At 67.0% G+C, this 109,879-nt stretch carries 110 protein-coding genes and 3 tRNA genes (1 of these 113 cut by a window edge); 64 read left to right on the top strand and 49 right to left on the bottom strand.

All coding sequences use genetic code 11. The annotated features are described in order from the left end of the window. Nucleotides 1-35: 35 nt before the first annotated feature. Together AC1VV3_RS12105 and AC1VV3_RS12100 are read right to left on the bottom strand one after the other, a co-directional pair. Nucleotides 36-1,280, bottom strand: a complete 1,245-nt coding sequence (locus AC1VV3_RS12105; RefSeq protein WP_482961869.1) for an FAD-dependent monooxygenase — start codon at nt 1,278-1,280, stop codon at nt 36-38. Next, nucleotides 1,277-2,980 carry an alkaline phosphatase family protein gene (locus AC1VV3_RS12100; RefSeq protein ID WP_482961868.1) on the bottom strand — a complete coding sequence of 568 codons (1,704 nt, stop codon included), beginning with the start codon at nt 2,978-2,980 and terminating at the stop codon, nt 1,277-1,279. The genes AC1VV3_RS12105 and AC1VV3_RS12100 overlap by 4 nt, the downstream gene beginning before the upstream one ends. Before the next feature lie 97 nt (nt 2,981-3,077). On the opposite strand from AC1VV3_RS12100, the gene AC1VV3_RS12095 reads away from it, so the two are divergent. Then, nucleotides 3,078-5,168, top strand: coding sequence for a protein-disulfide reductase DsbD family protein (locus tag AC1VV3_RS12095; protein WP_482961867.1), 2,091 nt, complete (start codon nt 3,078-3,080; stop codon nt 5,166-5,168). A gap of 21 nt (nt 5,169-5,189) precedes the next feature. Here the strand turns inward: AC1VV3_RS12095 and AC1VV3_RS12090 are convergent, their stop codons facing one another. From AC1VV3_RS12090 to AC1VV3_RS12040, 11 genes are all read right to left on the bottom strand, one after another. Next, nucleotides 5,190-5,345, bottom strand: coding sequence for a hypothetical protein (locus AC1VV3_RS12090; protein ID WP_166675212.1), 156 nt, complete (start codon nt 5,343-5,345; stop codon nt 5,190-5,192). Nucleotides 5,346-5,474: 129 nt separating this feature from the next. Beyond that, complete coding sequence (locus AC1VV3_RS12085; protein WP_482961866.1) at nt 5,475-7,580, bottom strand: MGH1-like glycoside hydrolase domain-containing protein; 2,106 nt, start codon at nt 7,578-7,580, stop codon at nt 5,475-5,477. A 153-nt stretch (nt 7,581-7,733) separates the two neighbouring features. Then, entirely contained in the window at nt 7,734-10,337 is a 2,604-nt protein-coding gene (locus AC1VV3_RS12080) for a TonB-dependent receptor (protein ID WP_482961865.1), read from the bottom strand. A gap of 194 nt (nt 10,338-10,531) precedes the next feature. Next, complete coding sequence (locus AC1VV3_RS12075) at nt 10,532-11,962, bottom strand: glycoside hydrolase family 43 protein (RefSeq protein ID WP_134093938.1); 1,431 nt, start codon at nt 11,960-11,962, stop codon at nt 10,532-10,534. A gap of 102 nt (nt 11,963-12,064) precedes the next feature. Beyond that, nucleotides 12,065-13,090: an arabinan endo-1,5-alpha-L-arabinosidase gene (locus tag AC1VV3_RS12070; RefSeq protein WP_482961864.1), complete on the bottom strand. Its 1,026-nt coding sequence runs from the start codon at nt 13,088-13,090 to the stop codon at nt 12,065-12,067. Nucleotides 13,091-13,110: 20 nt separating this feature from the next. Continuing rightward, nucleotides 13,111-13,743 (bottom strand): 2-dehydro-3-deoxy-6-phosphogalactonate aldolase, encoded by a 633-nt coding sequence (locus AC1VV3_RS12065; protein WP_482961863.1) that lies wholly within the window; start codon nt 13,741-13,743, stop codon nt 13,111-13,113. Next, nucleotides 13,740-14,636 carry a 2-dehydro-3-deoxygalactonokinase gene (locus tag AC1VV3_RS12060; RefSeq protein WP_482961862.1) on the bottom strand — a complete coding sequence of 299 codons (897 nt, stop codon included), beginning with the start codon at nt 14,634-14,636 and terminating at the stop codon, nt 13,740-13,742. Before AC1VV3_RS12060 ends, AC1VV3_RS12065 begins: the two co-directional genes overlap by 4 nt. Beyond that, nucleotides 14,633-16,198, bottom strand: coding sequence for an alpha-N-arabinofuranosidase (locus AC1VV3_RS12055; RefSeq protein WP_132268323.1), 1,566 nt, complete (start codon nt 16,196-16,198; stop codon nt 14,633-14,635). Before AC1VV3_RS12055 ends, AC1VV3_RS12060 begins: the two co-directional genes overlap by 4 nt. Before the next feature lie 23 nt (nt 16,199-16,221). Beyond that, the gene (locus AC1VV3_RS12050) at nt 16,222-17,148 is read right to left on the bottom strand and encodes a Gfo/Idh/MocA family protein (protein ID WP_134093933.1); all 927 of its coding nucleotides are present in this window, start codon (nt 17,146-17,148) and stop codon (nt 16,222-16,224) included. Between the two features lie 3 nt (nt 17,149-17,151). After that, nucleotides 17,152-18,156 (bottom strand): AraD1 family protein, encoded by a 1,005-nt coding sequence (araD1, locus tag AC1VV3_RS12045; RefSeq protein WP_482961861.1) that lies wholly within the window; start codon nt 18,154-18,156, stop codon nt 17,152-17,154. Between the two features lie 64 nt (nt 18,157-18,220). After that, nucleotides 18,221-19,750: an aldehyde dehydrogenase (NADP(+)) gene (locus tag AC1VV3_RS12040; RefSeq protein ID WP_134093931.1), complete on the bottom strand. Its 1,530-nt coding sequence runs from the start codon at nt 19,748-19,750 to the stop codon at nt 18,221-18,223. A gap of 130 nt (nt 19,751-19,880) precedes the next feature. Between AC1VV3_RS12040 and AC1VV3_RS12035 the strand changes: the two genes are divergently transcribed. Next, nucleotides 19,881-20,621, top strand: coding sequence for a FadR/GntR family transcriptional regulator (locus tag AC1VV3_RS12035; protein ID WP_132268316.1), 741 nt, complete (start codon nt 19,881-19,883; stop codon nt 20,619-20,621). 115 nt (nt 20,622-20,736) lie between these two features. On the opposite strand, the gene AC1VV3_RS12030 is transcribed toward AC1VV3_RS12035, so the two are convergent. Further along, nucleotides 20,737-22,053 (bottom strand): sugar MFS transporter, encoded by a 1,317-nt coding sequence (locus AC1VV3_RS12030; RefSeq protein ID WP_132268314.1) that lies wholly within the window; start codon nt 22,051-22,053, stop codon nt 20,737-20,739. Between the two features lie 191 nt (nt 22,054-22,244). Here AC1VV3_RS12030 and AC1VV3_RS12025 point away from each other — a divergent pair, with 191 nt between their 5' ends. The 3 genes from AC1VV3_RS12025 (at nt 22,245) to AC1VV3_RS12015 (ending at nt 26,173) form a co-directional block, all read left to right on the top strand. Further along, nucleotides 22,245-23,369 (top strand): aldose epimerase family protein, encoded by a 1,125-nt coding sequence (locus AC1VV3_RS12025; RefSeq protein ID WP_482962097.1) that lies wholly within the window; start codon nt 22,245-22,247, stop codon nt 23,367-23,369. Nucleotides 23,370-23,391: 22 nt separating this feature from the next. Beyond that, a complete protein-coding gene (locus AC1VV3_RS12020) occupies nt 23,392-25,191 on the top strand; it encodes an IlvD/Edd family dehydratase (protein ID WP_134093930.1) in 1,800 nt (599 codons plus the stop codon). A 127-nt stretch (nt 25,192-25,318) separates the two neighbouring features. Further along, nucleotides 25,319-26,173, top strand: coding sequence for an SMP-30/gluconolactonase/LRE family protein (locus tag AC1VV3_RS12015; protein ID WP_482961860.1), 855 nt, complete (start codon nt 25,319-25,321; stop codon nt 26,171-26,173). A 228-nt stretch (nt 26,174-26,401) separates the two neighbouring features. On the opposite strand, the gene AC1VV3_RS12010 is transcribed toward AC1VV3_RS12015, so the two are convergent. From AC1VV3_RS12010 to AC1VV3_RS11975, 8 genes are all read right to left on the bottom strand, one after another. Beyond that, nucleotides 26,402-27,160, bottom strand: coding sequence for a sigma-70 family RNA polymerase sigma factor (locus AC1VV3_RS12010; RefSeq protein ID WP_482961859.1), 759 nt, complete (start codon nt 27,158-27,160; stop codon nt 26,402-26,404). Next, complete coding sequence (locus AC1VV3_RS12005) at nt 27,157-29,250, bottom strand: flagellar biosynthesis protein FlhA (RefSeq protein ID WP_465128287.1); 2,094 nt, start codon at nt 29,248-29,250, stop codon at nt 27,157-27,159. Before AC1VV3_RS12005 ends, AC1VV3_RS12010 begins: the two co-directional genes overlap by 4 nt. 35 nt (nt 29,251-29,285) lie before the next feature. Further along, a complete protein-coding gene (locus AC1VV3_RS12000) occupies nt 29,286-30,212 on the bottom strand; it encodes a lysozyme family protein (RefSeq protein ID WP_482961858.1) in 927 nt (308 codons plus the stop codon). Between the two features lie 108 nt (nt 30,213-30,320). Then, the gene (locus AC1VV3_RS11995; RefSeq protein ID WP_482961857.1) at nt 30,321-30,758 is read right to left on the bottom strand and encodes a flagellar protein FlgN; all 438 of its coding nucleotides are present in this window, start codon (nt 30,756-30,758) and stop codon (nt 30,321-30,323) included. Then, a complete protein-coding gene (locus tag AC1VV3_RS11990) occupies nt 30,755-31,054 on the bottom strand; it encodes a flagellar biosynthesis anti-sigma factor FlgM (protein WP_132268304.1) in 300 nt (99 codons plus the stop codon). The genes AC1VV3_RS11995 and AC1VV3_RS11990 overlap by 4 nt, the downstream gene beginning before the upstream one ends. Nucleotides 31,055-31,165: 111 nt before the next feature. Next, a complete protein-coding gene (locus AC1VV3_RS11985) occupies nt 31,166-31,732 on the bottom strand; it encodes a flagella basal body P-ring formation protein FlgA (protein WP_482961856.1) in 567 nt (188 codons plus the stop codon). After that, nucleotides 31,729-32,238, bottom strand: coding sequence for a hypothetical protein (locus AC1VV3_RS11980; protein ID WP_482961855.1), 510 nt, complete (start codon nt 32,236-32,238; stop codon nt 31,729-31,731). The genes AC1VV3_RS11985 and AC1VV3_RS11980 overlap by 4 nt, the downstream gene beginning before the upstream one ends. Further along, entirely contained in the window at nt 32,235-32,903 is a 669-nt protein-coding gene (locus AC1VV3_RS11975; RefSeq protein WP_132268301.1) for a MotA/TolQ/ExbB proton channel family protein, read from the bottom strand. Before AC1VV3_RS11975 ends, AC1VV3_RS11980 begins: the two co-directional genes overlap by 4 nt. 213 nt (nt 32,904-33,116) lie before the next feature. Here AC1VV3_RS11975 and flgB point away from each other — a divergent pair, with 213 nt between their 5' ends. The 13 genes from flgB (at nt 33,117) to AC1VV3_RS11910 (ending at nt 42,969) form a co-directional block, all read left to right on the top strand. After that, nucleotides 33,117-33,479 carry a flagellar basal body rod protein FlgB gene (gene flgB / locus AC1VV3_RS11970; RefSeq protein WP_132268299.1) on the top strand — a complete coding sequence of 121 codons (363 nt, stop codon included), beginning with the start codon at nt 33,117-33,119 and terminating at the stop codon, nt 33,477-33,479. A 23-nt stretch (nt 33,480-33,502) separates the two neighbouring features. Then, nucleotides 33,503-33,895 carry a flagellar basal body rod protein FlgC gene (flgC, locus tag AC1VV3_RS11965; protein WP_243840965.1) on the top strand — a complete coding sequence of 131 codons (393 nt, stop codon included), beginning with the start codon at nt 33,503-33,505 and terminating at the stop codon, nt 33,893-33,895. Next, on the top strand, nt 33,892-34,269 hold the full coding sequence (locus tag AC1VV3_RS11960) for a flagellar hook assembly protein FlgD (protein ID WP_134093925.1): 378 nt from the start codon (nt 33,892-33,894) through the stop codon (nt 34,267-34,269). Before flgC ends, AC1VV3_RS11960 begins: the two co-directional genes overlap by 4 nt. A 21-nt stretch (nt 34,270-34,290) precedes the next feature. Continuing rightward, nucleotides 34,291-35,103 carry a flagellar hook-basal body complex protein gene (locus tag AC1VV3_RS11955; protein ID WP_134093924.1) on the top strand — a complete coding sequence of 271 codons (813 nt, stop codon included), beginning with the start codon at nt 34,291-34,293 and terminating at the stop codon, nt 35,101-35,103. Nucleotides 35,104-35,114: 11 nt separating this feature from the next. Next, a complete protein-coding gene (locus AC1VV3_RS11950; RefSeq protein ID WP_132268292.1) occupies nt 35,115-35,873 on the top strand; it encodes a flagellar basal body rod protein FlgF in 759 nt (252 codons plus the stop codon). A 13-nt stretch (nt 35,874-35,886) separates the two neighbouring features. Then, nucleotides 35,887-36,675 carry a flagellar basal-body rod protein FlgG gene (gene flgG, locus AC1VV3_RS11945; RefSeq protein WP_132268291.1) on the top strand — a complete coding sequence of 263 codons (789 nt, stop codon included), beginning with the start codon at nt 35,887-35,889 and terminating at the stop codon, nt 36,673-36,675. A gap of 5 nt (nt 36,676-36,680) precedes the next feature. Next, nucleotides 36,681-37,352 carry a flagellar basal body L-ring protein FlgH gene (locus AC1VV3_RS11940; protein WP_482961854.1) on the top strand — a complete coding sequence of 224 codons (672 nt, stop codon included), beginning with the start codon at nt 36,681-36,683 and terminating at the stop codon, nt 37,350-37,352. After that, nucleotides 37,352-38,506, top strand: a complete 1,155-nt coding sequence (locus AC1VV3_RS11935; protein WP_134093921.1) for a flagellar basal body P-ring protein FlgI — start codon at nt 37,352-37,354, stop codon at nt 38,504-38,506. Before AC1VV3_RS11940 ends, AC1VV3_RS11935 begins: the two co-directional genes overlap by 1 nt. Next, nucleotides 38,503-38,922 (top strand): rod-binding protein, encoded by a 420-nt coding sequence (locus AC1VV3_RS11930; RefSeq protein WP_482961853.1) that lies wholly within the window; start codon nt 38,503-38,505, stop codon nt 38,920-38,922. The genes AC1VV3_RS11935 and AC1VV3_RS11930 overlap by 4 nt, the downstream gene beginning before the upstream one ends. A gap of 3 nt (nt 38,923-38,925) precedes the next feature. Next, on the top strand, nt 38,926-40,263 hold the full coding sequence (gene flgK, locus AC1VV3_RS11925) for a flagellar hook-associated protein FlgK (RefSeq protein WP_132268283.1): 1,338 nt from the start codon (nt 38,926-38,928) through the stop codon (nt 40,261-40,263). Between the two features lie 7 nt (nt 40,264-40,270). Continuing rightward, nucleotides 40,271-41,194, top strand: a complete 924-nt coding sequence (locus AC1VV3_RS11920; RefSeq protein WP_132268281.1) for a flagellin N-terminal helical domain-containing protein — start codon at nt 40,271-40,273, stop codon at nt 41,192-41,194. 79 nt (nt 41,195-41,273) lie between these two features. Continuing rightward, the gene (gene motA / locus AC1VV3_RS11915) at nt 41,274-42,137 is read left to right on the top strand and encodes a flagellar motor stator protein MotA (protein ID WP_134093918.1); all 864 of its coding nucleotides are present in this window, start codon (nt 41,274-41,276) and stop codon (nt 42,135-42,137) included. Between the two features lies 1 nt (nt 42,138). Next, entirely contained in the window at nt 42,139-42,969 is an 831-nt protein-coding gene (locus tag AC1VV3_RS11910) for a flagellar motor protein MotB (protein ID WP_482961852.1), read from the top strand. A 74-nt stretch (nt 42,970-43,043) separates the two neighbouring features. Here AC1VV3_RS11910 and AC1VV3_RS11905 read toward each other — a convergent pair whose 3' ends face one another. After that, nucleotides 43,044-43,418 carry a hypothetical protein gene (locus AC1VV3_RS11905; RefSeq protein ID WP_132268277.1) on the bottom strand — a complete coding sequence of 125 codons (375 nt, stop codon included), beginning with the start codon at nt 43,416-43,418 and terminating at the stop codon, nt 43,044-43,046. Nucleotides 43,419-43,616: 198 nt separating this feature from the next. Here AC1VV3_RS11905 and ahpC point away from each other — a divergent pair, with 198 nt between their 5' ends. Next, nucleotides 43,617-44,183: an alkyl hydroperoxide reductase subunit C gene (ahpC, locus tag AC1VV3_RS11900; RefSeq protein WP_132268275.1), complete on the top strand. Its 567-nt coding sequence runs from the start codon at nt 43,617-43,619 to the stop codon at nt 44,181-44,183. A gap of 147 nt (nt 44,184-44,330) precedes the next feature. Beyond that, complete coding sequence (gene ahpF / locus AC1VV3_RS11895; protein WP_482961851.1) at nt 44,331-45,929, top strand: alkyl hydroperoxide reductase subunit F; 1,599 nt, start codon at nt 44,331-44,333, stop codon at nt 45,927-45,929. A gap of 128 nt (nt 45,930-46,057) precedes the next feature. Here the strand turns inward: ahpF and AC1VV3_RS11890 are convergent, their stop codons facing one another. After that, nucleotides 46,058-46,747, bottom strand: a complete 690-nt coding sequence (locus AC1VV3_RS11890) for a DUF2490 domain-containing protein (protein WP_314464183.1) — start codon at nt 46,745-46,747, stop codon at nt 46,058-46,060. 172 nt (nt 46,748-46,919) lie between these two features. After that, complete coding sequence (locus AC1VV3_RS11885; protein WP_132268270.1) at nt 46,920-47,744, bottom strand: flagellin N-terminal helical domain-containing protein; 825 nt, start codon at nt 47,742-47,744, stop codon at nt 46,920-46,922. A gap of 259 nt (nt 47,745-48,003) precedes the next feature. On the opposite strand from AC1VV3_RS11885, the gene AC1VV3_RS11880 reads away from it, so the two are divergent. The 19 genes from AC1VV3_RS11880 (at nt 48,004) to AC1VV3_RS11790 (ending at nt 64,369) form a co-directional block, all read left to right on the top strand. After that, nucleotides 48,004-49,332 carry a sigma-54 interaction domain-containing protein gene (locus tag AC1VV3_RS11880; RefSeq protein ID WP_134093914.1) on the top strand — a complete coding sequence of 443 codons (1,329 nt, stop codon included), beginning with the start codon at nt 48,004-48,006 and terminating at the stop codon, nt 49,330-49,332. Continuing rightward, nucleotides 49,329-49,727, top strand: a complete 399-nt coding sequence (fliE, locus tag AC1VV3_RS11875; protein ID WP_482961850.1) for a flagellar hook-basal body complex protein FliE — start codon at nt 49,329-49,331, stop codon at nt 49,725-49,727. The genes AC1VV3_RS11880 and fliE overlap by 4 nt, the downstream gene beginning before the upstream one ends. A 6-nt stretch (nt 49,728-49,733) precedes the next feature. After that, the gene (fliF, locus tag AC1VV3_RS11870) at nt 49,734-51,515 is read left to right on the top strand and encodes a flagellar basal-body MS-ring/collar protein FliF (protein WP_482961849.1); all 1,782 of its coding nucleotides are present in this window, start codon (nt 49,734-49,736) and stop codon (nt 51,513-51,515) included. After that, nucleotides 51,515-52,522, top strand: coding sequence for a flagellar motor switch protein FliG (gene fliG, locus AC1VV3_RS11865; RefSeq protein ID WP_482961848.1), 1,008 nt, complete (start codon nt 51,515-51,517; stop codon nt 52,520-52,522). The genes fliF and fliG overlap by 1 nt, the downstream gene beginning before the upstream one ends. Next, nucleotides 52,515-53,144, top strand: a complete 630-nt coding sequence (locus AC1VV3_RS11860) for a FliH/SctL family protein (RefSeq protein WP_482961847.1) — start codon at nt 52,515-52,517, stop codon at nt 53,142-53,144. The genes fliG and AC1VV3_RS11860 overlap by 8 nt, the downstream gene beginning before the upstream one ends. A gap of 16 nt (nt 53,145-53,160) precedes the next feature. Then, nucleotides 53,161-54,486: a FliI/YscN family ATPase gene (locus tag AC1VV3_RS11855; RefSeq protein ID WP_482961846.1), complete on the top strand. Its 1,326-nt coding sequence runs from the start codon at nt 53,161-53,163 to the stop codon at nt 54,484-54,486. A 2-nt stretch (nt 54,487-54,488) separates the two neighbouring features. Further along, nucleotides 54,489-54,914, top strand: a complete 426-nt coding sequence (locus AC1VV3_RS11850; RefSeq protein ID WP_465127919.1) for a hypothetical protein — start codon at nt 54,489-54,491, stop codon at nt 54,912-54,914. Between the two features lie 48 nt (nt 54,915-54,962). Further along, the gene (locus AC1VV3_RS11845) at nt 54,963-56,456 is read left to right on the top strand and encodes a hypothetical protein (protein ID WP_482961845.1); all 1,494 of its coding nucleotides are present in this window, start codon (nt 54,963-54,965) and stop codon (nt 56,454-56,456) included. Between the two features lie 27 nt (nt 56,457-56,483). Further along, the gene (locus tag AC1VV3_RS11840; RefSeq protein ID WP_482961844.1) at nt 56,484-57,089 is read left to right on the top strand and encodes a flagellar basal body-associated FliL family protein; all 606 of its coding nucleotides are present in this window, start codon (nt 56,484-56,486) and stop codon (nt 57,087-57,089) included. A 25-nt stretch (nt 57,090-57,114) separates the two neighbouring features. After that, a complete protein-coding gene (locus tag AC1VV3_RS11835) occupies nt 57,115-58,047 on the top strand; it encodes a FliM/FliN family flagellar motor switch protein (protein ID WP_482961843.1) in 933 nt (310 codons plus the stop codon). Nucleotides 58,048-58,090: 43 nt separating this feature from the next. Continuing rightward, nucleotides 58,091-58,411 carry a flagellar motor switch protein FliN gene (fliN, locus tag AC1VV3_RS11830; protein ID WP_132268252.1) on the top strand — a complete coding sequence of 107 codons (321 nt, stop codon included), beginning with the start codon at nt 58,091-58,093 and terminating at the stop codon, nt 58,409-58,411. Continuing rightward, nucleotides 58,411-58,707, top strand: coding sequence for a FliO/MopB family protein (locus AC1VV3_RS11825; RefSeq protein WP_132268250.1), 297 nt, complete (start codon nt 58,411-58,413; stop codon nt 58,705-58,707). The genes fliN and AC1VV3_RS11825 overlap by 1 nt, the downstream gene beginning before the upstream one ends. After that, nucleotides 58,704-59,489 carry a flagellar type III secretion system pore protein FliP gene (gene fliP / locus AC1VV3_RS11820; RefSeq protein ID WP_482961842.1) on the top strand — a complete coding sequence of 262 codons (786 nt, stop codon included), beginning with the start codon at nt 58,704-58,706 and terminating at the stop codon, nt 59,487-59,489. Before AC1VV3_RS11825 ends, fliP begins: the two co-directional genes overlap by 4 nt. A 3-nt stretch (nt 59,490-59,492) precedes the next feature. Next, nucleotides 59,493-59,783 (top strand): flagellar biosynthetic protein FliQ, encoded by a 291-nt coding sequence (locus tag AC1VV3_RS11815; protein WP_132268246.1) that lies wholly within the window; start codon nt 59,493-59,495, stop codon nt 59,781-59,783. Beyond that, a complete protein-coding gene (gene fliR / locus AC1VV3_RS11810) occupies nt 59,780-60,580 on the top strand; it encodes a flagellar biosynthetic protein FliR (RefSeq protein ID WP_482961841.1) in 801 nt (266 codons plus the stop codon). The genes AC1VV3_RS11815 and fliR overlap by 4 nt, the downstream gene beginning before the upstream one ends. Further along, nucleotides 60,577-61,713, top strand: coding sequence for an EscU/YscU/HrcU family type III secretion system export apparatus switch protein (locus AC1VV3_RS11805; protein WP_482961840.1), 1,137 nt, complete (start codon nt 60,577-60,579; stop codon nt 61,711-61,713). Before fliR ends, AC1VV3_RS11805 begins: the two co-directional genes overlap by 4 nt. A gap of 54 nt (nt 61,714-61,767) precedes the next feature. Continuing rightward, nucleotides 61,768-63,222 (top strand): flagellar filament capping protein FliD, encoded by a 1,455-nt coding sequence (gene fliD, locus AC1VV3_RS11800; protein WP_482961839.1) that lies wholly within the window; start codon nt 61,768-61,770, stop codon nt 63,220-63,222. 1 nt (nt 63,223) lies between these two features. Beyond that, nucleotides 63,224-63,598: a flagellar export chaperone FliS gene (locus AC1VV3_RS11795; protein ID WP_132268239.1), complete on the top strand. Its 375-nt coding sequence runs from the start codon at nt 63,224-63,226 to the stop codon at nt 63,596-63,598. Nucleotides 63,599-63,766: 168 nt separating this feature from the next. Beyond that, the gene (locus tag AC1VV3_RS11790) at nt 63,767-64,369 is read left to right on the top strand and encodes a response regulator transcription factor (protein ID WP_132268237.1); all 603 of its coding nucleotides are present in this window, start codon (nt 63,767-63,769) and stop codon (nt 64,367-64,369) included. 274 nt (nt 64,370-64,643) lie between these two features. Here the strand turns inward: AC1VV3_RS11790 and AC1VV3_RS11785 are convergent, their stop codons facing one another. Both AC1VV3_RS11785 and AC1VV3_RS11780 read right to left on the bottom strand, forming a co-directional pair. After that, nucleotides 64,644-65,123 carry a hypothetical protein gene (locus AC1VV3_RS11785; RefSeq protein WP_314464211.1) on the bottom strand — a complete coding sequence of 160 codons (480 nt, stop codon included), beginning with the start codon at nt 65,121-65,123 and terminating at the stop codon, nt 64,644-64,646. Between the two features lie 209 nt (nt 65,124-65,332). Continuing rightward, a complete protein-coding gene (locus tag AC1VV3_RS11780) occupies nt 65,333-66,052 on the bottom strand; it encodes an alpha/beta hydrolase (protein WP_482961838.1) in 720 nt (239 codons plus the stop codon). Nucleotides 66,053-66,405: 353 nt separating this feature from the next. On the opposite strand from AC1VV3_RS11780, the gene AC1VV3_RS11775 reads away from it, so the two are divergent. Continuing rightward, complete coding sequence (locus AC1VV3_RS11775; protein WP_482961837.1) at nt 66,406-67,263, top strand: DUF3617 domain-containing protein; 858 nt, start codon at nt 66,406-66,408, stop codon at nt 67,261-67,263. Between the two features lie 6 nt (nt 67,264-67,269). Here the strand turns inward: AC1VV3_RS11775 and AC1VV3_RS11770 are convergent, their stop codons facing one another. The 4 genes from AC1VV3_RS11770 to AC1VV3_RS11755 form a co-directional block, all read right to left on the bottom strand. Continuing rightward, complete coding sequence (locus AC1VV3_RS11770; protein ID WP_482961836.1) at nt 67,270-68,427, bottom strand: pyridoxal phosphate-dependent aminotransferase; 1,158 nt, start codon at nt 68,425-68,427, stop codon at nt 67,270-67,272. Nucleotides 68,428-68,880: 453 nt separating this feature from the next. Beyond that, nucleotides 68,881-69,684, bottom strand: coding sequence for an SDR family NAD(P)-dependent oxidoreductase (locus AC1VV3_RS11765; RefSeq protein WP_482961835.1), 804 nt, complete (start codon nt 69,682-69,684; stop codon nt 68,881-68,883). A gap of 12 nt (nt 69,685-69,696) precedes the next feature. Continuing rightward, nucleotides 69,697-70,449: an SDR family oxidoreductase gene (locus AC1VV3_RS11760; RefSeq protein WP_134093897.1), complete on the bottom strand. Its 753-nt coding sequence runs from the start codon at nt 70,447-70,449 to the stop codon at nt 69,697-69,699. 195 nt (nt 70,450-70,644) lie between these two features. Further along, nucleotides 70,645-71,754, bottom strand: a complete 1,110-nt coding sequence (locus AC1VV3_RS11755; protein ID WP_132268225.1) for a helix-turn-helix transcriptional regulator — start codon at nt 71,752-71,754, stop codon at nt 70,645-70,647. A 125-nt stretch (nt 71,755-71,879) separates the two neighbouring features. Here AC1VV3_RS11755 and AC1VV3_RS11750 point away from each other — a divergent pair, with 125 nt between their 5' ends. The 5 genes from AC1VV3_RS11750 (at nt 71,880) to AC1VV3_RS11730 (ending at nt 76,409) form a co-directional block, all read left to right on the top strand. After that, nucleotides 71,880-72,998: an LLM class flavin-dependent oxidoreductase gene (locus AC1VV3_RS11750; protein ID WP_482961834.1), complete on the top strand. Its 1,119-nt coding sequence runs from the start codon at nt 71,880-71,882 to the stop codon at nt 72,996-72,998. Nucleotide 72,999: 1 nt separating this feature from the next. Then, nucleotides 73,000-74,163, top strand: a complete 1,164-nt coding sequence (locus AC1VV3_RS11745) for a sulfotransferase family protein (protein ID WP_482961833.1) — start codon at nt 73,000-73,002, stop codon at nt 74,161-74,163. Continuing rightward, nucleotides 74,163-74,972, top strand: coding sequence for a sugar phosphate isomerase/epimerase family protein (locus AC1VV3_RS11740; protein WP_482961832.1), 810 nt, complete (start codon nt 74,163-74,165; stop codon nt 74,970-74,972). Before AC1VV3_RS11745 ends, AC1VV3_RS11740 begins: the two co-directional genes overlap by 1 nt. Nucleotides 74,973-74,976: 4 nt before the next feature. Then, nucleotides 74,977-76,212, top strand: a complete 1,236-nt coding sequence (locus AC1VV3_RS11735) for a DUF1214 domain-containing protein (protein WP_482961831.1) — start codon at nt 74,977-74,979, stop codon at nt 76,210-76,212. A 121-nt stretch (nt 76,213-76,333) separates the two neighbouring features. Next, nucleotides 76,334-76,409, top strand: a tRNA-Thr gene (locus AC1VV3_RS11730). A 22-nt stretch (nt 76,410-76,431) separates the two neighbouring features. Here the strand turns inward: AC1VV3_RS11730 and AC1VV3_RS11725 are convergent. The 3 genes from AC1VV3_RS11725 to AC1VV3_RS11715 all read right to left on the bottom strand — a co-directional run bounded on the left by AC1VV3_RS11725 (nt 76,432) and on the right by AC1VV3_RS11715 (nt 80,153). After that, a complete protein-coding gene (locus AC1VV3_RS11725; protein WP_482961830.1) occupies nt 76,432-77,019 on the bottom strand; it encodes a glutathione S-transferase in 588 nt (195 codons plus the stop codon). Nucleotides 77,020-77,056: 37 nt separating this feature from the next. Further along, nucleotides 77,057-78,082, bottom strand: a complete 1,026-nt coding sequence (trhO, locus tag AC1VV3_RS11720) for an oxygen-dependent tRNA uridine(34) hydroxylase TrhO (protein ID WP_482961829.1) — start codon at nt 78,080-78,082, stop codon at nt 77,057-77,059. 154 nt (nt 78,083-78,236) lie between these two features. Further along, nucleotides 78,237-80,153 (bottom strand): ribonucleoside-diphosphate reductase subunit alpha, encoded by a 1,917-nt coding sequence (locus tag AC1VV3_RS11715; RefSeq protein WP_243654389.1) that lies wholly within the window; start codon nt 80,151-80,153, stop codon nt 78,237-78,239. Between the two features lie 1,071 nt (nt 80,154-81,224). On the opposite strand from AC1VV3_RS11715, the gene AC1VV3_RS11710 reads away from it, so the two are divergent. The 3 genes from AC1VV3_RS11710 (at nt 81,225) to AC1VV3_RS11700 (ending at nt 81,962) form a co-directional block, all read left to right on the top strand. Beyond that, nucleotides 81,225-81,470 carry a GlsB/YeaQ/YmgE family stress response membrane protein gene (locus AC1VV3_RS11710; RefSeq protein ID WP_132268210.1) on the top strand — a complete coding sequence of 82 codons (246 nt, stop codon included), beginning with the start codon at nt 81,225-81,227 and terminating at the stop codon, nt 81,468-81,470. A gap of 79 nt (nt 81,471-81,549) precedes the next feature. Continuing rightward, nucleotides 81,550-81,756 (top strand): DUF4169 family protein, encoded by a 207-nt coding sequence (locus tag AC1VV3_RS11705; protein ID WP_134093876.1) that lies wholly within the window; start codon nt 81,550-81,552, stop codon nt 81,754-81,756. Next, nucleotides 81,756-81,962: a hypothetical protein gene (locus AC1VV3_RS11700; protein WP_132268206.1), complete on the top strand. Its 207-nt coding sequence runs from the start codon at nt 81,756-81,758 to the stop codon at nt 81,960-81,962. Before AC1VV3_RS11705 ends, AC1VV3_RS11700 begins: the two co-directional genes overlap by 1 nt. A 97-nt stretch (nt 81,963-82,059) precedes the next feature. Here the strand turns inward: AC1VV3_RS11700 and AC1VV3_RS11695 are convergent, their stop codons facing one another. After that, nucleotides 82,060-82,572, bottom strand: a complete 513-nt coding sequence (locus tag AC1VV3_RS11695; RefSeq protein WP_243654361.1) for a hypothetical protein — start codon at nt 82,570-82,572, stop codon at nt 82,060-82,062. A 260-nt stretch (nt 82,573-82,832) separates the two neighbouring features. On the opposite strand from AC1VV3_RS11695, the gene AC1VV3_RS11690 reads away from it, so the two are divergent. After that, complete coding sequence (locus tag AC1VV3_RS11690) at nt 82,833-83,864, top strand: MBL fold metallo-hydrolase (protein ID WP_482961828.1); 1,032 nt, start codon at nt 82,833-82,835, stop codon at nt 83,862-83,864. A 57-nt stretch (nt 83,865-83,921) separates the two neighbouring features. Here the strand turns inward: AC1VV3_RS11690 and AC1VV3_RS11685 are convergent, their stop codons facing one another. After that, a complete protein-coding gene (locus tag AC1VV3_RS11685; RefSeq protein ID WP_482961827.1) occupies nt 83,922-85,001 on the bottom strand; it encodes a L,D-transpeptidase family protein in 1,080 nt (359 codons plus the stop codon). A 193-nt stretch (nt 85,002-85,194) separates the two neighbouring features. Here AC1VV3_RS11685 and AC1VV3_RS11680 point away from each other — a divergent pair, with 193 nt between their 5' ends. From AC1VV3_RS11680 to AC1VV3_RS11660, 5 genes are read left to right on the top strand one after another with little or no spacing between them, the layout of a single operon-like run. Continuing rightward, a complete protein-coding gene (locus tag AC1VV3_RS11680; protein ID WP_482961826.1) occupies nt 85,195-86,358 on the top strand; it encodes an aminotransferase class I/II-fold pyridoxal phosphate-dependent enzyme in 1,164 nt (387 codons plus the stop codon). Then, nucleotides 86,355-86,975 carry an alpha/beta fold hydrolase gene (locus tag AC1VV3_RS11675; protein ID WP_482961825.1) on the top strand — a complete coding sequence of 207 codons (621 nt, stop codon included), beginning with the start codon at nt 86,355-86,357 and terminating at the stop codon, nt 86,973-86,975. Before AC1VV3_RS11680 ends, AC1VV3_RS11675 begins: the two co-directional genes overlap by 4 nt. Further along, entirely contained in the window at nt 86,972-87,712 is a 741-nt protein-coding gene (locus AC1VV3_RS11670; protein WP_482961824.1) for a methyltransferase domain-containing protein, read from the top strand. Before AC1VV3_RS11675 ends, AC1VV3_RS11670 begins: the two co-directional genes overlap by 4 nt. A 7-nt stretch (nt 87,713-87,719) precedes the next feature. Continuing rightward, a complete protein-coding gene (bioD, locus tag AC1VV3_RS11665; RefSeq protein WP_482961823.1) occupies nt 87,720-88,385 on the top strand; it encodes a dethiobiotin synthase in 666 nt (221 codons plus the stop codon). Beyond that, nucleotides 88,382-89,635: an adenosylmethionine--8-amino-7-oxononanoate transaminase gene (locus tag AC1VV3_RS11660; protein WP_482961822.1), complete on the top strand. Its 1,254-nt coding sequence runs from the start codon at nt 88,382-88,384 to the stop codon at nt 89,633-89,635. The genes bioD and AC1VV3_RS11660 overlap by 4 nt, the downstream gene beginning before the upstream one ends. A 76-nt stretch (nt 89,636-89,711) precedes the next feature. On the opposite strand, the gene AC1VV3_RS11655 is transcribed toward AC1VV3_RS11660, so the two are convergent. The 3 genes from AC1VV3_RS11655 to AC1VV3_RS11645 form a co-directional block, all read right to left on the bottom strand. Continuing rightward, nucleotides 89,712-91,940 (bottom strand): tetratricopeptide repeat protein, encoded by a 2,229-nt coding sequence (locus AC1VV3_RS11655; RefSeq protein ID WP_482961821.1) that lies wholly within the window; start codon nt 91,938-91,940, stop codon nt 89,712-89,714. A gap of 132 nt (nt 91,941-92,072) precedes the next feature. Beyond that, nucleotides 92,073-92,147 (bottom strand) — tRNA-Gly (locus tag AC1VV3_RS11650). A gap of 46 nt (nt 92,148-92,193) precedes the next feature. Further along, nucleotides 92,194-92,268: transfer RNA gene (locus AC1VV3_RS11645), tRNA-Gly, on the bottom strand. A 213-nt stretch (nt 92,269-92,481) separates the two neighbouring features. Here AC1VV3_RS11645 and AC1VV3_RS11640 point away from each other — a divergent pair. Both AC1VV3_RS11640 and AC1VV3_RS11635 read left to right on the top strand, forming a co-directional pair. Beyond that, complete coding sequence (locus AC1VV3_RS11640) at nt 92,482-93,384, top strand: tetratricopeptide repeat protein (RefSeq protein WP_482962096.1); 903 nt, start codon at nt 92,482-92,484, stop codon at nt 93,382-93,384. Between the two features lie 2 nt (nt 93,385-93,386). Beyond that, nucleotides 93,387-93,995 carry an LON peptidase substrate-binding domain-containing protein gene (locus AC1VV3_RS11635; RefSeq protein WP_132268192.1) on the top strand — a complete coding sequence of 203 codons (609 nt, stop codon included), beginning with the start codon at nt 93,387-93,389 and terminating at the stop codon, nt 93,993-93,995. A 99-nt stretch (nt 93,996-94,094) separates the two neighbouring features. On the opposite strand, the gene AC1VV3_RS11630 is transcribed toward AC1VV3_RS11635, so the two are convergent. The 8 genes from AC1VV3_RS11630 to AC1VV3_RS11595 all read right to left on the bottom strand — a co-directional run bounded on the left by AC1VV3_RS11630 (nt 94,095) and on the right by AC1VV3_RS11595 (nt 99,689). Next, complete coding sequence (locus AC1VV3_RS11630) at nt 94,095-94,436, bottom strand: hypothetical protein (RefSeq protein WP_482961820.1); 342 nt, start codon at nt 94,434-94,436, stop codon at nt 94,095-94,097. Nucleotides 94,437-94,505: 69 nt separating this feature from the next. Further along, nucleotides 94,506-95,141, bottom strand: a complete 636-nt coding sequence (locus AC1VV3_RS11625) for a MarC family protein (protein WP_132268188.1) — start codon at nt 95,139-95,141, stop codon at nt 94,506-94,508. 14 nt (nt 95,142-95,155) lie between these two features. Next, a complete protein-coding gene (locus AC1VV3_RS11620; RefSeq protein ID WP_482961819.1) occupies nt 95,156-95,878 on the bottom strand; it encodes a hypothetical protein in 723 nt (240 codons plus the stop codon). Further along, nucleotides 95,875-96,786, bottom strand: a complete 912-nt coding sequence (gene folD / locus AC1VV3_RS11615; RefSeq protein ID WP_482961818.1) for a bifunctional methylenetetrahydrofolate dehydrogenase/methenyltetrahydrofolate cyclohydrolase FolD — start codon at nt 96,784-96,786, stop codon at nt 95,875-95,877. Before folD ends, AC1VV3_RS11620 begins: the two co-directional genes overlap by 4 nt. Before the next feature lies 1 nt (nt 96,787). After that, nucleotides 96,788-97,072 (bottom strand): YggT family protein, encoded by a 285-nt coding sequence (locus AC1VV3_RS11610; protein WP_132268184.1) that lies wholly within the window; start codon nt 97,070-97,072, stop codon nt 96,788-96,790. Nucleotides 97,073-97,258: 186 nt separating this feature from the next. Next, the gene (locus AC1VV3_RS11605; RefSeq protein ID WP_482961817.1) at nt 97,259-97,810 is read right to left on the bottom strand and encodes a hypothetical protein; all 552 of its coding nucleotides are present in this window, start codon (nt 97,808-97,810) and stop codon (nt 97,259-97,261) included. Nucleotides 97,811-97,921: 111 nt separating this feature from the next. After that, complete coding sequence (argB, locus tag AC1VV3_RS11600) at nt 97,922-98,821, bottom strand: acetylglutamate kinase (RefSeq protein WP_132268181.1); 900 nt, start codon at nt 98,819-98,821, stop codon at nt 97,922-97,924. A 190-nt stretch (nt 98,822-99,011) separates the two neighbouring features. Then, on the bottom strand, nt 99,012-99,689 hold the full coding sequence (locus AC1VV3_RS11595) for a queuosine precursor transporter (RefSeq protein ID WP_132268179.1): 678 nt from the start codon (nt 99,687-99,689) through the stop codon (nt 99,012-99,014). Nucleotides 99,690-99,792: 103 nt separating this feature from the next. Between AC1VV3_RS11595 and AC1VV3_RS11590 the strand changes: the two genes are divergently transcribed. The 5 genes from AC1VV3_RS11590 (at nt 99,793) to AC1VV3_RS11570 (ending at nt 104,343) form a co-directional block, all read left to right on the top strand. Next, entirely contained in the window at nt 99,793-101,133 is a 1,341-nt protein-coding gene (locus AC1VV3_RS11590; protein WP_132268177.1) for a NupC/NupG family nucleoside CNT transporter, read from the top strand. Between the two features lie 234 nt (nt 101,134-101,367). After that, on the top strand, nt 101,368-102,786 hold the full coding sequence (gene tldD / locus AC1VV3_RS11585; protein WP_482961816.1) for a metalloprotease TldD: 1,419 nt from the start codon (nt 101,368-101,370) through the stop codon (nt 102,784-102,786). A gap of 121 nt (nt 102,787-102,907) precedes the next feature. Next, nucleotides 102,908-103,324 (top strand): hypothetical protein, encoded by a 417-nt coding sequence (locus AC1VV3_RS11580; RefSeq protein ID WP_482961815.1) that lies wholly within the window; start codon nt 102,908-102,910, stop codon nt 103,322-103,324. Between the two features lie 75 nt (nt 103,325-103,399). Next, nucleotides 103,400-103,801 (top strand): DoxX family protein, encoded by a 402-nt coding sequence (locus tag AC1VV3_RS11575; RefSeq protein WP_482962095.1) that lies wholly within the window; start codon nt 103,400-103,402, stop codon nt 103,799-103,801. A 50-nt stretch (nt 103,802-103,851) separates the two neighbouring features. After that, nucleotides 103,852-104,343 carry a methylated-DNA--[protein]-cysteine S-methyltransferase gene (locus tag AC1VV3_RS11570; RefSeq protein WP_482961814.1) on the top strand — a complete coding sequence of 164 codons (492 nt, stop codon included), beginning with the start codon at nt 103,852-103,854 and terminating at the stop codon, nt 104,341-104,343. 61 nt (nt 104,344-104,404) lie between these two features. Here AC1VV3_RS11570 and guaA read toward each other — a convergent pair whose 3' ends face one another. Next, entirely contained in the window at nt 104,405-105,985 is a 1,581-nt protein-coding gene (guaA, locus tag AC1VV3_RS11565; RefSeq protein ID WP_314468203.1) for a glutamine-hydrolyzing GMP synthase, read from the bottom strand. Between the two features lie 187 nt (nt 105,986-106,172). Here guaA and AC1VV3_RS11560 point away from each other — a divergent pair, with 187 nt between their 5' ends. The 3 genes from AC1VV3_RS11560 (at nt 106,173) to AC1VV3_RS11550 (ending at nt 109,813) form a co-directional block, all read left to right on the top strand. Then, nucleotides 106,173-106,295 (top strand): hypothetical protein, encoded by a 123-nt coding sequence (locus AC1VV3_RS11560; protein WP_465127889.1) that lies wholly within the window; start codon nt 106,173-106,175, stop codon nt 106,293-106,295. 223 nt (nt 106,296-106,518) lie between these two features. Next, nucleotides 106,519-109,086, top strand: coding sequence for a DNA topoisomerase (ATP-hydrolyzing) subunit B (gyrB, locus tag AC1VV3_RS11555; protein WP_482961813.1), 2,568 nt, complete (start codon nt 106,519-106,521; stop codon nt 109,084-109,086). 130 nt (nt 109,087-109,216) lie between these two features. After that, nucleotides 109,217-109,813: a lysozyme gene (locus AC1VV3_RS11550; protein WP_482961812.1), complete on the top strand. Its 597-nt coding sequence runs from the start codon at nt 109,217-109,219 to the stop codon at nt 109,811-109,813. Between the two features lie 65 nt (nt 109,814-109,878). On the opposite strand, the gene AC1VV3_RS11545 is transcribed toward AC1VV3_RS11550, so the two are convergent. Continuing rightward, nucleotide 109,879, bottom strand: a 1-nt sliver of a protein-coding gene (locus AC1VV3_RS11545) for an arginyltransferase (RefSeq protein ID WP_132268164.1). The gene runs 839 nt beyond the window's last position; just 1 of its 840 coding nucleotides falls inside the window; its start codon lies beyond the right edge, outside the window — the gene reads right to left on this strand; the stop codon is cut by the window's right edge — 1 of its three bases falls inside, at nt 109,879.

Below are 109,879 nucleotides of genomic sequence, written 5' to 3'. Positions count from 1 at the left end.
TCATCCAAGCGACAGTGCAGGCGGAGGTCCGCTTTCTATGCCTGCAGAAGCTCGGGCAGCTTGCCCGACATGCCCCGCGCCTCGTCCATGAAGAAGCGCTTGAGGCTGGGCAGGCGCTGTACCGCGCCCATGCCGAGACGGCGCGCGGCGCTGGGCAGGCGGCCGGGAATGCCGAACAGGCGGGTCAGCCCATCGGTGACCGACATGACCATGAACGTATCGAGGCTGCGCCACTTCTCATAGCGGGCCAGCAGCTGGGCGTCGCCCGGCTCCAACCCGAGGCGCATGCCCTCGGTGAGCACTTCCACCAGGGCGCCCACATCGCGCAGGCCGAGGTTGAGCCCCTGCCCGGCAATCGGGTGCATGCCGTGGGCCGCGTCGCCGATCACCGCAAGCCGCTCGTCGATGACGTGACCGGCGTGATGGAAACGCAAGGGATAGCTCACGCGCGGCGCGGACAAGGTGATCTTGCCGAGCACGCCGTGCATGCGGCTTTCCACCTCGTTGAGGAACATGGCATCGGGCATCGCGATGATCCCCGCGGCATCCTTCTCCGCGACCGTCCAGACGAGCGCGCTGCGGTGGCGGCCCTGGTCGTCGTCGAGCAGCGGCAGCAGGGCGAAAGGCCCGGCCGGATAGAAGATTTCCCAGGCCGTGTTGGCGTGGGACTTTTCGTGGAACAGCCCGGTCACCATGGCGCGGTGCTTGTAGTCCCACTTGGCGAGCGCAAAGCGGGCCTCGTCGCGGGTGGGCGACTGGCGGCCCTCGGCGGCGACCAGCAGGCTGGACTTCAGCACGCGGCCGTCTGACAGTTCCACTTCCACCCCGTGCGGGCCGCGATCCCGGCGTACCGCTTCGGTGCGGACGTGCCAGGCGATGTTCTTTTCCTCGCGCGCGGCGGCGAAGAGGGCGAGGCGCAAGTCGCGGTTGGCGAACATGCGGCCCAGCGAGCCTTCCTCGGGCTTGGGCGTGAAGTCGATCCGGCCAGGCTTCATCGAATCGGTGACCGCGATCGAATCGATCGGGCAGCCGAGATTCTTCAGCGCGGGCGCTAGGCCGATATTCGTGAAGAGGTTCCAGCTCGCGGTCGAGATGGCCGAGGCGCGGCCATCCGCGCCCTCGGCGGTCAGGTCGGCCGGGTCAGCCCGGTCGATGACGTGGCTGGTGATACCCGCCCGGGCCGCGGCAAGCGCCAGCGTCATGCCGACGAGGCCGCCGCCCAGGATGATCAGGTCGCGGTATTCCGCCTTTTGGTCTTGCGTCGCTGCAGAGTCGTTCATCGACGGCAGCTATCGGCCTCTCCGGCGTTGATGTCGAGACACCTTCCGTCCCAAGTGCCGGCGGGCGCGGTCAGGCCCACGGTTGCGGCCAGGGTCGGCGCGATGTCCACGGTCTCGACCGGGGTGGGCTGTTCGAAGCCGACCATGCCCTTGCGCCAGAACAGCATCGGCACCCGGCGGTCGTAATCCCAGGGGCTGCCGTGCGAGGCGACCTTGAAGGGCGCGGGCTTGCCCGGCACCACGCCGCGCACGGTCAGCATCTGCACTTCGCCCGAGCGGCCGGGCACGAAGGAGGCGCGGACTTTCTGCTCCATGGTCCAGTCCTGCGGGTTACCCTTGGGCTCGGGCCACTGCATGATCTGGTCCTGCGTGTAGACTGCGGCGATCTGCGGGTTGGTCTTCAGGCGTGCGACGAGCGCGGCCATGACCTTCTGCTTCTGATCGGGCGTCAGTTCGGCCGAGAACCAGACGCTGCCCGCCTCGCCCGCACCGTAGAACAACGGTCCGTTCTTCACGGTAATGCCGGTTTCCTGCGAAACGGCAGCGGCCAGTTCCTTTGCCGAGAGCGCCGGATCGATGCGGGCGGCATCGGGATTGCCGCGCAGCTTCTGCCGTTCGGGCGCATCGAAGCCGCCATGGTCGGCGCTGAGCACGACTTCGTAGTCGATCCCGCGCGCGTCGAGGGCATCGAACAGGGTAGCCAGCGCTTCGTCCAGCACGTTCATCTGGATGCACATTTCCACGCCCTCGGTACCGAAGGCATGGCCGACCTTGTCAGTGGCCGAGAAACTGACCGACAGCACGTCGGGCACGGCATCCTTGCCCATGCCCAGTTCGTCGACCATGCGCACGGCCATTTCGGCAGTGGCGGTATCGATGCGCGGGCCGTTGGAGTAGGCATTGAAGTCGCCCGCGGCCAGCGGGAAGCGATAGGTGCCGATGGTGAAGTCCTTGATCGGCGTCGCGCGGTCTACATTGCCGCACCAGCCCGGCACCGGCAGAGCGCCGTCACCCGCGGCAACGCGCCTGGCCATGACCGCGTTCTCGGCTTCGACAGCCTTGGTGATCTTGCGATTCTCGAACGTGGTGAAACCCTTGGGACCGATCCAGTAGACGGCATCGGTGTCATGCCCGCTCATCATCACGGCAGCACGGTCCTTGGCGGAAACGGCGGCATTGATGGTCTTCGGGTTGCGCTTCTTCATGAGGTCGCCCAGCGTCGGCGCCTTGAGGTGCGCGGCGCTGACCACCGGCTTGTCCGGCGTCGATTTCGGGTTGGTCTCGTCCTCGACGCAGTAGACTTCCTTCTCGGCGCGGCCGATGCCCGGCATGAACCAGGAATTCGCAGTGATGCCCGTGCGCGAGGGGTGCACGCCGGTCAGCAGTGTGGAGTGGCCGGGGCAGGTTTCGGTGGCGGCATGCGACTGGAAGCCCGAGGCGAAGACAGCACCTTGCAGCAGCCGGGTGAAGCCCTTGGTAAAGTGCTCGCGGTACTGGGCGAAGAGGTCTGCCGAGAACTGGTCCACCGAAACCGCAACGATCAGCTTCGGCTGACCCTGCGGCGAGACGGCCGAAGGGGCGTCGGAAGTGGCGGCGGATGGCGCGGGAGCGGCCGGTGCTTCCTGCGCCGTGGCGGGGGCCGAAACGGCCAGAGCCGCGATCAGGGCCAGCGGGGCAAGCGACGAGGAGAGCAGGCGCATCGGGGGTCTTCCTTGAAATGTCGGCACAATCGGCGCAGATGCAGCGATGTCTGGAATGCGCGAATGACGCAAGCGCCGCCCAACGCACGGGAGTTTCATGGAAAAGCGCCGCTATAGCCTGTTTGTGGCACTCATGTGTCAGATGCTGGCGCTCGTACTCATGCCGCTCGCCGCGCGGGCCGCTGCACCGCACATCGCCGCCGAACTGGTGGCGGGCCCTGCCGCCGCGCCCGGCGGCGAAACGACCATCGCCATTCACATGACGCCCGAGAAAGGTTGGCACGGCTACTGGTCCAACCCGGGCGACGCGGGGCTGGGCATGCAGCTCGACTGGACATTGCCGGACGGCGCCCGGACGGGCGCGCCGCGCTATCCGGTGCCGCAGACGCTGGTGGTCTCCGGCCTGATGAACCATGTCTATGAAAGCGACTATGCGGTCCTGGTGCCGTTCACGGTGCCGGCCGGGGCAGCGCCGGGAAGCCGGATTCCCGTGCATGTCCGCGCACAGTGGCTGGCCTGCACCGAGCAGATCTGCGTGCCCGAACAGGCCGATCTCGCCGTGGAAGTGCCGGTTGCGACCGGCCCTTCCGCCCCGGCCGACCCGCGCTTCGCCGAATGGCAGCGCCGCCTTCCCGCGCCGCTCGATGCTGCCGGAACCTTCAGCCTCGATGACCGCGCGGTGCGCCTGGCCATTCCGCTGCCCGCCGCGACTCCGCTGGAAGGGCCGCATGTCTTCGTGGGCGAGGACAAGCTGATCGATTATGCCGGCGCGCAGCAATTCGCCTGGAAGGGCGACATGCTGATCGTCACCCTGCCCCGCGCCAAGCTCGACGCGCGCGGAACGGACCGGCTGACCGGGGTGCTGCGCCTCAATGCAGCCGGCGACGGCATCGCCTTCTCCGCCGCCCCGGGCACGGTTCCTGTCGGCGGCGTGCCGCTGGCCAGCGACGACGCGGCACCTGAACTGCCGTCCCTGCCGCTGCTGCTGCTGGCCGCGCTGGCGGGCGGGCTGCTGCTGAACGTCATGCCCTGCGTCTTCCCGATTCTCAGCCTGAAGGCGCTCAGTCTCGCCCGTGCCGGCGAGAGCGAACAGCATGCCCGGATCGAAGGGCTTGCCTATGCCGCGGGCGTCATCCTCGCCTGCCTGGGTCTCGGCGCCGTGCTGCTGGCCTTGCGCGCAGGGGGCGAACAGGTCGGCTGGGCCTTCCAGCTGCAGGAGCCGCTGGTCGTCGTCGGCCTGCTGTTCCTCTCCGCCGTCATCACGGCCAATCTGCTGGGCCTGTTCGAGTTCACCGTGCCCGGCTTCGCCTCGGGCGGCCCGTCTTCCAGCGGTTCCTCCTCCGGCTCCGCGCGCCCCGGCCATTTCAGGGGCGCTTTCGCGACCGGACTTCTGGCAGCCTTCGTCGCGACGCCCTGCACCGGCCCCTTCATGGCGAGCGCCATGGGCGCAGCGCTGCTGCTGCCGGTGCTGCCCGCGATGACCCTGTTCGCCGCGCTCGGCCTCGGCATCGCCCTGCCCTTCCTGGCGGTCGCCTTCATTCCGGCGCTGCGCAGGCGCATGCCCAGGCCGGGCCGCTGGATGGTGACATTCCGCTACTGGATGGCGCTGCCCATGGGCCTGACCGCCTTGGCGCTGGCCTGGCTGACATGGAAAGTCGGCGGAACCGGCTTCGCTCTGGCAGCGTTGGTCGGCCTGCTCTTCGTCCTGGCCGCGCTCTTCGTTGCCGGCCGGGCGCAGCACCGCGGCAAGTCCGCCAGGGCCGCCGCCCTGATCGCCGCGGCCCTCGCGGTGCTGGCGCTCGTCGTGCTGCCGCGCCCGGCCCCGCCCGCGGCGACGTCGGACTCGCTGCTCGCAGCCAAGCCCTTCAGCGAAAAGGCCCTTGCCGAAGCACGCGCCGCCGGCAAACCGGTGTTCGTGTGGATGACCGCCGACTGGTGCCTCACCTGCAAGGTCAACGAGCAGGTCGCCATCGAGCGTGAGGACACCCGCGCCGCATTCGAGAAAGCGGGCGTGGTGGTGCTGCGCGGCGACTGGACCCGGCGCGACCCGGAAATCACGCGCTATCTGACGGCGCAAGGCGCAGCCGGGGTTCCGCTTTACGTCTGGTATGCAGGCGGGGCCGGAAAGGCCGAGCAACTGCCGCAAGTGCTCACGCCCGAACTCCTGGCGGGCAAGGCCGGAGCCTGATTACCGGCACGGGAACGGCCTTCAGCCGGTCTCGTGCTTGAACAGGCCCATGAACAGCACCGCGCAGGCAATGTGCGCGGCGGCGATCCCGGCCAGCCAGCCCGGCATCATCAGGGAAAAGTCGACGAAGCACGAAGCGGCGGCGACGAGCGAAGCGAAGGGATAGCCGTGAGACATGCCCCAAAGGGACGCTCCGACGGTTAATTCCGGCTTGCGCAGGGCAGTTTCTTCCGGGTTAACGAAAGAAATTTCCGGCGGGCTTTCCGGGACTTGCCGTCCTCGTCGGAAACCCCGCCAGAAACGAAATCAGCGTGCGAAAGCCTTGAGTTCCGCAAGCCGGATCGCTTTCCCGCCCGCCGGCGTCATGGCCACGCGAATCCGCTCCGCCGTCACCGGCGTCCAGCTCAGCCGCGTGACGCCGTTCGCCAGCGGCGCGGCAGCGGGCGCCGCCACGACCTGCCAGCGCCCATCGCGCCACGCTTCGACCCGGACCTTGCGCGGCGCCGCGAACTTCCCGCCGTCCGCAAAGAACGCCAGTTCGGTGGCACCCAGCGTGACCGACTTGCCGAAGTCCACGGCATACCACTGCTCGCTCGCGCCGGCGGCGGAATCCCAGCCATTGGGTAGTTCGGGATAGAACCAGGCACGGCCGTCGATGCCGTCGTGGAGCTTCTCCGCCTCGGTTCCGGAAGACGCGCTGGCCTTGGGGAAGTTGCCCCGCACAAGCTGCACCGCCAGGTTCGTCTCACGCAGGACCGGCGCGTTGGCCTTGCGCGTGAGCGGCACCTCGATCCGGCCGAGGTCGCCGCGATGCGCGACTTCGGCCCCGTCCACGGCGATGGTCAGCCCCTTGCGGCCATAACGCCTGCCATCCGCGTCCCAGGTCACCGAGACCTCGTGCCCGTGATAGGGCACGCGCTCGATGTGGAACCAGCCCAGCGCCTGGGCGTCGTTCGCCGCCGGAAGGAGCGGGTTCACTTCCAGCACGTCGTCCGCGCGCGGACGGATGCCGACCAGGCCGGTCATCACCAGATCGAGATAGCCGGAATGGAAATAATGATGGCTGCGGTCCAGCCCGACGATCGGCTTGCCGGTCTCGGGGTGATAGTCCTCTTCGAGGTCGAGGCGCGCGCTCCTGCCCTCTCCCTGATAGTGCATCTGCGTATATTGGCGCAGCAGGCGCATGTAGTCGCTGCGCGTCACCGGGCCATGCTCGTCGTAGTGATCGAGCAGGTTGGCCATGCCGGTCAGCACTTGCGTCGTCTGATAGGGCCAGATCGGGCCGTTCCACTGGCACTCGGGCGCGGTGCCGAGATAGCGGTACTGCCGCATGTAGTATTCGTAATTCTGTTCGACGGTCCGCATTCCGGCCTTGCCCCCCAGGGACGCGGGATCGAGCAGATGCGCCCAGGCCTGGGAATACTTCGCATCGTCCGGCACCAGGTCGAACATCCAGGGCAGATAGCCCACCAGCTCGCGATTGCGGATCTGGTCCCAGTACTTCACGTGCTCGTTATCGACCTGATAGCGATCGACGAAGTGGCCCAGCTTCGGGCTCCACAAGTCTGCCAGCACGCGCGTGCGCAAGGCCTGGGCGCGGTCGGCATATTCCCTGGCCATGGCCGTGTCGCCCGCCATTTCCGCCATGCGCGACAAGGCGCGGGCATTGGCGAACATGTAACTGTTGACCGAGGGCCGGAAGGAATCGCCGCCCCGGAAGCCGTCCTTGCCGCCCGAGGCGTCGATCGAGGAGACGGTGTACTCGGTGGCATCGAGCAGCGGCTCGACGAAATAGAGGCCCTTGGTGAAGTCGAACTTCTCGTCCCACAGGCGGTAGATGTGGCGCATCGTCTTGAGGTGGGCCAGCACCGCCGCACGGTCACCGTCCACGAGATAGCGGCCCCAGACGGAGTCCGCCATGTGGTCGGTGAAGTGGCGGTCGTTGCCGCCCTCGTACATGAAATTGACGTAGTCGTCGGTGAACCGGCGGTCGTTCAGCCAGCGTCCCTCGGCGATGTGGAAGCCGCTGGCATCGTTGAGGCTGGCATAGGGCTCACGCTGCCAATCCACGTCGTCGGCGAATTCGGTGGTGACGTAGCCCTGCGCGCCTAGGTCGCGCTGGTGGGCCCGGAACAGGCCCCAGCGATAGTAATAGACAGCGTCGATCTTGGGATCGGCGCTTTCGAAGAAGGGAATGCGCTGCTCGTACCAGGCGGCATCGTTGCCGAAGCGGGCCTTGGCGATGGCGGCGGCGTCGAGCTTCGGGGAAGCCGCCGGAGCCACGGAAGCGCCGAGACCGGAATTACCGGCAGCAGCAGCAGCAGAAGCCTGGGAAGATGCGGCGGGCGGCGGGCTGGCCCCGCACGCAAGAAATGCCGCGGTGGCGAGGATCGTCCGGAAGTTTCCGCGCATCGTTACCCCTTCATGGTCTGGCGAGCGTCAGCAGGTGCCGAAAATAATAAGGCGGCCGTCCTCCGGGCCTGGTTGGGAGAGGAGCCCGGAGGAACGGCCGCCCATGGCGGACCGCGACGCGGAATGGCGTGCACCGCGGCCTGCCTTGTCAGGTTAGAACTTGAAGCGCGCACCCACTTCGAAAGTGCGGTCGTAAGTACGCGTGTCGCGCGGGGTGCTGGTGTAAACGCCCGTGAGCGAGTTCAGACCCTTGAAGCGATCCTGGTAGGTACGGTCGGTGATGTTGGTCGCATCGAAGGTGACCGTCAGGGCCGGCGTGACATCGTAGCTCATCGAGAAGTCGAGCTGGCCGGTCGGGTCGGCGACGATGGTGCTCGCCTGGGTGCCGCCCGAGTTGTAGCTGTCGACGAAGCTCGAACGCCAGTTGTAGGCCAGGCGCGCCGAGACGCCGTACTTCTCGTAGATCGCCACGAGGTTGTACGAATACTTCGACACGTTGACGAGGCGCTGCGTGCCGCCGTTGATCGGATCGTCGTTCTTGCCTTCGATGTAGGTGCCGTTGATCTGCGCACCCAAGCCACCGAGCGGCCCCGGCAGGAAGTCGAAGAACTGCTGGTAGGCCAGTTCGATGCCCTTGAGCGTACCTTCCACGCCGCGGGGACGGGTAACCAGCCAGTCCTGGCCCTGGTAGAGTTCAGGAGCCGAGTAGGTCTGAATGTAATTGTCGAACTTGCGGTAGAATGCCGCTGCCGTAACCGACGCATTGTTGCTGATGTAGTATTCCAGCGTCGCGTCATAGGCGTCCGACTTGATCGGCGCGAGGTTGGGGTTACCGCCGCTGCCCGTGCCGGCATAGCCCTGGTTGCCGGTCGTGCCGCTGGGAACGTACGTCACGAGCGGGTTGAGATCGCCGAAGTTCGGACGCGTGATGGTCTTGCCCGCTGCCAGGCGCAGCTTCAGGTTATCGGCCAGACCGAAGCGGATGTTGATGCTCGGCAGGATGTTCAGGTAGTTCTGCTTGCTGTCGACGCCATTACCGGCAAGGTTCTGCACGGTGTTGACCACGCGGGCGCCGACCACGCCGTCAACCGGCATCGAACCGATGTCGAAACGATAGGCAGCCTGACCGTAGAAGGCGTAGGTCTTTTCAACGTCGAAGAACGCGAGTTCGGGCGTGTAGGGACGATCGCCGGCCGGCTGACCGAACCAGCTACGCACGGTGTCGCTGTTGTTCAGCAGATAGTCGCCGTTGGCATCGAGGAACGTGCCGATGCCGGCCTTGCCCTTGACGAGACCGCTGGGCGAGAGATCCCAGAAATCTTCGGGAAGCGTGCTGACGAGCACCGGGTTCGTGGCGGCAAGGCCGACCGAAGCGGTTGCCTGCGAACTGACGTGGCGGTTGGTGTAGCGAGCGCCGACCTTGATCGCCGACAGGAAACCGTCGTCGAAGCGGTGCTCGAGATCCGCGCGCCATGCCCACTGCTTGCTGATTGCGACGCTGTGGTTGTCGAACAGCGTGCGCAGCGTGAAGTTGGCGGGATCGGTAAGGTCAACGCCCTGGATGTCGATGTTCGGCGTACCGCCGACGTCGAACTGGTAAACGGCCGTCGGTGCGTTGAACGACGTGTCGACGATCATGTTGCGATTCTTGATCTTGCTGCGGTTGTACGTCAGCTCGGTCGTGATCGTCGTGAAGTCGTCGGCATCGAACTTGAGGCCACCGTTGATCTGGTAGGTGGTGGTCTTGTCCTTGTACGCCTGGTTGCTGGTGATCGTGTAGGCGTCATTGACCGTCACGCCATCGGCCAGCGCCGGGTAGTCAGGATTGGGGGTGACGGAGGTGACGTTGCCGGCCTTCGGCAGACCGACGAAGAAGTCGGTGTCGTAGCGGTTCTTGTACTGGGTGTAGAGACCGTCGACATAGACTTCGAGGTTCGGCGCGGGACGCCACTGGAACGAACCGTTGTACGCCATGCGCTTGCGGTCGCCATTGGTGTAGAGGCCGCCCACGGTGTCGGGCACGCCAACCATGTTGCCGGTGGCGGGATCGGCGATCGGGTTCGAGACGAAGTCGAACGCGGTGTTGTCCTCGAAGCGGCGACGGTTATACGAGGCCGAAAGCATCAGGCCCATTTCGCCGATCGGGGTATCCCAACGATCGCTGACGAGCGCGCTGCCGAGGTAGCCCCACTTGTCGGACTGGTCGGAATAGACCGCACGGCCGCCGCCAGCGATCTCCAGGCCGTTGAAGTCGAACGGACGGCGCAGACGCACGTCGATGACGCCGGCAACGCCGCCTTCGACGAGATCGGGGGTGCTGGTCTTGTAGACGTCGACACCGGCAAGCAGTTCGGCCGGGATGTCCTGCAGCGAAACGCCGCGGTTGACGCCAGTGAAGGCTTCGCGGCCGTTAAGCAGCGTGGCGGTGTTCGGCAGACCGCGAATGAGCACGGTGCCGGCTTCGCCCGCGCCGCGGGTCACCTGAACGCCGGTCACGCGCTGAAGCGCGTCGGACACGGTGTTGTCGGGCAGCTTGCCGATATCCTGAGCGACGATCGAGTCGACGATCTGGATCGAGTTTTCCTTGATGCGCTGCGCACTCGCCAGCGACGCACGAACGCCGGTGACGATGATCTCTTCGGTCTGCGCAGGCTGATCGTCGGATTGGGCGGCAACCGTGTCCTGGGCCTGTGCGACGGTGGCAAGGCTCAGTGCGAAGACGGATGCGGTGCAGAATGCGAATGGCTTGAGTGCCATGGATCAACCCTCCCATGGGGGCTGGCCCATACCATGCCCCTTCAAATTACTCGGACTAATTATTAGTCTGACTAATGCGTTGCAAGCGGAAATGCGGGAGGCTTGTCAAAAAGCTCGGAGAGGTGTGGCAGAATGGTCGCAGACCCGCCCGGAACCTGCTGTTTCCGGGCGGGATTGTGTGTTTTCTTGTCTGATTAACCGGCAATCCAGCTCGTTGCCGGGTCTTTCTTGTCGGTCAGCTTCACGGTGTCGCCGGCGAAGGCGAGCGCCTTTGACGAATCGGACTTGGACACGAAGCGAACGGTGCCCTTCGCTTCGCCCGCCTCACGCAGGAACAGGTCCGCGCTGCCGAGCGGGGCCAGGGTAACGGTGCCGTCCTGGCCGGCCTTGAAGCCGTGGTCGCGCAGGAGGATCGGCGAGAGCTGGACGGCGCCGTCGGCACCGGCGATCTCGCGGAACTGGGTCTGCGGCAGCGGCGCATTGGCGGCGAGGGCCAGTTTGGTGCCGTCATGGCTGAGCATCACGTCGCGGCGCACCGCAGGCGTGAAGCGTTCGGGCAGAGCGCCGTTGCCGACCGGGACGCCGAAGTCCGGCGCACCCTTGGCATCGTAGTAGATGCGCTGGACGCGGGTGTGGCGATCGGGGTTGAGCAGCGGGTCGCCTTCGATCTTCTCGTAGTCGCGGCCGTGGTAGACGAGGATGTCGTTGCCGTGCTCGTCCACCGTGAAGCTGTTGTGGCCGGGGCCGTAGACCGAGGTTTCCACGTTGGTCGCGAAGACCGGCTTCTGCGACTTGGTCCAGGCCTTGGGGTCCATGAGGTTCGCGTTCTCGTCGATCGTCAGCATGCCGAGGCAATAGACGGCACCGGTGCCGCTGGCCGAGTAGGTCATGAACAGGCGGCCGTTCTTGACGAGCACTGCCGGGGCCTCTGCCACCTTGTAGGCGCGGGTTTCCCAGTCGAGCGTCGGCACGGTGAGGCGCACGGGCTCGGCCGAGAGGGTCAGCGCGTCCTTCATCGGCGCGAGGTAGAGGTTCGAATTGGTGTCGATGCCCTCTTCGCGCTGGGCCCATGCGAAGTAGCGCTGGCCCTTGTGCACGAAGCTGGTGGAATCGAGGTTGAAGCTGTCCCACGGCATCTTGAATTCGCCCAGGACCGACCACTTGCCGGTCATCGGGTCGGAACCGTCGCAGACGATGGCGTAAGTGCGGATGCGGAACACGTCCTCGCCGCCGCCGCTGGGGCCGGCTGCGAAGTACATCACCCACTTGCCGTCGACGAGGTGCAGTTCGGGCGCCCAGAGGAAGCCGGACATCGGTCCGGTCTTTTCATGGCGCCAGAGCACGCGTTCCTCGGCGGTGGCGAGGCCGGCCAGCGTCTTCGAGCGGCGCAGGATCAGGCGGTCGTACTCGGGGACCGAGCCGGTGAGGTAGTAGTTGCCGTCCTCGTGGCGGAAGACCTGCGAATCCGCGCGGTTCTTCACCAGCGGATTGATCGGGCCTTTGAGCGGGTCGGTCACGGCCGCCTTGTCATCGCCGCCGAGGGCGCTGTCGCCCGCCTTAGAACAGGCGATGGGCAGAAGGGCGGCGCTGGCCGCGAAGGTGCGGCGCGAAAGGGAAAAGTTCATGTCATCCTCTCCGAGATTCTTGATTCGTGGCGCCGGTCACTCTGTCCGGCGATAGGAAAAAAGGGCACCCCGATCGGGGGACCGGGGTGCCGTCAGGTGGGTTCAGTATTGGGCGACGGGCCACCCGTCCGCATCCCAGCGGATCGGCGCGATGCGCAAGGTGGGAGCCCCGTTCGCCTGCTTGTCGTAGGCGTGGTATACGACGTAAGTGGTGCCGTCCTTGTCGGTGAAGGCGCCGGCATGGCCGGGGCCGCGGAAGCGCTGCTGTTCTTCCAGGTCGGCGCGCAGGAAGATGGTGCCGCGGCCTTCCATCATCGAACTGCCGTCCTTGCCGAGGTAAGGCCCGGTGATCTTCTTCGAGCGGCCGACCACGGTGTAGTAGGTGCTGTTCACGCCCTTGCAGCAGTAATCGTAGCTGGCGAGCAGGTAGTAGAAGCCGCCGTGCGGGATGATGAACGGCGCTTCCACCGGCGCCGGGCCGCCCGCAGGGGCAAGACGGCGCGCGATCGAATAAGGCTCGGTGCCGGGAGCGACCTTGCCGGTCTTCGGATCGAGCGGGAAGAGCTTCAGCCCGGTCCAGAAGCTACCCAGCGAGAGCCACTGGCGGCCCTGCGCATCCTCGACGAAGTTGGGGTCGATGGCGTTGAAGTCGTCCTCATGCGTCGACATGACGACGAGGCCCTGGTCCTTCCAGCCGTAGCCTTTGGCCTTGGGATCGAGCGTCTTGCTCGTGGCGAGGCCGATGGCGGAACGGTTGGAGCCGAAGGTCGAGACCGAATAGTAGAGCCGGTATTCGCCGTTCACATAGGAGATGTCCGGCGCCCAGATGCCTTCGGTGCCGGGGATCGCCTGCTTCGCCCAGGCCGGGATCTCGGCGAAGACCGAACCGGCGTCCTTCCAGGTCTTGAGATCCTTCGAGGTCTTGATGCCGACGTAACGGCCCACGGTGCTGAAGACGTAGTAAGTATCGCCTTCCCGGATGATGACCGGATCGTGCACCGTGAGGTCGCCGGTAAGCTGGGAATTGAGCGTGCCCGCTCCCTTCTCGCCGACCTGCACTTGCGCATCGGCCGCACTGGAGGCGGCCAGCACGGCAAGACTGGCGGCAGCGAGGAATTTCCTGAACACGTTAACTCTCCAAATCTGTCTTATGCTGCGCAGGCGTTCCATGCGGCGACGATCTCGGCGGCCTTGGCCCCGACGGTCGCGGCATCGAAGCCGGGCTTGTAGAGGCTGCCGCCCACGCCGATGCCGAACACGCCGGCCGCGCGGTATTCCGCGACATTGGCAGCGCCCACGCCGCCCACCGCCCAGACGCGACTGGTCTTGGGCAGGACTTCGCGGATAGCCTTGATGTAGCTGCTGCCCAGCACCGAGCCGGGGAACAGCTTGAGGTCGCTGGCACCGGCCGCGACGGCGGCGAAAGCCTCGGTCGGGGTCAGGAAGCCGGGGAGCACGTCCATGCCGAGTTCGATCGCGCGCTTGATGACGGCGGGATCGACATTGGGCGAAACCATGAAAGTGCCGCCGACGCCCGCGAGCGTCTCGGCAAGATCGGTGCCGATCACGGTGCCACCGCCGATCGCGGCGCGGTCTCCCAGAGCCTCGGCCATGGCGCCGATCGAACCGGCCGGGTCGGGCGAGTTGAACGGCACTTCGATGATGCGCACGCCGGCTTCGACCAGCGCGGTGCCGATCTCGACCGCTTCGTGAGTCTGGATGCCGCGCAGGATCGCGACGACCGGGGCAGCGCCATCTGCCAGAACCTGTTCGATCTTCATGCTCTCAATTCCTTTGCGATACGCAGGCCGGCGAGAACCGCCGCGTCGCCGTCGATGCGGCGGGCGGTGCAGCCGATCCCTTCCAGCGCACGGTCATAGAGCGCCGACAGCGCCGGGTCGCCTATCAAGATCACCGAAGTGCCCGGCTGCACACGCGCTGCAACTTCGCCGCCGATCAGCAGGCCGGAAATGTACCCGCGCGACCAGTCTTTCGAGCGGCCGTCGAGCATCCGCGCGCCGCGTGCTTCGAACAGCGCGCCGGTCAGCGGCTCTCCGCAGCGTTCCAGACCGCGCGCGAAGCCTTCGTCGACAGTGCCCTCGCCGGGGGTATCCGGCCCGGTCAGGGTCGACTTGCCCGCCAGCAGGGCGAACAGCTCTCCGGTGGGGTGCGTGCGGAAGCCAGTGATCGTGCCGTCCTTGACCGTGACCCATTTGCAGTGGGTGCCCGGCAGCGCGATCAGGTGCTCGCCCTCGCCCAGTTCCGGGTGAAGCGCGAGGGCGCCGAAGACCTGCGCTTCCTCGCCCCGCATGACTTCCGGCGCGCCGTCCGCATGGCAGCTCAGCCCGGGCAGCACCGAAACCGGAACGCCTGCCACTTCAAGCTCCGTGCGCGAGGACAGCCACTTGGCGGCGTCCGCCGGGCAGGCCGCATAGCCTGCCGCGACGAGAGCGCCGGGTGCCCCGGCCATGCCGCAAAGCACGACTTCGGCCAGCACGGCACCGGACTGCTCATTGGCAGCCTTCCAGAGTTCCAGCCTCTCGGCCAGCGCCTCTTGCGCATTGCCTTCGAGCGCGCCCGGCCCATCGAGCCGGGCAACTACGTCCTCGCCGTCAAGGCGGAACAGCCGCAGGCGGGTCGTACCCCAATCGCCGAGGACGTAGTTCACGCTCATTGCAGTTCGAGCACCACGACCGACTTGGCCGGCAGGGTGACGACAAGGTTGCCGCCCTGCACGGTCGCGCCGGAGAAGGCCTCGGGCTTGACCGCATTCGGAGTGTCGAAGGTGTTGTGCGAATTGATCGCCGGTGCCGTCAGGATACGGCCGGTGACCGCCGAAGCGCTCACACCGTCGAGCTTGATCGTCACCGTGTTCGACTGGTTCGGATCGAGGTTCGACAGGCCGACATGGATCTTGCCGTCCTTCGCCTTCACGGCCGAACCGCTGACGGCCGGCATCGAGAACTCGTCCTTGTGATACCAGGGCGACTTGATCTGGATCGGCAGCACGGTGGCGTCCTGCCAGGGCTTGTACATCTCGAAGACGTGGTAGGTGGGCGTGAGCACCATTTTGTTGCCGTCAGTGAAGATCATCGCCTGGAGCACGTTCACCATCTGGGCGATGGCGGTCATGCGCACGCGGTCGGCGTGCTTGGCGAAGATATCCAGGTGGACGGAGGCGATCAGCGCGTCACGCAGGGTGTTCTGCTGGCGCAGGAAGCCCGGATGCGTGCCCGGATCCTGGGCGTACCACGAACCCCATTCGTCCACGGCCAGGAAGACCCGCTTTTCGGGGTCGTACTTGTCCATGATCGCCGAGTGCTTGGTGATCAGCTCGTCCATGTGGCGCGCGCCGTTCAGCGCATCGGCCCAGCCATGCTCGTCGAAGTCGACGGCAGGCGCACGCGGCGGCCAGCCACCGGCGGGGTGGACGTAGTAGTGCAGCGAAACGCCGTCGAGCTGCGGGGCCGCGACGCGCATCATCGTCTCGGTCCAGTTGTAGTCGTCGACATTGGCGCCGGCGGCGACCTTCAGGATCTTGGTGCCGGCGGGGGCCTTCACGAAAGTGGCATAGCGACGGGTCTCGTCGGCCGCGAATTCGGGCCGCATGTTGCCGCCGCAGCCCCAAAGTTCATTGCCGACGCCGAAGTAGGCGACCTTCCAGGGTTCCTTGTGGCCGTTCCTGGCGCGTTCGTCCGCCAGCGAACCTGCGGGAGAGGTCATGTATTCGACCCACTCGGCCATTTCGCGCGGGGTGCCGTCACCGACGTTGCCGGCGATATAGGCCTCTGCGCCGACCTGGCGGATCAGTTCGAAGAACTCGTGCGTGCCCACGGTGTTGGGTTCGGTCACGCCGCCCCAATGGGTGTTGATCTTGACCGGGCGCTTGTTCTGCGGGCCGATGCCTTCACGCCAGTTGTATTCGTCGGCGAAGCAGCCGCCGGGCCAGCGGATCACCGGGACCGAAAGGTCCTTGAGCGCGCTGACGACGTCGTTGCGGAAGCCGTTGGTGTTGGGAATCTTGCTGTTCTTGCCGACCCACAGGCCGCCGTAGATCCCGTTGCCGAGGTGCTCGGCGAACTGGGTGAAGACTTCCTTGTGGTAGACCGGGCCGGGCTTGGCGGCGTCGATCGTCGCGGTGGTGGCCTGTCCGTCGGTATCGGCGTGAGCCGTGCCTGCGAGCGCGGTAGCGCTCAGCAGGACGGCAGCAGTGGTAAGGCGAAGCGCCTTCAGCATTGTCAGTCCCCTCCCTGGGAAATTCAGTCGTGGAATTCTTCGACCATATCGCGCTTGCCGCGCAGGAAAGCGTCGGCGACGAGGCGCAGCGGCGCGATGTCCACATCGCTGCGACCGCCGCGGATCAGGTTCGCGAAGCGCGAATAGAGACCCGGATATTCGAGGTCTTCATTGTGCTCGGTGCCGCTGGGCAGCGTGAGCACGGCGCCGCCGTGCGAGAGCTTCAGCGTTCCCGCATCGGTCTCGACGATGATGTCCCAGGACTGCGGGCCGGTCTGGCGCCAGTCCAGGTCCATGTGGATCTCGGCCCCGGCCGTGTCGCGGAACTCGATGTCGGCGGCGATCGGCGCGGCGCGGTTGGCGGGCAGGCTGAGCGTCGCTTCCTTCAGGAAGAACGGACGCGGCAGGATGTGCGTGGCGATCGAAAGGGCATTGATGCCCGGATCGAACACGCCGAGGCCGCCCGGCTCCCAGATCCAGGCCTGGCCCGGATGCCAGACGCGCACGTCCTCGCGCCAGATGATCTTTGCGCTCAGAATCTTGCGCTCGGCCAGCCAGGCCCGAGCCGGGGCGACGCCCGCGGCGTAGCGGGAGTGCCACGATGCGAAGAGAGTCACGCCCACCTTGTCGGCGCGGCTTTCCAGCGCGGCCACTTCGGCCAGGGTCGCGCCCGGCGGCTTTTCGAGGAAGACGTGCATGCCCTTGGCCAGCGCCTGCGCGGCCAGGTCGTAGCGGACCTGCGGCGGGGTGCAGAGCGCCACGGCGTCGATCGCCGGGCCGTTCTCGATCAGGTCGTCGAGGCTGGAGAAGTGCGGGATGCCTTCAGGGCCGCGATGGTGCGGGCTGACGGTGGCGCCGAGGCTGAAGTTCGGGTTGCCCTCGATCGCGGGGATGTGCTGGTCCCTCGCGATCTTGCCCACGCCGACGATGGCGATGCGGATCGGATCCATGGCTCAGAGCGCCTTCACGGTCGTGGTCGCTTCGGCCGAAGCGGCGGCGCGGGCGAGCGGGTTCGAAACCGGCAGGGTGAAGGGCGCGGCGTCGATCTCGAACACATCGCCTTCCTGCGTGGTCACGCCATCGGCGAACGACAGGGTGGCGGTGCCGAAGAAGTGGACGTGCACGTCGCCGGCGCGGCGGAACAGGTCGTACTTGAAATGGTGGTGCTCAAGGTTCGCGAACGTGTGCGACATGTTGCCTTCGCCCGAGAGGAAGGGCTTTTCCCAGATCGTTTCGCCGCCGCGCACGATCTTGCTGGTGCCTTCGATCTTCTCCGGCGGGGTGCCGAGCAGCAGTTCCGGGCCGAGGGCGGCCTGGCGCAGCTTGGAGTGGGCGAGCCACAGGTAGTTGTGACGCTCGGTCACGTGGTCCGAGAACTCGTTGGCAAGCGCGAGGCCGAGGCGGTAGACGTTACCGTCTTCACCGACCAGGTAGATGCCGGCCAGTTCGGGCTCTTCGCCGCCGTCCTTGGCGAAAGCAGGCATGGTCAGCGCTTCGCCGGGGCCGACGAGCAGCTGGCCGTCGCCCTTGTAGAACCATTCCGGCTGCTGGCCTTCGGTGCCGGCGGCGGGCTTGCCGCCTTCGAGGCCTTCCAGAAACATGCGCATGGAATCGGTGACGTGCTCACCCGAGGCGGCAGCCTGGTGCATCTTGTTGCGGCCTTCGGCCGAACCGAGGTGCGTCAGGCCCGTGCCGGTCATCAGCAGGTGGGCAGTATCGTCGTGGTCGATCGGGGTGAGCAGGTTGCCCGCCGCGAACTCGGCCTTGATGTCGACCGCTTCGCCCTGTCCGGCAGCCTTGGCGGCATCGGCCAGCGTCACGCCTTCGGCGATGGCGCGCGACGCGAGTTCGCGCGTGGTGGTGACGCCCTGAAGGAAGTGGGCGGCATCGCCCTCGGCCAGGATGACGGAGCGCACGCCGTCGGGCGCGCGATGCTGGAGCAGGCGAAGGTAGGTCATGGAGGTCTCTCCCAGGTCCGCAGCGCGCCTTCTTGAGGGGGCGCGCTGCGGGGATTGAGTGGGGTTAGTTGAGGGTAAGCGTGCCGTCGATCAGGCGGGGAGCGCCGTCACCGAAGGCTGCGTCGCGCAGTTCGGCCGGAAGCACGTCCTGAGCGAGGTTCTGGTAGCTGACCGGACGCAGGAAGCGGTCGATCGCCATGCTGCCGACCGACGTGGTGCGCGGGTCGGAGGTCGAGGGGAACGGGCCGCCGTGCACCATCGCGTGGCACACTTCGACGCCGGTGGGCCAGCCGTTGGCGAGGATGCGGCCGACCTTGCGCTCCAGCACGGGCAGCAGGCGCGAAGCAGCGGCTTCGTCGGCGGCGTCCATGTGCAGGGTGGCGGTCAGCTGGCCTTCCAGGCCTTCGAGCAGGCTGGCAAGTTCGGCTTCGTCCTTGCAGCGCACGACGATCGACGCGGCGCCGAACACTTCGTGGCCGATCGCCTTGTCGGCGAGGAACTGCTCGGCCGTGGTCTGGAACAGGATCGCACCGCCGGTGGTCTTGCTGCCTTCTTCGCCCTTGGCGATGGTCTCGACGCCGGCATTGCCTTCAAGCGCTTCGACGCCCTTGGCATAAGCGGCGGCGATGCCGGTGGTCAGCATGGTCTGCGGCTTGGCTTCCGACACACCGCCGGTGGCGGCGGCAACGAAAGCGTCCAGGCCTTCACCGTCCACGGCCAGGATCAGGCCGGGGTTGGTGCAGAACTGGCCGGCGCCCATCGTCAGCGAACCGACGAAAGCGGTGCCGAGAGCGGCGCCGCGGGCCTTGAGCGCTTCGGGAAGCAGCAGGACCGGGTTGATGCTCGACATTTCGGCATAGACCGGGATCGGCACTTCGCGGGCCTGTGCCAGCTTGGCGAGGGCGAGACCGCCACCGCGCGAACCGGTGAAGCCGACCGCCATGATGCGCGGATCCTGCACGAGCGCGGCGCCGAGTTCGTTCGACGGACCGACCAGGTGCTGGAACACGCCTTCGGGAAGACCGGCGTCCTTGACGGCCTTGGTGATCGCGGCGGCAATCAGCCCGCCGGTGATCGGGTGGGCCGGGTGGCCCTTGACCACGACCGGGCAACCGGCGGCCAGCGCCGAAGCGGTGTCACCACCGGCGGTCGAGAAGGCGAGCGGGAAGTTCGAGGCGCCGAACACGGCGACCGGGCCGACCGGGATCATGCGCAGGCGCAGGTCGGGGCGGGGCAGAGGAGCGCGGTCCGGCAGGGCCGGATCGATGCGCAGCTGCTGCCACTGGCCCTTGCGGACGACATCGGCGAACATGCGCAGCTGGCCCATGGTACGGCCACGCTCACCTTCGCCGCGGCCGCGCGGCAGGCCGCTCTCGGCAACATAGGCGTCGATCAGCGAATCGCCGATGGCCAGGATCTCGTCTGCGATTCGCTCAAGGAACGCAGCGCGGGTTTCACGGTCGGTGGCACGGTAGGTATCGAATGCGGCGGCCGCTGCGGCGCAGGCGGCGGTGACATCGGCAAGGCCGTTCACGGCCAGCGGTTCGCCCTGGGGCTCGCCGGTTTCGGCCACGATGGAACGGAATTCGGTCATTTGGGATCTCCCTATTTACTCCGACATATTCCCAGCGCATCAGAAACGCAATGTTTGTCGTTCCTTCGCGTGAGAAGGACTGTTAGGTTCCATCGGAGAGGTGCCAATAACAGTGTCAGAAGCCAATTTCGTGAACGATGAAGAAAGTGCAAGGCCGGCCGACGAAGCCCGTGGTCCGGGCCGCCGCCTGCACGGCGCTATCGCCCATAAACTGGGAACGGCCATCTTGTCCGGCAAATATGCACCGGGAGACATACTTTCTGGTGAAGTCGCCTTTGCCGAGGAACTCCAGGTCTCCCGCAGCGCCTATCGGGAAGCCATCCAGGTCCTGAGTGCGAAGGGTCTGGTCGCCAGCCGGCCCAAGGCGGGAACGCGGGTTCTTCCTCGCGATCGCTGGAACCTGCTCGATCCCGAAGTGCTGGGCTGGGCCTTTGCCGGAGAGCCGGACATCGAATTCGTGCGCAGCCTGTTCGAACTGCGCGCCATCGTCGAGCCAGCCGCCGCGCGCCTGGCCGCGCAGCGCCGGGAGAAGCACGATCTCAAGGCGATGAAGGACGCGCTGACGGCGATGCGTCGGCATACGCTCACCACCGAGGCCGGCCGCGCGGCGGACCGCGATTTCCACAACGCGATTCTCCAGGCGACGCGCAATGACGCCTTGCTGGTGCTCAGCGCCTCGATCGGCGCGGCAGTGAACTGGACCACCCAGTTCAAGCAGCGCGCCCGTGCCCTGCCCCGCAACCCGATCCCCGACCATGTCCGCGTCTATGACGCCATTGCCGCCGGCGATGCCGCCGCGGCAGCCGAGGCGATGAACGTGCTGGTGGACCTGGCGCTGGAGGACACCCGCAGCGCGATGGAGAAAAAATAAGGAAAGCCGTCGCCCCGGACTTGATCCGGGACGACGGCTTTCCTTACCGCTCCAAAAGAAAAAGGCCCCGGCGATTGCTCGCCGGGGCCTTTTTCGTTGATGCTGGATCGTCCGGTTACTCGGCGGGTTCCGGCACGAGGTCCGGCTCCGCGTTGGTCACCTTGCTGCCCCACAAGGCGTAGAACAGCACGTAGAGTTCGCATACAGCCGTCAGGATGAAAGAGTTCTGGAGGCCGAAGTTATCAGCCAGCCAGCCCTGCACGATCACCAGCGCGCCGCCGGCGATCGCCATGACCAGCAGGCCCGAGCCTTCTTCGGTCAGCGGGCCAAGGCCCTTGATGCCGAGCGTGAAGATGGTCGGGAACATGATCGAGTGGAACAGGCCGACGAGGATCAGCGACCACATGGCGACCGGGCCATGCGCGAAGATCGTCACGACCATCACCGCGAAGGCGCCAACCGAGAAGAACGCCAGGACCTTGCCCGCATCGAAGCGCTGCATGATCGCGGAACCGGCGAAGCGGCCGACCATCATGCCGCCCCAGAGGAAGGTCAGGTACTTGCCTGCCTGCTCATGCGTCAGGTTGGCGATGTCCGGCTGGCTGACGAAGTTCACGAAGAGGTTCGCCACGCCGATCTCGGCGATCAGGTAGATGAAGATCGCGGGAATGCCGAACACGAGGTTGCGGTGGTTCCACAAGGACAAGTGCTTGCGCTGGTCCTTGGCAAGGCGCGAGTTCGCCGAACCCATCGAGGGCAGCGGGAACTTGGCGATCACCACGGCCAGAATCACCAGCACCACTGCGACGAGCGCGTAAGGCAGGATCACCGAGTGCGCGTCCGCCAGGCGTTCGGCATCGGTCAGCACGGTACCGGCGGCGGAGGTGCCGCTCTTGGAACGGCCGAGGATCAGGTAGGCGCCGAAGAGCGGGGCCAGCATGGTACCGGCCGAGTTGAGCGCCTGCACCAGGTTGAGGCGCGAGGACGCGGTCTCGGGCTTGCCGACGACGGCGACATAGGGGTTGGCCGCAACCTGCAGCAGGGTGATGCCGCTGGCGATGACGAAGAGCATGACCAGCGTCACGCCGTAGGACGGGATGCTGGCGGCCAGCATCATGCCCAGCGCGCCGGCCGCCATGATCAGCAGGCCGACGACGAGCGACTTCTGGTAGCCGACGCGCTCGATCAGCTTGGCCGAGGGGATCGAAGCCACGAAATAGGCGATGAACCACACCGATTCGATCAGTGTCGTCTGGGTGTAGCTAAGATCGAACACACTGCGCAGATGCGGCAGCAGCGTGTTGTTGATGACGGTGATGAAGCCCCACATGAAAAACAGGCTGGCAAGCAGCGTCAGCGCAGGGCCGTAGCGGACGCCCGCTGGCTGCGCGTGAAGCACTGGGGCATCTCCAGATGAAACCACTGGGGGCATGACTATCCTCTCTTTACCAGAGAACCGCGCCGTGCCCTGCGGCAAACCGGCTTGCGCTCTTTCTATTTGTCGGACTATATGCGCGACACGGCGTCGTCAATGGGCCGCGTCGGAAACCAATATGCAGAATCGACTTACACTAAGAAATGGGAGCTAGGGCAATGAGGAAACTGCGCAAGGCGTTTGTAGCGATGGCGGTATCCGCCTCATCCTTTGCCCTTTCGGCCAATCCGGCGCTGGCCGCCGATGCCTCGCAGGCTCCGGCCGGTGCGCTGGCGGACGGCACGCAAGTCTCGGCCGTGACGCTGAAGGCCGCCAATGGCGTCTCCGCCACGATCCTGACCTACGGCGCCACGCTGTGGAAGATGATGGCCCCCGACCGGGACGGCAAGCTGGCCGACATCCTGCTCGGCTATGACGACGTTGCCAGCTACGAGAAGCGCCCGAACTACTGGGGCGCCACCATCGGCCGCTACGGCAACCGCATCGCGGACGGCAAGTTCACGCTCGACGGCAAGAGCTACCAGCTCCCCCAGAACGACCACGGCCAGTCGCTGCACGGCGGCGGCAAGGGCTTCGACGTCCAGAACTGGAAGGTCGAATCGGTCAAGTCCGGCGCCGTGGCGACGGCGGTGTTCTCGCTCGTCAGCCCCGACGGCGATTCGGGCTACCCCGGCACGGTGAAGACCAAGGTCACTTACTCGCTGGACGAGAAGGGCAACCTGCAGATCGTGTTCGAAGCGACGACCGACAAGCCGACCGTGCTCAACATGACCAACCACGCCATCTTCAACATGGCCGGTGAAGGCAGCCCGCGCGACGCCATGCAGGAAGTGCTGACGATCCCGGCCGGTCACTACACCCCGGTAAACGACAAGCTGATCCCCACCGGCGAACTGCGCGACGTTTCCGGCACCGTGTTCGACTTCCGCAAGGGCCGCCTGGTCGGTGAAGGCATTCGCGACGGCAAGGACGAGGAGATCGTCATGGGCCGCGGCTACGACCACAACTTCGCGCTCGACAAGGGCGTGACCAAGACCCCCGAGCTGGCCGCGCGCCTGGAAGACCCGGCGTCCGGCCGCGTGCTGGAACTGCTGACGACCGAACCCGGCGTGCAGTTCTATGCGGGCAATTTCCTCGACGGTACGTTCATCGGCAAGAACGGCCACCTCTACCGCATGGGCGACGGCATCGCACTGGAACCGCAGAAGTTCCCGGACTCGCCGAACCACGCGAACTTCCCGTCCACCCGCGTCGATCCCGGCAAGCCCTACAAGCATGTCATGATCTACCGCGTTTCCACTTCTTCGCGCTGACCTCGAAAAGAAACGATCGCCCATGACCGACAACAAGACTGCACCGAAGCTGCGCTCGCGCGCCTGGTTCGACAATCCCGACAACATCGACATGACCTCGCTCTACCTGGAGCGCTACCTGAACTTCGGCATCAGCCTTGAAGAGCTTCGCTCGGGCAAGCCGATCATCGGTATCGCCCAGACCGGCAGCGACTTGTCGCCCTGCAACCGCCACCACATCGTGCTGGCCGAGCGCATTCGCGAAGGCATTCGCGAAGCCGGCGGCATCGCGCTGGAATTCCCGGTCCACCCGATCCAGGAAACCGGCAAGCGCCCGACCGCCGGTCTCGACCGCAACCTGGCCTACCTCGGCCTGGTCGAAGCGATCTACGGCTACCCGCTCGACGGCGTGGTGCTGACCACCGGCTGCGACAAGACCACCCCGGCGCTGCTGATGGCCGCCGCAACCGTGAACATCCCGGCGATCGCGCTTTCGGTCGGCCCGATGCTCAATGGCTGGCACAAGGGCGAGCGCACCGGTTCGGGCACGATCGTCTGGAAGGGCCGCGAGATGATGGCTGCCGGCGAACTCGACGCCGACGGCTTCATCAAGCTCGTCGCCTCGTCGGCACCGTCCACCGGCTACTGCAACACCATGGGCACGGCGACGACGATGAACTCGCTCGCCGAAGCCCTGGGCATGATGCTGCCCGGCTCGGCCGCGATCCCCGCGCCTTACCGCGACCGCCAGGAATGCGCATGGCGCACCGGCAAGCGCATCGTCGACATGGTGCACGAGGACCTCAAGCCCTCCGACATCATGACGCTGGACGCCTTCCATAACGCCATCGCCGTCAACGCCGCCATCGGCGGTTCGACCAATGCCCCGATCCACCTTGCCGCGATCGCCCGCCACATCGGCGTCGATCTGCCGCTGAAGGACTGGGAGCGCATCGGCCACAAGATCCCGCTGCTGGTGAACCTCCAGCCCGCCGGCGAATACCTGGGCGAAGACTACTACCGTGCCGGCGGCGTCCCTGCCGTGGTCGCGCAGCTCATCAAGCAGGGCCTCATTCACGAGGGCGCGATGACGGTGAACGGCCAGACCATGGGCGACAACTGCCGCGACGCCACGATCGAGGACGAGAAGGTCATCAAGCCCTTCGACCAGCCGCTGGTGGAAGAAGCCGGCTTCCTGGTCCTGTCGGGCAACCTGTTCGACGCCGCGATCATGAAGACCAGCGTGATCTCCAAGGAATTCCGCGACCGCTATCTCTCGAACCCCGACGACCTGGACGCCTTCGAAGGCCAGGCCGTGGTGTTCGACGGTCCGGAAGACTACCATCACCGCATCGACGATCCGGCCACCGGCATCACCCCCCAGACCCTGCTGTTCATGCGCGGCGCCGGCCCGATCGGCTACCCGGGTGCCGCCGAAGTGGTGAACATGCGTCCGCCTTCGTACCTCATCACCGAAGGCGTGCACTCGCTGCCCTGCATCGGTGACGGCCGCCAGTCGGGCACTTCGGGCAGCCCCTCGATCCTCAACGCTTCGCCTGAAGCCGCAGCCATGGGCGGCCTCGCCCTGCTGGAATCGGGTGACCGCGTGCGCATGGACCTCAAGAAGGGCCGCGTGGACGTGCTGATCTCCGACGAGGAACTGGCCGCGCGCCGTGCCGCTCTGGAAGCCAAGGGCGGATACCCCTACCCGGCCTCGCAGACGCCGTGGCAGGAAATCCAGCGCTCGGTCGTCGGCCAGATGGACACCGGCGCTATCCTCGAAGGCGCCGAGAAGTACCAGCGCATCGCCCAGACAATGGGCCTGCCCAGGGACAACCACTAAGGGCGATAACCACTAAGATCGACATCCTGTCCGATCTAGCCGTCGGATGACCTTTCGGCCCTCGTCCCTGCCTGTCCCCCAAGGGAAAGGACGGGGCGGGGGCCGATTTACTGTTAGGGAGAGTTTCATGACACTTTGGCGCAAGATCGATCGCGACGTGCGCGATACCCTCGGCGAAGGCGCGCTCTGGTGCGCGCGCGACAATGCCTTCTACTGGGTCGACATCCTCGCCCCTGCCCTCAACCGTCTCAGCCTGGACGATAACATCGTGACTCGCTGGGACATGCCCGCCCGTCTCGGCTGGGTCGCCCCGCGTGCCGAAGGCGGCCTGATCGGCGGCTTCCAGGACGGCGTCGCCAATATCACGCTCGACCCGCTGACCATCTCGGACCGCAACGATCCCGAACCGCACCTGCCCGGCAACCGCATGAACGACGGCAAGGCCGACCGCCACGGCGCGATCTGGTGCGGCACGATGGACATGGCCGAGGAGAACGTCTCTGGCTCGCTCTACCGCCTCTCGCCCGCGGGCGAATGGCAGGTGATCGACAGCGACTACACCGTGCCCAACGGTCCGGCTTTCTCGCCCTGCGGCCAGTGGCTCTACCACGCGGACTCGGCGCTGCGCGTGATCTACCGCTTCGCCCTGGATGAAACCGGTGCTCACTCGCGCGAGGAATTCATCCGCTTTTCCGAGGAAGACGGCTATCCCGACGGCATGACCACCGACGCCGAAGGCTATCTCTGGACCGCCCATTGGGACGGCGGCAAGATCAGCCGCTTCGCCCCCGACGGCACCCGCGAGCGCTCGATCGAACTGCCCGCAAAGCGCATCACCAACATCGCTTTCGCGGGCGAGAAGCTGGACCGCATGTTCGTGACTTCGGCATCCAAGGGCCTGCCGGAATCCGAATTCGACGGGGCGCTGTTCGAGGTGGAATCCGGCGTTACCGGCAATCCCTCGGGCATCTATCTCGGATAACCGACGAGGGCGGATTGCCCCCATACGTTCGTCATTGCGAGCGCAGCGAAGCAATCCAGAGCCGCGCAGAGCCGCTCTGGATTGCTTCGGCGGCTTCGCCTCCTCGCAATGACGAAGGGAAGGAAGTTCGCCTCCTCACGGGCGGCGAACAGAGGGAAGTTTCGCCTCCTCGCGGGCGACGAACGGAAAGAGCATGCCTGGAGCGGAACCAGCGCATCCGGCGCCTCGTCACACGAGATCTGCCACGCCCTTCAGGCTTTCGCGCAGCTTCGCCAGCGCCTGCGCCTTCAGCTGGTGTACGCGCGGGATCGAGACTTGCAGCACTTGCGCGATCTCGGCCAGGTTCAGCTCCTCCACGAAATAGAGCTGCACCACCAGTTTCAGCCGCTCCGGCAGGTCGGTGAGCGCTTCCACCACCGCGCCGCGCAGTTCCTCGTCGGCCAGGAGCGCGTGACTGTCGGGCCGCTCGTCGGCGAAGGCCATGTTCTGGTCCGAATAGACCTCGTCGATGGCCTCGAAGCGAAGCGGTTGGCTGGATCCACGCAGGACGGCAAGGTCGCCCTCGTCGATACCCATGGCCGCGGCCAGCTCGTGCGGGCGGGGATCGCGGCCCAGCGTGCCGCGCAGCTCGGTTTCCTTGGCGGCAAGCTGGCGCCGCCGCTCGCTCGCCCCGCGCGACATCGGCACGGCGCGGCGGATCAGGTCCACCATGGCCCCCCGCACCCGCATCTTGGCATAAGCCGCGAAGCCGTCCTCGGTCGGTCCCTGATGCTTCTGCGCGCATTCGGTGAGCGCCACGAGGCCGGCCTGGATCAGGTCCTCCAGCTCGATGCCCGGCCGCCCGGCGCCGTGCCCGCTGCCATGGACATGCCAGGCAAGGCGGCGGACCATCGGCAGGAACCGGCGGACCCGGTCGCCAACGTCCCCCTGGTAGGCCCCGGCGATACGGCTGGACGTCTTGTGGAAGGAAGTCTGGTCCTGCTTCATGCGGCCATGCTTTCAGCTTGATCGTGATGGGAATCGGGGTGGGGAAGGCCGGGGACCGTGCGCTCGGGCTGGGCGGCGCCGACCACGTCGACCACTTCTATGGGCTGGGTCTGGGGCAGTTCGGCGATGGAGAGCACCAGGCAGGTCGGCGCGCGCAGGCGCAGCAGCGCGGAGAGCGCACGCCGGGCGCGGGGCTGGACCACCAGCGCCAGCGGCACTTCGCCCGGCCCGCGTTCCTCGCAGAGCATGGCGATCCGCTCGCCGATCATGCGGGCAAGGTCCGGCTCGATCACCGGCTGGCCGGTGACGGGATCGATCATGCCCTGAACGATCGCCGCCTCCAGTCCGGCATCGAGCGTGATTACCGGCAGGCGCTCATGCGGCGGGCAGACGCGGCCGACGATCAGCGCCCCCAGATCGGCCCGCATCAGTTCCACCAGCCGTTCGTGATCGACCGTCTGTTGCACCGCGCGGCTCAGGCTGGCGAGGATCGGCAGGGGATGGGCGATGGGGATGCCGTCTTCCAGCAGCGCGCGCAGGAGCCGGGTGATCGCGGCGAGCGATAGCGGCTGGGGATGGATAGTCTCGACCAGCCCGGCCGAATGCGCCCTGATGCCTTCGAGCAGCGCCTTCACTTCGTCCGGGCCGAGCAGGTCGTGCGCCCGCTCGGACAGGAGCTGGTTGAGGTGAGTGGCGATCACCGTACCGGCATCGACGGTCAGGAAGCCTTCGGCCGTGGCATGGTCGCGCGCGGCGGGGTCGATCCAGAGCGCCGGGCAGCCGAAGCTGGGATCGCGCGTCGCTTCTCCGCGCAGGCCATGGTTGGCGCGCGCCTCGCCCGCGTCGATGGCCAGCACCCGGTCGGCGCGGATCGTGGCGCTGCCCAGCGTCACCCCGCCAAGGGCGATACGATAGTCGTGCGGCGGCATGTCCAGCGCGTCCCGCACGCGGAACTGCGGGACGATGAAGCCGAACGACTGGCTGAGCTGCTTGCGCACGCCGGTGACACGGCTGACCAGCGGCGCGCCGCGGCGTTCGTCCACCAGCTGGACCAAGCCGTAGCCCAGCTCGATAGTGACGAGGGTATGGTCGGAAACGTCCTCCAGGGCGATCCGCGAAGGGTCCGCCATGGGCGGGGCTTCGAGGACCGGCTCGGGCATGGCCTGCCGCTTGCGCAGCGCGTGCCACAGCCAGAAGGCCAGCGCCGCCGCCGGGAGGAAGACGGTCTGCGGCATGGCGGGGATCAGGCCGATCGCCGCCAGCACCACGCCGACCGGCAGCCATGTGCGCGGATTGGCGAACTGGCCGCCGATCTGCCCGGCCAGGTCCCTGCTGTCGGAAACGCGGGTGACGATGACGGCGGCGGCGATCGACAGCAGCAGCGAGGGCACTTGCGCCACCAGCGCATCGCCGATGGCCAGGGTGATGTAGGTCTGCGCGGCCTCGGTGGCGGACAGGCCGTGGCTGATCATGCCGAGGCAGAAGCCCGCGACGATATTGACACCCAGGATCAGCAGCGCGGCGATGGCATCGCCTTTCACGAACTTGCTGGAGCCATCCATCGAACCGTAGAAGTCCGCCTCGGTGGCCACTTCGCGGCGCCGGGCCTTGGCTTCGTCAGCGGTCATCAGCCCGGCCGCGAGGTCGGCATCGATCGCCATCTGCTTGCCCGGCAGCGCATCGAGCGTGAAGCGCGCGGACACTTCCGACACGCGTCCCGCGCCCTTGGTCACGACCACCAGGTTGATGATCATCAGGATCAGGAACACGAAGATGCCGACGGCGAAGTTGCCGCCGATCAGGAACTTGCCGAAGGATTCGATGACCACGCCCGCCGCGGCCTCGCCTTCGTGGCCGTGGACCAGCACCACGCGGGTCGAGGCGACGTTGAGCGCCAGGCGCAGCAGCGTGGCGAAGAGCAGGACCGAGGGGAAGGACGAGAAGTCGAGCGGCTTTTCCGCATTCATCGCCGCCATGAGGATCGCCAGCGAGAGCGCGATGTTGAGCACGAAGGACACGTCGAGCACGAAAGCCGGAACCGGCACGATCATCAGCACGATGAGCGTGAGTATGCCCGCCGGCAGCGCCATCGTGCCGAGATCGCCGAAGCGGCGCAGAAGCTGGTTCACAGGCCCAGCCCCGCCAGCCGGGCATAGGCCGCGCGGACATGAGCGGGCGCGCTGGTGCCTGCCGCACCGAACATGCCTTGCAGCGTGTCGGCCATCGACGTGCGCGGCGGGGATGGCGGGATGGCGGGGGCGCGGCCTCCATGCGCGGCAGGGGCTTCCGCTGCCGCCGCGCGAAATTCGCGGGCGATCGGGCCCATCGGCATGTCCTCGGCCACGGCTTCGTAAGCGATCTGCGGCGAAGTCGGCCAGCCGGCACTCCCGGCATCGTAGCGGTTCTCCAATGCCCCACCCATCGCGCCGGCCATCTTGCCGCGCATGAGGTCCATCACCCCGCCCAGGCTGCGGGCTGCGCCGCCCTGGTAGAAGATCCCGCGGTTCGCCGCCGCCGCGCTGGGCAGGATGGCCGCCGCGCTCTGCAAAGGATCGGCCGCAAGCGCGCTGAGGAACTGCCCGGCCCCTGCCGAACCGAGGAAGTGCGCCAGGTAAAGCTCGGTGGAGTCCGGCTCGCGTCCCAGCCGCGCCGTCAAGTCGGCCTTGTTGTCATTGGCCAGTTCGGCCGCCATGAGCGCGGAAGCGTCGGCATCGTAGCGCAGGCCCATGATCTGGGCGCGCGTGCCGGGGTTGGAGAGACCGCCGCCGCTGATCGCCTGCTGGACCCAGGCCATGCCGTGGTCCGCCGCGTGGCGGCCCAGCGTGTTCAGCCAGGTGCCGTTGGTGAACTGAAACAGCCCCGCCGCGCTGGAGGTGGAGGCATGGGCGCCGGGATCGAGGCTCGATTCCAGCCGGGCCTGCGCCATGAGGTACTGGAAATCGACGCCCGTGGCCTGCGCGGCGCGCGCGATCGCAGCGCGCACTCCGGCTCCATTACCCTGGCCGCCAACATTGACGCCCGCGCCGATATCCGTACTCCGTGCCTCGCTCAAACTGATGCTCCCGATCCGGTTGGTTCGGAAGAATGTTCAGCAAGCACCGTGCCAGATGGCTCTGATCCGGGTAGATCGGACAGGCCCGGACAGACGCGGGCAGACGGCTCAGACCCGGCCGACAGCGCTTTCGGCTCTCCGGCCGCCGCCGGTGCGGGCGACCAGCGCATAGTTGCCACCCGCGCGGTAGAGCTGCGGCGCTCCGGTCAAGGTATTGAGACGGCGCGCGACATTGGCCGCGATGATGTTGCGGACCTGCCGGTTCACTTCGTTGAGGCGCCGTGCCGTTTCCAGCATGCCCCGGCATTCCTCGTCGAGATCGCCAAGCGGATCGATCTGGCCGGCCACGTCGAGCGCGGCGCAGAGCCGGTCCTTGTCGCGCGTGGTACCGACGATGGCGTCGAGGTCGAGCCCGGCAAGCGCTTGCCGCTCCGCTTCGAGAACGGCAAGCATCTGCCGCAAGCTGTCGTGCAGGTCGACTTCTTCGGCGCCGCCCGTTCCCGGTCCCGCCCCCGGCACCGTTTCCGCTGTCATCCGGGGGGTCATTCGCCGTGGCTCCGCAGCAGGACGCCGGCCGCGATCATGGCATCGGCGATCTGGGTGGGGATTACCGGGTAAGTGCCGTTCTCCACCGCCTTGCGGATCATGGCGACGCGCTCGGCATCGACGGGGGCGGTGCCGGGGTCGAGCGCCGCAGACGCTTCCACGGTCGGGCTCTCCGCCCAGGCCGAAAGGCTCGTCACCCCGGCATTCGCAGCGCTTTCCGGCTTGCCGACGGCGCGCGCGAGCCGGGCGTTGATGGCGCCCAGGGCGCTGGTGGATCCCATTTCGATGGGGGGCATGGTCTGGCTCCTTGCGATGTCCTTTCCCTCAAGGACGGCGCCGACCGGAAAGCGTTAAGGGTCTCGGGCGGGATTTTACCGAAAGCCCGGCTGAAAGGCCGGGCAGTTCGGTTAAGGCAGCGGTAGGGAAACGAGGCCAGGCCGCACGATCAGGGCGCGCATCTCCTCCCCCCGCGCCCCGCCGAAACCCTTGCCGACCGCCGCGGTGCGCACCCTTATCCAGGCGCCGACCGCACCGCCTTCCAATGCCTCTCCGGGCTGGGAGACCGAGAAGCCCTCACCCTCGACCGAGATCGCCACGGCATCCCCGCGCCGCACCGCCCAGCTCGACGGAGCGGAAGCCACCGGCCCGGCGCGCCGCACCGGCACGAAGAGACGCCAGCCTCCGGCATCGCCGCAATGGACCACCACGCTGTCCTGCGTGGCCGTACGCCAGGCCAGAGAAACGACCGACCGGCAGGGCTGGAGACGCAGACGCCGATCGACCGGCGTCGCCGCGCCGCCTTCCTCGCCCGCGGCAGCGCCGGTGAAAGCGGCCACCTGGCGGTCGATCGCATCGAGATCGGCAAAGGTGCCCGCCGCGCCGAGATCTGCCGCGGCACTGGCAGCGGCACTGGCACAGACAACGGCAGCGGCGGCCATCAACAGGAGACGGGACAGCGCTGGGGTCGGATTCATGGCGCGGAGATTCCTTCGGAAGATACAGGCCTGCTTTCCAGCAAGCTCCGTGCCACCGGCTCGGGCAGGGCCGGATCGTCGAAAGCGAGTGCCACCCGCGCCGGTCCCCGCCCCGGCTCCGCCACTACCCTTGCCCGCAGGCCCATGGCGCCCGCTGCCCGCGCGAGGCGTGCGGCTTCGGCCAGCGCGGCGGGAAGCGCGGTGGGCGTGGGGCCGTAGAATGTCGTCACCGTCAGCCGCTGGCGGGGGTCCGCCGCCTGCCGGGCCAGCCACGCGCCCAGCGGCGGGGCATCGGGCGTCGCCAGATAGACGGCAAGCGGCGCGGCCGGAGCAGGTGCGTCGGCAGGCTGGGCCAGTTCCTGTCTGCGGTCACTGTCCTGCCTGCGATCAATGGCCTGCCGGCGGTCGTTCTCCTGACGGCTGAGCGCCGCAGCCGCGATCATGAACAGGATCAGCGAAAGGTCCGCCAGCGAGGTCTGCCAGCTTGCCGCAACCCGCGCGCTCAAGACCTGGCGCCCGACGTCTCGCGCACGGGGTGCTCCATGCGCGGCATGGCATCGGCCACTTGCGCCTCCAGCCAGTCGATCACCGTCTGCCGGTCCCGCTCCTCATCGGCGGCGCGCCGCGCCACCACGCGCGCCAGGGGCGTGAAGAACAGGTTCCCCAGCAGCAACCCGTAAAGCGTCGTCAGCACCGCCATGGAGATGGCCACGGAAAAGTCTCCGCCCGGCTGGTCGAGCGGCGGCAGCTGGTTGAGCGCGACCAGCGTTCCCGCAAGGCCGAAGACCGGCGCGAGGTCGCCTGCCTGGATGAACGTCCGGACCGCGGACTGGCTGCGCTCCACGCGGCGGCGCTTGTGCGCGGCATGGGCCAGCTGGAGCGCGCCGAGCGAGCGGCTGCCGATCAGCAACGCCGTGGCCTCGTCGAATTCGGCATCGCCGGTGGGCGCGGGGCGGGAGCGGATCACGCCGTCCTGCCGGATTTCCTGCACTTGCACGGCCAGTTCCGCACGGGCGTGCTCCGGGTCGAAGGGGCGGTGGAGCAGCAACGCACCCACCGCCGTCAAGGCCGTGAGGCAATCGCCGCTGCCGCAGCGCAGGACAGTGGCAAGACAAGTCCCGCCGAGCACGATGAGCGCGCTGGCGGGGTCCAGTAGATGTTCGGGCTGCATGACGGGCGCTTCTCCTTTGCACCCGGAGAACGGCAGCCGGCGGCAAGTTTCAGCCCCGGACCCGGTTTGCCGCCCAAACGGCAAGCATTTGCCGTCCGCCCGGCTGCGATGGGGGCGGCCCGGATGCTCGAAACGAGCGAAATCCGCCGGTTACATCGATTGGCACACCCCTTGCGATGAAGGCGGCGAACCACTCGCCGGAGCCAGATCACCATGTCACAAGACCTGTTCGGGATTCACGCCGCGGCGCTGGAGCTACGCTCGCAGCGCATGGGCCTGATCGCCTCGAACATCGCCAATGCCGCGACGCCCGGATACAAGGCCCGCGACATCGACTTCACCGCCGCCCTGCGCAACGCTGCCCGGAACGGCGGCGAGCATGGCACCGGCGTGGAAGAGGCCGCCAATGGCGCCATGCTCTACCGCGTGCCGGTGATGCCCTCGCTCGACGGCAATACAGTGGAGCTGCAGAACGAGCAGCTCGCCTTTTCCGAGAACGCGGTGGGCTATTCGGCCACGCTGCAATTCATCCGCGGCCGGGTCGATACCGTCACCCGCGCCCTGAAGGGCGAGTGACGATGCCCGGCGCCCGCGAACCGATGACCATGTTCACCCTCGCCCAGCGCGGGATGTCCGCGCAGCTCGTACGGATGAACGCGGCGGCCTCCAACCTGGCCAATGCAGGCTCCGTCTCGGGCAGCGAGGACGGGGCCTACAAGCCGATCCGCACCGTCTTCGCCGAAGACCTCGACCAGGCCAGCGGCCTGGCCTCGGTTTCGGTCCAGGGGGTGATGCGCGAGCAGGGCGCCGCCGTGCGCCGGCATGAACCCGATCATCCGCTGGCCGATGCCAACGGCGATGTCTGGACCGCTCCCGTCGATGAGAACGCGGAGATGGTCGAAATGCTCGAAGCCTCGCGCCAGTACCAGAACCTGGTCGAGGCCCTCTCCACCGCGAAGCAGCTGATGCTCGACACGATGAGGCTGAAATGACCGTTATCAACACCGCGGCCGCCACTTCGGCCAACAAGACCACCGGCGCCAGCGGCAAGACCTCGCTGGGCGATCTCGATCAGGGCGATTTCCTGAAGCTGATGATGGCCCAGATGAAGCAGCAGGACCCCTTCAGCCCGGTGGACCAGACGCAGATGCTTGCGCAGATGGCGCAGTTCTCGTCGCTCGCCGGGACGACCGAGATGGCGGACACGCTCAAGACCATCTCGTCCAAGCTCGACACGCTCGTGAGCGCGCAGACCGCCACGCAAGAGGCGATCGCGGCCCTGGGAACCGGCGGCACGGCCAGGACGGCCGCCGCAGGCACCACGGATACCGAAACCCCCACAGGCACCGGCCAGAACGCCGCCTGATCCCCTTTCCAGGAGAATACGATGTCCTTCTACACTTCGCTTACCGGGCTCAAGAACGCCCAGACCGACCTCAACGTCATCTCGAACAATATCGCCAATGCCGAGACCTCGGGCTTCAAGAAGAGCAACACCGCCTTCGCCGACATCGTCTCGTCGTCGATCCTGACCGACCCTTCGCTGACCACCGGGATCGGCGCGCGCGTCGCCTCGATCAAGCAGGACTTCGGCCTGGGCGCGATGGAGCAGACCGGCTCGGCGCTCGACGTGGCGATCAATGGCGAGGGGTTCTTCACCGTCACTTCGCCGGTTTCGGGCGCGGTCCAGTATACCCGCGCGGGGTCCTTCGCGGTGGATGGAGACGGCTTCATCCATAACGCGCAGGGTGCGCGGCTGCAGATCTTCCCGGTCGATGCCGGCGGCACGATCTCCGGCACCACGCCGCAGTCGGCCCAGATCCCGCCGACCAACGCGGCCGGTTCGGAATTCGCCGGCGTCACCATCGAAAGCACCGGCCAGGTCGTCGCGACTTATGCCGACGGCTCGAACGGCGTGGTCGGCGTGGTCGCCCTCGCCTCCTTCATGGCCCCGACCGGGCTCAAGCAGCTGGGCGACGCCTCGTGGTCGGCCACCGGCCGCTCGGGAGACGCCACGTACGGCCAGCCGGGCGCCGGTCTCTACGGCAGCCTGCTCTCGGGCTCGATCGAGCGGTCCAACGTCGATATTTCCGAGGAGCTGGTCAGCCTGATCACCGCCCAGCGCAATTTCCAGGCCAATGCCAAGGCCGTGGATACCGCCTCGCAGATCTCGCAGACCATCATCAACCTGCGGACCTGATCGCAGCCGCCATGGACCGTCTGATCTACACCGCCGTCTCGGGGATGAACGCCTCGCTCAACCGCGAGCGCGTCATCGCCAGCAACATGGCCAATTCCCAGACCATCGGCTTCCGCGCCGAGATCCTGCAGGCCACGCCGAACACGCTGGAAGGGCCGCAGCTCGAAGTGCGCGCGCTTTCGGGCACCGAAGTGAGCGGCGCCTCGATGAAGGCCGGGACGGTGACCCGCACCGGCCAGCCGCTCGATGTCGCCATGCAGGGCGATGCCATGCTGGCGGTCCAGGCAGACGATGGCGCGGAGGCCTATACCCGGCGCGGCGACTTGTCGGTGACGGTGACGGGCCTGCTTCAGAACGGAGAAGGCCGGCCGGTGCTGGGCGAGAACGGCCCGATCACGCTGCCGCCGGGCGCTGCCGTCACCATCGCGCAGGACGGCGGCATTCTCGTCACCGATCCCGCCGCGCCGGGCGAACCGCCGCAGCGGGTGGACCGGCTCAAGCTGGTCGATCCCACCGGATCGCGGATCGCCAAGGATCTCACCGGCCTGTTCCGCGTGACGGGAACCGGCGCGCAGCCCGGCGGCGTGCTGCCGGACGACGAGAATGCGCAAGTGATCCCCGGCGCGCTGGAGGGATCGAACGTCAGTCCGTCGGAAGTGCTGACCGAGATGATCTCGGCCCAGCGCCTTTTCGACATGCGAACCAAGCTCGTCGAGACCGCCCGCCAGCTCGACGAGGGCAGCGTGCGCCTGATGCGCATCGATAGCTGAGGAAACCCCGACAATGCCCACTTCCGCTTTGCAGGTCGCCCGTACCGGGCTGGAGGCGCAGGACACGCGCATGCGCGTGATCGCCAACAACCTGGCCAACGTCAGCACCACCGCCTTCAAGAAGGACCGCGCCAACTTCGCGACGCTCGCCTACCAGGACGCGCGCGTGGCCGGCGCCCAGTCCTCCAGCGAGACTACTTACGCCACCGGGCTCAACCTCGGCACCGGCGTGGCCGTGCAGTCCACCACCCGGATGGAGACGCAGGGCTCGCTCCAGGCCACCGGCAACAGCTTCGACCTTGCGCTGGACGGCGACGGCTACTTCCAGGTTTCCCTGCCCGGCGGCGAGCTGGCCTATACCCGCGCAGGCAACTTCACGCGCTCGCCGCAGGGCGAACTGGTGACGTCGCAGGGCTATCCCGTGCAGCCCTCGATCACGGTGCCCGAAGGCGCGACGACCATCACCGTCTCGGAGGACGGCACCGTTTCGGCGCAAGTGCCCGGCCAGTCAGACCCCAGCCAGCTCGGCCAGCTCACGATCGCCAGCTTCACCAACCCCACCGCGCTCCAGGCCACTTCGGACAACTTCCTCAAGGAAACCGCCGCCAGCGGTCCGGTCCAGCTCGGCATCGCGGGTGAGGAAGGCCGCGGGCATATCCGGCAAGGCATGCTCGAAGGCTCGAACGTCAATATCGTCGAGGAGCTGGTCGACATGATCGAGACCCAGCGCGCCTACGAGATCAATTCGAAGATGGTCTCCGCCGTCGACGAGATGCTGCGCAACGCGAACCAGACGCTCTGACGGCCATGATCCGCAAGATCCTCCTGGCCGGAACGGCGCTCATGGCTCTCGCCGCGCCGGCAGCGCTGGCGAAGAAGCCGCCGAAGCCCTCGGGCTTCGAGCCGACCCTGCCCGCGCCGCCCGCTGCTTTGCCAGGGCCGGCGACCGGCGGGATCTTCAGCGTTTCCGCCGGTTACGCACCGCTCTACGGCGGCACCCGCGCCGCGCGCGTGGGCGATCCCCTGACGATCCTGCTCGTCGAATCGACCAGCGCCGCCAAGACCGCCGGCTCCAAGAGCCAGAAGAGCGGCGGCGCATCGATCACCCCGCCCGCATCGGGGCCGCTGTCATTCCTCAACCCCAATGCCCTTAATGCCAGCTCGTCCTCGACGTTCAATGGTCAGGGCAGCGCGTCGCAGACCAGTTCCCTGAGCGCGACCCTGTCCGTGACCATTGCCGAACTGCGCCCCAACGGGACCGCGCTCGTAAGAGGAGAAAAGAAGATGCTCGTCAGCCAGGGAGACGAATGGGTCCGGTTCTCGGGCATCGTGCGCCTTGCCGACATCGACGAGGACAACCAGGTCGCCTCGACCCGGGTCGCCGACGCCAGGATCGAATATACCGGCAAGGGCGCGATCATGCGCAGCGGCCGCCAGGGCTGGCTTGGCCAATTCTTCAACATGATCTCGCCGTTCTGATGCCTCGTCCGCCCGCCTCCCGTTCGGCCCCGGCCTCACCTGCCGCGCGATGGCTGCCCACGCTGCTCGCCGCAGCGCTGGGGGCACTGATCCTGTTCCTGGCGCCGATCCATGCCCATGCCGAGCGCGTGCGCGATCTGGGCCAGTTCCAGGGCGTGCGCAGCAACCAGCTGACCGGCTACGGCGTCGTCGTGGGTCTGCCGGGCACGGGCGACGACAATCTGGAATATACGACCCAGGCGATGAAGGGCGTTTCCGGCCGCATGGGCCTGACCCTGCCCCCGGGCATCTCGCCGGGGCTCAAGAACGCCGCCGCCGTCATGGTCACTGCAGACCTGCCCGCCTTCTCCAAGCCGGGCCAGCGCATCGACGTGACCGTCTCGACCATCGGCAAGGCCAAGAGCCTGCGCGGCGGGGCGCTGATCCTCACCCCGCTCTACGGGGCGGACGGGCAGATCTATGCGATGGCGCAGGGCAACCTGGCGGTCGGCGGGCTGGGCGTCTCGGCACGCGACGGCTCCAACGTCACCATCAACATCCCGACGGTGGGCCGCATCGCCGAGGGGGCCAGCGTCGAACGCGCGGTCGCCACCGGTTTCGACAGCGGCGACACGCTGCGCTGGAACCTCTTCACTTCCGACTTCCTGACCGCCGCCCGCGTGCGCGACGCCATCAACGGGCGCCTTCCGGGCACGGCGACCGTGGAAGACGGCGTCACCGTCGCGCTGCGCCTGCCGGCCGATCCGGATACCCGCGCCTCGATGATGGCCGCGATCGAGATGATCGACGTGGACCCGGCCGAAACCCCGGCGCGCGTCATCGTCAACAGCCGCACCGGCACCGTGGTCATCAACTCCGCGGTACGCCTCTCGCCCGCGGCGATCAGCCACGGCAAGCTGACCGTGCGCATCCAGGAAAACCCCAGCGTGGTCCAGCCCGCGCCTTTCAGCCGGGGCCGGACCGAAGTGGAGCAGCACTCCTCGATCAGCACGGACGAGGAAAAGCGCTCGGTCGCGCTGTTCAAGGGCGGCGCCTCGCTCTCACGGGTGGTCGATGCCCTCAACATGCTCGGCGTCACGCCATCGGACCTCGTGGCGATCCTGGAGGCCCTGAAGCAGGCCGGCGCCCTCAAAGCGGAAATGGTAGTGATATGAGCACGATCCTCAGCAACCTGCCCGGCATGGCCATCAAGCCCGGCGCCACCGACCGCGAGAAGCTGGCCGTCACCGCCAGGCAGTTCGAGGCCGTCTTCGTGCGGCAGATGCTGGCCGAGGCCCGCAAGACCCACTTCGGCGGCGAACAGTTGCTGGGCGGGCAGGCGCTCGACACCTTCAACCAGATGCAGGACGAGCACTTCGCCGACATCACCGCGCAAAGCGGCGTGCTGGGCCTGGCCAGGATCATCGAGCAGCAGATGGCGCAGTTCGTGCCGCCCGAAACCACCGGGGCGGCCACGGGCGAGAGTTCCGAAACGACCGGCAAGACCGCCAGTCAAGCGGCCAGTCAGACGACCAGTCAATCGGCCAGTCATAGCCCCCGGGGCGACGGGACCGGAAAGGACACGAAGTAAGCCATGGCCGCCGATCTCATCACCATTGCCCGCTCCGGCACGCGCGCCGCCCGCGCCGCGCTGGACGTAACGGCGCAGAACATCGCCAATGCTTCGTCCGAAGGCTATGTCCGGCGCAGCGTCTCGCTGTCGGAACTGGCGGTCAATTCGGTCGCCTCCTCGCCCGGCGCGATCAACCTTGCGGGCGTGCGCGTCAGCGGGATCGTGCGCAATGCGGACATGTTCCGCCAGTCGGAAGTGCGCCGCACCGGTTCCGACGCGGCGCGGGCCGGCGCCGAAGTGCAGGGACTGGAAAACATCGAAAGCGCCGTGGAGCAGACCGGCGTCTACGATGCCATCGTCGGCTTCGAAGCCTCCCTCAAGCAGCTCCTTTCGGATCCCACTGACGGGTCGCTGCGCGCCGCGGCGCTGGAGCAGGGCCGTACGCTGGCGCAGACCTTCAACACCGCCGCCTCCAGCCTGGACGCGGTGGGCGAAGGGCTTCGCTTCGAGGCGCAGGACGGCGTCGATTCGGTCAACACCACGGCCCGGGAACTCGCCCGCGTCAACTTGCGGCTCGCCCGCGCCTCCGACGCGTCGAGCGACCGGACCAGCCTGCTCGACCAGCGCGATTCGCTGCTGGAAACGCTGAGCGGACAAGTCGACATCGCCACCAGCTTCGCCTCGGACGGCACTGTGCAAGTGCGGATCGGAGGATCCGGCGGCCCCAGCCTGGTGAGCGGCGGCAACGCCGCGGCCATGACGATGGCCACCGCGGGCGACGGCACGATGTCCTTCATGCTCGGCAGCGCCGCCGCGACGCTGTCCTCGGGCGCGCTGGCGGGCAAGGGACAGGCGCTCACCGAACTTTCGGGCGTGCGCCAGCAGCTTGACGCCATCGCCTCGGGGGTAATCGCGACGATGAACGCGGCGCAGGCCGGCGGGGCCGATCTCGCCGGCGCGAACGGGCAGCCGATCTTCGCGGGCAGCGGCGCCGCCGACATGAAAGTCGCCCTCGCCAGCGGCAGCCAGATCGCCACCGCTCCCGCCGGATCGGGTGCCAACAGCCGCGACGCCGCCAATCTCGTCGCCATGCGCGGCGCGCTGGACAGTGCCGATCCGGCCGGGGCGATGGACACCCTGCTGTTCGGCATCTCCAGCGCCGTGGCCGGACGCACCGTCACCCGCGACGCGCTCGAATCCATCGCCGGCACCGCCAAAGTCGCGCTCCAGGCCCAGGCCGGCGTCGACCTCGACGAGGAAGCGATCAACCTCACCCGTTTCCAGCAGGCCTACCAGGCTTCGGGCCGGGTCATGCAGGTCGCCGCCGATATCTTCGATTCCATCCTCGCCATCAGGTAATCACGCAATGTCGATCGTATCCACCAGCACCAGCGCCTTCTTCGAACGCGCCCGCCGCGACATGAAGGACTTGCGCACGCAGGCCGAGACCTACCAGTCGCAGATGTCGAGCGGCAGCAAGCTGGAGCGCTCCTCGGACAATCCCGTAGCCGCCTCCCGCCTGCGCGCCCTGGCGCGGCAGGAGAAGCTCTCGGGCATCGACCAGACCAATGCCAACCGCGCCAACGCCGATCTCTCGCTGGCCGATTCGGCGATGACCGACATGGCGGACGCCCTGATACGCGCGCAGGAACTGGCCACCGAGGCATCGAACGCCACGCTTACCGATACCCAGCGTGCCTCGATCGGGCAGGAGCTGGACCAGATCTTCGGCAACCTCGTTTCCCTGGCGAATGCACGGGATTCGAACGGCCATGCCCTGTTCGGCGGCGAAAGCGCGGGAGACGCCTATTCGCTCGATGCCACGGGCAAGGCCGTCTACGTCGGCACGCCCGGCTCGGCCGAACTGCCGCTGGGCAACGGGCAGAGCGTCACCCGCTCGATGACCGGCCCCGCCTTCCTGTCGTTCAATGCGGCCGACGGCAGCGCCACCGACCTGATGGCGGTGGTCAAAACGCTCGCGGAAGCACTGCAGGGCGCCTCCACCGACCCGGCCGGTGCGGCGGGCAGTGCCCTGGCAGACCTCAAGACCGGGCTGGACACCCTTTCCACCGGCCAGACCGTGATCGGCACCCGGCTGGCATGGATCGAGGTGACCGACGACCGCCGCGTCAACCTGTCGGAACTGCGCGCCTCGGAAGAGACCGATCTGGGCGGCACGGACCTGGCGACCACCCTCGCCCAGCTGCAGGAAACGATGACCGTGCTGGAGGCCAGCCAGGCCAGCTTCACCCGGCTCGCGTCGCTGAACCTCTTCGACCAGCTCGGCTGAGAACGCCTGGCACGCAAGGTTCCCGGGCCGCGTCACCCGCGCGCCGCGGGGACCGCCTGACATACGGGGGACTATCCAGATGTTCGTGATCATCGGCGTCGTCATTCTGCTGGTGATGGTCTTCGGCGGCTTCGCGATCACCGGCGGCGCGCTCGGTCCGGTGATGGAGGCCATTCCGCACGAGATGCTCATCATCGGCGGCGCGGCGGTCGGGGCGATCGTCACCGGCAATTCGATGCACGAGATCAAGGGCCTCGGCGGCGGGCTGAAGAAAGTGTTCAAGGGCCCGCGCCATAACCGGCAGGACCATATCGACGCGATCATCCTCACCACCCGGCTGATGAAGATCCTGCGTTCCGAAGGCCCCGTGGCGCTGGAAAGCCATGTCAACGACCCCAAGGCCTCCTCCCTCTTCGCCGAATTTCCGCGCCTTCTGGCAAACGATCCGCTCGTCCACCTGATCTGCGACACGCTGACACTGATCGTCGTTTCGTCCGGCACGCTGGAAGTGCACGCGGTGGAGGACGTGATGGACAATGCCATGAAGACTCATTTCCACGAGATTCACGAGCCGCAACATGCGCTTCAGGGCCTTGCCGATGCACTGCCGGCGCTGGGTATCGTCGCGGCCGTGCTCGGCGTGGTGAAGACCATGGGCTCGATCGACAAGCCGCCCTCGATCCTGGGCGCGATGATCGGTTCCGCGCTGGTCGGGACGTTCATGGGCGTGCTCCTGGCCTATGGCATCGTCGCGCCGCTGGCCGGGCGGCTGAAGCAGGTGCTGGAGCAGGACGAGCAGATCTTCCAGGCGGTGAAGCAGGTGATTATCGCCTCGCTTCACGGCTGGCCGCAGCCGCTGGTGGTGGAATCGGCCCGCTCCGGCCTGGGCCATGCCTTCCGCCCCGGGCTTGCCGAACTGCTCGATGCGATGAGGGGGCGCTGACATGGCCAAGAAGCCGGAGCCGCCCCGCCCGATCATCGTCAAGAAGATCACAATGGTCGCCGCCGGCCACCACGGCGGCGCCTGGAAGGTAGCCTATGCCGATTTCGTGACGGCGATGATGGCGTTCTTCCTGCTGCTCTGGATCCTGGGCGCCACCACCGAGAAGCAGCGGCGCGGCATTGCCGACTATTTCACGCCCACGCTCGTCAAGACCAAGCAGGGCAGCGCCGGTTCGGGCCGCGGGGTGCTGGGCGGCGGGTCGCTCACCGAAGTCGACAACTATCCCTTCAAGTCGGGGCAGACCGGCACCAAGACCCTCACCATCCCGCGCGATGCTACCGGCGGCCCCAAGGAGGGCGGCTCCAAGGTCAAGCGCACCGCGCGGGCGAAGGAGGCCCTGCAGAAAAAGCTCGCCTCCTCCGAGCGCCTGCGCCGCCTCGCCCGGCAGGTCCGCATGGTGGACACCACCCAGGGCGTGCGGATCGACATGGTGGACGATGCCGATTTCTCGATGTTCCGGCTGGGCACCACGATCCTGACGCCCCAGGCCGGCGAGCTGCTGTCGGCCATTGCCGAGGCCATCGGGCCGGATCGGGGCGCGCTGACGATCCGGGGCCATACTGACGCCTTGCCCTACAGGCAGGGCATTCCGGGCAACAACTGGTCGCTCTCGGCCGGCCGCGCCGAGACCACCCGCCAGCAACTGATCCGCGACGGCGTGGAAAGCGCGCGGTTCAAACGGATCGAGGGCGTGGCCGATACCGAACTGCTGATCCCCGCCGACCCGCACGATCCCAGAAACCGGCGCATTTCCATCACGCTGGCGGATTGACGGGTTCGGAACCGGATGGAGGTCGAAGCCTGCCGAAGCGTAGCGCAGAAGCGAGGGCCGAAGCGCAGAGCGCCCTAGCGCATCTGCGCGTCGGGTAGCGGCGCGGTGCGCGCCTCCAGCCGGCCGGCGCCGCGATAGACCAGCGCGCAGCTCGAACTTCCGGCGCAGAGGCCGTGCACCGGCGCAAGGGCACGGGTGCCGTAGCGATAGGTCAGCCCGCCTTGAGTGATCTCCAGCCCGGAAATGTCGCGCATGCGGTGCTCGCGGGCGAGCAGCACGGCATTTCCCCGAAGCACCGGCGCCCAGCCCGACCACTGGTCGTAAAGGCGGTGATGATAGCGGAACGTCAGGTTGCCGGAGGCGCGATTGTCCAGCGAGGTCGGCCAGCCGTCACATCCCGCGAGCGACGCGCAGGCCGCCAGCAGCAGCGCAAGTCGTATCGTTTTCATGGGCCGCTGTTGCCCGATCTGCCGCCCGGTCGCACGAGATTTCGGCACTGTGCGCGTTTTATCGACAGAAACGTTCAGTCCACCGCCACTGATCGGTCAATCCGATCAAGCCAATCGGATCAACGCCCTACACATCGTCACACGAGGGCCCTATCTCCCTCCTCGAACTTCAACACCCAATCGAGGGAGATCATATCCATGGGTATCGTCGGCAGCCAGATCAAGCCGTTCAAGAACACCGCTTTCCAGGCAGGCAAGGACTTCTTCGACGTCACCGAAGCAGACATCGCCGGCAAGTGGGCCGTGTTCTTCTTCTACCCCGCTGACTTCACCTTCGTCTGCCCCACCGAGCTGGAAGACCTCGGCGAGCAGTACGAAACCCTTCAGGGCCTTGGCGTCGAAGTCTTCGGCGTTTCGACCGACACGCACTTCAGCCACAAGGCCTGGCACGACACCTCGGACAAGATCGGTAAGATCAAGTACGCGTTCCTCGGTGACCAGAACCACGCCCTGACCAACAACTTCGGCGTGCTGCGCGAAGGCGTTGGCCTGGCCGACCGCGCCACCTTCGTGGTCGATCCGGACGGCGTGATCCAGCTGGTCGAAATCACCCCCGAGGGCGTGGGCCGCAACGCGGTCGAACTCGTCCGCAAGATCAAGGCCGCCAAGTACTGGCGCGAGCACCCCGGCCAGGTCTGCCCGGCCAAGTGGGAAGAAGGCGCTGAAACGCTTGCTCCCTCGCTCGACCTCGTCGGCAAGCTCTAAGACTATCCGCGACACCCTTAGGGTCGCGTGAAGGTGCGCGGCCCGGGGCTTCCCTCTCCCGGTGCCGCGCCCTCACGGCGCGGCCACGCGGAACCGAAGCCCCGGCCGCCCCTTTTTCCCAACGCATTTCCAAAGGACGCAAAGACCATGCTCGACGCCAACCTGAAGCAACAGCTCTCGCAATATCTCGGCATGCTGCGCGAGCCGATCGAGCTCGTCGCCTCCCTTGGCGATGACGCAAAGTCCACCGATACCCGCGAGCTGCTGACCGTGATCGCCTCGCTCTCGGACAAGGTCACCGCCACGTTCGACGGCGACGACAAGCGCCGCCCCAGTTTCATCATCCGCCGCGCGAACGACGCAGGCGCCTGGGTGCGCTTCGCCGGTCTGCCGCTCGGCCATGAATTCACCTCGCTGGTCCTCGCCCTGCTCTGGGCCGGCGGCCATCCGCCCAAGGTTTCCGACGAGGCACTCGAAATCGCCCGCGCCATCGAGGGCGAGCACGAGTTCGAGATGTATTTCTCGCTCTCCTGCCACAACTGCCCCGACGTGGTGCAGGCACTGACCCTGCTCGCGCTCAACAACCCGCATGTGAACGCCACCCTGATCGAGGGCGGCACGTTCCAGGCGGAAGTCGACGAGCGCGGCGTCATGGCGGTCCCCGCCGTCTTCCTGAACGGCAAGATGTGGGGTTCGGGCAAGATGAGCATCGAGGAAATCCTCGCCAAGCTCGACACCGGCGCCGATGCCAAGGCCGCCGCCATGCTGGCGGGCAAGAAGCCTTTCGAAGTGCTCGTGGTCGGCGGCGGCCCCGCCGGGGCCTCGGCCGCGATCTACACCGCGCGCAAGGGTTTCTCGACCGGCGTGGTCGCCGAACGCTTCGGCGGCCAGGTGCAGGACACCATGGGTATCGAGAACTTCATCTCGGTTCCCTATACCGAAGGTCCCAAGCTGGCCGCCGCGCTGGAATCGCACGTTGCTGAATACGATATCGACGTAATGAACCTGCAGCGCGCCGAAAAGCTGATCCCGGCCAGGGAACTCGGCGGCTATCACGAAGTGGTCTTCGCCAACGGCGCCTCGCTCAAGGCCCGTTCGCTGGTGCTGACCACCGGTGCCCGCTGGCGCAACCTGGGCGTTCCGGGCGAAGCCGAGTACAAGAACAAGGGCGTGGCCTATTGCCCGCACTGCGACGGCCCGCTGTTCAAGGGCAAGCGCGTGGCGGTGATCGGCGGCGGCAACTCCGGCGTGGAAGCCGCGATCGACCTGGCCAACATCGTCGGCCATGTCACCCTGATCGAATTCGACTCGCAACTGCGCGCCGACCAGGTCCTGGTCGACAAGCTGAAGTCGATGAAGAACGTGGTGATCCTCACCAGCGCCCAGACCACCGAGGTCGAAGGCGACGGCGATAAGGTCAATGCCCTGGTCTACAAGGATCGCGAAACCGGCCAGGAGCACAAGGTCGAGCTGGAAGGCGTGTTCGTCCAGATCGGACTGGTGCCCAATACCGAATGGCTCAAGGACTCCGGCGTGGAGCTTACGGGTCGCGGCGAGATCGTGATCGACGACAAGGCGGCCACCAACCTGCCCGGCATCTTCGCGGCGGGCGACGTGACCACGGTGCCTTACAAGCAGATCATCATTGCCATGGGCGAAGGCTCGAAGGCAGCCCTCTCGGCCTTCGACTACCTGATCCGCAACGAAGCGCCGGAAGAGATCGCGCAAGCGGCGCAGGCCGCCTGACCGAAACACCGCGAAGAACAAAAAAACGGGCGGGGGTCGCGAGACTCCCGCCCGTTTTGTCATGCGCTTATGCCAGGGCGATGAGCTGCGACATAGGCAAGCCGTCCGCTTTCCCGGCGAAAGCCCGCTCAGTGCCGGAAGAACAGCGAGACCGAAGCGACGTGGTTGACCCGCGTCCGTCCGCGAGTCTGGTCGATCACCTGGTTGAGATAGCCCAGCTCCACGGTCGTCGCGTCCTTCACGCCGAGTTCCACGCCGACGAAGGAGCGCAACTGGTCGAACCCGCCGCGCGCGCCCCAGTCGGTGTCGTTTAGCGCCAGGAACCCTTCGGCATAGACCAGCGCGTTCACGGTGTTGGTGCCCGGCTTCAGCGGCTTTTCGTAACGCAGCATCTCGCGCAGGCGCCAGCCCGTGTCGCCGCCGTCCGAACGCCAGCGCTGTTCGAAACGGGTGCGCGACGAGAGTTCGCCGCCCCAGGGCTTACCCATGAGCCAGCCCAACTGCTGGAAGCTGCGCTCCTCGTTCACGTCGCGGCCGCCATCCACCGGCACGACGATATGGGCATAACCCTGGTAGAGCGTGACCGCCGGGGACAGTTTCAGCCCTATCGCGCCGCGCAGGAGAAGCTGGTCCAGCCGTGAAGCGCCGTCGCCCATGCGCGGCTGAACTTCGGCAAAATAGACCACGTCGCCGGCAATCGGCCCCATTGCCGTAAGGTTGACCCAGACCTGTTCGTCCTCGCGCGTTTCAGCCGCGGCAGGGGCGGCAAGCGCCGGGAACACAGCGACGGCAAGGGAGCAGGCAAGAAAGCGGCGCATGATCGGTCCGGGTTTCGGGAACGGGAACCAGGGTCTTTATGAACCGCCTGTTTCCGCGCCGTTTCCCCGCCATGTTCGCTGATGGCTCACCCACGCAAACGGGCCCGGCGCGTGGGGGTTGCGCCGGGCCCTGCAGCGAGCCCGCTGAGGGCCGCCGGCTTGTCCTGCGTGCTTAGCGCAGCAGCGACAGCACGTTCTGCTGGCTCTGGTTGGCCTGCGCGATCATTGCGGTCGAGGCCTGGCTGAGGATCTGCGCCTTGGCCATCTGCGTGGTTTCCGTCGAATAGTCGGCATCCTCGATGCGCGACTTCGCGTCGGACAGGTTGGTGACGTTGTTGGTCAGGTTGTTGACCGCCGATTCGAGGCGGTTCTGCCCGGCGCCGAGCGAGGCGCGCGTCTTGTTCACGTCCGCAAGGGCAAGGTCGACGTTATCGATCGTGTCCGAAGCGGCCGAGTCGCTCGATACGTCCAGCGCCGAGGCATTGATATTGGTGCCGTTGATCGCGGAAGAGGTCAGCGTGATCGTCTCGCCCGAATTGGCGCCGGTCTGGATGTCGAACGTGACATCGGTGCCCGACGTGGTCGAGAACAGCGTGTTGCCGTTGAAAGTGGTGTCGGAAAGGATGTCGCCGATCTGGCTGGTCAGCGCCGTCACTTCCGACTGCATGGCATCGCGGTCGCTGTCCTGGTACGTGCCCGAGGACGACTGGATCGCCAGTTCGCGCACGCGCTGAAGCATGTTCGACACTTCCGACAGCGCGCCTTCGGCGGTCTGCGCCAGCGAGATGCCGTCGTTGGCGTTGCGGATGCCCTGGCTCATGCCGCGGACTTGCGCGGTCATCGAAGTGGAGATGGCGAGGCCCGCGGCATCGTCCTTGGCCGAATTGATGCGCTTGCCGGTCGACAGGCGCTCCATGGCGGTGCCGAGCATCTTGTTGGCGGAGGTCGAGGCATTCGAAGCGCGAATCGCGCTGATGTTGGTGTTGATGACAGACATGGTTGTGGCTCCCGTTGAGTGTCCCGATGAGGAAACAGCCTCTGCCGGCCCATCCGGCGCGGCTGTCGAGACAAAGACCGGCAGGTCGGGGGCGAATTTAAGCCCGCATCCGGCACGGCTCGTCCCTGCAAACCCACGGAGCTGCGCCGAAATTTACCTTCACTAGGGGTCGCTACGGGGCCTTAAATTTCCCAAAGATTCGCCGTTACGCACGCATATCGATCCCCGCCAATGCATTAATCCCACGGGGACGAGAAACATGGTCGAACTGGTTTTCGACACGGAATTCAACCGGCGCCACGGGCCGCTTGCCCATCGCGCTGCCGCCATTGCCGGATCGCTGTTCGACTGTTCGGCGATCGCCCTGCGCGATGCGGCCGACGAGACGATTGGGTCCGGCCCGGTCGCCGCTCCCGCGCGCGAACGCGTGGTGCGGCTCTCGCGCGGTATCCAGCCGGTCCTGTCCCGCAAGACCGCAGCCCTCACCGATGTCGTCTATGCCGATCCCATCGGCGAGGCATCGCTGGCGATGCTGCTGGCGGCCATGGCCGGCCCGGACGATCCGATCGCGGCCGATCCCGAGAGCCTTTCGGTCTTCGCCCTGGCCGACCGCCTGGCGAACAGCGACATTCCCGTGCTTGTCAACGGGCCGACCGGCACCGGCAAGGAAGTGCTCAGCCGCTTCATCCATGCCCGCAGCCCGCGCCGCGACGGCCCCTTCATCGCCGTCAACTGCGCCGCCATGCCGGAAACCATGCTGGAGGCCATGCTGTTCGGCCACCAGAAGGGCGCCTTCACCGGCGCCACCCAGGCCAGCGAAGGCTTCATGCGCGCGGCCGACGGCGGCACGCTGCTGCTCGACGAGATCGCCGAACTGCCGCTGCCGCTCCAGGCCAAGCTGCTGCGCGCGCTGCAGGAGCAGGAAGTCGTGCCGATCGGCGCGACCCGGCCGATCAAGGTGGACTTGCGCGTGATCGCCTGCGCCAACCGCGACCTGCCCACCGAAGTCGCCGAGGGCCGTTTCCGCGCCGACCTCTACTACCGGCTCAACGTCTTCCCCCTCACCTTGCGGCCCTTGCGGGAGCGCCCGGATGACATCGCCCCGCTGGCCTTCGCCATGGCCCTGCGCCACGCCCCGGACCCGGCGCGCGTGCCCTGCCTGAACGATGCGGCGCTCGCCATGCTCAAGCTCCACTCCTGGCCCGGCAATGTCCGCGAACTGGAAAACGTCATCCGCCGCGCGATGCTCCTTGCCCACGGAAAGACCATGATCGCCCCCGAACACATCGCTTTCGACAGCCCCGCCCGGCTGCTGCCTTCCGCCATGCCCGCGCTGCATCATGGCGCCCTGCCCGGTGCCGAGCCCTTCGACATCGACGGCAACCGCAAGCTCGCCAGCATCGTCCAGAACTCCGAGGCCCGCGCCATCGTGGAAACGCTGGAAGCCTGCGGCGGCAACCGGGTACGCGCCGCCCGTGAACTCGGCATTTCCGAGCGGACCTTGCGCTACCGCCTCGCCTCGCTGCGCGAAGCCGGGATCGACCTTGGCCCCAACACCCCGCGCGGCGCGGTGGGAGGCCTGCGATGAGCACGGTCCCCGGGCTTTCCGGCGCTGCGCTGCCCGGCAGCGGGGGCGGCATCCAGCAGATCATGGCGATGCGCCAGCAGATCATCCAGCGCAGCGATCTGCTCCAGCAGATCCACGCCGCACAAGGCAGCGGAACGGCTAATGCCGTCGGCGGCCCGCACGTCCAACCCGCCGGACAGGGTTTCGCCGACACGCTCAAGTCCGCGCTGGACGGCGTCAACGCCGTGCAGGCCCGCGCCGAAGGCGTGACCGACGCTTACCAGAAAGGCGAAGTGACCGACGTGGCGAAAGTCATGCTCGCGCGGCAGGAAGCCGGCGTCGCCTTCGAGGCGACCATGCAGGTCCGCAACAAGCTGCTGTCCGCGTACCAGGACATCATGCGGATGGGAGTCTGATCCGAAATGGCCGACCTCGTTCCCGCCCCCGCGGCTTATGCCGGCACCGCACAGCTTCCCGCGACCGGCTCCCTCTTCGCGCCCTTCACCGATCGGTCCGGTGGATCGGTGCTGACCCGCCTCGGCACCTTCACCGCGCAGCCGGGCGTGAAGAAAATGCTGCCCGCCTTCATCGGCCTGGCCGCGATCGGCGGCGCCTTGCTGGCCTGGGCGACTCTCGCCCCCTCGCCGCAGCGCGTGCTCTATGCACAGCTGGACGATTCCGACCGGGCGGGCGTTGCCGCCGCGCTCGAACAGGCCGGGATCGGCTACCGCATCGACAACCAGACCGGCGCGCTCACCGTGGGCGAGGGCGATTTCTACAAGGCCCGCATGCTGGTCGCTTCGGACGGCGCCCTGGCCGCTCCCGAAAGCGGCGACCAGATGCTGGACAAACTGCCGATGGGCGCCAGTCGCACGCTGGAGGGCGAGCGCCTGCGCTCCGCCCGCGAGCACGACCTGCAACTGACCATCGGCGAGATCGACGGGGTGGAATCGGTCCGCGTCCATGTGGCGGCGGGTGAAAAGTCGGTCTTCGTGCGCGACAACGTGGCGCCGACCGCCTCGGTCATGGTGCGGCTCAAGGCGGGCCGCCAGCTTTCCGCAAGCCAGGTCTCCGCGATCGTGAACCTCGTCGCCAGTTCGGTGCCGGGGCTTTCGCCGGACGCGGTGAAAGTGGTGGACCAGCACGGACAGTTGCTCTCGCAGGGCGGCGGCGCGGAAGCGGACCGGATCGACCTGCAATCGCGGCTGGAATCGAAGATCCGCGAACAGGTCTCGGGCCTGCTGGCGCCGGTGCTCGGCCCTGACAACTTCACCACCGAGGCACAAGTCGCGCTCGACATGGACGACGTGACTTCCGCGCGCGAAAGCTACGACAAGGACGGCGCCGTGCGCAGCGAAACGCAGGAACAGTCGCAATCGACCGGCTCCGCCCCTGCCGCGGGCGTTCCCGGCGTGCTCTCCAACACCCCCCCGCCCGCCACGCAGGCGCGCCCCGGCCCGCCGCAGGGCACCCAGCCCAGCCCTACGGCCACCCCACCGACCAACGGCGAGACCTCGTCCAGCCGGACATACGAACTGGGGCGGCAGGTCTCGGTGGCCAATACCCGGCCGGGCGGCATCAAGCGCATCTCCGTGGCTGTGGCGATCAAGGCCGATGCCATGAAAGGCGCGCGGGCGCAGGACGTGCAGGATATCCAGTCGCTGGTCAGCGCCGCCGTCGGCGCCGACCCGCAGCGCGGCGACCAGGTGAAAGTGGTCATGCGCAAGTTCGAGCCGGTGGGCGAAAGCGCCACACCGTTCTACGAGGCGCCGTGGTTCGCGATGGTGGTGCGCAACGGCGCGGCCTTGCTGGCGGTGCTGATGGTCCTGCTGCTGGGCGTGCGCCCGCTGATCCGCGCCATGCGGGGCGACAAGCCGGTGCCGAAGAAGCGCAAGGGCCGCAAGAACAGCAGGCCTGGCGAAGACGGCGAGGCGGAGGACGGGCCCGACGCCCTCGGCCCCATCGCGGAACGCAGCCTCGAAGCGCTGGTACCGGCCGGCAGCCTGCCGCTCCGACCCGAGATTCCCGGCGCGGACGGCCTCGACATCGACTTGCGCCGCGCCGATCTGCTCTCCCGACAGGTCAATCTGGCCCAGCGCCTGGTCACCGAAAGGCCGGACAATGCCGTGGCCGCGCTCCGCCAGATGATCAACGAGCCCGCCTCGGAAACCACCTCCGACAAGGCACGGGCCAAGGCCGCCTGATGAGCGAGACCGCCCCCCTGCGCGCGCCTGACAGCGCAGCGATCATGATGATGCTGCTCGACGAGGACCAGACCAGCCGCATCCTTTCCGAACTCGAACCGGACGAACTTCGCCGCCTTGGCGAAAAGATGTGCGCGCTGGGGGAGATCGGCCCCGAGGTGATCGCCGAGGCCATCGCCGGCTTCGTCGCCAAGACCGAGGCGCTCGGTCTCGTCGCGCACGACCGGGTCGGCCAGGTGCGCGGCATGATCACGCGCGCGGTGGGCGAAGTGAAGGCGGACAACGTGATGCGCCGCATCCTGCCCGCCGCGCCTCTGCACTCCACGCTCGAACTGGCGCGCTGGCTGACCCCGGATTCGCTGGTGCCGCTGGTGCGCGGCGAACATCCGCAGGCGATCGCCGTGCTGCTGGTGCAGCTCGATCCCGAGGTGGCCGCTGCCGTGCTCCATGCGCTGCCCGCCCCGGAACAGCCAGAGATCGTCCACCGCATCGCCACCCTGGGACCGGTATCCCCGCAGGCGATCCTGATGCTGGAGGAGCTGCTGGCCCGCCGCATCGCCGAGTGCCACGGCCAGCGCCCGCTCGCCATCGGCGGCGCGCGCGAGGCGGCGGAAATCATCAACGGCGTCGGCAAAGTCGTCGAAAAGCGCGTGCTGGGCGAACTCACCCGCCGCGACAAGGTCCTCGCCCGCCGCATCGAGGAGGAGATGTTCAAGTTCGAGCACCTCTTCGTACTCGATGCCAAGTCGATGGGCACATTGCTGCGCGACGTCCCCAACGACACGCTGATCGACGCGCTCAAGGGCGTGAGCGAGGAGGAGCGCGAGCTTTTCTTCCGCGCCATGTCCAGCCGCGCCGCCGACGGCGTGAAGGACGAGATCGTCGCGCGCGGGCGCACCCGCCTGACCGATGTCGTCGCCGCGCAGAAGGAAGTCGTGGCCATAGCCCGCCGCCTGGCGGCTGACGGCGCCATCGCCTTCGGTTCGGGGGACGACGACTATGTCTGACCTCGGCTTCTTCGTCCGCCGCCCCGGCAAGCGGCTGATCGACGCGCTTGCGCAGCCGGCCGGCTTCCAGCCCGACTTGCGCTTCGGCGGCACCTTGCACCTCGGCCCTTCCGAGCCGGAGCCGCCGCCCACGGTGGTCCCGGTCGAGGCGGCGGATCCTGTCGGAGAGGCCTTCAGCCACGGCTTTGCCATGGGTCACGAGCAGGCCGCCCGGGAAGCGCAGCAGCGCACGGAGGCCGAAGATGCCGCGCGGGATGGCCTTTCGCTCGCCTTTGCGCGCCTGGACGAAGTGCTGGAGGAAGAACTCCGCCTGCGCCTGCGCGATACCGTGGCAGCGCTCTGCGAAGCGGCCGTCGCGCCCCTTGCGATCGAGCCGGAAGCGCTGCTGCGGCGCGTCGGCGTGGCAGTCTCGATGCTTTCCCGCGCCGAGGACGAGCGGCTGATCCGCCTCCACCCCGAAGATCTCAAACTGGTTTCGCCGCGGCTTTCCGCCGAGTGGCAGGTCCAGCCCGACACCTCGCTCGAACGCGGTACTGTCCGCATCGAGACGGCGACCGGCGGGGTCGAGGACGGTCCCGCCAACTGGCGCCGCGCGATTGCCGAGGCCTTGCACCGCTGCTGAAAGGGTCCGCCGGCCGATGCTGAAGCTCTGGGAACCGATCCTTGCCGATCTTGCCGCCGGGCCGCTCGATCTCGGCCCGCGCCGCTTCGGGCTGGTGGCCGCCTGCGACGGCGGGCTGCTGGAAGTCAGCGGGCTTTCCGTGCCGGTCGGCGCGATGTGCCGCGTGTCGCACGCACCGGGCCAGTCGCTGGCGGCCGAAGTGATCGGCTTCCGCAACGGCAGGACGATGATGATGCTTCTGGGCGACATGATCCTGCTGCGCCCCGGCGCGCGGGTCTGGGCGGAAGGACGGCCCGGCCTGCTCCCGGTCGGAGAGGCCTTCCTCGGCCGCGCCGTCGATGGCGAGGGTCTGCCGATCGATGGGGGCTTCGCGATTCACAGCCGCATGGAATGGCCCTCGGGCGGGGTGCGGACATCCGCGCTCGATCGCAGCCCGGTGCGCCTGCCCTTCGACACCGGCGTGCGCGCCCTCAATGCCCTCACCACCTTCGGCGTCGGCCAGCGCATCGGCGTGATGGCCGGATCGGGCGTCGGCAAATCCGTGCTGATCGACATGATCGCGCGCGGCGCCTCGGCCGATATCGTCATCGTCGGCCTGATCGGCGAGCGCGCGCGCGAAGTGTCGGACTTCGTGGAGCGGCACATGAGCGCCGCGAAGAAGGACAAGACGGTGGTGGTGGCCGTGCCCGCCGATCACGCGCCCAATCTTCGCCTGCGCGGGGCCATGCTCGCCACGTCGATGGCCGAGCACTTCCGTGCGCGCGGCCGCCGCGTGCTGCTCATCATGGACAGCCTCACCCGCGTCGCCCATGCCGCGCGCGAGATCGGCCTCCTGCTTGGCGAGCCCGGAGCGGCGCGCGGATACCCGCCCTCCGCCCTCGCCACGATCACCAAGCTGGTGGAGCGGGCGGGCAATTCGGCAGCTTCGGGCGGATCGGTCACGGGGCTCTACACCGTGCTCGCCGATGGCGACAACCAGGACGACCCGGTGGTCGACACCGCCCGCTCGATCCTTGATGGGCACATCGTCCTCTCGCGCGATCTGGCGCAGCGCGGGCAATATCCCGCGGTGGACATCGCCGCCTCGCTCAGCCGGGTCATGAACGACATCGTGCCGCCCGAACACCAGCAGCTTGCCCGCCAGTTCCGCGCACTGACCGCGAGCTACGAGGCCAATCGCGACCTCGTGCTGATGGGAGCCTACCGCGCGGGCGCCGACCCGCAGCTCGATCGCGCCATCGCCATGCACGAGCGGCTGGCCGCCTTCCTCGGCCAGCCCCAGGGCGACATCGTCGACCTGGGGCGCAGCGCCGCGCAGCTCGCGGCCCTGCTGGGAGGCTGACCGTGAAGGAAGAACGCAAGCGCCTCGTCCGAATGCGCCGCCTCGAAAAGATCCGCGCCATTGCCAAGCAGACCGCCGCCATCGAAGCGGCGCAGGCCGAAAGCACCCTTTCGAAACTGCGCGACTTGTCCGAGCGTACCCGCCGCATGGCGGACGACTACGGCGGCCGCCGTGAAATGACCGATGGGGCGGCGCTGCACCAGGTCGGGCGCTTCGTCGGCGGGCTTCAGGCCATCCGCCGCACGACCGAGGGCGACGCCTTGCGGGCGCAGTCGATCGCCGATGCCAAGCAGTTGCTCCTGGCCGAAGCCGAGCGCCGCCGCGCCGCCATCGAGGACCGCGCAGCCCATCAGGAACGAACCATCGCCAAGGCCGGCGAAACCCCGGTCCTGGGCGGCCGCAAGCCATCTGGCACGGCTCTTGAATAGCAATTCCCGCCATCTTTTCGAACGCTCGATACGAGGAACCTGCAAGGCATGATCCAGTTTTCCGGCCCGGTATCTGGCCCGGCACCAGTCGGCGCCCCGGCATCGGCACCGACAGTCGCCCCGGCCCTATCCGGAAGCGCGCCGAGTTCCGCCAAGGCCGCTGAAACGGGGGGCTTCGCCGCCCTGCTCGGCGCGGCGGGCAGCCTCGTGGCTGCGGTGGAACCGGCGTCGGGGATGGTTGCCAGCATCGCGGCCGGGGTCGAAGCGGCCGTGAAGCGGGTGGCCGGGACCGTCCTGCCGGGCGGCAATGTCGGCAAACCGGGCGGCAAGATCCTGCCGGACGGCGAAGCAGAGCCCCCTGCCACCGAACCCGGCGCAAAGGATGGCACCACCGCCGAAAGCGAGGATCGGGCCGCGCCGCCGTTGCTCCCCGCAACCCTCACCGAACTGACCGCAGCGCTTGTCGCGCCGCCGATGCCGCCGACGACGGTTCCGGCTTCGACTGCCGCTGGCTCCGCCACCGCCGCACCGCGCGGCGAGGCGACGATCATCGCGGCAAGGCTTCCGCAGCCCCGCATGCCCTTGCCCTCGGCTGTCGCCCCGGCTTCCTCCCCGGCCGCCGCAACGCCGCCTGCCGCCCTCGATACCGCCAGCATTGCCCTGGCGCCGATCACCATCGTCGCAGCGGAAGTGCTGGAGGTCGTTCCGGGGCAGAGACCCGTGACAACGAGCCCGACACCGTCCGCTCACGCTCAACCCCTGGCCGTCTCCGCAAGCCGGGAAGCGCAGCCCCCCGGAACGCCGCCACTCCCGCCTTTCACCGGAATGGCAGGCGCCCCCTCGCGCGGCACCGAGACACCGGTGTTGCCGGCGGTATCGACCGAGATCGCATCCGGTCCGAGCGATTCCGCGCCGGAAGCCCCCCGCCCTGCGCTAGCTGCAGCGGTGCAGGATGCCGCGTTCCCATCGTCGCAAATGCCTGCCCCCGTCCTGCAATCGCCCCTTGTCCCCGCCCCGATCGACAGCCCAGGTCCGTCGCGACCCACGGAAGCGCCTCAGGACTTTGCCACGCTCGTCGGCCGCCTGTCCGAAGCGCGCGAGGCGGCCAGCCCGCATCTCGTCCGCACCGCTCTCAACCATGCGCAGTTCGGGCCGGTCTCGCTGGAGTTCCGCCACGAGGACAGAGGGCTCTCCGTGACCATGGCCAGCGCTTCGCCCGGCTTCAACGGCTCGGTTCAGGCCGCCCTGGCCGCCTCGCTTGCCGGCCCCCTTGCCGGTGGCGCGCAGAACGGAGCGGCCGGAGACCCGCCGCGCGATAGCGGCCAACCGGCCGGGCAACACCAGCCCGCAACTTCGGGCAATGCCGCCAGTGGCGGCGGCGCCGATCCGCGTCAGCAGGCGTCCGGCGCCGATCGCGGCGGTGCAGGGGAGCGTCAGGGCGCGAGCGGCCAGCAGGGTTCCTCGCGCGAACGGCAGGCACACCACCATCGATCGTCCCGGCCCGAGCCGCGCGATGGCGACCGCAGCGGCATCTATGCCTGATCCGGCACCAAGGGGGGATTGCGTACAGTGAGCGAAAAGGCAGCGCAGGACGGCACCGCCGAGGCGAGCGGCAAGGCAGGAACCAGGCGCAGGGGCAAGTTGACTCTCGTGCTCATCGCCGCGGCCATGCTGGTGGTGGGCGGCGGCGGCGTGGCGGCGCTCATGATGAGCGGGATGATCGGGGGCCATGCCTCCAGCCGCGAGGACAACCAGCCCAAGCTGGTCCGCAAGGGCGAGGACGATCCCTATATGCCCAAGGCCGAGGGTGAAGAGGGCGCTGCGCCGCCCGAGGTCGAAGGCGACGGCGGCGATCCCTATCGCACTGCCTACTTCACCTTCAGCGAGGATTTCACCTCCAACCTCAAGGACTCGGACGCCCTCGTCCAGCTGAGCCTGGCCTGCTCCACGCGGCGGGATGGCCGAGTGGTGATCTGGCTGAAGAAGCACGAACTGGCGATCCGCTCCGCCCTGCTCGAAATCCTGGCCGATACGCCCGAGAACGACGTCTACACGATGCCGGGCAAGGACCGGCTGGAGAAACGGCTGACCGCCGCGATCAACAACGTGTTGATCCGCAAGGAAGGGTTCGGCGGCGTCGACGGCGTCTACTTCCGCACTTTCATCATCCAGTGAGACATCATTCAGGAAGGCAGCGGTAATGGCGGCTCCAGACTCGTCCCGCGGGCATGCAGCCCGCTCCCCGGCCCGTCCCTCGGCCCGTCCCCCGGCACATCACTGCAGCGAACTGCTGGGAACGGGCCCCTCGACCGCGGATCTGGTTCCGGCGTTCTCCCTGATCGGGGAAAGGCTGACGCGTGCGCTTGCCGTGGGCCTTGCCCGGCTGTCGGGCGGCGAGGCGCCGCTGGTGCGCGCCGCCATGCCGGTGGCTGCCACGCTGGCGACGGTCGAGGCCGGGATCGCGGGGCTGGCGGCGCATACGCTGATGGGCATGGGCGTCTCCGGCCTGCCGCTCCTGGCGATCTTCGAGGCCGCGCCGGTCTTCCGGCTGGTGGACCGAGCCTTCGGCGGCCCCGGTGAAGTGCCCGATCCCCTGCCCGAAAGCTTCCCGCTTTCCGCCGAACTCCTGCTCGCCCACATCGAGACTTGCGTGGCCGAAGCGCTCAGTTTCGCGCTCGACGGCCAAGGCGGCGAAGAGCACCGCGTCCGCCCGCTGCGCCGCGATGTCAGCCTGCGCCAGCTCGACCCTTTCCCCGCCCACGCCGACCTGCTGACACTGTCGCTGGACATCGAGGAGCCGGGCCTGTCGGCCTGGTCGCTCACTCTCGCTCTGCCGACCACCACGCTGGCCGCCGCCACCACGACGCCCCGCCACGGACCCCCGCGGCGGCGGCGCTTCGTGCATCCCGAACCGGCCGACGAGCCCTTCGCCTCCATGCCGCTCGAAGTGACGGCCGTGCTTGTCGACATGCGGCTCGGCATGGCGCGCCTGTCCAACTTGCGCCCGGGCGAGATCCTGCCGGTGGCGGTGGCGCGCAGCGTTCCGCTCCAGATCGGTGGCCGCACGCTGGCCAGCGGCACGATCGGGGAAATCGACGACCGGGTCGCGGTCCAGGTCACGCACGCGTTCTGACGCCTTCACCCCGCATTCCAGACAACAGGGACAACGACCGACGATGAGCATCCATCCCCGCGGCCTCGATTTTCTTCGCGACGTCGACGTGCGCCTGACCGTGGAACTGGGCCGGACCCAGATGAAGCTGAAGGACGTGCTCTCGCTCGGCCCCGAAAGCCTGGTCGTGCTGGACCGGCTGACCGACGAGCTGCTCGACGTGCTGGTCAACGGCAAGCCGATCGCGCGCGGCGAAGTGGTGTCTCACAACGGCCGCTTCGGCCTGAGGATCGTGGAGATCGCGGGGCTGGAGGGCGCCGAGGGCGGGTCGGCGGAAGATGCCCTGTCCCCGGCCCTGCCCGACGGCGAGGAAGGCGCGGCCTGATGCTCTGGTATCTGGCCAAGCTGGTCGTCCTGCTGCCGCTCATCGGGCTGCTGGCCTGGGGCTGCCTGATCCTGGCCCGCAAGATGCAGGAGCGGGCGGGGCTGAACGCCGGCAGCCGGTCCTTGCGGATCGTGGAGACGCTGATGCTCTCGCCCACCCAGCGGCTGGCGGTGATCGCCTTCCACGACCGGGAAATCCTGGTGGCAGCCACACGCCACGGCCTCACGCGCCTGGCGGAAGCCCCCGCGCGTCCGGATTTCGACGCCATCGTTGCCGCCGGGACCGCGGAGCCATGAAGCGCCTGCTCGCCACCTGCCTGTTCGCGGCTCTTTTCGTGCCGCTCGCCGCCCATGCGCAGGAGGCGATACCCGGCGCACTGGACCGCGCTTTGGGTTCCTTGGGAGGCAGTGGAGCGGGCGGCGCCGGAAGTTCGGGGGGACTGAGCATGTCCCTGCAGCTCCTGCTGGTCATGGGGCTGCTGACGATCCTGCCCAGCCTGATCCTGATGATGACCAGCTTCACCCGCATCCTGGTGGTGCTGGCCATCCTGCGGCAGGCGCTGGGTTTGCAGCAGTCTCCGCCCAACCAGGTGCTGATCGGACTGGCCCTGTTTCTCTCGCTCTTCGTCATGGCGCCCACGCTTGAAAGGGTGAACGCCGATGCCGTTGCGCCTTACGCCGCCGGCCGGATCAATGCCGAACAGGGAATCGCGGCGGGGGGACGCGCCTTCCATGCCTTCATGATCCGCCAGACCCGCGAGCGGGACCTCATGATGTTCGCCGACATGGCCGCCCGGAACGGCAACGGACCGGCCCGCTTCGGCAGGAGCGAAGACGTGCCCTTCTCGATCCTGCTTCCCGCCTTCGTCACCAGCGAACTCAAGACGGCCTTCCAGATCGGCTTCATGCTGTTCCTGCCGTTCCTGGTGATCGACCTGGTGGTGTCTTCGGTGCTGATGAGCCTGGGCATGATGATGATGAGCCCCATGGTGGTCTCCCTGCCGTTCAAGCTGCTGCTCTTCGTGATGATCGACGGCTGGGCCCTGCTGATGGGTTCGCTGGCGGCGAGCTTCGGCTAGGCGATGGAAGACATCACCGCCCTGCTCTCGCTGGCCGACCGCATGCTCTGGGTGACGGCACTCGTCGCCGCGCCGGTCCTGCTGGCGTCCTTGGCGGTGGGGCTGGCGGTGGGCGTGGTCCAGGCCGCGACTTCGGTGAACGAGCAGACGCTGACGTTCGTGCCGAAACTGGCCGTCACCGCCGTGGTGCTGGTGGTTTTCGGCGGTTCGATGATGACCCTCGTCGGCGAGTTCGCACAGGAAGTCTTCGCGCAGATCGCCCGCACCGGACTGGCCGAGCAGGCCGCGCCGTGATCCAGCTGGACTTCGGGTTCGGGCCGCTGGAGACCGAATTCTGGCGGCTGGTCTTCGTGATGACGCGCATCGGGGCGGCCCTGGTCGCGGCCCCGCTCTTCGGCATCGCCGGCGTACCGCCGCAAGTCCGCGTGATCGGCGCGGGATCGCTGGCCGTGCTGGTCTGCGCCTGGACGAACGTCGCCGCACCGGCCGCGCTGTTCTCCGCCGCCGGGGTGCTTTGCGTCCTCGGCGAAGTGCTTGTCGGCCTGGCGCTGGGCTTCGTGCTCCAGCTTTCCTTCGCCGCGCCGATCCTGGCGGCAGAGCTGATCGGCGGCGCGATGGGCATGAACGTCGCCACCGCGGTAGACCCCAATTCCGGCGCGCAGTCTCCCGCACTCGGGCAGTATTTCGCGGTGGTGCTCTCGCTGGTCTTCCTGGCGCTGGGCGCCCATCTGCAATGGTTCGCACTGATCGTCGACAGCTACCGTGCCTTTCCGCCGGGTCACACCTGGCTCGGGGCCGAGCGCCTCGCCGCGATTGCCGGGTTCGCGGGCCGCATGTTCGCCACGGGCGTGACCATCGCGCTGCCCGCCTGCCTGATCCTGCTGGTCGTGCAGATCGTCACCGGTGTGCTCGGCCGCTCGGCGCCTTCGCTCAACTTGTTCTCGCTGGGGCTTCCGGCAGGCGTGCTTGGCGGTATCGCCGCGTTGCTGGTGGGCGCCCCGGTGCTGACCGACCTCGTGGTGCGTCTTTCGGCCGACGCCGTCGAACAGACGGCCGAACTCCTGCAATCCGGCGGTGGCAACGCGCCATGAGCGAACAGGAAGGCGAAAAGAGCTTCGCGCCTTCCGAGAAGCGCAAGCGCGAGGCGGCAAAACGCGGCGACGTGATCCGCTCGCGTGAACTGGCGACGGCAGCCTCGGTGGCGATCGGCGCCGCATGGCTGTCGCTGGCGGGTCCCTGGGTGCTGAACATGCTGGCGGAAGTGCTGCGCGCCGGCTTCACCTGGGACAAGTCCGCGCTGGACGACTTCACCCCCGGCCGCCTGCTGATGGGTGCGCTCCTGGCCGGGCTTCCGCCGATCCTGGTGCTCGGCCTGGCGGTCGTCCTCGCCTCGCTGGTCTCTCAGCTCGGGTTCGGCGAAGGGCGCTGGCTCGGGGGCAACCTGGCGCCGAAGGGCTCGCGGATCAACCCGATGTCCGGCCTCAAGCGCATGTTCGGCCTGACCGGCCTGATCGAGATGGCGAAAGGCATCGCCAAGGTCGCTCTGCTCGGAACGATCGCCTGGACCTGGGCCGAAGGGCGGCTGGAGGCTTTCGCGCGGCTCGGTCGGGGCAACCTTTTCGCAGAGCTGGCCTATGCCTGGGACGCACTGGTCCAGCTTCTCTTCTGGCTCTCCGCCGGGCTGTTCGTGATCGCCCTCGTCGACCTGCCGGTGCAGCTCGTGCGCCGGATGATGCGCCTGCGGATGACCCTCCAGGACGTGCGAGACGAGCAGAAGGAAAGCGAAGGCTCGCCCGAAAAGAAGGCGGCCATAAAGGAGCGGCAACGCAAGATCGCCATGGGCGGGCTGGTCCCGGCGATGAAGGATGCGCAGTTCATCATCATCAACCCGGCGCATTTCGCCGTCGCCCTTGCCTACGACCCCGCCATGGCGCCTGCCCCGCTGGTCATCGCCAAGGGCCGCGGCGATCGGGCGCAGGCGATGCGGCAGATGGCGCCGGAGTTCTCCCTGCCGGTGCTCTCCTACCCCGCACTCGCCCGCTCGGTCTATTTCACCACGCGCGAAAGGCAGATGATCCGCGAAGACCACTATGTGGCGATTGCCGCGATCCTCGCCTTCGTGCTGGCCCTTCGGCGCGGGGAGCATCGCCACCCGCCGCAAGTCTCCGTGCCTGTCACCGTCCGCTTCGATGCCGAAGGGCATCCCGATCCCCGCCAAGGCTGAGAAATTCTCCCGAGCCGCCCTTAACGAATGCCTACCCCTGCCGTTCTCCGACCCATGGCTACCACCACAGCATCGACCGCCGCGACTTCGTCGCTGACCAGTTCCTCGCTGGTGACCGCGCTTGGCGGCGGCAGCGGCGTGGACATGGCAGCCCTGGCCAACAATCTGGCCAATGCCCAGTTCGCCAGCCGGAACGACCGCCTGACAGCCCGCTCGGACAAGCTGGGCACCCAGATTTCCACGGCCTCCAGCATCAAGTCCATGCTGCTTTCGCTCGATACCTCGTTAGGGACGCTGGTGCGCTCGGGAGACCTGGCGCGCACGCCCAGCCTTGCCAATGCCGCGGTCGGCGCGGCCAGCCTCACCGGCACCTCGACGCCCAAAGGCACCTATTCGCTGGAAGTCACCCAACTCGCCCGGGGCCAGCAACTGGCGAGCAAGGCCTATCCAGCCGCCACGGACAAAGTCGGTGCGGGCACGCTCACCTTGCGCTTCGGCACCGTCTCCGGCAGCGCGTTTACTGCGGATAGCAGCCATGCGGCGGTCGATGTGACGATCGCGGCGGGCGCCTCGCTTGCCGACGTGGCCAAGGCCATCAACGCCGCGAACGCCGGCGTCAGCGCCTATGTCGCCCAGACCGTGGACGGCGCGCAACTCGTGCTGAAGGGACAGGAAGGCGCCGCCAACGGCTTCATGCTGGAAGCGAGCGAGGACCCCGCCAATCCCGGCCTCTCGAAGCTGGCCTGGAGCCCCGCCACCGGCTCCGCTCCGGGCCAGGCCCAGCTTCTCGCTGCCGCGCAGGATGCTGCCTTCAAGGTCGACGGCCTGGCGATGACGGCCAGATCCAACACCGTCAGCGACGCCATTCCGGGCGTGAAGCTCCTGCTTGCCGCCACCAATATCGGCGCGCCTACCACGGTGAGCTTCGCCAATCCCGCCACCTCGATCGCGGGCGCCATGCAGGACTTCACCGACGCGCTGAACGAGGTGATGTCCGCGCTCAATACGGCCACCGCGATCGGCGGCGATCTCGCCAACGACGGCGGCGCGCGGGCCCTGAAGCGCGCGCTTTCGGGCCTGGCCGGATCGACCATCATGCCGAATGCCACCGGCACGGCGAAGACCCTGGCCGACATCGGCCTCAAGACCCAGCGCGACGGCACTTTCGCGCTCGATACCGATCGGCTGAACACGGCCATCGCCGCCGATCCCGAAGGCGTGACGGCCATGTTCACCAACGGCCTCCACGGCGTCTACGCCAGCTATGACAAGATCTATCGCGCCGCGACATCCAGCACCGAGACCAGCTCTCTGGGCGGCTCGATCTCGCGCTACACCAAGTTGCTCGCGCAGATTTCCGATGACCGGAGCAGTCTGGCGGAACAGCAGGAGAAGCTCCGCGCCCGCCTCTCCTCGCAGTTCTCCGTGTCGGAAGCGCGGATCGGCGTGTCGAAATCGACATTGACGATGCTGCAGAACCAGATCGCCCAGTGGAACAAGAGCAGTTGAGATGCGGCGCCAGCTTTCCCCGGTCGAAGCCTATCGCCGGGTAGACTTCGATGCGCGCGTCAGCGGGGCCGGGCCGGCGGAACTGGTCCACTTGTGCTACGAACACCTCGTGGCGGCGCTGGGCACCGCCATCCATGCCGACCGCAACGGCGACAACGGGCTCAAGAGCCGCTCGCTGACGCGCGCGCTCACGGCGATCACCGCCCTGCATCTCGGCGTCTCGGGCGAGAGCGAGGTGGCCGCGGCGCTCAACCAGCTTTACGACGCCGCGCGCCGCACCGTGCTGGACAGCGCCATCGCTTTCGACGCCCGCAGCCTTGCGGCCCTGCGCGCCGACTTCGCCGAGATCGGACAGGCCCTGCTCGCCCAACGCTGACGGTTCACGGCGCGGGAAATGTTGCCGTTTCGGTTGCCGAAACCCGCCGTGCCCCGCGCGTCTCGATACCGGGAGGCGGGTCATAGGTCGATTTTGGAGCAGGTCCGGCGCGCATGAAAGCGATCATGCGATATCCCCCTAGGCACAAGCCGGAAAGGGAGAATACGCATGGAGCGGATTTCCAATCTCATCCTGATCGACAACGATCTGCGAAGACGCGCCGCCATCAGTCATGCCCTCTCAACCGGGCAGATACATGTCGAACCCTTCGAGAATATTTCCGAGATCGCCAGCGCCTGGCCCCGCTCCGGGGTCATCCTCATCCACGACGAGCCCGGCGTGATCGACGACCTGATCGACAACATGGCCCGTCATGGCGAGTGGTTCCCGATCATCGCCTTCAGCGAACATCCCCACGCCAACCGCATCGTCCAGGCCGTTCTCGACGGCGCGATCGACTATATCGCCTGGCCCATCGCCGCGGAGGAACTCAACGCCACGCTGGCGCGCGCGATCGACCGCGCCGAGCATGTCGGCAATGCCAAGCTGCGCGAAGTCATGGCCCGCGCCCGGATCGATCGCCTGACCCGGCGGGAGCGCGAAGTGCTGGGCGGCGTCGCCAGCGGCCTTTCGAACCGGCTGATCGGCGAACGGCTCTCGATCAGCCCGCGCACGGTGGAAATCCACCGCGCCAACATGCTGAACAAGCTGGGCGCCAACCACACGTCCGACGCGATCCGCATCGCCATAGAGGCTTCGCTGGTGAACTGACGGGCAAGCGGACACGGACATGACCCTAAGGGCCGCCCTACCAATGCTTAAGCGATCCCGTGCAACAACGCTCGCGCCGTCACGCCACTCCAACAGCGCCGGCCCCGCGCGCTTCGGCAAACCTGGCCGTATTCCCCTCCCGGCCCGAAGCGTTCGCGGGAACGCGAATGAACCCGAACTGGCGGCGCCTCCGCTCGACGTGCGACCGTGCGGAGCGCCGCCCCGTTCGCACATCTGCGCCGCTTGTTCCGGAAAAATCGGCCCTTGGCCCGGCCTAGTGGAGGCGTACCCCCGAAGGCAGCGTCACGGGTGCCGCTTCCGTGTCGCGGCGCTCCATTCCGGTCAGCAGCTTGGAGACATAGGCCGCCAGAAGCGCCAGCGACAGCGTCGCCGCCTCGCAGATCATCTCTTCGGAGCCATCCGCCATCACCAGGGTAGCGAGGCAGGTTCCGTTCAGCCCGCGCGAAAGCATGAAAGTATCGTTAGGACCGATCAGCGCCAGGACTGCACTCTCGGTGGCGCCGCAAGCCAACATGGCCTCGATCGCGGCAGGGTCCAGCTTGTGCGCCGACTTCGGCTCGGGCTTCTGGCCAGCGCCAAGCCGTTTCTCCCCTCGCGCAGGATCGTGGAGGAACAGCAACAGACCCTCGCGAATACGGTCGTGTTCCTCGGAGGGCGCACTGCCCGCACAATCGTGCAGGAAGTCGCGCAGGCGCGCGATCCACACTTCCGTACTGCATACGTGCTGGGTCAAAGGACTCGCCACCGTGTTGTTGCTTGGTACGCCAAAGTCCCCAACCGGCGCGGACTGTCAATCCGCGCGCCGGGTCGGATCAAGGGCGCGTGCCATCCTGCTACAGGGGCAGGGCCATTCCTGAAACGCTAATCGCGGTTAAATCTTCTGCACGTGCGACCAGCAGATTCAAGGGCTTGCTTTCGGAAGCCTGCCCAAGAGCAATCGAGTCAGGTGCCCCGGGCGATGGCATCAAGGCGTTCTACGACCCATTTCGGCTCGGTCAGCATGAGGTCATGCCCGGTGTCGATATCCCACACGCGCCCGTGAGACCGCGCATCGATCAGCCTCATGTCGCGGCCGGGAATGGTCGATGTGCAGATCAGGTGGCTTTCCGGGATCGCCCGCATGGCCGCCTCGTTGCGGAAGACGATCTTCTGCTCGAAGCACTTCCAGGGCTGCGCCGTCAGCCTGGCATCGGTCCAGGCGCCGAGTTCGGGATCGGTCACCCCGAAGAACGCCGCGAAGCCCGGCATCGGCGCCATGACCATCGGCACGCCGCCCACGTCGTGCAGACCCTGCCGGGCCATGTGGATCTGCTCATGGGCATGTTCGTAAAGCGATTCGCCGTCGCGCGGATAAGCGGCATCGAGATAGACCCGGTGCCCGACCCGCTCCGGCTTGCGGTCCGCTGCCCCGGTAATGACCATGCCGCCATAACTGTGCCCCACGAGAATGGCCTGCGTCAGATCCTCGAACTCCAGCAAGCCGGCCACGTCATCGATGTGGGTGTCCAGGTCGATCGCCTGGCTGAGAACATGCGCACGATCCGCCAGACCGCTCAAGGAAGGCGCATGCACCTCATGCCCCATGGCCCGCAGCCGCTGGGCGACCAGCTTGTAACACCACCCACCATGGCCGCCGCCATGAACCAGCACGAATGTGGCCATCGTTCCCCTCCACCCTTCTTTTCACAGCAAGAGAAGCGCCGAGGCGCGTCCGCGGTCAATCGCAGCGCGTTCGCAGGAGCGATGCCTGACAGCGCCCCGAAAAGACTTCCGGATCTGGCGGATCTCGCAAAGAGCCGCAGCGCTGTTCAGGTTAAATCTCTGAAATCAGGCCTTACTATTTGGCAGGAAAGGCGAACAAAGTTAAGCAATGCGGTGCCGTGCCCGTTCCACAAGAATGGCTTGGACACGGCGGTCCGGACACCGCGATGATCTTCGCCCGGCGGGACTGACGCCGCGCAAGGAATTCGAGTGCCGAAGCGGGGCATGACCTCGCGGGGAGGGGGAGGATCGACGTGCGACGCGCTCTGGCCTGTCTTGCCGCTGCGGGGCTCGCATGTGCGGCACTGTTCGCCCATTCGCACGCACAGACGCCCGAGCCTGCCGCCGCCGCGATTACCTCGGGCGAAGACATCGTCGTGATTGGCCGGAAGATACGCCGCGTAAAGTTGAACTACGCGCTATGGGGCGCGCACATGAAGCGCTGCGATGTCATGATTTCCAGCGGCGATGCCGACATCGATCGCTTCGTCTGCACCGTGCTCAATGCCTGCATCAAGGACGGCTTCCGTGACGCGGTGCCGGCCAAGGCCTGCCTGGGCGAGCGGATCGCCTCGGTCGCCTATCGGCCGCCGCGCTGGGATCCTGCCGAGAGCGAGCCGGCCGATCTCGCCGCGACCGTTCCGCGCCTGCCGCCATCGACGCCGACCGCCGTGCCCAGCGAAGCGCCGGCTGCGGAAATCGTCGTCATCGGCGGGCGGCCGCAAGTCACGCCGGGCTTGTGGCAGATCAAGGAGTCCGCGACATTCAACGAAAAGCCCACAAGGGAATTTCAGCTGAGGCCTGGAAAGACCTACACCGTCTGCATTGCTGCGGGCGAGCATGACGATGCGCTGGAGCGACTTCTGGCCGCCGCCACCGGCCTTGCCGAAGAGGGATTGTGCACGCGTTCGACCGTGAAGATCAAAAGCGGCAAAGTGACCGGCGGCAAGACTTGCGCGGCCGGCATGTACTCCCTGAGCTACGACGTGCACGGCAAGGTAGGCGCCGATACGATGGACACGGCCGTCTCGATCTTGGGCGAGGGTTCGAATTTCAAGCAACGGTATCGCAGGCGGGTGACGGGGGCGCGGATCGGCGATTGCCCCGCCTGAATGGCCTCAGGCCGAACGCGCTTTTGCCCAGCTCGCGAACCACGGCACCATGCGCGCGATCGCCTCTTGCACCAGGGCGGTCGAGACCGCGAAGCTGAAGCGGATGAAGCGGTGCCCGTCGACCGGGTCGAAGTCGATCCCCGGAGCCGTGGCGACTCCGGTGTCGCGCAGCAATTGCTGGCAGAAGGCCAGGCTGTCCTCGGTCAGATGGCCGATGTCGGCGTAGATGTAGAACGCACCGTCGGGCGGGGCGATCCGGTCGAGGCCGAGGCTGGGCAGCGCGGCCAGCAGCAGTTCGCGATTGCGGGCATAGCCCTCGACATGGCCTTCCAGTTCGGCGGTTTCGTCCATGGCGATCAGGCCCGCGTGCTGGGCCAGGACCGAGGGCGTGAGGAACAGGTTGTTCATCCGCGCGCGCGCCGGGGCGACGACTTCGGGCGGCACCACCAGCCAGCCAAGGCGCCAGCCCGCCATCGAGTAATACTTGGAGAAACTGTTCACCACCACCGCTTCCGGCAGATGCTGCAGCGTCGACTGCGCCGGCGCGCCATAGGCCAGGCCATGGTAGATTTCATCGGAGACGACGCGGATGTTCTTACGGCGGCAGACCTCCGCGATGGCCGCGAGTTCCTCGGGCGCGATCACGGTTCCCGTGGGGTTGGCCGGGCTGGCCAGGATCAGCCCGTCCGGCGCGGGATCCAGCGCATCCAGCGCCGCGGCCGTCACTTGATAGCGCTCGGCCGGACCGCAGGCCATCTCCACCGGTTCGAGGTAAAGCGTCTTCAGCGTATTGCGGTAGGCAACATAGCCGGGCCGGGCCAGGGCGACCCGCGCGCCGGGCACGAAGAGACTGGAAAGCGCCAGCACGAATGCGGGCGAGGCGCCGCAAGTCAGGATCACCTGCTCGCGGTCGATCCCGACGTCATAAGCCTCGCGGTAGTGCCGGGCGATGCGCTCCAGCAGAGCCGTGCTTTCCCAATAGCCGCCGGGGTCGCTGTCCAGCACGCGGTGGGCTGCGGCAATGGCGGCCGCCGGCGCTCCGGTGGAAGGCTGGCCATATTCCATGTGGATCACGTCCCGCCCTTCGCCCGCCAGTTCGTAAGCGAGGCGACCGATGGCCATGGCGTGGAAAGGGTCTACCCGGGCGATCTCTGAAACGGTCATGGCCGCGTTGCTAGGCGGCTTGCCATCGGCAGGCAATCCTGTTGCCGGCTGGCGTGACGGCCGGGACGAAAACGGAGCGTGATCTGCCTCACGGCGCGGCTGGCGAGAAGCTGTCATAACCATCTTGTTCGAATCGGAAGTGGCAACGCATCTGGCCCGGACACTGCCGCGAACCGGCCGACCCGTGATGCGACCCCACGGCAAGGCTCTACCGGCAGGCAAATTTCATAACTCGGCGGCAGCCTGACCACTATCGGCTGAATTCAGCCCATGGCGGCTGCCGCCGGCTTTGTACGGTTTCCAATCCGGCCCCGACCGGATCGCGGCGCCGGCCCACATTCGCCCAGAGCGATAATCCCGGGGGGGAAGTTATCGCAAGGGGGTGACCTCCTCGCCGAGGTCTGGCGGATCGAGTGGCCGGCGCCGCGCCTCTGGGGCGCCCCGTTTTCGCACTCAGCCCGGATTGGCGCTGGCGATGCCGGGGCGCTCTGCCCCCATGCCCGAAAAGCCGATGCAATATCCGCCGTCCACCGGCAGAACCACACCGGTCACGTAAGCCGATTCGTCGCTGGCGAGGTAGAGCGCGGCTTGGGCGATGTCCTTCGCCAGGCCCCAGCGCCCCATCGGAATGCCCGCGAGCACCGGAAACTCGGCCGGCGGCTCGGCATGGGTGCGCGATGCCTGCACCAGCCCGGTCCACATCGTGCCCGGCGCTATGGCGTTTATCCGGATGCCCTGGTCCGAATAATCCAGCGCCGCTGTTTTCGTGAGCTGGTTCACGCCTGCCTTGGCCGCGCCGTAGACCGAATGATGCTTCCAGCCGACCACGCCCGAGGCCGATGTCGTATTCACGATCGCCCCGCCGCCTGTCTTGAGCATGGACGTGATCCCGTACTTCATGCCCAGAAACGCGCCGCGCAAGTTGGTGGCGTGGACCCGGTCCCAGGTCTCCAGCGACTGGGTGTGCAGCGGCGCCATCGGCCCGCCGAATCCGGCATTGTTGCAGAGCACGTCGAGCCGCCCGAAGCGGTCCTCGGCCGCGGCGATCATCGCCTGCACTTGCGCCTCGTCGGAGACGTCGCACTGGACGCCCACGGTGTCGCCGCCCAGCGCGGCCGCCACTTCGTCCTGCTTGCCCGAAATGTCCGCGAGCACCAGCCTGGCGCCTTGCGCGTGGAACAGCTCGGCCATCGCCTTGCCCATGCCCGAACCGGCACCGGTGACGATGCAGACTTTATCCTGAAGCCTTCCAGCCATGTTCATTCTCCCTCAGGCGCTGGTGTCGATGGTCGGGCGGATCGAGATTTCGGAGATGTTCGTCCGGCGCGGCATGGCGAGGATGAAGACCAGAGCCTCGCCGATATCGCGCGGCTTCACGGCGCCTTCCTTGCTGACATGGGCCTTGATCGCGGTGCGCCACTGCGGGTCTGAGATCGAATCCGCCACTTCGGTCTCGGTCGCGCCGGGCATCAGCGTGGTGACGCGGATGTTCTTGCCGCCCAGTTCCTGTCGCATGCCGTCGGTCATCATGTTCACCGCGTGCTTGCTGGCTGAATAGGCGCTGGTCATCGGACCGCCCTTGCGCCCGGCGAGCGAGGAGATGGTGATGATGTCGCCCACGCCCTGCTCCAGCATGTGCGGCACGGCGGCCGCGCTGGTGTAGACGGTGCCCATCAGGTTGATGTCGATCACCCGGCGGTAGATCGCGGTATCGCAGTTCTCGATCCCGCCGGCTTCCATGATCCCGGCCGAGTTGATGAGAATGTCGATCCGCCCGAACGCTTCGACGGTCTTCTCCACCGCCCCGCGCGCGTCGTCTTCGAGGGTCATGTCACCGGGGATCGCCAGCGCCTTGCCGCCCGCCGCCTCGATCTGGGCGACCAGCCCGGAGAGCCGCTCCACCCGGCGCGCACAGACGGCGACCGTCGCCCCTGCCTCGGCCAGACAAAGCGCCGCGGCCTCCCCGATCCCTGACGACGCGCCGGTAACGAGCGCGACCTTTCCTGCAAGCTGGCCAGACATGCCTTCTCCACTCGTTCGTGCGGCACCTGGCGGCCGCTTCGTATCCATTTGCTGGCAAGGGCTCCGGGCGAAGTCAACGAAAAATGCTGAACAACTGTTCAAATCGCTGCTGCGAGGTCCGGTGAATGTATCCAAGTTGAGAAGAGGCATGGAAAGAAGCAGGGGACCATGCCCCAAGGCTTCCCTCCGCTTCCTTCAAGCAATCGCCAGCACACTGCGATGGATGAACCGCACCAGATCCGCCTGCCCCCGCGCTCCGGTCTTGGCATAGATCCGCTTCGAATAAGTCCGCGCCGATTCCACCGTCAGCCCCACTTCCGGCCCCGCCTCGGCAATCGACAACCCGCGGCTCAGGGCCAGCGCCAACCGTGCTTCACTGGCCGTAAGGTCGAACAATTGCGCCAGTTGCCCGCAGCGGTCGGCCGAAGACCAGTGATCGGCGTGGAGATAGCAAAGCACTGCCGGCGCCGCCCGCGTCGTGCCCATGCGCCGGCCGGAGGGCACGAGCAGCAGGTCGAGCCAAGGCTCCCGGCAGAGCACCAGCGCACGCGGCCGGGCGTCTGGATCGCGCGCCAGTTCGCCGACCGCTTCGGAGAGTTGCCGCCGCAGCCTGGCATCATGCGCGCTGAGCCGCCCATCGCGCGTCCGCGTCAGGCCGTTCGAGCCCGCCAGCATCCGCGCGCCCAGCGGATCGGCATCCAGCACCCGCCCTTCCCCATCGAGCGTCACCCAGCCGAAGTTCATCCGCCGCACCGCCTCGCGCTCGATCTCGGCACCCATGCGCTCGCGCTCCAACGCCACGAAGCTGCCGAGTGCGGCGCGCAGGTGCGGGGCGAGGTCTTCTAGCAGGCCGTCGATATCCGGCGCGAACTCGCCATCGCGCCGGGTAATCGTGATCCAGCCGTTCACGCCGCCCGCCTCGGCAAAGCGGATCATCCGCATATGGTTCATGCCCGAAGGTGCGAGCAACTGGTCGAGATAGGCATCGTGCTTGGGGTCGCCGAAACGCAGCAATTCGTGCAGCGCATGAGTCCGCCCCTCCTGCATGGCGTGATAAGGCATCGGGTCGCGCAGATAGAGGCTCTCCCGATAGAGCCGCGAGATCGGCGGGGGAGAAGGCTGGCCGGAGTAGAGGTGGATCACCCGCGCCTCGGGCGTACCCATCGGCAGAGGCCGGAACACGAGGCTGGCATAGTCCGCTGCAACGCGCGCCCGCAAGGCATCGAGGAAGCGCCGCCAGGGCGGGTCTTCCACCAGTCCCTCGATCAGCGGCACCAGCAGCGCCGCGTCCTCTCCTTGCAGCATGTCCGTGATCCCCAAATGGGAATGGGCCTGAGCCGAGGGCTAACCCACAAGCGGCCATGGAGACAACGAGCGGCGCCGAACCATCACCCCAACGATTGGCGGACGCGGCCTGAGAGGATCACATCATGAAAGTGCAGCCCGCAGCCTTCCTGCGAACCACCCTGCCGCTCGGCATCCAGATGGCGCAGGACTACGATTCGGGCCGCTATCATTCGATCTGGCTGCCCGATCACATGGTCAGCTTCTGGCCCGATTCGATCTGGACGCCGGAGTTCACCGACCTCGCCAGGGCATCGCCCAGTCCGCACCGCCATCTCGACGGGCTGGCCGTCGCCGCCGCGACCGCCGTGCTGACGAAGAACACGCCGCTGGCGACCACCGTGGTCGATACCGTGCGCCGCCATCCCTCGCTGCTGGCGCAGACGGCGCTGACGATCAGCCACTTGTCCAAGGGCCGCTTCATCCTGGGCCTCGGTTCGGGCGAGCTGGAAAACACCGTCCCTTACGGCTTCGATTTCGACAAACCAGTGGGCCGGCTGGAAGAGGCGATCAAGGTCATCAAGCTGCTCTGGCATGCGGACGGCCCGATCGATTTTGAGGGGCAGTTCTTCCACCTCCACCACGCGCGGATGGATACCGAGTTCTATGACGGCAAAGCCCCGCCGATCTGGCTGGGCGCGGCGGGTCCGCGCATGCTCTCGATCACCGGGCGCGAGGCGGATGGCTGGTGGCCGGCGGGATCTTGGACCCCGGAGGACTATGCGGCGAAGCTCAAGGTCATCCTCGACGCGGGCGACGCGGCGGGGCGCGACATGAGCCACTTCACCCCCGCAATCACCCAGATGTGCCTGATCGGCGAGCCTGACGAAATCGACGAAATGCTGCGCGCGCCGATGGTGAAGTCGATCATCCTGATGATGACCGCGAAGGACCTTGCGCAATTCGGCTACGAACACCCGATGGGCCCGGACTGGCGCGGCATCATGGACTTCGATCCGGTGCGCCTCAGCCGTGAGAAGATGGTGAAATTCTGCGAGGAGATGAACCCGCAGGCGATCCGCGACGTGCTCCCCACCGGCACGCCCAAGGAAGTGGCACGGAAGATCAAGGGCTTCGCCGACGCCGGGATGCGCGTCTACAAGCTGATGGAATATGGCGCGATGGGCGGCATGAAGTTCTCCGCCAGTAGCGCCGCCAAAGTCCGCGAGACCGAAGACGAAATCGCGCGGCTGGTGGAGGGCTGACATGAGCCACCTCAACGCGCAGCAATTGCTGCGGGAAGCGCAGCAGCGCACCGGCCTGTCCGACTGGGCGGATGATGGCTTTCCCGAACGTTTCGCCCTCGCCGTGGACCACATCAACGGCATCGCCATGGACGCGGCGGGACGCGTGGCGGCGGCGGAGAACGTAGTCTGGCTGCTGACCGACCGTCTGCGCTTCTTTGAGGATCGCAAGCGCTTCCCTCTGGCGGAGGAAGTGATCGACCGCCCCATGTTCGTCAGCGGCGAACCCCGCTCCGGCACGACCTTGATGCACGCTCTGCTGGCGGTCGATCCCGGCGCGCAGGCGCTGCGGTTCTGGGAGGTGATGCATCCCTCGCCCCCTCCGGGCACCGTCGAGGGCACCGATCCCCGCATCGCGCAGGCCGATGCCGAATGGCGCGAGATCAATGCCAAGATGCCGCGCTGGCTGCACTGCCACCCCTACAACGACATGCTGGGAGACGGCCTTCCCGAAGACGAGCGCACATGGGCCTTCGACTTCCGGGTGATGACGCCCACCGCTTGGTGGCGCGTGCCGATGCAGAACCTTTCCTTCGGGCTGCCCACCGATCCGCCCGCGCAATACCGCATCCACAAGGCCATGCTGCAGGCGCTGCAATACCGGCGCCCGCCGCGCCACTGGGTGCTGAAGGGCTTTCACACCACCCGGCTGGACGCCTTCTTCGGCAGCTACCCCGATGCCTCGCTGGTCTGGCTGCACCGCGACCCGGTGATGGTCGCCGCCAGTTCGACGATGATGATGGCGGACATCATGGATGGGATCGTCGGCAAGATCGATCTGGTGAAGGAAGCCCGCGCCCATCTGGAACGCGTACGCTGGTCGATCGGCAATACGATGGCCCACCCGCTGGCGAGCGATCCGCGCATCCATCACGTGCGCTACCGCGATTTCGTCACCGATCCGATCGGGACCATCCGCGACTACTACGCCTTCGCCGGCCGCCCCTTCACGCCCGAAGCGGAAGATGCGATGCGGCGCTACCTTGCCGAGAACAAGGGCGATCGCCACGGCAAGTTCCACTACTCGACGCAAGTGCTGGTCGATGCCGGCTACGATATCGACGCGCTGAACGCAGAGTTCGCCCCCTTCCGCGCCCGATTCGGCGTAGAGATCGAGCAGCGCTGATGCACCCCCGCGTCAGCCTGCACCAAGTGGCGATGATGGACCGGGAGACCGGCCCCTTCCTCCAGTTTTGCTGCGAGATCGGGGTGCAGCATGCCACGCTCGTTTCGCCGCGACTGATGCAAGCGAGCGAGCTTCGTGCTGCGCGCGAGGCGGTGCAGCATGGCACGACCCGGGTCGGCTGCATCAATCACCCCTTCGCGCTCCAGCCCGACCTAGCAAGCCATACCGAAGGCGCTGCCGATGGGCTGATGAAAGTGATCGACATGGCCGCCGAACTCGGCGCGCCGTCGATCTACCTCATCACCGGCGGACGCGGCGCGCTCTTGTGGGAACAAGCGGCCGAGCGCTTCGCCGATCTGCTCGCCCCCTGCCGCGAACACGCCGCAATGCAGGGCGTCGCGCTCCTGGTCGAAAACGCCTCGCCGCTGACAGTGGACATCCACATCGCCCACACCCTGCCCGATGCCCTGCGCCTCGCTCGGCTCGCCGAGATAGGCCTCTGCGTCGACCTTCATGCCTGCTGGTTCGAGGCGGACTTGCGTGAGAAGCTAGCCGAAGCCTTGCCGCTCACCGGCCTCGTGCAAGTCAGCGACCATGTCCCCGGCGACCGCACCACGCCCTGCCGCGCCGTGCCCGGAGACGGCGCGGTGCCGCTGGAAGCGATTCTGCGCGACGTGCTGGACCTCGGCTATACCGGCCTGTTCGACCTCGAACTGCTCGGCCCGCGTATCGAGGCGGAAGGCCCCGCCCAAGCCTGCACCCGCGCGGCACACACCCTTTCCGACCTCCTCACCAAGCTGGGAGCCTGACACGATGGCCTATGGCGACGGACCCGACGATGCTAAACTCAAGACCGCGTGGGACACCTTCTGCGAACAGCTGAAGCACGCCGGCCGATCCGCCTTCAAGGACGCCAACCCGGCAAACCCGCTCCAACGCGCCGATGCCTTCCGCTTCCTCACCCAGAACCTCGGCCAGGCCTTCGACCTTGCGCTGGAAACGCGCGATCCGGCCTTCCCGCAGATCCACCCGTTCACCACGCCGACGATGAAACTGGGCGGCGACCTGGCCGACTTCACCTACCGGCAGGCATGGATCTCCGGCGACCACGTCTACCGCCTCAGCGGCAAACGCGGCACCGCCCGCTGGCTCAACGTCACGGTGCAAGGCCCGCGCCCGGACAAAGTCCCCGGCACCGATTGGCCCAGCCTGCACGAACCTTTCGGCGACATTCCCGAGGCGAACCTGTTCGGCCATCAGATCGAAACAGACGCCGATGGCCGCTTCGAAGTGACCATCGGCGGCCCGCAGCAGGACAGAAACTGGCTCCCCACCACGCCCGGCACGCGCAAGCTGTTCATCCGCGAAGCCTTCGACGCCTGGGGCGAAACGCCGACCACGCTCACCATCGAACGGATCGGCATGGACTCCCCCCGCCCCCTGCCCACTCCCCCGCAAATGACCGAGGCGATGGACTGGGCGGGCCAGTTCGTCACCGGCCTGATGCGCGACTGGCCCGAGCACGCCTGGCTCACCTCACGCGGGGTCTGCGATCCGGCCAGCCTCAACATGTTCCCGGCGGACAAGGCCGCCAACGACGCCAGCGATGCCAAGCGCGGACGCATGGCCGCGCACATGGTCTGGCACCTCGAACCCGATGAGGCGCTGATCGTCGAGATGGACTGGCATGAAGGCTTCTGGCTGTTCGGCATGGGCGGCGCGCTGATGGGCTCCATGGACTTCCTCCACCGCCCGGTCAGCTACACCCCTGCGCGAACGAAAGTCGACGAAGACGGCGTCGTCCGCCTGATTCTCGCGCATCGGGACCCCGGCCTCCACAACTGGCTCGACACCCAGGGGTTTTCGGACGGCAACCTCACTTACCGCAACCTGATGAGCCAGCAGCCCGCCACCTTCCGCACGCATCTGGTAAAGGCTGCGGAGCTTGCGAGCCACCTGCCGAAATCCACGGCAAAAGCCGATCCCGCAGCCCGCGCCGTCATGCTGCTGGAGCGATATCGAGCCATCAAGCTGCGCTACGGCCTGTGACCGGAAAGAAATCGAAAAAGTTCATCGCCTTTGGCCGCAAAGCCCCTTGCGCGATCTTGCGCCGCTCGGTAAAGGCGCCCCCTGCCCCGGTACGGCTTTCAACCCGAACGGACCAAGGCAAGCCGCTTTAGCTCAGTTGGTAGAGCACATCATTCGTAATGATGGGGTCACAGGTTCGAATCCTGTAAGCGGCACCACTCTCCTGATATTTCCGAAATTTCAGTCCGCGCTGGCGAAGCGTATGGGATCCTCGCCTGTTTGCCACGGTGGCAGGCGGAGCATCGCCGCCGTGAACAGGGGCGAGTGCAGGTGGTCGGCCAGCCAGGCTTGAAGGTGCTTCAGCGGCTGGGCTTCGAACCAGTCCGGCTCGACGGCGGCGAACTGGCGGACGAAGGGCATGATGGCGGCATCGGCGATCCCGCGCGCCGGGCCGCAGAGATGGCGGCTTCCTGCCAGCCGGGCGTCGAGTTGGCGCAGGAACGCCATCCCGCTTTCGCGGTGTGCGAGCGCGTCGCTGTCGTGGCGGTGAGGGTATTTGTAACGGTCGAGGTCGTGCTTGAAGCCGCCGTCATTGGCGGCGATCAGCGCGGTATCGTCCCGGGTGAGCCAGTCTTCGGGATCGTGCCGGGACAGCGCCCAGCGCATGATGTCCAGGCTCTGGTCGATCACCGTGCCGCCGGGCAGCACCATCACCGGCACCGTTCCCTTGGGGGAAGCCTCCAGCATTTCGGCGGGCTTTGCCGACAGCTTTACTTCGCGCAGTTCGCAGGCGGTGCCGCTCACCAGCAGCGCCAGGCGCGCCCTCATCGCGTAAGGGCAGCGGCGGAAGCTGTAGAGGATCGGATCAGCCAGCGTCCTGCTCCGTTTCGCTCTCTCCCGCTCTCGCCGCGTCTGCGTGCAGGTCCTGGCGCATGGCGCCGACGTGAAGCTCCCCGCGCTCGGCCGCCAGCGCTTCCTGGCGGTGGCGCTCGCGATAGGATGCGCGCTGTTCGTCGCTGCGCTCTTGGTGGCAGGCGGGGCAGCTGACCCCTTCCTCGAAGAGCGGCGAGGCCTGGTCCGCCGCGTTCACCGGGCGGCGGCAGGCATGGCACAGCGCATGGCTGCCCTGGACCAGTCCGTGGCCGATGGTGACGCGCTGATCGAACACGAAGCATTCGCCCTGCCAGAGGCTCTCCTCTTCGGGAACGGTCTCCAGATACTTGAGGATACCGCCCTTGAGGTGGAACACGTCCTCCACCCCTTCCTGCTTGAGAAAGGCTGTCGACTTCTCGCAACGGATGCCGCCCGTGCAGAACATCGCGACTTTCGGAGGTTTGCCCCCGGCGCCGGTCGCCGCCATCAGCTTCTCGCGCTCGGCGCGGAACCATTCGGGAAAATCGCGGAAGGTCGCCGTTTGGGGATCGATGGCACCCTGGAACGTGCCCACCGCGACTTCATAGTCGTTGCGGGTATCGATCACGATCGTGTCCGGATCGGCGATCAGCGCGTTCCAGTCCTGCGGCTCGACATATGTGCCGACGATGGCCAGCGGGTCGATGTCGGGCTGCCCCATCGTCACGATCTCGCGCTTGAGGCGCACTTTCATGCGGTGAAACGGCATGTCCTGCGCGCCCGAGAGCTTCACGTCCACGCCTTCGCAGCCCGGCAGCGCCCGGACATGGTCGAGCACGCGCGCGATGCCGTCGTGAGGACCGGCGATCGTGCCGTTGATGCCTTCCGCCGCCAGGAGCAGCGTGCCCTTGATGCCCTGCTCCTCGCAAAGGCGCAGCAACGGTTCGCGCAGCGCCGCGTGATCCGCGAAGCGGGTAAACTGGTAGAGCGCCGCAACGCACACGGGCGCGCGGCCGACCGCCTCGGCGGAATCGTTCATCTGGGCACAGCCATCTTGCATGACGCGGCCCTTAGCGCGGAATCGCGAGGAAATGAATGCCGCGCGCACAGCAAGACGCCCCAGGCAGCCTGGCTGCCCGGGGCGTCTCGAATTTCGTGCGCGTCGTCAGGCCGTTATCGAGCCCGACCTGCGCTTACTGGCAAGCCAGGCATTCGTCGTAGTCGGTCGTCTCGCCGATCTGGAACTTGGGCGCCTCGGGCGTATTGTCCGCCTCGACGCCGCCGCCCGCACCGGCGAAGCCCGCGCGCTGCAACGACTTCGAGCGCAGGTAATAGAGCGACTTGATGCCCTTCTCCCAGGCCTGGAAGTGCAGCATCATCAGGTCCCACTTGTCGACGTCGGCCGGGATGAACAGGTTCAGCGACTGGGCCTGGTCGATATAGGGCGTACGGTCGGCCGCGAATTCGAGCAGCCAGCGCTGGTCGATCTCGAAGCTGGTCTTGTAGACCCCCTTCTCGTCCGGCGTCAGGAAATCGAGGTGCTGGACCGAACCGCCGTGTTCGAGGATCGAATTCCACACATTGTTCGAATCCTTGCTCTTCGAAGCGAGCAGCTTCTGGAGGTACGGGTTCTTCACCACGAACGAGCCCGAGAGCGTCTTGTGGGTGTAGATGTTGGCCGGGATCGGCTCGATGCAGGCCGAAGTGCCGCCGCAGATGATCGAGATCGACGCGGTAGGCGCGATCGCCATCTTGCAGCTGAAGCGCTGCATCACGCCCATTTCGGCCGCGTCCGGGCACGGGCCGCGCTCGTTGGCGAGCAGCAGCGAGGCCTCGTCCGCCTTGGCGGCGATGTGCTGGAACATCTGCATGTTCAGTGCCTTGGCCATCGCGCTTTCGAAGGCGATGCCGCGCTTCTGGAGGTACGAGTGGTAGCCCATGACGCCCATGCCCACCGAACGCTCACGCGCGGCGGAGTAGCGCGCGCGGGCCATCTCGTCCGGCGCGCGGTCGATGTAGTCCTGCAGCACGTTGTCGAGGAAGCGCAGAACATCTTCCACGAAGCTCTTCTCGCCCTTCCACTCTTCCCAGGTTTCCAGGTTGAGCGAGGAGAGGCAGCACACGGCCGTACGGTCGTTGCCCAGGTGGTCGCGGCCGGTGGGCAGCGTGATTTCCGAGCACAGGTTCGATGTCGAGACCTTGAGGCCCAGATCGCGGTGATGCTTGGGCATCATGCGGTTCACGGTGTCGGAGAACACCAGGTAGGGCTCACCGGTGGCGAGACGCACTTCGACCAGCTTCTGGAACAGCGAGCGGGCGTGGACGGTGCTGCGCACCGAACCATCCTTGGGGCTGCGCAGCGCGAAGTCAGTGCCATCGCGCACGGCTTCCATGAACTCGTCGGTCAGCAGCACGCCGTGGTGCAGGTTCAGTGCCTTGCGGTTGAAGTCGCCGGAGGTCTTGCGGATCTCCAGGAACTCCTCGATCTCGGGGTGCGAGACGTCCAGGTAGCAGGCGGCCGAGCCGCGGCGCAGCGAACCCTGCGAAATCGCCAGGGTCAGCGAATCCATCACGCGGACGAAGGGGATGATGCCGCTGGTCTTGCCGTTCAGGCCCACCGGCTCACCGATGCCGCGCACGTTGCCCCAGTAAGTGCCGATGCCGCCACCGCGCGAGGCGAGCCAGACATTCTCGTTCCAGGTTGAAACGATGCCTTCCAGGCTGTCGTCCACCGAGTTGAGGTAGCACGAGATGGGCAGGCCGCGGCCGGTGCCGCCGTTCGAGAGAACGGGGGTGGCGGGCATGAACCACAGCTTCGAGATGTAGTCATAGAGCCGCTGCGCATGGTCCTGATCGTCCGCATAGGCGTCGGCCACGCGGGCGAAGAGGTCCTGGTACTTCTCGCCCGGCAGCAGGTAGCGATCGTCCAGCGTTTCCTTGCCGAAATCGGTCAGCAGCGCGTCACGCGAATCGTCGGTGACGACGGTGAAGCGGCGTGCATTGATCGTCTTCGAATCGGGACGCGCCTTCGGGGCTTCCGGAGCGGCGGCAGCGGCCGCCAGCAGGGCGTCGGCCACAAGAGCGGCCGTAGCGGTATCGGTCTTGTCCATCGCTATTGCCGGGCTCTCGCCCGCCTCCTTTTCCGTTTTCGCCGGCTTTTTCACGGGCTTGGCCAATTCGGACTTGATCCGTTCCAGCTTCACCGGCGCGGCCTGCACTTCTTCCACCTTGGGGGCCGGGGCCCGGGGCGAAAGCTCGAAACCGGGCATTTCCACCTGGCCATCATTCTGATTCATATCTGCCTGCATAGCGTCGGAGCTGTTCACGTCAGCGTCGCTTCCGTTTCTGAAATCCAATTTTCGCCCCCGTTAGCTCAACTGTTCAAACTCTGGCCGTTCAACCTGCGGCCCACCCCGATCAGGCCACCCTGATCCGGCCACTTGGCGCTCGGCCGCCCGGTCCCTGGTTTCCCATTTTCCGAGCCACGTCATCGAAGCGCCAAAAAGCGCGTTCAGCATTGCACCCGGACCGGCCCGAACATCCTTTGCCTGTCCGCGATTCGTCGGAGCGAAGAACCGACCGACATACCACTGACAGGCACAAAAAGAGAACGAAATCTCTGACCGACCCTGGCGCGAGCCCTTCGCAAGAAGCACCGGACACCGGAAAACCGCCTTTAGGGACACCTGACGGCCCAAGGACGATTTCTCTAGGTTTAGATGCCCCGCGATCGACGCGCCACAACCCATAGTGCCTGTTCTGGATTTTGACGCAAGGGGGCTGCCCTTCCCCGCGGCCCCGGCAAGTCTTGCCCCTTTACAGCCGAGGGGGTCTCGCGACGCGTGGGAACTCCTTCACCGGCCCCATGCGCAAGTGCCTATTTCGAAGGTCGTACTAAAAATTTTTCCACATAAAACGGCGGTGAAGCGAATCTGTTTTGCGACGAAACGAGTCGCCGTTTTCCGGACATTTCGCCTCTGTCGAGACACTTGCCCCGGCATTTCCCCATCTCATTGGAGGGAGGCCGGGAACGAACCACGCCGCGAATCCCACCGAGCGCCTCGACGGACCGGGTCTGCATCCTGCAGAACCGCGATTGAAACCGTCCTGTAGTTCGCGGCTTCTAGGGCATGATCCCCGGGGCGGCAGGTCCCGAATTTATAACGAGGGTTTTCCAGGTCATGATCAATATCATCGGCGCCATCATCAGCGGCCTCATCATCGGCGTGCTGGCGCGATTCTTCTATCCCGGCTCGGTCGACATGGGCTGGATCGCGACGATCCTGCTCGGCATCGGCGGCTCGCTCGTGGCGGGTCTCGTGACCACCCGCGGCCAGGCGGACTTCCAGCGCGCCGGCTGCCTCGCCTCGATCGTCGGCGCCGTGGTGCTGATCTTCCTGGGCCGCCTGCTGGGCATCTCGTTCTGAGCCCGGCCCGAACCGCCTGAAAAAGCCCGCGCACATCGCCGCTCTTTCGCCGCGCGGATCCGCGCGGTAGAAGGCGGCCATGGCCGACATCATCAATCTCCGCATGGCCCGCAAGGCCAAGACGCGCGACGCCGCAAGGCATGAAGCCGACGCCAGCCGCGCGCGCCATGGCAGAACCCGGGCCGAGCGCGGCGCCGCCGAAGCGGAAGCCGCGCGCCTGGTCCGGGTGGTGGACGGCGCCAAGCGCGAGCGCAGCGAAGAAACGCCCGAAAAGGGAACGGACTGATGCGCAGCACTTATCTCGAAGCCAGCGTGCGCCTCTATCATCTCGACGGCGGCTCTGAAGGCGGCGCGGCCAACACCCTGTTCTACGGCCCGCTGTCCGAGGCGATGAACGTCGCCGCGCTCCAGAGCGAGGACGTGCAGGACGGCCTCTTCATCGCCACGGACAATGACGTGGTGGCTTACCTCGACCTTGTGGAAGACTGGTAGGGACGCCGTCGAAAACGAAAACGGCCCCGGCCTCCTCCTGGAGCCCGGGGCCGTTTTTCGTTCAGGGCTGCCTGTCAGCGAACCCTGGCAAACGTCCTCAGAACCGCGCTTGCAGGCCGGCCGCGAGATAGTGGTCGCCGAAATTGCCCTTCACGTCGATGCGCGGGAGGATCGGCATGGCCACGGTGCCATAGGCCCGCAAATCGTCACCGATCAGGCGTGCGCCGACGCCGAAGCCCAGCGACATCGGCAGGCGGTACATCGCCTCGACCTTGCCGAAGATCTTGGTGCCGGAATTGTCACACTTGCCGTCGGAGACCTGGTTACCGCTGTCCTTGTTGAAGCACTGCGAATCCTGGTTGACGTAGCCGGGGTGGTCGCGGTGATGGAAGAACACGCCGGCGGCAGGGGTAATGCTGAAGCCGCCGTCCGAGATCACCGGCACGCCAAGCGCCAGTTCACCGCCCCAGTCCCCTTCCGAGCGCGCCACATTGGCCTCGGCCGTCACTTGCGCAGCGGCAGGCGTGGCGGCGACGACGGCGCCGATCGCCAGTGCGGCGGAAAGGACAGCCTTGCTGGCGGCACCGGGAACGGAGGGACGGAATTTCATGGTAGGTCCTTGATTTGAGACATCTGCTTCTGATCCCAGAGGCCTAGGATTCCAGCGGGTCGAAACGCAAGACGGCCGGATTCGGTCCATCCCGGCCCAGGCTCTGTCCGTCCCGCCAGCCTCTACGGCGCGTTTACCAATCCATCGCCGGCCGCACGCCGCACTATCCAAAAGAGACGCGCCCGAAACGGATCGGCGCTCTTGTCCGCCGAGGCTCCAGGGCGCAAAACCGCAGCCCGCTACACCCGCGGGAGGCAGGCATGATCTTCGAGCAGATCGCGACGGGCGGCTGTCAATCCTATCTGGTGGGCTGCGAAGGCAGCCGTTCGGCGATCCTCATCGACCCCGAACAATCGCAGGTCGATCGCTATCTCGGCCTTGCCGGCCAGCTCGGGGTCCATGTTCGCTACGTGCTGGACACCCATACTCACGCCGATCATTTCTCCGCCAGCCGCGAACTGGGCAAGGCGTTCCAGGCGCCGGTGGTGATGAACCGCCTGAGCCCGGCGCCCTATGCCGAGATGCGGCTGGACGACGGGGACATGCTGATCGTGGGCAACCTGCGGCTTCGGGCCATGCATACGCCGGGCCACACCCGCGATTCGATGTGCATGGTCATGGAGGACCGGGTCTTCACCGGCGACACCCTGCTGATCGGCGGCACCGGGCGAACCGACCTGCCCACCGGCGATCCCGAGGCGCTTCACGGCAGCCTCTTCGGCAAGTTGCTGGCCCTGCCGCTCGAAACCCGCGTCTATCCCGCCCACGACTACAAGGGCCGCAGCCATTCGACCATCGGCGCCGAGATCGCTGAAAATCCGCGCCTCAAGAACAGCGAGCGCGCGGAATTCGTGGCGATGATGCAGCACCTGGATCTTGCCGCGCCGACGCACCTGACCGAGGCCCTGCGCACCAACATGAACGGCGGCAGGACCGTGGCGCAGCTCCTGGCCGATGCCGCCACGCGGGTGCCGTTCGTCTCGCTGGCGGAACTGCGCGCGCGGATCGGCCGGCAGGACGGCCTGATCGTGCTCGACGTGCGCGAAAGGGACGCTTTCGAAGCCGGCCATGTTCCCGGCGCCATCCATCTGCCGCGCGGGCAACTGGAACTGAGGGTCAATGCCATGCTCACCGATCCGACGGCCCGGCTGGTCACCTGCTGCGAATTCGGCAAGATCTCCACCCTGGCCGCAGCGACCTTGCGGGAACTCGGCTTCCCGCGCGCTGCGGCTCTGGATGGCGGCATGAAGGCCTGGATCGAGGCCGGCTACGAGGTCGAACTGCCCGACTGACCCGCGCCCTCGGCGCCGGCCCGATCCTCGGCGCCGGCCCGATCCTCGGCGCCGGCATCAGGCCTGGAACACGACCTTGGTGCCCGCCGAAACCATCTGCGCCAGGCGCGCCGCGTCCCAGTTGGTCAGGCGCACGCAGCCATGGCTTTCGGTCTTGCCGATGTTCTTCGGTTCGGGCGTGCCGTGGATGCCGTAGTGCTCCTTGGACAAGTCCAGCCAGACGACGCCGACCGGCCCGTTCGGACCCGGCGGGAGCAGCTTGTCCTTGGCATTCTTCTTGGCATCCCAGAACAGGTCCGGGTTGAAATGATAGTCCGGATTGCGGGCCTCGCCCACGATCTTCCAGGTGCCGAGCGGCAGCGGATCGTGGCCGCTGCCGGTGGTCACCGGGAACTGCGCGATCAGCTTGTTGCCCTGATCGTAGACCCGCAGCGCCCCGTCGGACTTGTCGACCACGATGTGATCGGCCTTGGGCTGCTCGGCAGGAACGCCCAGGCTCTGCAGCGTCTTGGCCCAGCCGGTCTTGTCATCGGGGATGTCCGCCAGCGCGGCGTCGGGGATGTCCGGCACCCGGATCGTGCGTCCCGCACCCAGCACCGTGCCCGGCCCATTCAGGGCCAGCAGCGTCTCGGGCGTTGTGTGGAAGCGTTCGGCCAGCGCCTCGGCCATGCTGCGATAGCCGAGATGGTCGAACTCGGCCTGTCCGGCCATGTTCTGCGGAAGGTCCGGGAAGAACGGCCCACGCGCGAAGGCCTTGGGAATGACGACATTGCGCGTGGCGCCCTGCCTGTCGGAAATGAGCGCCTGCTGCGTCGCGGGATCGAGCTTGCCACTTACCGGCAGGCCCTGCGCTTCCTGGAACCCGCGCAAGGCCAGGCCGTAGGACCCGCCTTCGCGGCCATCGATCACGCCCGAGGAGAAGCCCTTCCGATCGAGCGCCACCTGGGCGCGCATGACGAGGCTGTCGGCCGCCTCGGTCGCGCCGCCGCCGGGGGCCGAGGCGAAGGCCATGGGATCGCCGGACTGCGCGGCCCCCTTGTTGTCGCCATTACCGCCATCGCCTCCCGCGTTGCGGTCGCCCGAATGGCAGGCGGAGAGCAGGAGAACAGCGGCGAACGTCAGCGGCAGGGATCGCATCAAGCGGGCATCCTTCGATTTTTCGTTTCCCTGCTTAACGCGCGAGGGGCCTTGCGGCTTCCTGCGCCGCGCGATTTCGTGCGCCATGCCGCCCGGCCTGCCCTTGCCCGATGCAGCAAGGGCACGGCGGCGATCTCTTTCCGCAACCGCCGCCCATTGTGCCGAAGCCCCGCTTGCCATACCGGCTGGCGCCATGAGCAGGCTCGATTCCTTCTTCGCGGCGGCGCTCGGCCGCATCGAGAGCGCCGGCCAGCGCCGCATCCTGCGCGCCGCGTCGCTCGAAAACGGCGGCCGCGTCATGCGCGGCGGGCGGGCGTTGCTCGACTTTTCCAGCAACGACTACCTCGGCCTCGCCCGGCACCCCCGCCTCGTCGAGCGGGCGCGGGAATGGACGCAGGCCCATGGCACCGGCTCGGGAGCCTCGCGGCTGGTCACCGGCACCAGCGAGGCGCACCTCGCGCTCGAAAGGCGGATCGCCGGCTTCAAGCATGCCGAAGCCGCCCTGCTGTTCGCCAGCGGCTGGCAGGCCAATGCCGCCGTGATCCCGGCGCTGCTGGCCGCCGTCCCGGGCGCGGCGGTCTTCACCGACCGCCTGATTCACGCCAGCATGCACGCCGGCCTCGCCATATCCGGCACGCGCCAGCACCGTTTCCGCCACAACGACCTCGATCACCTGGAAGAGCTGCTGGCAGGCAAAGGCGCCGACACGCCGGCGCGGCTGATCCTCACCGAGAGCGTCTTCTCGATGGACGGAGACCGCGCCGACATCGGCCGCCTTGCCGCCATCGCCGCCCGGCACGATGCCTTCCTCTTCGTGGACGAGGCCCATGCCACCGGCGTGCTCGGACCGGGCGGGGCCGGTCTCTCGGCCGAGGCGCCCGGCGGGATCGACCTGATCATGGGCACTTTCAGCAAGGCCCTGGGCGGCTTCGGCGCTTATGTCGCCGGATCGCGCGTGATGATCGACTACCTCGTCAATGCGGCGAGCGGCTTCATCTTCACGACGGCGCCGCCGCCGGCCGTGCTCGGCGCCATAGACGCCGCGCTCGACCTGGTGCCCGGCATGAACGCAGAGCGCGCCCATCTCGCGGCGCTGGGCGAGCGGCTGCGCAGCGGTCTCGCCGCGCTCGGCATCGACCATGGCGCGTCCAGCACGCAGATCGTGCCGGCCATGATCGGCGGCGAACAGGCTGCTCTCGACCTGTCCCGCGCGTTGGAAGAGCGCGGGGTTCTGGCTTCCGCGATCCGCCCGCCCACGGTGCCCCCCGGCACCAGCCGCCTGCGCCTGGCGCTGCGGGCGACTCATGCGGAAAGCGACATCGACACCCTGCTCAACCTGATCGAGGGCTGCCGGTGAACCTGCTCTTCGTCCATGGCTGGGGCTTCGACCGCAGCTTCTGGCAACCGCTTGCCGCGCTTCTGGCGGACCTGCCGCAGGCGATCGACGATCGCGGCTATTTCGGAACACCCGAGGCCGTCTCCTCAGGCGGACCTTGCATCGCCGTGACTCATTCCTTCGGCACCATGCGCGTGCTCGCCGCGCCGCCTGCGGGCCTCGTCGGCGTGCTGGCGATCAACGGATTCGCGCGCTTTGCCGCCAGCCCGGACTATCCCGGCGTGCCCCCGCGCGTGATCGACCGCATGCTGCGCCGCTTCGACGAGGCGCCACGCACGGTGCTCTCCGAATTCCGCCGCCAGTGCGGCGGGGATGCCGACTTCGGCGAGATCGACGCCGCCCTGCTGCACGAAGACCTCTCCCGCCTGCGCCACGACGAAGCGCCATTGCCGCCGGTTCCGGTGGTCTCGCTGCAAGGCACCCGCGACCCCCTCCTGCCCGAGGCGATGCGCGCGCAAGTGTTCGAGGGCGCGGTGGTGCGCCGGGTGGACTGTGCGGACGGCGGCCATCTGCTCCCGCGCGAGGCGCCGGAATTCTGCGCGGCGGTCCTTCGCGACATCATCGGAACGCCGGCATGACCGCGCCGCGCGAACGCGTCGGCCGCGCCTTTGCCGCCGCGCCCGATTACGACGGCCATGCCCGCGTGCAGCGCGATGTGGCGCAGGACCTGGCCGCCCGCATCACCGCGCTGGACCTGCCGGAGCGCCCCCGCATCCTGGAAATCGGCTGCGGCACCGGCTTCCTGACCCAGGCTCTCGCCGGGCTTGGCGGCGACTGGCTCGTCACCGATCTTGCTCCTGAAATGCTGCAACGCTGCCGCGCGCGACTGGGCGAGGCCGTCCGCCACCGCTTCGCCGTGCTCGACGGCGAATACGGAACTCCGGAGGGCGGCCCCTTCGACCTGATCTGCTCCAGCCTGGCCGTGCAATGGTTCGACGATGCCCCGGCGGCCCTTTCCCGCATCGCGGGCTGGCTGGCGCCCGGCGGGCACCTCATGGTCTCCACGCTCGGCCCCGGCAGCTTCGCCGAGTGGCGCGCGGCGCACGATCCCGAGGGGCTGGCGCCAGGAACACCGCGCTTCGCGCCCATCGCGGATTTCGGCGCCGGCGTTGCGGCCGTGGAACGCCGCGCCGAACATCACGAGAGCCCGCTGGCCTTCCTCCATGCCCTCAAGGCCATCGGCGCGCAGACGGCCGAGGAAGGTCACCGGCCGCTGTCGCCGGGCCAGCTCCGCCGCGTCATGGCGCGTTTCGCCCAGAATGGATGCAACGTGACTTACGAAGTCGTGACCTGCCACCTAAAGTCCCGGAATTGAGCACTTCATGATCGTAGAGCCCCTGATTTCCCGCCCCCTCACTTCCCGCCCCCTGATCGTCACCGGCACCGATACGGAGATCGGCAAGACCGTCTTCGCCGCGGCCCTGGCGGGTGCGCTCGGCGCCCATTACTGGAAGCCGGTGCAGGCCGGGCTTGAGGAAGACGGCGGCGATGGAGACCGTGTCGGGCGGCTTTCCGGCCTGCCCGCCAATCGCATCCTGCCCGAGGCCTATCGCCTTGCCACGCCCTGCTCGCCCCATCTCGCCGCCGAGATCGACGGGGTGGACATCGCCGCCGAACGTCTCGCCCTGCCGCAAGTGGAAGGCCCGCTGGTGGTCGAGGGTGCAGGCGGGGTGATGGTCCCCCTCACCCGCTCGACGACATATGCCGACCAGTTCGCGCGCTGGAATGCGCCTGTCGTGCTGGTGGCGCGCACGGTGCTGGGCACGATCAACCATTCGCTGCTCTCTATCGAGGCGCTGCGCAGCCGCGGTGTCGAAGTGCTCGGCGTGGCTTTCGTCGGCGATGCCGTGGAAGACAGCGAGGCCACCATCTGCGCCATGGGCCAGGTCCGCCGCCTGGGCCGCCTGCCTCGGCTCGACCCGCTGACGCCGGAGGCCCTCGCCCGCGCCTTCGCTGAAAACTTCAACATCGAGGATTTCACCGCATGACGTCATCGGTCTGGCATCCCTTCACACAGCACGGCCTTCAGGAGCCGGTTCCGCTGGTCACCCATGCCGAGGGAGCGCTGCTCCACACGGCGGATGGCCGGGCGGTGGTGGATGCCGTGTCCTCGTGGTGGGTGACGACGCACGGTCATTCCCATCCGCGCATCAAGGCCGCCATCGCGGAGCAGGCGCAGAAGCTCGACCAGATCATCTTCGCCGGATGGACTCACGAGCCGGCCGAACAGGTCGCGGCGGGCCTGCGCGCCATCATGCCCGACAGCCTGACGCGGGTGTTCTTCTCCGATTCGGGATCGACCAGCGTGGAAGTGGCGCTGAAAATGGCGCTCGGTTACTGGCACTGGCGCGGCGAGGGGCGCCACCGCATCGTCGTGATGGAAAATTCCTACCACGGCGACACGATCGGCGCGATGTCGGTGGGCGAACGCGGGGTGTTCAACCAGCCTTACGCCCCGCTGCTGTTCGACGTCGGCCGTATTCCCTTCCCCGCTGCCGGCGCGGAACAGGCGACGCTCGACGCGCTCGAAGCGCTCTGCCGCCAGCCGGATACCGCCGCGCTGATCGTGGAGCCGCTGATCCTCGGCGCGGGCGGCATGCTGGTCTATTCGCCGGCGGTCCTCGCGGCGATGCACGAAATCTGCGCCCGCCACGGCGTACTGTTCATCGCCGACGAAGTGATGACCGCCTGGGGCCGCACCGGCACTCTTCTCGCGTGCGAGCAGGCGGATATCGTCCCCGACATTCTCTGCCTCTCCAAGGGCCTGACCGGCGGGGCGGTGCCGCTGGCCGTCACCATGGCGAGCGAGGCCATCTACGAAGCGCACTATTCCACCGACCGCGCGCGGATGTTCTTCCATTCCTCCAGCTATACCGCGAACCCGATCGCCTGCGCCGCCGCCGCCGCCAATCTGGCGGTCTGGCGCGAGGAGCCGGTTCTCGAACGGATTGCCGCGCTGGCCGGCAAGCAGGCGGGCTGGATCGAAAAGCTCGGCCAGTTCTGCCACTTCGACAATCCCCGCAGCCTGGGCACCATCGCCGCGCTGGACCTCAGGACCAGCGGCGCCAGCGGCTACATGAGCGACCTTGCCCCGCGCCTCATGGCCTTCTTCCGCGAACGCGACGTGCTGCTGAGGCCGCTCGGGAACACCGTCTATGTCATGCCGCCCTACTGCATCACCGACGATCAGCTTGCGCAAGTGTGGGATGCCATCGGCGAAGCGGTGATTTCGTTCTAAGCGCCGGCCACGCTTTAGGAGCGGGCACAAGGCCGATATTCCAAGGGTCCGGGGAAACGTCCCCGGGGCTTTTCCTCTACTCGTCGACGTCGAAGTGATCCGGCAAAAGTCCGGCCAGGCGCCGCCGGTGCATTTCCTCGAAAGCCGCCTCCACCCGGCGTGTATAGACCGCGGTGCGAAACAGCGGTGCCGTCAGCCGGTTGGCGGCGAGGCGATCACGCAATGTCCCAAGCGCGTCCGGGTCTCGCGCCAAGGCCAGCGCCGCCGCCTCGTAGGCGTCGCGGTCCGGCACCGCCAGTGCCGGAAGGCCGACGGCATGGACGAGGCTGGCCGCCACCCGCGCGGCGAACTGGCGTCCGGCCATGGTGAGGACGGGCAGGCCGCCCCAAAGCGCGTCACTGGCCGTTGTATGGGCATTGACCGCGAAAGTATCGAGAAACAGATCGGCCAGCGCCAGGCGCCCGAGGTGCTCGCCATGCGGAACGCTCTCGGCAAAGACCAGCCGCGCCGGATCGATGCCGCGCGCCGCCGCCTCTCGGCGCAGGTTCTGCTCCGCCCAGGGATTGGAGCGCAGCAACCAGAGCACGCTGCCCTCCACGGCGCCGAGCAGCCGCATCCAGATCGTGAACGCGCCCGGCCCGATCTTGTAGGTATGGTTGAAACAGCAGAACACGAACCCGTGCTCTGGCAGGCCCCAGGCCCTGCGCCCGCGCCGGTCCGGCACGATGATGCGGCGATCGTCGTTCGCCTGATAGCTATGCGGCAGCCGCACGATCTTCTCGGTGAACCAGACCTCCTGCCCGGGCGGCAGCGAAACGGCGTCGGCGATGAAGTAGTCCATGCAGGGATGGCCCAGGGTACCCGGATAGCCCATGTAGCTCACCTGCACCGGCGCCAGCCTGCGGCCGAACAGCGCCGTGCGCGTGCCGCGCGTATAGCCCTTGAGATCGACCGCGATGTCCAGCCCGTCCGCCCTCGCCCTGTCGACGACAGCGGCATCGGCCAGGTGCCCGATCTCGATGAAGGCATCGACCTGCCCCCGCAAGGCGGCGCGCGCGGCATCGCCTTCGCGGCGCGGGCCATAGCTGTAGAGGCGAATATCGAAGCGGCTGCGATCGTGCTCGCGGAACAGGCCGCTCATCAGGTACATCGTCGCGTGATCGTGAAAGTCCGCCGAGAAGTATCCGATACGGATGCGTCCATCGCAGGAAGGCGCCGGATCGGGAAAGCTCTGCGGCCCCTCCGTGAATTTCACCGCCGCGCAGGCCAGCGAGCGGCGATACTGGTAGCCGGGGTCGTCCACGAAAGGCAGCGCCGCGAACGGCTGCACCGCCGCGGCCGAAGGACTGTCCGTCAGGGCGAACTCGGCCCGGCGGCGCCAGTCGCAGATGTGCGCTTCCTCGAACAAGGCCTGCAGAAGCGCTGAGCGGTCGTCGGGAACGAGCGTCCAGGCCTTGCGGAAAGCCGCGATGGCGTCCGGCAGTGCGCCCTTCAGCACCAGCGCCTTGCCGCGATTGACCTCCGCCTGCGTACCGGCAGGCTCGGCCTCCAAGGCACGGTCGTAGGCAGCGAGAGCCTCGTCCAGGCGGTCCAGCAGCAGCAGTTCCCCGCCCATGTTGTTCCAGGCCAGGGCATGACCCGGCCGCAGCGCGACCGCACGGCGATAGGCGGCGACCGCCTCTTCCCGCGCCCCGCGCTTGGCAAGCAGGTTGCCCAGATTGTAATGTGCCTCGGTATAGCCGGGATCGAGCGCCACCGTCCGCGCCAGTTCCTCTTCGGCCTCGTCCCACCGCGCCTGCGCGTCGAACAGATTCGCCAGGTTGAAGCGCGCATCGGCATAGTCCGGGTGGCGCGCGATCACCGCGCGGTAGATTTCTTCCGCCTCGGCCGACCGATTCTGGCGGCGCAGCGTCACGGCCAGGTTGTTGCGGCAGGCGGCGGCATCCGGGTCCAGCGCTATGGCGCGCCGAAAAGCGGCTTCGGCCTCGGGCAGGATACCCAGCGCCAGCAGCGCCGCGCCTTGCAGGTTGTGGACGGTGAAGCTCTGCGGAAAGACGCCGGCCAGTCGGGCGCCCTCCCTGGCGGCTTCGTCCATGCGGTCGGAACGATAGGCGGAGACCATCGCCGCGAGTTCGCCGGGGGCCGGGTCGGCCTGCGCCGCATCCAGCGCCTGAAGCGCCGCGCGTGCCCGACCGTTGCGTGGAAACCGATCCAGCGCCTCGCGGTAGAGCGCGCGGGCGGTCTCGGTCTCGCCCCGCCTGGCCGCGCCTTTGGCCTTGATCAGCAGTGCTTCCAATCCGCCCACGTTTCCCTCCGCCGATTGCAGCGGACGGGGTTAGGCGAACAGGGTTCACGCCGGATAAGCGCGCGATTAGGGACATCCACCTGGTGTGGATGTTCGCGATCTGGAATGTCTGGATTTCCACCGAAGGAAAACTGGAGCGGGCGAAGGGATTCGAACCCTCGACCCCAACCTTGGCAAGGTTGTGCTCTACCCCTGAGCTACGCCCGCTCTGGCGTTTGGAGACTTCCGGCTAACCGGAAATCCCTATGTGAACTGGAGCGGGCGAAGGGATTCGAACCCTCGACCCCAACCTTGGCAAGGTTGTGCTCTACCCCTGAGCTACGCCCGCTCTGACGTTCAAGACCTGCTGGCGTAACCGGCAGGTCCGGGGTGGAGGCGCGCCACTAGCAGTGCCTTTTGAGGGCCGCAAGAGGAAAATCGAAAGAATTTTCAGAAGCCCCGCAGAACCACACCTAACTGGACATGAACCCTTCACAAATCCGTCCCGAAGGACGATCTAGGGTGCCATTCGTTTTTCACGGGAGCACGTATCTTGGCCAGCATGGGTCTCAACCTCGACGAACAGAAAGCGGTCGACCGGTTCCGCAAGACGGTAGCCGAACCGTCGATGACGCAGTTGGTGATCCTCGATTTCTGGGCCGAATGGTGCGGCCCCTGCAAGGCGCTGACGCCGGTGCTGGAGAAGGTCGCCGCGGAATATGCCGACAAGGGCGTGATCCTTGCCAAAGTGAACGTCGATGAAGAGCAGTTCATCGCCTCGCAGTTCCAGGTGCGCTCGATCCCCACGGTCTACGCGATTTTCCAGGGGCAGCCGGTGGCGGACCTCACCAATGCCCGCACCGAATCGCAGCTCAAGCAGACGCTGGACCAGCTTCTGACCCAGCTTCCCATCCAGCCGGGCGGCGCGGAGCCGCAGCAGGATCTCGCGCCGCTGATCGCCATGGGCGAGGAAGCCCTGGCCGGAGGCGACGGCGAACGCGCCGCCGCCATCTTCATGCAGATCCTCGAAATGGCGCCGGACAATGGCGAAGTGCTCGCCGGGTTCGTGCGGGCACTGGTGCTCGCCGGTCGCCTTGACGAGGCCGAGCAGGTTCTCGCCAGCCTCGAACCGGAACTGGCGGCCGATCCGCAAGTCGAACGCGCCCGCACTGCGCTTGCCCTTGCCAAGGACAAGCCCGAGGACAGCGAACTCGCCGCCCTGCGCGCTGCCGCCGCCGAGCGCCCGGCCGACATGGAAGCGCAGCTTGCGTTCGCCAACGCCGCCTTCGCCGCGGGTGAGCGCGACGCGGCCGCCGATACGCTGCTGCGCATGGTCGCTGCCGACCGCGAATGGAACGAAGGTGGCGCGCGCGCCAAGCTGCTCCAGATCTTCGATGTCACCGGACTTGAAGATCCCTGGGTGTCCGCCACCCGCCGCAAGCTCTCCACCGTGCTGTTCGGCTGACGGTGGCGCGAATCACCATCTTTCCGCTCCCGGGAGCGGTGCTCTATCCGGGGCTGCAATTGCCGCTCCATATCTTCGAGCCCCGCTACCGGGCGATGGTGAGCGACGCCTTGGCGCGAGATCGCCGCATCGGCATGATCCAGCCGCAGCGCCCGGCCGAAGGCGCCCCGCTGTTTTCAGTGGGCTGCCTTGGCCGCATCGGCGATGTCGAGGCACTGGAAGACGGCCGCTTCAATATCGTGCTCACCGGCGAATCGCGGTTTCGCCTGCTGCGCGAACTGGATGTGCCGACCCCGTTCCGCCAGGTCGAAGCCGAACTCCTTGCCGAGCGCGACGATGAAGTGCTCGCCCCGATCGAGCGCGCCAGCTTCGAACGGGAAGCCAAGCGCTTCGCGGATGCCCAGGGCTATGCGGTGGACTGGGACCAGGTCGGGCGGCTCGACGATCAGTCGCTGATCAACGGCGTCTCGCAGATCGCGCCTTTCGATGCCGCGGCCAAGCAGGCCCTGCTGGAGGCGGAAACCCTGCCGCTCCGCTGCGAACTGCTGGTGCAACTGATGCAGTTCTTCGGCCGCCACTCGGACGACGATGACGCCGTGACGCTGCAGTAGGGTTAAAGCTGCGCCTACGCGTCCCGGTTCTGCCTGTCCCCGGCAATCGGCGCCGCTCGAAAGCGTGTCCTAGCGCTTGTCTTGACCGGGTAACCTGGCCTAACTCTCCAGCACGCGTGAGCGCATGTAGAGTTCGTCCGCTTCGCGCGGCGACATACCGTCGCTGCCGTAGCGTTCCGCCAAGGAGTCGATCTGCCGCTGTTCCTTGCGCAGACCCCTGCCTTCCTGCTTCGACAGACGACCCGACTCCCGCCCCTCGCGAATGGCCTGATCCGCCTTGCGCAAGTCTATGCGGTAACTTGCCTCGTCGGCGGTCTGCCGGGCCGCGTCAGGGGAGGCGTCGCCGGGCCTTGGCGCCGGGGGACCGACGATCTGCGCCTCGGCAATGGACGCGGCCAGAAGCAGCGCTCCAGCGAAACCGGCAGACAGCAAGCGGAGCATCGCACCCTCCTTTTGCGGCAGAGAAAGGCAAAGACTGCCCTCAGGCGCTGAACCCGCGATGAATTCGCCTTATTGCAGAAGGACCGTCTTCACCCCGTCGATCACATATTGCGCCGCCAGCGCCGCCAGCAGCACGCCCAGCAGCCGCGTGATGACGGCTTCGACTTTGTCTCCCAGCACCCGCATGAGCGGTCCGGCAGCGGCCAGGGCGGCGAAGCTCAGCAGCATGACCGCGACCATGGCGGCCAGGATCGCCATGGTCTGCTCCGCCCCGTGCGCGCGGGACGTGAGCAGCATGATCGTCGCGATCGATCCCGGCCCGGCCAGCATCGGCATGGCCATCGGGAAGACCGAGACGTCGTCGATCTCGGGCGTCTCGGCATTGTGAGCGATGATCTTCTCGGCCCGCTCCTCGCGGCGCTGGGTGCGCTTTTCGAAGACCATGTCGATGGCGATCATGAACAGCATGATGCCGCCGGCGATGCGGAAAGCGTTCAGCTCGATGTGGAGCGCGCCGAGCAGGCGCGCGCCGAACAGCGCGAAGACCACCAGGATGGCGCTGGCGATCATGCAGGCGCGTGCCGCCATGGAGATCGCCTGCGAACGGCTGGCGTCGGCCGAAAGTCCCGCATAGATCGGCGCGCAGCCGGGGGGATCGATCACCACGAATAGCGTGACGAAGGCACTGAGGAAGACTTCATACATGCCGTTCGTTGCCCCTAGTTCCGGTCTTTCGGCGCGGCAACTTCGCTGCGCAGCACTTCGGTCATCGCCCCGCTCTTCTTCATCGATACGGCCAGCCAGCGCGAGTGATCGGCTTCGACATGGTAACGCCACGTCAAGGTGCCGTCCTTCGAGCGCCCCCGGCCGTCCATGCCGGGCGCGGCCTTTTCGCGGTCCCGCTCGACCAGCAGCTCGTCGCCCGGTCCGCCGGCGCAATCGGCAACGGATGCCGAAAGCATTTCCGGTTCCTTGAGCGGCTGCGCAAGCGCATCCCCCTGGTCGAGAACCCAGCGATAGTCGCCTTTCTTGCGCTGCTGCCAGATCGTCGTGAAATAGCCCACCGTGCCGTCGGGCTGCTGCCAGGCGCCCTTGGTCACGCCCATAGTGCCGTCGCAGCTCATCCAGACCTGATGGGCCTGCCACTGCACCGGCGCCGCCGGCTCCTTGCGGCCGCTGAGCCATTCCTTGGCGCGGACGGGTTCCGGCACGAACATCACGGCTTCATCGTCCGCGAATTCGTCGAAGGCCTTCCATTGGCCCTTCTCGCGCGCCGTTCGCGCGAAAGCGATTTCGGCGGCGACAAGGGCGCTGGGATTGGCCGTGCCGTTACCCGGCGCATATTCCGGTCGGCGCCGGGCATCGGCCGGGCCGGCGGCCAGCGCGAAGAGCGCCAGCCCGCCCGCGACAGCGGCCAGGACCCGGGCCGGCGGCCGGTTCAAAGGGCGCTCTCGTCCAGCGCCAGGCCCGCGCTGCGGTGCGCGGCGACGATCGTGTTGCGCAGCAGGACGGCAATGGTCATCGGACCGACCCCGCCGGGGACCGGGGTGATCGCCCCGGCAACCTTGGCTGCCGAAGCGAAGTCCACATCGCCCACCAGCCGGGTCTTGCCTTCCTCGGCGCCCTGGTCGGTACGGGGAACGCGGTTGATACCCACGTCGATCACGGTGGCGCCGGGCTTGATCCAGTCGCCCTCGACCATCTCGGGACGGCCGACGGCGGCCACCACGATGTCGGCCCGGCGCACCACGTCGGCCAGATCCTTCGTGCGGCTATGCGCCACGGTGACGGTGCAGCTTTCCGCGATCAGCAACTGCGCCATCGGCTTGCCGACGATGTTGGAGCGACCGATCACCACGGCATCCAGGCCCGAAAGCGAGCCGAGCCGGTCCTTCAGCAGCATCACGCAGCCCAGCGGCGTGCAAGGCACGAAGCCCGGCAGGCCGGTGGCGAGACGCCCGACATTGACGACGTGGAAACCGTCCACGTCCTTGTCGGGATTGATCGTGGCAATGACCTTTTGCTCGTTCATGTGCGCGGGCAGCGGCAACTGGACGAGGATGCCGTCCACCGCCGGATCGGCATTGAGCTGCTCGACCACGGCCAGCAGGTCGGCCTCGGACGCGTCTGCAGGCAGCTTGTGCTCGAAGCTTTCCATGCCCGCCGCCACGGTCTGCTTGCCCTTGTTGCGGACATAGACCTGGCTGGCCGGGTCTTCGCCCACCAGCACGACCGCGAGGCCCGCCTTGCGGCAGGCCTTCGCCTCGAAATCGGCCGCGACGGCGGCGATGCGGGTGCGCAGGCCCTCGGCGAAAGCCTTGCCGTCGATGATTCTGGTGTCTGCGCTCATGTCAGGCGTACGCCATTGGCTGGAGGATCATGATGAGGACGTTGAGGCCGATGATCAGCACCATCGGCGAAAAGTCGATCCCGCCGGTATTGGGCATGATGCGCCGGATCGGGCTGAGGATGGGATCGAGCAGCGCATTGAGCGCGCGCCAGATCGCCTCGACGAACCGATTGTGCAGGTTGACCACGTTGAAGGCGATCAGCAGGCCCAGCACGAACTGCACGAGCACGAGGGTCGTCAGGATCTGGACGAGGTAGATAAGGGCGTTGATCACACCGCCGAGCATGGGCGTGGGGCCTTTCTGAGGAATGGAGCGTCCGCCTGATAGCCGAGGCGGGGGGCGGGGAGCAAGCGCAGGAGAGGACCGGAAGGTCCGAGCAATGCTCGGTTACAGAGCAAGGGGCCGAAAGCCCGGCGAACCCCGCCTGCCGCGGCCTCTCGGCCGGGCGCCTGCGGGATTTGCTGCGAGAAATTACCGGGTGACGGTCGACATCCGTTCGATGCGCCAGTTGAGCTGTTGCTCGCTGGCGCCGGGCAAGTCGTTGATACGGCGCAGCACGATGCTGCCGCGGCGCGAGGGGCGGCCATCGGCGAAGTCCAGCACCACCGGCGCCTCGTAATAGAGCGTACCGGCTGCATTGCTGCTGTCGCCGCGGCCCAGCGCGATGCGCGGGCCGGCATCGCCGCCGAATTCCTCGGCCAGGCGGCTGGGCGTCATCTGCGCGTCGAGCGTCCAGGCCTTGGCGGCATCGTCCCAGTCGCCGATGCGCAGGGCATTGACGTAGTAGCGCAGGAGACGTTCGGGATCGCGGCGTTCGCCCAGCGCGGTCTGGTCGAGCTGGGCTGCAAGGCCATTGGTGGCCGCTGCGGTGGCATCGCCGGAAGGTTCTTCGCTGGCAGCGATCGCCTCGCTCGCAGCGCTGGTCGGATCGCTGCTGGATTCGGCCACCGGCTCGCCATTGCAGGCCGCAAGCAGGAGGATGATGGCCGAAACGGCGCCGGCGATGACGAGGGTATTACGCATGTGGCTCGAAGTGCCTTTCAGCCCGATAGTTCCTCTTTGCAGTTCTGGCCCAACCGGAACAGACCGAACCTGAACAGTTTTGGGCCTGAACAGATTTGAGCCGGAGCGAAATCAGCCTGCGCGGATCAGCGTTCCGGCGCCTTCCTGCGTGAATATTTCCAGCAGCATGGCATGCGAAACCCGCCCGTCAAGCACGACAGCCGCCTCGCAGCCGGCCTCGACCGCGTGGATGCAGGTTTCCAGCTTGGGGATCATGCCGCCGGAAATGGTGCCGTTGCGCTGCAGGTGGACGATGTCGGCCGGGGTCAGGTCGGTCAGCAGCTCGCCCTGCTTGTCGAGCACGCCGCGCACGTCGGTGAGCAGGAACAGGCGCGAGGCGCCCAGCGCTGCAGCGACGGCACCGGCCATGGTGTCGGCATTGATATTATAGGTCTGCCCGTCTTCGCCCGGGGCGATCGGCGCGATCACTGGGATCATGCCGGCCGAGGAAATCGTCTCGATCACGCTGATGTCGATATGGGCCGGTTCGCCCACGAAGCCGAGGTCGACGACACGCTCGATATTGCTGTCGGGGTCCTTGGCGGTGCGCTGCACCTTGCTGGCGGTGACGAGACCGCCGTCCTTGCCGGAAATGCCCATGGCCTTGCCGCCGGCCTGCGCGATCCAGCCGACGATTTCCTTGTTGATCACGCCCGAGAGGACCATTTCGGCCACTTGCGCGGTCTGCTTGTCCGTGACGCGAAGCCCGTCGACGAAGCGCGATTCCACGCCCATGGTCTTGAGCATGGCGCCGATCTGCGGGCCGCCGCCGTGGACGACCACCGGGTTGATGCCCACCGCCTTGAGCAGGACCACGTCTTCCGCGAAATCGCGCGCCAGTTCGGGGTCGCCCATGGCATGGCCGCCGTACTTCACGACGAACGTGCGACCGGCATAACGCTGCAGGTAGGGCAGCGCATCGACGAGCGTCTCGGCTTTCGAGAGCATGGCGGGATCGTGCGGAATCGGCATGGGCCGCTATTAGACCCCTGCGTCAGGAATTAAACCCCAATTCCGGGGAAAAACGACCGATTATTTCGCTCCCGCCCCGTCGGTTGCCTGTCCAATCTTGCGGCCGTGCAAAATGGGCGTTCGCCCGTCTCGTTCCCCCAACAACGACTTGCGCCGCTGCCGACAGAATGCGCCCGAAGCGGATTTCAGGTCAGACGCCGTCCAGCTTGCGGCCCAGCTTCACGAAGAGCCAGATGAACGGGGGCACCATGATCGTCGAGAGCACCAGCTTGGCGATGATCTGCCCGCCCATGATGTCCCAGATCGGCAGGACCCCGGCGAAGGAGATCGTGATGAAGATCAGCGTGTCCACCACTTGCGACAGCAAGCTCGCGATCCAGGCGCGCATCATCAGCATCCGCCCTTCGCGACCGGCCGAAAGGCGCGAGAACACGGTGACGTTCAGCGTCTGCGAGACGCCATAGGACACCAGCCCGGCAAACTGCATGCGGGCGCCCTGCCCCAGGAGGCGGGCATAGGCTTCCTGATCGTCCCAGAACGGGGCAGCCGGGACGACGTGGATCACCAGCGTAAGCAGCGTCATCGACACGATCAGCGGGATGAAGCCGAACCGGACCAGCCGGTTGGCGACTGCCGTGCCGTGCAATTCGGCCACCGCACTCGACAGCACCACCAGCAGCAGAAACGCGAAAATCCCCGATTCGACGGCCAGGTCGCCGAAGACCGGCCAATGTCCGAGATAGGCGATCTTGATGCCCAGAACGCCCGCCAGGACGACCAGTCCGCCATAGAGCGTGGAGAACACGAACATCGAGCGGGGAATGGCGATGGCGCGGGATTGCGCGCTTGCAGGGGCTTGCGGTTCCATGACGATGCTCTAACGGGCGCGGAACAATTGCACTAGCCGTCATGGATGCGCGCCTCTAGGTTTGCGCACAGATTCAGCACGTATTTTCGGAGAAACGGGGACGATGCACGTCGCCTACAGTCTGCTCGGCATCGTTCTCATCATGGCCGTCGCCTTTCTGCTCTCCACCAACCGCCGGGCGATCCGTCTGCGCGTGGTGGGCGCGGCCTTCGCGCTGCAGGCGGGCCTGGCGGCGCTCGTGCTCTACGTTCCTTTCGGCAAGGACCTGCTTGGCGGCGCGGCAGCCGGCGTGGAAAGCCTGCTCGGCTATGCCCACGCGGGCGTCGACTTCCTGTTCGGCCCGCTCGCCAGCCCCGAGATCGGCGGCCACAGCTTCGCCATCTCGGCCCTGCCGGTAATCATCTTCTTCGCCTCGCTGATCTCGATCCTCTACTATCTCAAGATCATGCCGCTGGTGGTGCGCTGGATCGGCGGCGGGCTGGAGAAGCTGACCGGCATCAGCAAGGTGGAGAGCCTCTGCGCGGCCTCGAACATCTTCGTCGGGCAGAGCGAAGCTCCCTTGGTGATCCGCCCCTACCTGGCCAATCTCAATCCCTCGCAGCTGTTCTGCGTGATGAGCGTCGGCCTGGCCGGCGTGGCCGGCACGATCCTGGCCGCCTATGCCTCGATGGGCATCCGTATCGACTACCTGGTCGCCGCCGCCTTCATGTCGGCGCCGGGCGGCATCTTCATGGCCAAGATGATCATGCCCGATCCCCGCCCCGGACAGGTCCAGACCATCGCGGGCGAAGAGCTTGCCGTTCACGAGAGCACCCTGCCCCCCGCCGGTGCCGCTGCCGCCGCGCTCAACCGCGCCGACGTGACCCACTTGCCCGGCGTCCACGTCGATGAGCCGGAAGCGCTCGAGCACGAGGAAGAAAAGCCCGCCAACATCATCATGGCCGCCTCGCAAGGCGCCCAGACCGGCGTGAAGCTGGCCGTGGCCGTCGGCGCCATGGTGCTGGCCTTCGTGGCGCTGATCGCGCTGGCCAACGGCCTTGTCGGCTGGATCGGCGGACTGTTCGGCTTCAGCGGCGTGACCTTCCAAGGCCTGCTCGGCTACATCTTTGCGCCGGTGTTCTACCTGCTTGCCGTGCCGGACTGGAACGAGGCCATGCAGGCCGGCAGCCTGTTCGGCAGCAAGATCGTGCTCAACGAATTCGTCGCCTTCATCGACCTCGGCCAGATGACGGCGCTCAGCCCGCGCACCGTGGCCGTCGTCACCTTCGCGCTTTGCGGCTTCGCGAACTTCTCTTCTATCGCCATCCAGATGGCCGTCACCGGCAGCCTCGCCCCCAACCAGCGCCCGATCATCGCCCGGCTCGGCGTGCGCGCGCTCTGCGCAGGCAGCCTCTCGAACCTGATGAGCGCGGCACTGGCCGGCCTGTTCCTCGGCCTGAGCTGAGATTTTTTGTCCGGGCTCACGCCCGGAAGCGGCACCGGCCCACGCTCCCACCCGACCTCCTATCAGGATATACTAGTGGGAGGTCGGGTGGGGGCGTGGGCCGGTGCCGCAAGCCTTCGACGGATGTCGAAGGCGCACCCAACAAAGACTCGGGCCGGTGCCGCGAGCCATTCGCGGAGGCGAATGGCGTACCAAACAATTGCCTCCCGCCGCGCGGCGCCTATATCGGGGGGCATGACCATGACCGATCCGCGCTCGCTCCTCTATCGCCAGCTTTCGCCCGAGGACGCCCAGGCGCTCGCCGCCGAGACCTTGCGCAATTGCGAGGACGGCGAACTCTACATGCAGTTCATGGCCACCGAGGCTTTCGGCTTCGATGACGGCCGCCTGAAAACGGCCGACTATTCGCGCGACGCCGGTTTCGGCCTGCGCGGTGTCACCGGCGAGATGACCGGCTTCGCGCACGCCAACGAGATTTCCCCCGCCGCCATCCGCCGCGCGGGCGAGACGCTGCAATTGCTCGACCCGGCAGGCGCCGTGCGCGCCGCGCCGCCGCAGAAGAGCAATCGCCACCTCTATACCCATGTCTCGCCGCTCGACCTCGTGCCGTTCGAGGAAAAGGTGAAGCTGCTGGAGACGATCGACGCCGCCGCGCGCGCCCGCGATCCCCGCGTCTCGCAAGTCAGTGCCAGCCTCACCGGCCAGTGGTCGGTCATCGAGATCGTCCGTCCCGACGGCTTCATCGCCACCGACGTGCGCCCGCTGGTGCGCCTCAGCGTCTCGATCGTCGCGGAAAGCAACGGCCGCCGCGAAACCGGCTCCTTCGGCATGGGCGGCCGCCATCTCTACGACGCGCTGTTCGACCCGGCCAACTGGAACCGCGCCATCGATACCGCGCTGAACCAGGCGCTGGTCAACCTTGAAAGCGTCGACGCCCCGGCGGGCGAGATGACCGTGCTGCTCGCACCCGGCTGGCCCGGCGTGATCCTCCACGAAGCCGTCGGCCACGGCCTGGAGGGCGACTTCAACCGCAAGGGCACATCGGCCTTCGCCGGCCGCATCGGCGAGCGCGTCGCCGCGCCGGGCGTCACCATCGTCGATGACGGTTCGATCGCCGACCGCCGTGGTTCGCTCTCGATCGACGACGAAGGCACGCCCACGCAGGAGACGGTGCTGATCGAGGACGGCATCCTCAAGGGCTACATGCAGGACCGCATGAACGCGCGCCTGATGGGCGTCGATCCCACCGGCAACGGCCGCCGCGAGAACTACGCCCACGCCCCGCAAGTCCGCATGACCAACACTTTCATGGAGGCCGGCAACGACGATCCCGCCGAACTGCTGTCGCGCATGAAGAACGGCATCTTCGTGAAATCGATGGGCGGCGGCCAGGTCGACATCGTCTCTGGCAAGTTCGTGTTCTCGTGCAACGAGGCCTACAAAGTGGAGAACGGCAAGCTCGGCGCGCCGATCAAGGGCGCCACGCTGATCGGCGACGGCCCCTCGGTGCTGACCCGTGTCACCGGCATCGGCAACGACCTCGAACTCGATCGCGGCGTCGGTGTCTGCGGCAAGGGCGGCCAGAGCGTGCCGGCGGGCGTCGGCCAGCCCACCCTGCTCATCGAGGGCATCACCGTGGGCGGTACGGCGTAACCGCCGCACGTACCTGACGTCCTAAGGAAATCCCCGGGTTTACGCCTGCCAGGCTTCAGCCCATGTTCAGACGAAACGTGGCATAAGCGCGATCTAGGGTTGGGAAAGTGAGGTAGAGACCATGTCACTGAAGCATGTCGTCGGCTCCACGCTGATCGCGGCCAGCCTGCTGGCCGCGCCCACCGTGTTCGCACGAGAAAAACTGACCGGCGAACAGCAACTCGCCAAGATCCTAGATGGCCGTGTCGCCGGAAAACCGGTGACGTGCATTCCGCTGAACCAGGCGCAAAGCACGCAGATCATCGACAAGACCGCGATCGTCTACCGCGTGGGCAGCACCTATTACGTGAATCGCCCCACCAACGCCGATCGGCTCGATTCGGACAATATCCTGGTGACGAAGCTCTATTCGAGCCAGCTCTGCCGCCTCGACACCGTGCAATTGCGCGATCGGACCACGCCCAGCATGTGGAACGGCTTCGTCGGCCTTCAGGACTTCGTGCCTTATACGAAGCCGAAAACCACGTCTGCCAAGTAACCGAATAGAGAAGTTCCGCGAAAAGGGCGGCTGCGGAAACGTCCGTGGCCGCCTGATGCGTCTTGGAGCGGGCACCTGACGCGCCGGACCATCTCGCTCTGGATTCTCGGCCTGCTCTATGGCGCGGCGGGTATTCTGCACCTCGCGCTGCCCGGACCGTTCGTCGCCATCGTTCCGCCTTGGGTGCCTGCCCCCGCCCTGGTAGTCGCCCTCACCGGAATTGCCGAGATCCTGGGTGCAATCGGCATGCTGCAACCGGTCTCGCCCGCGCTGCGCCAGGCTGCAGGCTGGGGCCTTGCCGCCTATGCCCTCTGCGTCTGGCCCGCCAACTTGCAGCATATGCTGATCGACCTTGTCCACCCCGGTCGCGGCCTGCCCCTCACTTACCATGTCCCGCGCCTTGCCCTGCAGCCGGTGCTGATCTGGTGGCCACTGTGGGCCAGCGGCGTAACGGACTGGCCCTGGCGGCGGCGCTGACCTAGTCTTCCGCTCCCGCCCTGCCGCGCCCATCCCAGGAGACCCGCTTCATGGCGCTCGCCCGAAGCACAATGCCCTCGCCCATCGGCGAACTCACCCTGATCGCCAGCGATTCCGGCCTCGTCGCCGTGCTCTGGGAGAACGACAATCCGGCCCGCGTTCGCCTGGAAGAGACCGAGGATGCCCACGACCATCCCGTCATCACGGCGGCCAAGGCCCAACTCGGCGACTATTTTGCGGGCAAACGGGAAGTGTTCGACCTCCCGCTCGATTTCCGCGGCACGGATTTCCAGAAAAGCGTCTGGGCCCAACTGCTCGCGATACCATTCGGCGAGACGCGCAGTTACGGCCAGATCGCATCCGCGCTTGGAAATCCCGGCGGTAGCCGTGCGGTAGGCGCGGCGAACGGCCGCAACCCGATCTCGATCATCGCCCCGTGCCACCGCGTCGTTGGCGCCAACGGCACCCTCACCGGCTTCGCCGGCGGCCTTGAGGCCAAAGCGTTCCTGCTGAGACTGGAAGGCCCCCGCACCCTGCTCTGAAACGAGAAGAGCCGGCACCCTGCAGGATACCGGCCCTTCGAACCTCAGCGCTTTAACGCGATCATTCCCACTCGATCGTGCCGGGCGGCTTCGAGGTGTAGTCGTAGACGACGCGGTTGATGCCCTTCACCTCGTTGATGATGCGGGTGGCCACGCGCGAGAGGAAAGCGGAGTCGAACGGGTAGATGTCCGCGGTCATGCCGTCGGTCGAGGTGACCGCGCGCAGGGCGCAGACGTTGTCGTACGTGCGGCCGTCACCCATTACACCCACGGTCTTGACCGGCAGCAGCACCGCGAAGGCCTGCCAGATCGCGTCGTAGAGACCCGCGTTGCGGATTTCCTCAAGGTAGATCGCATCGGCCTTGCGCAGGATGTCGCAGCGTTCGCGCGTCACTTCGCCGGGAATGCGGATCGCCAGGCCCGGCCCGGGGAACGGATGGCGACCGACGAAGATGTCGGGCAGGCCCAGTTCGCGGCCCAGCACGCGGACTTCGTCCTTGAACAGTTCGCGCAGCGGCTCGACGAGCTTCATGTTCATGCGCTCGGGCAGGCCGCCGACGTTGTGGTGGCTCTTGATCGTCACCGAAGGGCCGCCGGTGAACGAGACCGATTCGATCACGTCCGGATAGAGCGTGCCCTGCGCCAAGAACTCGGCACCGCCGATCTTCTTCGCTTCGTCCTCGAAGACGTCGATGAAGGTCTTGCCGATGAACTTGCGCTTGGCCTCGGGGTCAGTGACGCCGGCCAGGCCGTTCAGGAACAGCGTCGAGGCATCGACGTGGACCAGCGGGATATTGTAGTGGCCGCGGAACAGGCTGACGACCTGCTCGGCCTCGCCCATGCGCAGGATGCCGCCGTCGACGAAAACGCAGGTCAGCTGGTCGCCGATCGCTTCGTGGATCAGCAGCGCCGCAACCGCCGAATCGACGCCGCCCGAAAGACCGCAGATCACGCGCTTGTCACCGACCTGGGCGCGGATTTCGTCGATCTTGGTCTTGCGGAACTCCGCCATGGTCCAGTCGCCGGCAAGGCCGCAGACGTGGCGCACGAAATTCTTCAGCAGCTTGCCGCCATCGGGCGTGTGCACGACTTCGGGGTGGAACTGCATCGCGTAGATGCGCTTCTCGTCGTTGGCGATCACCGCGAAAGGCGCGCCTTCGCTGGAGGCGACCGGGCGGAAGCCGGGGGCCAGGCTGGTCACCTTGTCTCCGTGGCTCATCCACACCTGGTGCTTTTCGCCCTTGGACCACAGTCCATCGAACAGCGCGCAGTCGTCACCGATCTCGATGAAGGCGCGGCCGAATTCGCCCGAATCGCCGGAAAGCACTTCGCCGCCAAGCTGGTGCATCAGCGACTGCTGGCCATAGCAGATGCCCAGCATCGGCAGGCCGCTTTCGAGAATCTCGTCCGGAATGCGCGGCCCGCTGTCATCGAGCACCGAGGCCGGCGAGCCCGAGAGAATGACGCCGGCCGGTTTCATGCGGGCGAAAGCTTCCTTCGCGGCATTGAAAGGGGCGATCTCGGAATAGACGCCGGCTTCGCGCACGCGGCGGGCGATAAGCTGGGTCACCTGACTGCCGAAGTCGACGATCAGGATGGAATCGGACGGCTGTGAAGTCTGGCCAGAAGTCTGATTAGTCATGGGCGGCCACTATAGCGGGATAGTGCAGGTGTCCAGTATCCGCGGGCGCCCCCGCGCCATTTTGACCCATCGGCACGCCGCTGCATGCAATTGCAAAACATGCAAGCAATATTGTTTCTTTCGACGTTGTGAAAATTCCAAGAGCGCCTATCTCGCACCTGCAGCATGACGACGAGAAGCGCCATGCATGCGACAAAAAACAGAACAAGAAGTTTGCAGGAGCAATTCCATGACCATCGTCGAAAAGACGTTCGGTTTCGCTGCAGCGCTGGGTGTGAGCGCTCTGGCATTTGCCGTCACCCTCATCTGAGGCCGGCATTTCCGACAAGACAGAAGGGCGGCCCGTGTGGCCGCCTTTTTTGTTGCCTGCCCGGCAGGGGCGCCTTCCCTCTCTCGTGAGCGGGGTGCAACTTTTCGCAACTCGGCGCTGTCTGGCGGCGGATCGGCGCAAGCGGCTCCGTCTCTTGTGGAAAAGCCCCGAGGCGGACCCGGTTTTGCTTGGGTTTGCGCCCGTCAAACCCTATATGCTCGCCATGGCAAGCACCGAAGATAACACGCCCGCGACCGCAGCCGCCGATGCCAACGTTTCCGACAGCGGCAAGAACCAGAACAGCTACGGCGCGGATTCGATCAAGGTCCTCAAGGGACTCGACGCGGTCCGCAAGCGTCCGGGCATGTACATCGGCGATACCGACGATGGCTCGGGCCTGCACCACATGGTCTTCGAAGTTTCGGACAATGCCATCGACGAGGCACTGGCAGGTCATTGCGACCTCGTGCTGATCGAACTCAACGCCGACGGATCGGTGTCGGTGGAAGATAACGGCCGCGGCATTCCCACCGGCATCCATGCCGAGGAAGGCGTCTCGGCCGCCGAAGTCATCATGACCCAGCTTCACGCGGGCGGTAAATTCGAGAACACCTCGGACGACAACGCCTACAAGGTCTCCGGCGGCCTGCACGGCGTCGGCGTCTCGGTGGTCAACGCCCTGTCCGAATGGCTGGAACTCACGATCTGGCGCGAGGGCCAGGAACACTGGATGAAGTTCGCCCATGGCGACGCCGTGGCCCCGCTGGAAGTGCGCGGCGTGGCCCCCAAGGTCAGCGACAATCCGGACGACAACGGCTTCAAGAAGGGCACGCGCGTGACCTTCCTGGCCTCGACCGACACGTTCAAGAACGTCACCGAATTCGATTTCGACAAGCTGGAGCACCGCTACCGCGAGCTGGCCTTCCTCAATTCCGGCGTGCGCATCAAGCTGCGCGACAAGCGCCATGAGGAAGCGATCGAGCACGACCTCTATTACGAGGGCGGCATCGGCGCTTTCGTGAAGTATCTCGATCGCAACAAGCAGGCGCTGATGCCCGAGCCGATCGCCATCGGCGCGGACAAGGACGGCATCGGCATGGAAGTCGCTCTGGAATGGAACGATTCCTACTACGAGAACGTGCTCTGCTTCACCAACAACATCCCGCAGCGCGACGGCGGCACCCACCTTGCCGCTTTCCGCGCCGCACTGACGCGCACGCTCAACGGCTACGCAGAACGTTCGGGCCTGCTCAAGAAGGAAAAGGTCTCGCTATCGGGCGAGGATATGCGCGAAGGCCTGACCGCGATCGTTTCGGTCAAGCTGCCCGATCCCAAGTTCTCGTCGCAGACCAAGGACAAGCTGGTCAGTTCGGAAGTGCGCCAGCCGCTCGAAGCGCTCATGGCCGACAAGATGAGCGAATGGCTGGAGGAAAACCCAGGCCACGCCAAGACCATCATCCAGAAGGTGGTAGACGCCGCCGCCGCGCGCGAAGCCGCCAAGCGCGCCCGCGAACTGACCCGGCGCAAGGGCGCGATGGACATCGCCTCCCTGCCGGGCAAGCTGGCCGACTGCCAGGAGCGCGATCCCAGCAAGTGCGAACTGTTCCTGGTCGAGGGTGACTCCGCAGGCGGCTCCGCAAAGCAGGGGCGCGACCGCAAGATCCAGGCGATCCTGCCGCTGAAGGGCAAGATCCTCAACGTCGAGCGCGCACGGTTCGACCGCATCATTTCCTCGAAGGAAGTCGGCACGCTGATCCAGGCCATGGGCACGGGCATCCGCGACGACTTCAACCTGGAAAAGCTGCGCTACCACAAGATCGTCATCATGACTGACGCCGACGTCGACGGCGCGCATATCCGTACCCTGCTGCTGACGTTCTTCCACCGCCAGATGCCTGACATCATCCGCGCCGGTCACCTCTTCATCGCCCAGCCGCCGCTCTACAAGGTCGCCAAGGGCCGCAGCGAAGTCTACCTGAAGGACAACGCCGCGCTCGACCGCTATCTGGTCGAAGCCGGGCTGGCCGGCCGCGTGCTGGAAAGCAGCGGCGGCGCGCGCATGGGTTCGGACCTCGAAGCCCTGGTCGAACATGCGATCCGCATGCGCAACATCATGGCCTTCGTTCCCCGCCGCTTCGATCCGGTCATCATCGAGGCCCTGGCGATCGCCGGTGCGCTCGCACCCGATCTTTCGCCGGCCGATCGCACGGCCGCATTGAGCCGTGCCGCCGGCTGGCTCGATCGCGGCGACCCGGAAGCGCGCTGGACCGCGCGCCTCACCGAAGCCGGCAACCTGGAGATCGAGCGCCTCTGGCGCGGCGTCACCGATCATCACAAGATCGAGGCCGGCTTCATCGCCAGTGCCGAAGCCCGCAAGCTCGCCCGCATTGCCGCTGAAAATGCCGAAGTCTACGCGGCCACCGCGCGCCTCGTGCGCGCGGGCACCGAGACGGTGGAAGTCGAAGCCGTCGAAGGCGAGGAGGACGCACCCGCGACTCGCCCGGTCGCTGGCGGCGATACGATCAGCCGTCCTTCGCAACTGCTCGACGCCGTGCTGGCCACCGGCCGCAAAGGCCTGTCCATCCAGCGCTACAAGGGCCTTGGCGAGATGAACGCCGATCAGCTTTGGGAAACCACGCTGGATCCGGAAAACCGCGCCCTGCTGCAGGTGAAGGTCGAAGACGCCGACGTCACCGACGAAATCTTCACCCGCCTGATGGGCGACGTGGTGGAACCGCGCCGCGACTTCATTCAGGAAAACGCGCTGAACGTTGCCAACCTCGACGTTTGAGCAGGCCGAAAAACGGGCCTGAAATCAGGGGTATCGGGTAGGGAAACGGTTCTCGCAAAAAGAAACCGTTTTCCTACAGCCCTGCATCCGCCTTACTTGATCGGCCTTTCCCTCAAACAAGGAGAGGCCGATGTTTCATCGCAAGCCGATTTTCGACGAAGTGCGCCTTCTGCTCGGGCGCGGATTCACCTCCGGCGAAGTCGCCGCGCTCGATCGCGCCATCGACAATGCACTGGTCCAGGACAGCGAGTCCCTGCCGGCCAGCCACACGATCGGATCTGCCGGTCGAACTCTGATCCAAAACTGGGAAGGCTGCGCCAAACGCCGCGCCGACGGCCTGTTCGAAGCCTATCCCGATCCCGGCAGCCAGGACGGCAGGCCCTGGACGATCGGCTGGGGCTCCACCGGCGCGGACATCGGGCCGGAGACGGTCTGGACTCAGGCCCAGTGCGATGCCCGCTTCGACCGCGAAATCACCCGATACGTCCAGGAGGTCGTTGCCGCCATCGGCGATGCGGCAACTTCGCCGCATCAGTTCGATGCCCTGACGTCCTTTCACTACAACACCGGCGCCATCGCCGATGCCACGCTGACGAAGCTGCACCGCGAGGGCCGCTTTGCCGAAGCGGCGGTGCAGTTCGGGAAATGGATCTACAATGACGGCAAAGTGCTGGAAGGCCTGAAGCGGCGGCGCGCCGAAGAAGCGGCGCTCTATCTGACACCGTGACGGGAAGACGGCCGGCCCCGGCGCCGGCCGTCAATTCGGCTGGCGCATTGTACGAAACCGGCAGCT

It is taken from the genome of Novosphingobium sp. BL-S-34 (assembly GCF_056857015.1).
This window is presented reverse-complemented; position numbering and strand designations above follow the sequence as displayed.

Bases quoted from the DNA above. Each gene is read 5' to 3' on its own strand.
- AC1VV3_RS11630 (WP_482961820.1), bottom strand. From the start codon at position 94,436: ATGCTCCGCTTGCTGTCTGCCGGTTTCGCTGGAGCGCTGCTTCTGGCC.
- fliN (WP_132268252.1), top strand. From the start codon at position 58,091: ATGAGCATCCATCCCCGCGGCCTCGATTTTCTTCGCGACGTCGACGTG.
- AC1VV3_RS12095 (WP_482961867.1), top strand. From the start codon at position 3,078: ATGGAAAAGCGCCGCTATAGCCTGTTTGTGGCACTCATGTGTCAGATG.
- AC1VV3_RS12085 (WP_482961866.1), bottom strand. From the start codon at position 7,580: ATGCGCGGAAACTTCCGGACGATCCTCGCCACCGCGGCATTTCTTGCG.
- AC1VV3_RS11595 (WP_132268179.1), bottom strand. From the start codon at position 99,689: ATGGAACCGCAAGCCCCTGCAAGCGCGCAATCCCGCGCCATCGCCATT.
- AC1VV3_RS12015 (WP_482961860.1), top strand. From the start codon at position 25,319: ATGACACTTTGGCGCAAGATCGATCGCGACGTGCGCGATACCCTCGGC.
- AC1VV3_RS11860 (WP_482961847.1), top strand. From the start codon at position 52,515: ATGTCTGACCTCGGCTTCTTCGTCCGCCGCCCCGGCAAGCGGCTGATC.
- AC1VV3_RS11685 (WP_482961827.1), bottom strand. From the start codon at position 85,001: ATGCGATCCCTGCCGCTGACGTTCGCCGCTGTTCTCCTGCTCTCCGCC.
- AC1VV3_RS11625 (WP_132268188.1), bottom strand. From the start codon at position 95,141: ATGTATGAAGTCTTCCTCAGTGCCTTCGTCACGCTATTCGTGGTGATC.
- araD1 (WP_482961861.1), bottom strand. From the start codon at position 18,156: ATGACCTACCTTCGCCTGCTCCAGCATCGCGCGCCCGACGGCGTGCGC.
- flgG (WP_132268291.1), top strand. From the start codon at position 35,887: ATGCCCACTTCCGCTTTGCAGGTCGCCCGTACCGGGCTGGAGGCGCAG.
- AC1VV3_RS11905 (WP_132268277.1), bottom strand. From the start codon at position 43,418: ATGAAAACGATACGACTTGCGCTGCTGCTGGCGGCCTGCGCGTCGCTC.
- AC1VV3_RS11805 (WP_482961840.1), top strand. From the start codon at position 60,577: ATGAGCGAACAGGAAGGCGAAAAGAGCTTCGCGCCTTCCGAGAAGCGC.
- AC1VV3_RS11605 (WP_482961817.1), bottom strand. From the start codon at position 97,810: ATGCGTAATACCCTCGTCATCGCCGGCGCCGTTTCGGCCATCATCCTC.
- AC1VV3_RS11750 (WP_482961834.1), top strand. From the start codon at position 71,880: ATGAAAGTGCAGCCCGCAGCCTTCCTGCGAACCACCCTGCCGCTCGGC.
- AC1VV3_RS12060 (WP_482961862.1), bottom strand. From the start codon at position 14,636: ATGAGCGTGAACTACGTCCTCGGCGATTGGGGTACGACCCGCCTGCGG.
- AC1VV3_RS11560 (WP_465127889.1), top strand. From the start codon at position 106,173: ATGCGACAAAAAACAGAACAAGAAGTTTGCAGGAGCAATTCCATGACC.
- AC1VV3_RS12005 (WP_465128287.1), bottom strand. From the start codon at position 29,250: ATGGCGCTGCCGGCGGGCATACTCACGCTCATCGTGCTGATGATCGTG.
- AC1VV3_RS11670 (WP_482961824.1), top strand. From the start codon at position 86,972: ATGACCGCGCCGCGCGAACGCGTCGGCCGCGCCTTTGCCGCCGCGCCC.
- AC1VV3_RS11930 (WP_482961853.1), top strand. From the start codon at position 38,503: ATGAGCACGATCCTCAGCAACCTGCCCGGCATGGCCATCAAGCCCGGC.
- AC1VV3_RS11765 (WP_482961835.1), bottom strand. From the start codon at position 69,684: ATGGCTGGAAGGCTTCAGGATAAAGTCTGCATCGTCACCGGTGCCGGT.
- AC1VV3_RS11690 (WP_482961828.1), top strand. From the start codon at position 82,833: ATGATCTTCGAGCAGATCGCGACGGGCGGCTGTCAATCCTATCTGGTG.
- AC1VV3_RS12065 (WP_482961863.1), bottom strand. From the start codon at position 13,743: ATGAAGATCGAACAGGTTCTGGCAGATGGCGCTGCCCCGGTCGTCGCG.
- AC1VV3_RS11790 (WP_132268237.1), top strand. From the start codon at position 63,767: ATGGAGCGGATTTCCAATCTCATCCTGATCGACAACGATCTGCGAAGA.
- AC1VV3_RS11570 (WP_482961814.1), top strand. From the start codon at position 103,852: ATGGCGCTCGCCCGAAGCACAATGCCCTCGCCCATCGGCGAACTCACC.
- AC1VV3_RS11885 (WP_132268270.1), bottom strand. From the start codon at position 47,744: ATGTCTGTCATCAACACCAACATCAGCGCGATTCGCGCTTCGAATGCC.
- AC1VV3_RS11640 (WP_482962096.1), top strand. From the start codon at position 92,482: ATGGGTCTCAACCTCGACGAACAGAAAGCGGTCGACCGGTTCCGCAAG.
- AC1VV3_RS11855 (WP_482961846.1), top strand. From the start codon at position 53,161: ATGCTGAAGCTCTGGGAACCGATCCTTGCCGATCTTGCCGCCGGGCCG.
- AC1VV3_RS11740 (WP_482961832.1), top strand. From the start codon at position 74,163: ATGCACCCCCGCGTCAGCCTGCACCAAGTGGCGATGATGGACCGGGAG.
- AC1VV3_RS11610 (WP_132268184.1), bottom strand. From the start codon at position 97,072: ATGCTCGGCGGTGTGATCAACGCCCTTATCTACCTCGTCCAGATCCTG.
- AC1VV3_RS11960 (WP_134093925.1), top strand. From the start codon at position 33,892: ATGACCGTTATCAACACCGCGGCCGCCACTTCGGCCAACAAGACCACC.
- ahpF (WP_482961851.1), top strand. From the start codon at position 44,331: ATGCTCGACGCCAACCTGAAGCAACAGCTCTCGCAATATCTCGGCATG.
- AC1VV3_RS11880 (WP_134093914.1), top strand. From the start codon at position 48,004: ATGGTCGAACTGGTTTTCGACACGGAATTCAACCGGCGCCACGGGCCG.
- AC1VV3_RS12010 (WP_482961859.1), bottom strand. From the start codon at position 27,160: ATGAAGCAGGACCAGACTTCCTTCCACAAGACGTCCAGCCGTATCGCC.
- fliP (WP_482961842.1), top strand. From the start codon at position 58,704: ATGAAGCGCCTGCTCGCCACCTGCCTGTTCGCGGCTCTTTTCGTGCCG.
- guaA (WP_314468203.1), bottom strand. From the start codon at position 105,985: ATGACTAATCAGACTTCTGGCCAGACTTCACAGCCGTCCGATTCCATC.
- AC1VV3_RS11715 (WP_243654389.1), bottom strand. From the start codon at position 80,153: ATGGACAAGACCGATACCGCTACGGCCGCTCTTGTGGCCGACGCCCTG.
- folD (WP_482961818.1), bottom strand. From the start codon at position 96,786: ATGAGCGCAGACACCAGAATCATCGACGGCAAGGCTTTCGCCGAGGGC.
- fliE (WP_482961850.1), top strand. From the start codon at position 49,329: ATGAGCACGGTCCCCGGGCTTTCCGGCGCTGCGCTGCCCGGCAGCGGG.
- AC1VV3_RS12025 (WP_482962097.1), top strand. From the start codon at position 22,245: ATGGCGGTATCCGCCTCATCCTTTGCCCTTTCGGCCAATCCGGCGCTG.
- AC1VV3_RS11705 (WP_134093876.1), top strand. From the start codon at position 81,550: ATGGCCGACATCATCAATCTCCGCATGGCCCGCAAGGCCAAGACGCGC.
- AC1VV3_RS11995 (WP_482961857.1), bottom strand. From the start codon at position 30,758: ATGACCCCCCGGATGACAGCGGAAACGGTGCCGGGGGCGGGACCGGGA.
- AC1VV3_RS12100 (WP_482961868.1), bottom strand. From the start codon at position 2,980: ATGCGCCTGCTCTCCTCGTCGCTTGCCCCGCTGGCCCTGATCGCGGCT.
- bioD (WP_482961823.1), top strand. From the start codon at position 87,720: ATGATCGTAGAGCCCCTGATTTCCCGCCCCCTCACTTCCCGCCCCCTG.
- AC1VV3_RS11580 (WP_482961815.1), top strand. From the start codon at position 102,908: ATGTCACTGAAGCATGTCGTCGGCTCCACGCTGATCGCGGCCAGCCTG.
- AC1VV3_RS12055 (WP_132268323.1), bottom strand. From the start codon at position 16,198: ATGCTGAAGGCGCTTCGCCTTACCACTGCTGCCGTCCTGCTGAGCGCT.
- fliF (WP_482961849.1), top strand. From the start codon at position 49,734: ATGGCCGACCTCGTTCCCGCCCCCGCGGCTTATGCCGGCACCGCACAG.
- ahpC (WP_132268275.1), top strand. From the start codon at position 43,617: ATGGGTATCGTCGGCAGCCAGATCAAGCCGTTCAAGAACACCGCTTTC.
- AC1VV3_RS12105 (WP_482961869.1), bottom strand. From the start codon at position 1,280: ATGAACGACTCTGCAGCGACGCAAGACCAAAAGGCGGAATACCGCGAC.
- flgB (WP_132268299.1), top strand. From the start codon at position 33,117: ATGTCACAAGACCTGTTCGGGATTCACGCCGCGGCGCTGGAGCTACGC.
- fliD (WP_482961839.1), top strand. From the start codon at position 61,768: ATGGCTACCACCACAGCATCGACCGCCGCGACTTCGTCGCTGACCAGT.
- AC1VV3_RS11910 (WP_482961852.1), top strand. From the start codon at position 42,139: ATGGCCAAGAAGCCGGAGCCGCCCCGCCCGATCATCGTCAAGAAGATC.
- AC1VV3_RS11835 (WP_482961843.1), top strand. From the start codon at position 57,115: ATGGCGGCTCCAGACTCGTCCCGCGGGCATGCAGCCCGCTCCCCGGCC.
- AC1VV3_RS11795 (WP_132268239.1), top strand. From the start codon at position 63,224: ATGCGGCGCCAGCTTTCCCCGGTCGAAGCCTATCGCCGGGTAGACTTC.
- AC1VV3_RS12040 (WP_134093931.1), bottom strand. From the start codon at position 19,750: ATGACCGAATTCCGTTCCATCGTGGCCGAAACCGGCGAGCCCCAGGGC.
- fliG (WP_482961848.1), top strand. From the start codon at position 51,515: ATGAGCGAGACCGCCCCCCTGCGCGCGCCTGACAGCGCAGCGATCATG.
- AC1VV3_RS11700 (WP_132268206.1), top strand. From the start codon at position 81,756: ATGCGCAGCACTTATCTCGAAGCCAGCGTGCGCCTCTATCATCTCGAC.
- AC1VV3_RS11760 (WP_134093897.1), bottom strand. From the start codon at position 70,449: ATGTCTGGCCAGCTTGCAGGAAAGGTCGCGCTCGTTACCGGCGCGTCG.
- AC1VV3_RS11680 (WP_482961826.1), top strand. From the start codon at position 85,195: ATGAGCAGGCTCGATTCCTTCTTCGCGGCGGCGCTCGGCCGCATCGAG.
- argB (WP_132268181.1), bottom strand. From the start codon at position 98,821: ATGCCGATTCCGCACGATCCCGCCATGCTCTCGAAAGCCGAGACGCTC.
- tldD (WP_482961816.1), top strand. From the start codon at position 101,368: ATGACCATGACCGATCCGCGCTCGCTCCTCTATCGCCAGCTTTCGCCC.
- AC1VV3_RS11825 (WP_132268250.1), top strand. From the start codon at position 58,411: ATGCTCTGGTATCTGGCCAAGCTGGTCGTCCTGCTGCCGCTCATCGGG.
- AC1VV3_RS11990 (WP_132268304.1), bottom strand. From the start codon at position 31,054: ATGCCCCCCATCGAAATGGGATCCACCAGCGCCCTGGGCGCCATCAAC.
- AC1VV3_RS11695 (WP_243654361.1), bottom strand. From the start codon at position 82,572: ATGAAATTCCGTCCCTCCGTTCCCGGTGCCGCCAGCAAGGCTGTCCTT.
- flgK (WP_132268283.1), top strand. From the start codon at position 38,926: ATGGCCGCCGATCTCATCACCATTGCCCGCTCCGGCACGCGCGCCGCC.
- AC1VV3_RS11550 (WP_482961812.1), top strand. From the start codon at position 109,217: ATGTTTCATCGCAAGCCGATTTTCGACGAAGTGCGCCTTCTGCTCGGG.
- AC1VV3_RS12080 (WP_482961865.1), bottom strand. From the start codon at position 10,337: ATGGCACTCAAGCCATTCGCATTCTGCACCGCATCCGTCTTCGCACTG.
- AC1VV3_RS11890 (WP_314464183.1), bottom strand. From the start codon at position 46,747: ATGCGCCGCTTTCTTGCCTGCTCCCTTGCCGTCGCTGTGTTCCCGGCG.
- AC1VV3_RS12075 (WP_134093938.1), bottom strand. From the start codon at position 11,962: ATGAACTTTTCCCTTTCGCGCCGCACCTTCGCGGCCAGCGCCGCCCTT.
- AC1VV3_RS11755 (WP_132268225.1), bottom strand. From the start codon at position 71,754: ATGCTGCAAGGAGAGGACGCGGCGCTGCTGGTGCCGCTGATCGAGGGA.
- AC1VV3_RS11745 (WP_482961833.1), top strand. From the start codon at position 73,000: ATGAGCCACCTCAACGCGCAGCAATTGCTGCGGGAAGCGCAGCAGCGC.
- AC1VV3_RS11660 (WP_482961822.1), top strand. From the start codon at position 88,382: ATGACGTCATCGGTCTGGCATCCCTTCACACAGCACGGCCTTCAGGAG.
- AC1VV3_RS12020 (WP_134093930.1), top strand. From the start codon at position 23,392: ATGACCGACAACAAGACTGCACCGAAGCTGCGCTCGCGCGCCTGGTTC.
- AC1VV3_RS12030 (WP_132268314.1), bottom strand. From the start codon at position 22,053: ATGCCCCCAGTGGTTTCATCTGGAGATGCCCCAGTGCTTCACGCGCAG.
- AC1VV3_RS11975 (WP_132268301.1), bottom strand. From the start codon at position 32,903: ATGCAGCCCGAACATCTACTGGACCCCGCCAGCGCGCTCATCGTGCTC.
- AC1VV3_RS11955 (WP_134093924.1), top strand. From the start codon at position 34,291: ATGTCCTTCTACACTTCGCTTACCGGGCTCAAGAACGCCCAGACCGAC.
- AC1VV3_RS11780 (WP_482961838.1), bottom strand. From the start codon at position 66,052: ATGGCCACATTCGTGCTGGTTCATGGCGGCGGCCATGGTGGGTGGTGT.
- AC1VV3_RS12090 (WP_166675212.1), bottom strand. From the start codon at position 5,345: ATGTCTCACGGCTATCCCTTCGCTTCGCTCGTCGCCGCCGCTTCGTGC.
- AC1VV3_RS11950 (WP_132268292.1), top strand. From the start codon at position 35,115: ATGGACCGTCTGATCTACACCGCCGTCTCGGGGATGAACGCCTCGCTC.
- AC1VV3_RS11985 (WP_482961856.1), bottom strand. From the start codon at position 31,732: ATGAATCCGACCCCAGCGCTGTCCCGTCTCCTGTTGATGGCCGCCGCT.
- AC1VV3_RS11725 (WP_482961830.1), bottom strand. From the start codon at position 77,019: ATGAGGGCGCGCCTGGCGCTGCTGGTGAGCGGCACCGCCTGCGAACTG.
- flgC (WP_243840965.1), top strand. From the start codon at position 33,503: ATGACCATGTTCACCCTCGCCCAGCGCGGGATGTCCGCGCAGCTCGTA.
- AC1VV3_RS11935 (WP_134093921.1), top strand. From the start codon at position 37,352: ATGCCTCGTCCGCCCGCCTCCCGTTCGGCCCCGGCCTCACCTGCCGCG.
- AC1VV3_RS11710 (WP_132268210.1), top strand. From the start codon at position 81,225: ATGATCAATATCATCGGCGCCATCATCAGCGGCCTCATCATCGGCGTG.
- trhO (WP_482961829.1), bottom strand. From the start codon at position 78,082: ATGAACGATTCCGCCGAGGCGGTCGGCCGCGCGCCCGTGTGCGTTGCG.
- AC1VV3_RS11845 (WP_482961845.1), top strand. From the start codon at position 54,963: ATGATCCAGTTTTCCGGCCCGGTATCTGGCCCGGCACCAGTCGGCGCC.
- AC1VV3_RS11735 (WP_482961831.1), top strand. From the start codon at position 74,977: ATGGCCTATGGCGACGGACCCGACGATGCTAAACTCAAGACCGCGTGG.
- AC1VV3_RS11920 (WP_132268281.1), top strand. From the start codon at position 40,271: ATGTCGATCGTATCCACCAGCACCAGCGCCTTCTTCGAACGCGCCCGC.
- motA (WP_134093918.1), top strand. From the start codon at position 41,274: ATGTTCGTGATCATCGGCGTCGTCATTCTGCTGGTGATGGTCTTCGGC.
- AC1VV3_RS12050 (WP_134093933.1), bottom strand. From the start codon at position 17,148: ATGGATCCGATCCGCATCGCCATCGTCGGCGTGGGCAAGATCGCGAGG.
- AC1VV3_RS11590 (WP_132268177.1), top strand. From the start codon at position 99,793: ATGCACGTCGCCTACAGTCTGCTCGGCATCGTTCTCATCATGGCCGTC.
- AC1VV3_RS11815 (WP_132268246.1), top strand. From the start codon at position 59,493: ATGGAAGACATCACCGCCCTGCTCTCGCTGGCCGACCGCATGCTCTGG.
- AC1VV3_RS11770 (WP_482961836.1), bottom strand. From the start codon at position 68,427: ATGACCGTTTCAGAGATCGCCCGGGTAGACCCTTTCCACGCCATGGCC.
- AC1VV3_RS11940 (WP_482961854.1), top strand. From the start codon at position 36,681: ATGATCCGCAAGATCCTCCTGGCCGGAACGGCGCTCATGGCTCTCGCC.
- gyrB (WP_482961813.1), top strand. From the start codon at position 106,519: ATGGCAAGCACCGAAGATAACACGCCCGCGACCGCAGCCGCCGATGCC.